Here is a 114838-nt window from a genome sequence, read left to right as displayed (position 1 = left end):
GGCGGGCCGGGCGAACGGCGCCCCGGTCTGGCGCTGCTGTCGCGCCATGGGTTCGAGGGGCAGCCCGAAGTGCTGCAAGAACTGGAAACGCCGCTGGATATCCCGTTTCAGGAACTTGGCGGCGGTGACGGCGGCACCTACCGGATGACGCGGCTTTCCCGCCCGATCCTGAAAGCGCGGGTGCGGGTCGGCGGCACGGTGATGACAGTGTTCAACTGCCACCTGAAGTCCAAGCTGGGCGAGTTTCTTCGCCCCGCGGGGGCCGATTATGCGCCCGAGGCCGATCTGACGCAGTACGATCCGGTTGGCCGCGCGCTTGGCGCGATGCGGGCGGCGGTGCGGCGCATGGGGGAGGCATGGGTGCTGCGGCGCGAGATCGTGGCGGAACTGCGCGCGGGCTATCCGGTGGTGGCGATGGGCGACTTCAACGATGGTGAACATGCGGTCAGCTCCGAGATCATCTCCGGCGAGGTGCCCTTCCGAAACTACGCATGGATGCTGCGGCATGACGCAAAGCACGGCGCAGACCGCTATAGCAAGGAAGAGAACCTCCAGATCACCGAGGATGTTGAGGCCGTGCGCCTGCACTCGGCCGAAAAACTCTTTGTGCGCAAAAGCCTTCGCGACATGGTCTATACGACGGCCTTTGGTGGCACCTTCGAGAGCATCGACCAGATCTACCTGTCGCGGCACTTCTTGCCCGAATGGGACGGGCATGTGGGCGAGATGGAGTATTTCAGCGTGCTGAATGACCACCTGACCGATGGCTCTCATGCGGAAGCGCCCTATAACAAGCTGGCCTCCGACCATGGGCAGATCATGGCGCATATGCGGCTGGGCCGGGACGAGGTGCGCTAAAGCGCACCCTACGCGCTTGAAACCCCGCGCGCGGGATGGGACAACCCTGTAGGGTGCGCTTCAGCGCACCTTGCTAGGGGAGGAGATGACACATGAAGATGGCCGATCTGGGCGATGTTCGCCTGCACTACCGTATCGACGGACCCGAAGATGGCGCGCCCGTCGTCTTCGCCAATTCGCTTGGCACCGATCTGCGGCTCTGGGATCCGGTGATGCCGCTGCTGCCTGCGGGGCTGCGCATCCTGCGGTATGACAAGCGCGGTCATGGCCTGTCCACCTGCCCTCCTGCGCCCTATTCCATGGGCCAACTCGTCTCGGACGCGGAACGGTTGATGGACCTGCACGGGTTCAAGGACGCGGTCTTCGTCGGTCTGTCCATCGGCGGGCTCATCGCACAAGGGCTGGCGATCAAACGGCTCGACCTTGTCCGTGCGATCGTCCTGTCCAACACCGGCGCCAAGATCGGCACCCGCGACATGTGGGCCGACCGGATCAGTGCCGTGGACAGCGGCGGCATCGAAGCCCTTGCCGATGCCACGATGGAGCGCTGGTTCTCCGCCGCGTTTCGCAAAACGCCAGAGCTGGAGCTGTGGCGCAACATGCTCACCCGGCAAGAGAACGCAGGCTATACCGGCTGCGCGTCGGCCATCGCGGGCACGGATTTCTATTCGACCACGGCGGCGCTGCGCCTGCCCGCGCTTGGAATTGCGGGCAGCGAAGACGGCGCGACCCCGCCCGACCTCGTGCGCGAAACCATCGAGTTGATCCCCGGCTCCAAGATGCACCTGATGCGCGGTGCCGGGCACCTGCCTTGCGTCGAGAAGCCCGAAGAATATGCCGAAGCTCTGACCGGTTTCGTGCGTGGTGTGGGCCACATCTAATGGCGGCATCCGTCCACGATCAGGCGCATCTTGCGGGGCTGTTTGATGCGGGCGACGTCACGCGCCTTTTCACCGCCACCGCTGAAATTCGCGCCATGCTGGTCATCGAAGGCGCACTGGCCAAGGTGCAGGGCAAGCGCGGGATCATTCCCGAACTCAGCGCGCAGGCAATCCACCGCGCCTCGCTGGAATTGCAGATCGATCCCGGCGGGCTGGCCGCTGCCACCGCGCAGAACGGCGTCTGCGTGCCTGCCCTCGTCGCGGCCTTCCGCGAGGCAATGCAGGCCCCGGAACATGCGCAATACATGCATTGGGGCGCGACCTCTCAGGACATCATCGACACCGGCCTGATGCTGCGGCTGCGGCAGGCATCGGGGCTGATCGACGCCTCGCTGGAACAGACCCTGACAGCCCTTGCCGCGCTGGCCGGGGCACATGCCGACACGCCCATGGCGGGGCGCACCTATGGGCAACAGGCCGCACCGACCAGCTTTGGCGCGGTCGTCGCCTCATGGGGCTGGCCCCTGCTGGAGGCCCGGCGGGCCTTTGCCGCGCTGGAATTTCCTGTCTCGCTCTCGGGTGCGGCGGGCACCGGCAGCGCGCTTGGCCCCGACCCGGCCGTGCTGCGCGGCGATCTGGCAGAGGCGCTGAAGCTCAGCGATCCGGGCCATTCCTGGCACACCGATCGCAGCCCGGTTCTGCGCATCGCCGAGGCCGCGATGCAGGCCATCACCGCATTCGGCACGATGGGCGAGGACTTGATCGCCTTGGCGCAGACGGAAGTCGGTGAAGTCACCCTGGGCGGCGCTGGCGCATCCTCGACCATGCCGCAAAAGCAAAACCCCGTCGCCCCGTCCGCCCTCGTGGCGATTGCGCGCCTGTGCCAAGGCCTGCACGGCGTGCTGCACGGCGCGGCGATGCACCGCTTTCAACGGGACGGCGCGGCGTGGTTCACCGAATGGATGGCCCTGCCGCAGATCGTCATGGGCGCCGCCGCCGCCGCGCAACACGGCCACAAACTGGCCGAGGGCATGCAGCCCAATCCCGCCCGCATGGCCGCGCATCTGCAAGGGGACGGGCTGCTTCATGCCGAAGCGCTCAGCTTTGCACTTGCCGCGCAGATGCCGCGCCCGGAGGCGCAGCTTGAAACCAAGCGCCTCGCCGCCGAGGTGCGCGAGACCGGCCAAAGCCTGGGCGCGCTTGCGATGGCGCGCTACCCCGACCTCCCCGCAAGCCTCTTCATGCCCGCCGCCCAACTGGGCAGCGCCCCGCAAGAGGCCCGCGCCTTTGCGGCGCAGGTGCGCGGCGCATGATCCCCGCCTGTTCCCGCTGATCCGCCCATGCGTGCCGGAACTGCCTTCATTCTGATCACTGTGCTGATCGATTCCATGGGGATCGGGCTGATCATTCCGGTCATGCCCGCCCTGATCCGCGAGGTGCAGGGCACCGGGCTGCAATCGGCGGTTCTGTGGGGCGCGGTGCTGTCTGTCACATTCGCGGTGATGCAATTCCTTTTCGGCCCGCTTCTGGGCAACCTGTCGGACAGGTTCGGACGCCGCCCGATCATGCTGATCTCTCTGGTGGTGCTGGCGCTGGACTATCTTGTCATGGCGGTCGCCGGATCGATATGGATCCTGCTGGCCGGGCGTGTGGTGGGCGGTATCACCGCCGCGACCCATGCCACCGCCAACGCCTATATGGCCGATATTTCCACGCCCGAGCAGAAATCCACCAATTTCGGCCTTGCCGGAGCGGCCTTCGGCCTTGGTTTCGTGCTGGGCCCCGCCATTGGCGGCGTGCTGGCGGAATTCGGCACCCGCGCGCCCTTCTATGCTGCCGCGCTTCTGGCCACGGCCAATGCGATCTTTGGCTACTTTGTCCTGCGCGAGACTGTGACCGACCGCATCCGCCGCCCCTTCAGCTGGCGCCGGGCTAATCCGTTCGGCGCATTTCGGCAGTTGAACAACCTGCCCGGCATCCGCGCCCTTCTGGTGGTCTACTTCCTTTATCAGATGGCCTTCGGCGTCTATCCGGCGGTCTGGGCCTATTACACGCAGCTGAGGTTCGGCTGGTCGGAGGCGGTCGTCGGCCTGTCGCTGGCGCTTTTTGGCGTGTCGCTGGCCATCGTGCAGGGCGGATTGATCCGCCCGGCGATCCGGGTCTTGGGCGAACGCGGTGCGGTGATCTATGGGCTGGCGGCGGATGTCGTGTTCTTCGTCCTGACCGCGCTGATCTGGTCCGGGCTTGTCTTGCTGGCGCTGACCCCGATTGCCGCGCTGGCCGGTGTGATCACCCCTGCCCTGCAATCCATCATGTCGCAACAGGTCAGCGACGACGCCCAGGGAGAGCTTCAGGGTGCGATGACCTCGGTCGCGGCGATTGCGATGATCCTCAGCTATGCCGTTATGTCGGTGACGTTCTGGCAGTTTTCAGGGGCGGATGGGGCGATCTATTTGCCCGGCGCGCCCTTCCTTCTGTCCAGCGCACTTGTCGGTCTGGGCCTCGTTGTTTTTCTACGCCGCGCCTAAAGTGACGCTACGGCAAGTCTGACATGCCCGGCGCATTCAGGCTTGCAACGCCTAACCGTTTCGGACGAGCGTTCCAGAACCATGAGGGAGGGAGACATCGTGCAGAAAATCAAAGCCGCCGTATGCCATGCGTTCGGAGAGCCGCTGAAGATCGAACAGATCAACCTGCGCGCGCCACAAGCCGAAGAGATCGAAGTCACACTTGATGCGGTGGCGATTTGTCATTCCGATATTTCCTATGCCGATGGCGCTTGGGGCGGCTCGCTTCCGGCGGTCTATGGCCATGAGGCCGCGGGCCGTGTGACGGCGGTCGGGCCGGGTGTGGCTGGCATCCGCGAAGGCGACAGCGTGGTCGTCACGCTGATCCGGGCCTGCGGGTCCTGCACCAATTGCGCGACGGGAAAGCCCACCATCTGCGAGACGCCTTACGATGGCGACAAGGGGCCGATCACGACAGCCGATGGCGGCAAGCTACATCAGGCGATGGCCTGCGGCGCCTTTGCGGAAAAGGTCGTGGTCAGCCATCGGCAGGTCGTGGTGATCCCCGATGACATTCCCAAGGACAGCGCCGCGCTGGTGGCCTGCGGCGTGATCACTGGCGTCGGCGCCGTGGTGAATGCCGCCGGGCTGAAAGCCGGGCAGGATGTCGTCGTGATCGGCGCGGGCGGTGTCGGGCTGAACGCCATTCAAGGCGCGCGCATCGCCGGGGCGCGGCGCATCGTGGCTGTGGATATGACCGAAGAGAAGCTGGAGATCGCCAGGGAATTCGGCGCGACGGACGGCGTGCTGGCGACGCATAAAGCACCGTGGAAAGCCGCGCAACGCGCGATGGGGCGCGGCGCGGATGCGGTATTCGTCACCGTTGGCGCAATCCCGGCCTATGATCAGGCCCCGCGCTATCTGCATTGGGGCGGCAAGCTGGTCATGGTGGGTATGCCCCATGCCGGGTCCGAAGCGAAATACGCGCCGGATGTCATGAGCTATATGGGTCAGGGCATGGCCGGATCGAAAATGGGCGATGTGGTGATTCAACGCGACATCCCGTGGATGATGGATTTGTATGGTCAGGGTCGCCTGAAACTGGACGAATTGATTTCCGGTCGCTGGAGCCTGGATCAGATCAATGAGGCCATCGCGGATACCAAGACCGGATCGGCCAAACGCAACGTGATCATGTTCGACCGGTAGCTTCGTCGCGGGTGGCCGGGTTTCTGGGGGCTCCGCCCCTCTTGGCCTGCGGCCAATTCACCCCGAAGTATTTTGAAACAGGCGAAGCAAGCCCCCCCTCGCCCTGTCGGGGGCCGCGCCGTGGATTTCTAGTCATCCGCTGACCGGGACTGTCGGGCTGTGCCGCTTGTGCCCCCACCGGCGCGCTGCCGCGCAAGGATGAAGTCCATTGCCCAAGGACGCTGACGGATCAGTGGTGTGTCGGTTTCCGGCTTGCTCCGCCCCGTGCGGCGCGTCAGGGTCGCGGCAAGGACAGACAGGAGTGGCCTGCAATGAAGCTTGTCGATCTCGACATTATCATCACCGCGCCCCCAGCCCCCGGATGGGGCGGGCGCTATTGGATACTTGTGAAGCTGACCACCGATACCGGTGTTACCGGCTGGGGCGAGTGCTATGCCTCTTCCATCGGGCCGGAGGCGATGCGCGCGGTGATCGAAGATGTCTTTGCGCGGCATATGCAGGGCGATAGCCCCGAGAATATCGAACGCATGTTCCGGCGGGCGTTTTCCTCCGGGTTCACGCAGCGCCCGGACCTGACGGTGATGGGCGCGTTTTCCGGGCTGGAAATCGCCTGCTGGGATATTCTTGGCAAGGCGCGGGGTCGCCCGGTCTGGGCGATGCTGGGCGGGCGCGTCTGGGACCGCGTGCGCTGCTATACCTATCTTTATCCGATGGAACAGCACGCATTGGCGGAGTTCTGGACCTCGCCGGAAATGGCCGCCGAAGCGGCTGCCGATTGCGTGGCGCGCGGCTATACCGCCGTGAAATTCGACCCCGCTGGCCCCTATACGATGCGCGGCGGACATATGCCCGCAATGAGTGACATCAGCCAGTCGGCGGCCTTTTGCAAAGCGATCCGCGCGGCAGTGGGTGACAAGGCCGACCTGCTGTTCGGCACCCATGGTCAATTCACCACCGCCGGGGCGATCCGGCTGGGTCAGGCGTTGGAGCCTTATTCCCCGCTTTGGTTCGAAGAACCGATCCCGCCAGACGCGGTGGAGGAGATGGCCAAGGTCGCGCGCGCGGTCCGCATCCCCGTCGCCACCGGGGAACGGTTGACCACGAAGGCCGAATTCGCCCCCGTGCTGCGGGCCGGGGCGGCGGCGATCCTGCAACCGGCGCTTGGCCGATCCGGCGGTATCTGGGAGACGAAGAAAATCGCGGCAATGGCTGAGGTCTATAACGCGCAGATGGCCCCGCATCTTTATGCGGGCCCGGTGGAATGGGCCGCGAACCTGCATCTGGCGACCTCTATCCCCAACCTGTTGATGGCCGAAACGATCGAGACGCCGTTCCACGACGCGCTGATCAAGGGCAGTATTCGGGTGGAGAACGGCTTTGTTGCGCTTGGCGACGCGCCGGGGCTTGGGATCGAGGTGGACGAGGATCTGGCCCGCGCCCATCCCTATACCGGCGACGGGTTGCATTTGCAGATGCAGGAAGCGCCCTGCGACTATGTCAATGGCAATGCCTTTGAAGGCGGCGCGCCCGCCCCGCGCGACGGGGCCGGGGACTGATCGCGTAGAACAGCGCGGCGGCAGACCGCCGCGCTGGAATATCTGGGTGGCACGCCGGAAACCGACGCGGTTTCCGACGCCCCGCTCAGAAGAATGCCTGCAGCCCCGTCTGGGCACGGCCCAAAATCAGCGCATGCACATCATGGGTGCCTTCATAGGTGTTGACCGTTTCAAGGTTCACCATGTGGCGGATCACCTGAAACTCACCCGAGATCCCGTTACCGCCATGCATGTCACGCGACATCCGCGCGATATCCAGCGCCTTGCCGCAATTGTTGCGCTTCACGATGGAGATCATCTCGGGTGCGGCCTCGGCCTTGTCCATCAGGCGACCCACTTGCAGTGACGCCTGCAAACCCAGTGCGATTTCCGTCTGCATATCCGCCAGTTTCTTCTGGAACAGTTGGGTCTGCGCCAGCGGCTTGCCGAATTGCTTGCGGTCCAGCCCGTATTGCCGCGCCGCGTGCCAGCAGAACTCTGCCGCGCCCATTGCCCCCCAAGAAATCCCATAGCGCGCCCGGTTCAGACAGCCGAACGGGCCTTTGAGCCCCTCCACATTCGGCAGCAGCGCGTCTTCGCCCACTTCGACACCGTCCATCACGATTTCACCGGTGATGGAGGCGCGCAGCGACAGCTTGTTGCCGATTTTCGGCGCGCTCAATCCCTTCGTGCCCTTTTCCAGAACGAAGCCACGGATTTTACCGCCATGCGCATCGGACTTGGCCCAGACCACGAAGACATCCGCGATCGGCGCGTTGGAAATCCACATCTTGGAGCCATTCAGAACATAGCCGCCATCGGTCTTTTTCGCCGTCGTCTTCATGCTGCCCGGATCGGAGCCGGCATCAGGTTCGGTCAGGCCAAAGCACCCGATCCACTCACCCGAGGCAAGTTTCGGCAGGTATTTCTGCCGCTGCTCTTCCGAACCGTAGGCATAGATCGGATACATCACGAGGCTGGATTGCACCGACATCATCGACCGGTAGCCACTGTCGATCCGCTCGACCTCGCGCGCGACCAGCCCGTAGGACACATAGCCCGCGCCCAGACCGCCATAGGCTTCGGGAATCGTGGTGCCCAGCAGGCCCATCTCGCCCATCTCGCGGAAAATCTCCGGATCGGTTTCCTCATTCGCGAAGGCGTCGATCACCCGCGGCGCCAGCTTTTCATCGGCATAAGCGCGCGCGCTGTCGGCGATCATGCGCTCGTCCTCGGTCAATTGATCCGCCAAGCGGAACGGATCGGCCCAATCGAAACGGCCCAGATCGGGCGCATCCTTGGCGCGCAGTTGCGGGGCGTCCTGGCTCAGATCGTCTGGCATCATGTCCTCCATCGGTGAAACCTTGTTTGCGCGGAATATTGCACGGAACGCCGCGAATGGCTAACGAGGGTTTGTCACCAAACCATGAGAAAACCTCATATGTCCCTGCCCCGCCGTTTTCTGCCTTCTACTGCGGCACTGATCGCCTTCGAGGCCGCAGCGCGCCACGGATCGGCCACGCAGGCTGCGGCGGAACTGAACCTGACGCAGGGAGCCGTATCGCGGCAGATCAAAGCATTGGAGGAACAACTGGGCGTCACCCTCATGACACGGCAAGGGCGCGCCCTTGGCCTGACCCATGCCGGCGCGCGCTATGCCGAGGATGTGCGCGAAATCCTGACGCGGCTTGGCAAGGCCACGCTGGGGCTGCGGACCAACCCGCTGGGCGGCGCGCTGAACCTGTCGATCCTGCCCGCCTTCGGGATGCACTGGCTGGCCCCGCGCCTGCCCGACTTCGGACGCGCCCATCCCGAAGTGACGGTGAACCTTTCGACCCGGCTGGCCCCGTTCGATTTCGGCACCCAGCCCTTTGACGCCGCGATCCACTTCGGACGCGAGGATTGGCCCGGCGCGCATCACATGTATCTCGCCCCCGAAACGGTACTGGCCGTCTGCGCCCCCGGTCACATGAATGGCCCGCTGCAAGACCACACGCTCTTGCATCTGGAAACGCGCCCGCGCGGCTGGGACCGCTGGCTGCGCGCCAAATCCATACCGCAACCCAAGACGCCGGGGATGCAGTTCGACCAGTTTTCGACCATGGCGCAAGCGGCGGTACATGGGCTGGGGATTGCGCTGTTGCCGACCTTCGTGGCGGAACCCTATCTGGAAAGCGGCACGTTGGAGCTGGCTGCGCCGGACCGGCAGGACAGTATCGGCAGTTATTACCTTGTCTGGCCACAGGGCCGCCCGGAGACCGGCGCGCTCAAAGCCTTTCGGACCTGGCTGTCCGGGATCGCGGCCCCGCATAAGGCGGCACCATCCCCCCCTGAGGGCCAAGGCGACTCACCCGTGCAAACCTAAACCGAATTATAGTAAAAACCGGCAGATCGCCGCTGATACCAGTAGAAGTAGCAATTTTACGCAGAAACGGTCCGGTTCAACAGACTGTTTCCCAAAGGCACCGGTTCCGGCCCGAATTTCGCCCCAATCTGCCTCTATCGCGCCATAATTCACACCTAAACAATGCTTCGAGCCACCAAGACGTGACTCTTGCTGCTGAGGACGAATATTATGATAAAGATTTGGCAATTCACTGGCGCCGTTGCCCTGTGTATCGCATCGGTTGCCCATTCTGAAGAACACCGCGTCGTGCTGACCGGGTTCTCTTACTTCCCGTCGGTTGTTTACGCGCAGCCCGGGGATTCCGTCATTTTCATTAACGAAAGCGGCGAAGAACAAACCGTTGTCGGCCGGGATACCGGTTGGGTCGTTGGCCCGCTGGGAGACCAGCAAGAAGGCCAGCTGACCATCAACGAAGAAACGGAACTCGCGTTCTTCGCGGCCTATGCGGCCGAAGAAGACGATGACACCGACGAGACATCGCCGAACAGCGAATATGGTGACTACGACGAAGCGCCGATCAAGGCGGAAATCACCTTCGACGAGCCCAACCTGTCCGGCAGCTAATTCAGCTCTCGTTCCAGCATGGCGGCCCCCGTCTCGTATGAGACGGGGCTTTGCCGTGTTGTCAGCTTTCCAGTGGCTCAATCAGCGCCGCGCCGCTGGCCCGGTTGGAATTGACCGCCGGATCGACACGGTGCCAAACCAGTGCATCTGGTGCAGCCGGACGCATCAGCGCCGCCGCGCCCTTGCCAGCCTCCCCCAACCAAAGCGGCCAGTTTTCCGGCTCAAGGATCACCGGCATCCGGTGGTGAATTTCTGAGATCGCGCGATTGGCCGCACAGGTCACGATCGCGCAGGTTCGCAGCGGCTCTTCGCCCTTCTCCCAATCCTGCCAAACCCCGGCAAAGACAATCGGCGCCCCATCGGCGCGGGTAATGTACCATGGCAAGCGATTGCCGTCCGCATCCTTGGTCCACTCGTAAAACCCCGATGCGGGCAACAGGCAGCGCCGCGCCCGGGCGGCAGCCTTGAAGGCAGGTTTCTCGGCAATCGTTTCGGCGCGCGCATTGATCAGCAAGGGGCCGTCCGACGGTGTCTTGTACCAATGCGGGATGAAGCCCCAGCGCATCGGTTGCAGCCGCCGTTGCGGATCTGCCCCTTCCAAGACATCGGACGAGACCGCCGCGACCCGATTGGTCGGGCAGACATTGTAATTGGGAATATCGGGGAGATCGTTGGATGGCGCAGCCGCGAAAAGCTGCGCCATCGCATCATTTGGCAGGGTCGTCGCGAACCGTCCGCACATCTGGCATCCACTCCGTCCCCTTGGGTTGGCGGGCGGGCGCCTTTGGCCGCAAGGCCAAACAGAGCCGCGCCGCCGACCCGGCCTTACTTGGTCGCGATACGACCATCCGTGTAAGGCGTGTAGCTGTCGCCTTTGGCGGTGATGAACTCCGCCGTCACATCCGCAAGGTCGGGACCGAAGTCATAGGCCTTCTTGTCCTCGCCCGCGAACATCCGATAGCCGTCGCCACCGTTGCGCACATAGTTGTTGGTCACCACGCCATAGGTCTTTTCCGCGTCCAGCGGCACGAACCCATCGCCTTCCGCAACCATCACATCGACGATCCGGCTTCCGGCAGGTGCGCTCGGATCCCAAGTAAAGGTCATGCCCGCGACCTGCGGGAAACGGCCTTTGACCTCTTCGACCTGGCTGACGCCATTTTCCAGCGCTTCAAGGATTTCCGCACCGGTCACTTCGAAGGTGGACAGCGTGTTCTGGAACGGCAGCACGGTCAGCACTTCGCCCATGGTGATTTCACCCGCATCGATGGACGCGCGCAGCCCGCCACCGTTCTGGATCGCGATGCTCACGCCCTGATCCTTCACCCGGTCCAGCATCGCATCAGCGACAAGGTTGCCCATCGGGCATTCCGCCGTACGGCAGACTTCCCGCGCGCCCTCGATCGAGGTGTCCGTCGCGCCGATAACCTTGGATTTCAGCTCTTCGATCGGCCCGGCCAGTTCCGCCACACGGGCCGAGATGGCCTCGTCCTTGGCAACGCTTGCATCCAGCAGGATCGTATCGCCGCTGGCATCCAGCAAAGACCCGTCATCCGCGAAGGTCAGGACGAGGTGCCCGACATATTTCGAATAGGCATAGGCCTGCACGATCGGAACCAGCGTGCCGTCTTCCTGGCTGACATAGGTCGGATAGGCGCCCTGACGCTTCTTGTCGGTGGCGCTCAGATAGGTGTGCGAGTGTCCGCCCACGACCGCATCGATGCCCGGCACGGCTTCGGCGATCATCATATCCGCAGGCAGGCCCACATGGGTCAGCGCGATGATCTTGTTCACGCCTTCCGCTTCCAACGCTGCCACATCCGCCTTCAGCGCGGTGATTTCGTCCTCGAATTTCACATTCGGACCGGGGCTGGAGGTGTCCACCGTGTCCGTTGCCAGCGCCGAAACGATCCCGATCTTCTCGCCGCCCGCTTCCAGCACGATATGATCGTCGATCTTGCCCGCCAGCACGTTGGAGGCGGTAACATCGAGGTTGCCGGAAATCACCGGGAAGGACACCTTGTCGACAAAGGCCGACAGCGCCTCTGGCCCGTCATCAAATTCGTGGTTGCCCACGGCCATCACGTCAAAGCCGATGCGCTCCATCATCTCTGCTTCGACCTCGCCCTTGTAGGTCGTGTACATCAGCGAGCCTTGGAACTGATCGCCCGCATCCATCACCAGCACGTTTTCCCCGGCTGCGGTCAATTCGTCGCGCAGCTCGTTGATTTTCGTTGCAACCCGCGCCACGCCGCCAAAGCACTTGCCCTCTGCGTCATCTTCCGCGCCGCAGGTGCTGTCATACTTGCTGACCGGCTCGATACGGCTGTGCAGATCGTTGATGTGAATGATGTGAAGCGTGTAATCCGCATGTGCCATCCCAGCGCTCAGCGCGATGGCGGCGGAGGTCAGAAGGAATCGGGACATTTTTTTGTTCTCCATTGTTGGACGGCGTCCATCCTGACGCGCTTTGCGAGAATGTCAAAGCACCCAAGCGCCCAACCCGACGTCGCGCGCGCTTGACGCGCCGTCATCGCCACGGCATGACCAAAACATGATCTATAAAATCTTCCGAGCCGATGAATGGGCCGCGCTTCAGGCCAAGGGCGAAACCGATGGCGCACCGATTGATGTGGCCGATGGCTATGTCCATTTTTCAACCGCAACGCAGGTCGCGGAAACCGCGGCCAAGCACTTTGCCGGTGCGGATGACCTGTACCTTCTGTCGGTCGATGAATCCACGCTGGGCAATGCGCTCAAATGGGAAGTGTCGCGCGGCGGGGCGAAGTTCCCGCATCTCTACCGCAAGCTGACCATCGCGGATGTGGTCGCCGTGCATCGCCTGCCCCTGGTGGACGGGGCGCATGTCTTTCCGGAGAACCTGTGATGAGCGATACACCCCGTGATGCGGCGGGCCTTGATGCGGCGGGGGAGCAAAGCATCGACCCGACCCGCGCGCAGTTCGACGCGTTCAAAGGTCTGGACCGCGACCATCCGATCGAAATGCTGAACCTTGTCCGGTTCCGCGACAAGGCGATCTATCCGCCTGACCATCCGCTCGCCAAAGAAGCGCTGACCGGGGCAGAAGGCTATGCCAATTACGGCAAGGACAGCGCGCCCGTGCTGGAACGTGTCGGCGGTATCATCCTGTGGCGCGGCCGCTTCGAAACCATGCTGATTGGCCCGTCGGACGAACGCTGGGATGCCTGCTTTATTGCGCGTTACCCCAATGCCCACGCCTTCCTCGCCATGGTTTCCGACCCGGAATACAAACGCGCCGTGGTGCACCGGCAAGCGGCGGTTGAGACGTCGCGCCTGATCCGCACCTCACCCGCGTCCGGCGGCGCAAGCTTCGCATGAGCATGATCGAACATCTGGGCCTTGCCGCGCTGCGCAAGATCGACCCGGAGCGCGCGCATGGTCTGGCGCTGCGGGCCTTGCGTCTGGGCCTTATGCCCTTGCCCGGCCCTGTGACCTCGCCCCGGCTCGCTACGCGCCTTGCCGGGCTGGACCTGCCCAATCCCGTCGGGCTGGCCGCCGGGTTCGACAAGAACGCCGAGGCCCTGGCCCCGCTGTCGCGCGCCGGCTTCGGCTTTATCGAAGTGGGGGCCGCCACGCCGCGCCCGCAACCGGGCAATCCCAAACCGCGCCTGTTCCGATTGACCGAGGACGCCGCCGCCATCAACCGCTTTGGCTTCAACAATGAGGGGATGGAGGCAATCGCAACCCGGCTGGCCCAGCGCCCGAAAGACGCGGTGATCGGCCTGAATCTGGGGGCCAACAAGGACAGCGCTGACCGCGCCTCGGATTTTGCCCGCGTGCTTGAACGAACGCGCCCGCATCTCGATTTCGCCACGGTCAACGTCTCGTCCCCGAACACCGAGAAACTGCGCGACCTGCAAGGAACAGACGCGCTGCGGGCGCTTTTGTCGGGCGTGATGGCGATCAGCGATACCTGCCCCGTCTTCCTGAAGATCGCGCCGGACCTTGGCGAAGCGGAACTGGACGGGATCGCCGCCATTGCCGAGGAAACCGGCGTCAGCGCGATTGTCGCCACGAATACCACTCTGGACCGGACCGGCCTTACCAGCCGCCACGCGCAGGAAGCGGGCGGCTTGTCGGGCGCGCCGCTTTTTGAACGAGCAACACGGATCCTTGCGCAGCTGTCCCTGCGTACCGATATTCCCCTTATCGGGGTCGGTGGGATTTCCAGCGCCGAGGACGCCTATGCCAAGATTCGCGCCGGGGCGTCCGCGGTGCAGCTTTACACGGCGATGGTCTATCACGGCTTGTCGCTGGGTGCGGAAGTCGCCCGTGGCCTCGACCGCCTGCTGGAACGCAATGGGTTTTCCAACGTGTCCGAAGCAGTCGGAACGGGTCGAGAGGACTGGCTATGATCACATTCTGGCACAACCCGCGCTGTTCCAAATCGCGGCAGGCGCTTGCCCTGCTGGAAGAACATGGCGCACCGGTCGACATCCGCCTTTATCTAGCCAATCCCCCATCGCGTGAGGAACTGGAAACTGTTGCTCACAAGCTGGGGCTGCCGCCATTGGCGATGATGCGAACGGGCGAAAAACCCTTTGAAGAACAAGAGCTCAGCGAAAACGACAGCCCTGACAATCTGTTCGACGCGATGGCCGAATTTCCGATTTTGATCGAACGGCCGATTGCAATCCGCGCCTCACGCGCGGTAATCGGCCGCCCCCCGGAAAACGTGCTGTCCCTGCTGGACTAGACGCGCTCTGCGCACCAATACGGGCACCAAATGGGGCGCCAACGCCTTGCCCCGCGCAAGTTGCCTCGCGCAAGGCAAATCATCGCGCGCCGCGCCCGGCGCGGCCCCATCACGCTCAATCCCGGTGCGCGCTGACCGACCGTTCCAACGCCGGATAACGCAGCGCCAGCGTTATGCTGCGGGCGATGAAGGAAATTGCCAAGGCTGCCCACAGCCCGTGATTGCCGAAGGCCGGCATCAGCGCCGCAACCGCCGCAAGATAGATCGCAAGGCAGATCAGCATCATGTTGCGCAAATCCGCGCCGCGCGTCGCGCCAAGGAAAATCCCGTCGAACATGAAGGCGCCCACGGCGAGCAGCGGCGAAATTGCGACCCAGACAAGATAGCTGCGCCCTTCCGCCCGAACATCCCCCGCCTTGGTCATCACGTCGATGATCCAGCCGCCCGCGCCCCAGAAGACCACGCCCAGCAGGACCGCCGCCACCACGCCCCAGACCGAACACAGCCATGCAGCCCGCCGCAGCCGCGCCACATCGCGCCGCCCCACGGCCCGCGCCACCAGCGTTTCGGCGGCAAAGGCAAAGCCGTCCAGCGCGAAGGCCGAAATCGACAGGAATTGCAGCAACACCTGATTGGCCGCCAATTGCACATCGCTGAACCCGGCGCTGAAAAAGGTGAAGGACGTGAAGATCGCCAGCAGCGCCGCTGAACGGATCAGGATATCGCCGCTCACCTGCGCCATGCGCAGGATCTTGGCCCGGTCGAACACCCGCGCCGCATCCCGCCAGGCCGGATGGGCAAAGGCCGCACGGCACAGCCACAGGCCAAGGCCCAGCGCGGTGAACTCGGCGATCACGGTGGCCAGGGCCACGCCGCGCACGCCCCAGCCGAGCTCCAGCACGAACAGGACGTCCAGCCCGGCGTTGAGCCCATTCATCACCAATTGCAACACCAGCACATCGCGCGTGCGCTCCATCGCGATCAACCAGCCCGTCAGGGCATAGACCGCAATCGCCGCCGGAGCGGACCAGATGCGGGTGGTAAGGTAATCGCGGGTCAGATCCTCCACCTCGGCACTGGCGGGCGACCAGCCCAGCGCCAGATCGAACAATGCCCCTTGCGCCATCACGATGATCAGCCCGCCGGACAGGCCGACAAACAGCGCCCGCGTCAGATAGGCCGAGACCTCGGGCGTATCGCCGCGCCCCTCCGCCTGCCCGACCAACCCGGTCGTCGCCATGCGCAAGAAGCCAAAAATCCAGTAGATGCTCAGCAGAATCGTCGCGCCCAGCCCTACGGCCCCGGTCGGCGCGACCAGCCCCATCTGCCCCACGACGCCCACATCCACCGCCCCCAGCAAGGGGGCGGTCGCGCTCGATAGCACGATGGGCAGCGCGATCCGCAGAACCCGCCGATGCGTCAGCGGCTGTGGCGGCAGGTCGGTCGCGGTCATTCCTGAATGCGTTTCGGCATCACGAAATGCCCCGTGGCCTGTGCAAAAAGCTTGTCACGATTGTCCTGCCACCCTTCCACATGCACGCTGGCATACCGCCGGCCAGAGCGGTTGACCCGCGCCCGCGCATAGGCGTCGCGCGGCAGGCCAGAGCGTAGGTAATCCACCGTGAACCCAACCGTTTTTGGCAGACGTGGCATCGACTCCGGCAGGGTTTGCGCATCCAGCGCCCCGCTTTCGATATCTTCCCACAGCCAAGACCAGCTTAAGGTGATCATCGCCGTCAGTTCCAGAAACGCTGCCGTTGCGCCGCCATGCAGCGCGGGCAACAGCGGATTGCCGATCAGCTTGTCATCATAGGTCAGGATACCGGTCAACTCATCGCCGCACCGATCGAAACTGATCCCCATGAAGCGCGCATAAGGAACGCTGTCCACCAGCGCAGCCAAAGTGGCATCCCGGCGCAGCTTGACGACTTGGACCGGTTCAGGACGGGGTCGGCTCATTTCATTCCCTCCACGGTAAACGCGCCAGAGGCCGTCGCCACCGGGTTGTCCGGGTCGTCGTCATAGGTCGTCGCGCGCACAAAAGCGACCGACCGTGTAATGTGATAGCATTGCGCCACCGTCCGGATCGTCTGCCCCGGCGCTGCCGCACGCATGTAGTCGATCCGCAGATCGATGGTCGCCGTCCCGCCCGGACTGCTCGGATGCGACATCACCGCAGCGCCGCAGCACGTGTCCATCAGCGCCGACACGGCCCCGCCCGCAATGACCCCGGTGCGCGGATCACCCACCAGATGGTCTGAATAGGGAAGTTCCATCGTCGCGGTGCCGTCATCAATATCGACGAGGTTCATCCCCAGCGCCCGGCTGTGCGGAATAGCGTTGGTGAACTGTCTTGCGATCTTGACCTTGTCGATCATGTCAGGCCTCTCAAGCTGCTGTCCTCAACTACATCGCCCGCAGACCCGCAAAGCGCAAGGGTGCCTGTTGCACTCCCCGAACAGCGGGCTTAACCTTCGCGACGATACGCGGAGCGAGGATTGTTTATGTCGGGCCAGCGTTTGTCCTTCAAAGAGATGTGTGCGAAATTCGACGTTACGCCGCGCACATTACGCTATTACGAGTACATCGAACTTCTGGAGCCGGAACGGGAGGGCCGCTCTCGTTTTTATGGCCCGCGCGAGATCGCGCGGATGAAGCTGATCATGCGCGGACGCAGATTCGGCTTCCAGCTTGAAGGCATCCGCCAATGGCTGCTGATCTACGAAAAAGAAGGCAACGAAGCGCAGATGCGCCGTTGGATCGAAGTTGCGGATCGCCAGCTTGGCGAATTGGCCGAACAGCAGGCGCAGCTGGAAGAGGCAATGGCCGAACTCAAGCACCTGCGCGACGCGACCGAAGCGGAACTGGCCAAACTCTGACGGCTTCTCCCCCCCCTTGCGGCCATGCTTTCGCGGGCCAAACACCGGCAGGCACGTTCCTGACCGGGCGCTTTGTGCTGGCGCTGGGGCGCGGGCCTGCGCGCACCGCGCGAAAAACTCTCATGGTGTCGTTGCGTTAACCCCGAAAGTGACGCAACGTACAACTTACGTAAACGTCAACCGCTGTTGTAACCAGCCGCCGTTCGACCATTTGAGAGCCATGACAGACACGCCCGAGAAAACACCGATGACCGAAGATTTGATGACAATCCGCGAGATGTGTGACGCGTTCGACGTCACGCCACGCACCCTGCGCTTTTACGAATCCAAGGAACTCCTGTTTCCCGAACGCCAAGGCCAAAGACGGTTCTTCGCGAAACGGGACCGGGGCCGCCTCAAACTGATCCTGCGCGGCAAGCGCTTTGGCTTCAGCCTCGAGGAAATCCGGCAATTGCTGAACCTGTACGAGCTTGGCGATCAGCAGCAGACGCAGATCGCAAAGACCTATGAAGTCGCTCAGATGCGCCTTGCGGATATGGAACGCCAGCGCGAGGAACTGACCGAAGCGATCGAGGATCTCAAAGATCAGTTGCGGTGGGGCGAAAAGCTCATCGCATCGATGAACACCACCAAGAAGGCCGCTGAATAGCTTTAGGGAGACCCACCAGATGCCAAGTTACATCGCCCCCGTCAAAGACGCACAATTCATCCTGCATGACGTCCTCAAGGTGACCGAAAGCGATATCCCCGGCTACGAAGAGCTGGAACCGGATTTCACCGCCGCGATCCTCAACGAGGCCGGCAAGATCGCCAGCGAAGTGCTGCACCCGCTCAACACCGTGGGCGATACCGAAGGCTGCACATTTGAAAACGGCGTCGTGCGCACCCCGACCGGTTTCAAGGACGCCTTTGAACAGGTCAAGGAAGGCGGCTGGCCCGGTCTGGACATGCCCGAAGAATATGGCGGCCAGAACATGCCCGCCGTGGTCAACTCTGCGGTCGGTGAATTCTTCTCCGCCGCCAACCAGGCCTTCACGATGTATCAGGGCCTGACCCATGGCGCGGCATCTGCAATCCTTGCACATGGCTCGGAAGAGCAGAAGAATACCTACCTGCCGAAAATGGTCTCCTGCGAGTGGACAGGCACGATGAACCTGACCGAACCGCATTGCGGCACCGATCTGGGCCTGATGCGCACCAAGGCGGAACCGCAGGCCGATGGCAGCTATAAAATCTCCGGCCAGAAAATCTTCATCTCGTCGGGCGAACACGACATGGCCGACAACATCATCCATCTGGTGCTCGCCAAAATCACCGGCGCGCCCGAGGGGATCAAAGGCGTTTCGCTCTTCATTGTTCCAAAAATACTCGTAAACGACGATGGCAGCCTTGGCGCGCGCAATGGCGCCGCTTGTGGCAAGATCGAAGAAAAGATGGGCATCCACGGCAATTCGACCTGCGTCATGAACTATGACGAGGCTACCGGCTACCTGCTGGGCGAAGAGCATAAAGGCATGCGCGCGATGTTCACCATGATGAACGAAGCTCGTCTGGGCGTAGGCATGCAGGGCCTGTCGCAGGCGGACGCGGCCTACCAGAACGCGCTCGAATACGCCAAGGACCGCCTGCAAGGGCGCGATGTCACGGGCGTCAAGAACCCGGACGGCCCGGCCGATCCGCTGATCGTCCACCCCGACATCCGTCGTTCGCTGATGGAACAGAAGTCCTTCGCCGAAGGCGCGCGGGCCTTCATCCTGTGGGGCGCGTCGCTCATCGATGCCGCACATCGCAAGAACGACAAGGATGCCGATGGTCTGGTGTCGCTGCTGACACCGGTCATCAAGGGCTTCCTGACCGATGTGGGCTATGACAACACGGTCAAGGCGCAACAGGTCTATGGCGGCCACGGCTACATCGAAGAATGGGGCATGTCGCAATATACACGCGATGCGCGGATCGCCATGATCTATGAGGGCGCGAATGGCGTGCAGGCGCTGGACCTCGTTGGCCGCAAGCTGGCGCAGGATGGCGGCAAGCACGTCATGGCCTTCTTCGAACTGGTCAAATCGCAAATCGCCGAAATGAAGGGTCTGGACGACGCGTTCGACAAGGAGTTCATCGAACCACTCAAGGCCGCGTCCAAAGACCTGCAAGCGGCCGGGATGTACTTCATGCAGAACGGCATGACCAACCCGAACAACGCGCTGTCGGGCTCTTACGACTTCATGCACATGTTCGGCCATGTCTGCCTTGGCCTGATGTGGGCCCGCATGGGGCACGCGGCGAAAAAAGCGCTGGCTGACGGCACCTCTGACGTTGCGTTCTACGAGACGAAACTGGCCACGGGGCGTTACTATATGGCGCGGCAGCTGCCGGCGACGGCCCTTCACCTGACTCGCATCCAAACCGGTGCGGATACGGTGATGGCGCTGGACGCGGCCAACTTCTGAGACGAGGCAGGGGGGTGCGCTCAAGCGCACCCTACGGGGGGACACAAACCATGCCGAAGCGCTTTCGCCTGACACGCCGATTTCCTGTCGCCATGACGGAGGACGGCTACCGGCGTCTCAAGCGCTTCGCGCAGGAGGCCGGTCTGGATGAGGGAGAGGCGCTCTCCTTTCTGTTCGAGCATTTTGGCAGTGTCATAAATGAAGAGAACCTGACGGCTCGGCTGCGCCTGTTCAACGCAGAGCTGGACGACCGAAAGAAATAGGGAGTGATCGGGATGAAAGATCTCGTAGCGACATCCAACTGGATGACCGACGAACACCGCATGGCGTCGGAGATGGCCCAACAATTCATGACCACCGAATGGGCGCCGCATTACGAACGCTGGCGCAAGCAAGGTCAGATGGATCGCGAAATCTGGCAACAGGCGGCGGAAGTCGGTCTGCTTTGCCCTTCCGTACCCGAAGAATATGGCGGCGCCGGGGGCGATTTCGGCCACGAAGCGGTGGTCTGCATCGAACAGTGCCGCGCCAATATCGCCTCATGGGGCTACCCGATCCACGGCCCGATCGTTGCGCATTACATTCTGGCCTATGGCACCGAAGAGCAGAAACAGCGCTGGCTGCCCAAACTCGTCTCGGGCGAGATGGTCGGCGCGCTGGCCATGACCGAGCCTTCGACCGGTTCGGACGTTCAGGCGATCAAGACCAAGGCGGTCAAGGACGGCAATGCCTATCGCCTGTCGGGTCAAAAAACCTTCATCTCCAACGGTCAGCACGCGAACCTGATCATCGTCGCCGCCAAGACCGACCCCAGCCAGGGTGCCAAGGGCGTGTCGATGGTAGTGCTGGAAACCGATGGGGCCGAAGGCTTCACCCGGGGCCGCAACCTTGAAAAGGTCGGTCTGCACGCGGCGGACACGTCCGAGCTGTTCTTCGACAATGTGGCGATCCCGCCCGAGAACATCCTTGGCGGCACCGAAAACCGCGGCTTTTACCAGATGATGGAACAGCTGCCGCAAGAGCGTCTTGCGATTGCCTGCTGTGCGGTGGGCGCGATGGAAGGCGCGGTGGAGCGCACGATCGCCTATTGCAAGGAACGCGAAGCCTTTGGCGGCCCGCTGACCCAATTCCAGAACACCCGGTTCAAATTGGTGGAATGCCTGACCACGACGAAAGTGGCGCGCGCCTTCCTTGATGAATGTATCGCAGAGCATATGCGCGGCGAGCTGACCATCGAAAAAGCGGCGATGGCCAAATACTGGACCACCGACGCGCAGGGCAAAGTTCTGGATGAGTGCGTGCAATTGCACGGCGGCTATGGCTTCATGCAGGAATATGCCGTGGCAGAGATGTGGGCCGACGCGCGGGTGCAGCGTATTTATGGTGGCACCAATGAAATCATGAAGGAACTGATTTCCCGGTCGCTGTAATCATCGCTGCGCAGGAGCCAAACGAATGAGACACGCCCGCCCCTTCCAGCCTGTTCCGCCGCGCTGCGCGACGCGCACCCGGCGGCAAGCAACTGGGCGACGGGGCGCTGCGATCAGTGGAATTGCGATAGGAGATCACGATGACGGTTAAACTGCTTTGCTTCGGAGAATCCGGGAACAGTTACAAGGCGGCACTTCCGCTGGAACTTTCCGGTCTGGACTGGGAGCCGGTGAAAGTCGATTTCTTCGGCGGCGAAACCCGCAGCCCGGCCTATCGCGAAGACAACGTGATGGGCGAAGCGCCGGTGCTGATCGACGGCGACCTGCGGCTTAGCCAATCGGGCGTGATCCAGCAATATATCACCGACAAGACCGGCAAATTCGGCGGTGACGAAAACACCCGCTATGACGTGCTGCGCTGGGTGATGTGGGACAATCACAAGCTAAGCTCGGTCGCGGGCATGACGCGGTTCCTGATGAACTTCCTGCCGGAAGACAAACGCCCGGCCGAGGTGATCGCCTTTTCGCAAGGCCGTCTCAAGGCCGCCTATGACACGCTGAACCGGCATCTCGAAGACCGGACCTGGATTGTCGGCAATCAGCCCACCAATGCGGATTTCTCCTGCTGCGGTTACCTGTTTTACCCGGAGCCGTTCGGCTTTGACCGGGCGGACTGGCCCAATGTCGACCGCTGGCTGGATGCGATTTCCGGCCTGCCCGGATGGAAACATCCCTATGATCTGATGCCGGGGTCTCCGGCGGATCGCGCCTGACCGTGACTGCGCGGCGGACCACCCTCTGGCCCCTGCCGGTGCCTGCGCCCGTGCCAATGCCGGAACGTCCCGGCGGCAGCGCCGGCCCGCGCTTGCGCCGCGCCAGTCACATCCGAAACACCGTCGCAAACGGCCTTTGGCCCACATGCGACACCGACCGAAACAACCCGGCACACACAGGGGCCAAGCGCCCCGTGCCCCGTTGAATGCATTCCTGAAGAGAGGACCCAACACATGACAGACGCATATATCTATGACGCCGTGCGCTCGCCGCGCGGCAAAGGCCGCAAGGACGGCGCCCTGCACGAGCTGACCTCGGTTCGGCTGTCGGCGCTGATGCTGAACGCGATCAAAGAGCGGAACAATCTCGAAGGCCACGCGGTCGAAGACGTGATCTGGGGCAATGCCACGCAGGTCATGGAACAGGGCGGCTGCCTTGCACGGACGGCTGTTCTGGCATCCGATCTTGACGAATCCATTCCCGGCCTTGCCATCAACCGGTTCTGCGCCTCCGGCATGGAAGCGGTGAACCTTGCCGCCAACCAGGTGCGCGGCGGTGCGGGCGAAGCCTATATCGCAGGCGGCGTGGAAATGATGGGCCGTGTGGCCATGGGCTCTGACGGGGCCGCCGTGGCAGCCGATCCGACCGTGGCTCTGGGCAGCTACTTCGTGCCGCAGGGCATTTCTGCCGACATCATCGCGACCGAATACGGGTTCTCGCGCGATGAGGCCGATGCGCTGGCCGTTGAATCGCAACGCCGCGCAAAAGAGGCATGGGACGCTGGCCGTTTCTCCAAATCCGTGGTGACGGTGAAGGATCAAAACGGGCTCGATATCCTGTCCCACGACGAATACATGCGCCCGCAGACCGATATGCAAAGCCTTGGCGCGCTGAACCCCTCGTTCCAGCAAATGGGCGAGATGATGCCCGGCTTCGACCACATCGCGCTGATGAAGTACCCGCATCTGGAAAAGATCAATCACATCCACCACGCGGGCAACTCGTCCGGGATCGTGGACGGTTCCGCCGCCGTGCTGATCGGCAACAAGGAATTCGGTGAGAAATACGGCCTGAAGCCCCGCGCCCGCATCCGCGCGACGGCAAAGATCGGCACCGATCCGACCATCATGCTGACCGGCCCGGTTCCCGTGACCGAGAAGATCCTGGCCGATAACGGCATGGCGATCTCTGATCTGGACCTGTTCGAGGTCAACGAAGCCTTCGCATCCGTCGTGCTGCGTTTCCAGCAGGCGTTCGACGTCGATCCGGCCAAGGTGAACGTGAACGGCGGCTCCATCGCGATGGGTCACCCGCTGGGCGCGACCGGCGCGATCATCATCGGCACCCTGCTTGACGAATTGGAACGTCAGGACAAGGAAACCGGTCTGGCCACGCTTTGCGTTGCGTCGGGCATGGGCGCCGCTACGATCATCGAGCGGGTCTAAGGACCGGTTCGGGGCCATGCAGGTAAGCGCAGCAGATATCTATCAGGATTGGCTGGATGCCACGGGGGAGATCATCATGTCCGGCGACATGTCCGATCTGCCCCGGCATGTGGCGCTGCCCTACCTGCATAAAAGCCCCGACATGCGGGTTCTGATCGAAACGCCAGAAGATCTGCGCCAGGGCCATGAGTCCTACGCGACGGCCCTGCGCGCCAATGGCGTGAAAGAGCTTGTCCGATTGGTGGCCCACGCGGAATTTCTGGGGGAGAACCACATCCAAGGGTATCACACGATTTACCCGCTGCGGAACGGCAAGCTGAGCCTGCCGCGCTTCAAGTCGCGTATCGTGCTGCAACGGCACGGCACCGATTGGAAGCAGGCCGAGGTGGAAACCGTGTTGCGTCACAGCGACTGGCCGATCTCGCTGCTGCGTGTCGATGAGGACCGCGCCTTGCCAAGAGGCCCGAACGAACCCGATGCGCGCAGCGGGCCGGTGGAACCGCTGGCAATCTACCAAAGCTTCCTTGACCGTCTGAGCCAGGCCAACATGGCGAATGACGTGAAAAGCTATGCTGCGCTGTGCCATCTGCCGCTGACATCGCATACCCGCGTGGACGATACCGTGTTCGAGACAGAAGAGTCTTTGGGCGCGGTCGTCGCCTGCATCCACGAATACATGGTGGAGAACGGTATCGACGAGTTCCGCCGGGACGCGGAGGACGCCACGTTCCTCAGCGCCACGCAGCTTTGCGGATACCATGTGGCGCGGTTCTTCTCGAAGGGCGAAGAGCGGCTTGAGCCGATCCGATCGCGCATGATCCTGGAACGCAAAGGCCGGGACTGGCGCGTGCGCTCTGTGACGAACTCGATCCGGAACGCGAATTTTCCAAAGACAAAACCGGTCGCCGTAAGCGACCTCATCACACATCGCGAAATACAAAAGAGGACCAAGCAATGGCCGAATTCACTTTGACAAAGGGCGACGACGGCGTCGCGATCATCACGTGGGACGTGCCTGACAAGTCCATGAACGTCATGCGGCTTCAGGGGCTTCAGGAACTGGAGGCATCGATTGACGATGCGCTGGCGGATGATGCCGTGAAGGGGATCGTCATCACCTCCGGCAAGCCGGACAGCTTTGCTGGCGGCATGGACCTGACGCTGCTGGCGAAGATGAAAGAGGACGCGGGCGACAACCCGGCGCAGGGCCTCTTTGACGGCATCATGCAGATGCACGCGCTGCTGCGGAAAATCGAACGCGCGGGCATGGACCCCAAAACGCTGAAGGGCGGCAAGCCGATTGCAGCGGCGCTGCCCGGCACGGCTGCGGGGATCGGTCTGGAACTGCCCCTCGCCTGCCACCGCACCTTCTGCGCCAACAATCCCAAGGCCAAGCTGGGCCTGCCGGAAATCCTTGTGGGGATCTTCCCCGGCGCGGGCGGCACCACGCGGTTGGTCCGCAAGCTGGGCGCGATGGGCGCGTCCTCCTTCCTGCTGGAAGGCAAGATGGTATCCCCCGACAAAGCCAAGGGCCAGTTGATCGACGAGGTCGTCGAAGACCCGCTTGCCGCCGCCAAGGAATGGGTGCTGAACGCCACCGATGCGGATATCGTCAAACCGTGGGACGCCAAAGGCTACAAGATGCCCGGCGGCGCGCCTTACCACCCGGCGGGCTTCATGACCTTCGTGGGCGCAAACGCGATGGTGCATGGCAAGACCAAAGGCGCCTTCCCGGCCCCCAAGGCCCTGCTGTCCGCAGTCTATGAAGGCGCGCTGGTGCCCTTCGACACGGCGCTGAAGATCGAAGCACGCTGGTTCACCTCGGTCCTGATGAACCCTTCCTCGGGCGCGATGATGCGCTCTCTCTTCGTGAACAAGGAAGCGCTGGAAAAAGGCGCGGTACGTCCCGAAGGCGTCGCGGATCAGACCGTCAAGAAAGTCGGCGTTCTGGGCGCGGGCATGATGGGTGCGGGGATCGCACTGGTATCGGCCCAAGCGGGGATCGAAGTCGTGCTGGTCGACCGTGACCAAGCGGCAGCGGACAAGGGCAAGGCCTATTCCGAAACCTTCATGGACAAGGGCATCAAGCGCGGCAAAGCCACGCCGGAGAAGAAAGAGGCGCTGCTGTCCCGGATCACCGCGACCCCCGATCTGGATCAGCTCAAAGGCTGTGACCTGATCATCGAAGCCGTGTTCGAAGACCCGGCCGTCAAGGCGGAGATGACCAAGAAGGTCGAGGCGATCATCCCCGAAGACTGCATCTTTGCTTCCAACACCTCCACCCTGCCGATCACGTCGCTGGCCACCGCATCGGTCCGGCCCGAGCAATTCATCGGCATTCACTTCTTCTCCCCCGTGGAGCGGATGCTGCTGGTGGAGATCATCAAGGGCAACGCAACCGGCGACCGCGCTGTGGCAAAGGCGCTCGACTACGTGCGCCAGATCCGCAAGACGCCGATCGTGGTCAACGACGCGCGCTTCTTCTACGCCAACCGCTGCATCATCCCCTATGGCAACGAAGCCACGCGGATGATCACCGAAGGCGTCGCGCCCTGGCTGATCGATCACGCGGCAGAGCAACTGGGCTTCCCCGTGGGGCCGGTGCAACTGGGCGATGAAACCTCCATCGACCTTGCCGTGAAGATCATGAAGGCGACCAAAGCCGCGATGGGCAATGCCTATCCCGACAGCGAAGCCGACAACCTGATCGTCTGGATGGAAGAGCAAGGGCGTCTGGGCCGTAAATCCAAGGCGGGCTACTTCAACTACGACGAAAAGGGCAAGCGTCAGGATTACTGGAAAGGCCTGCAAGAGAAATACCCGCTGGCCGATGAACAGCCCGACCTGATCGAAGTGCAGCACCGCCTGATGTTCGCGCAAGTTCTCGAAGCGGTGCGCGCGCTGGAAGAAGGCGTGGTCGAAGACATCCGCGAAGGCGATGTGGGCGCGATCCTAGGCTGGGGCTTTGCCCCGTGGTCCGGCGGCCCGTTCAGCTGGCTCGACATTATCGGCGCGGAATATGCTGCCGCCCGCTGCGACGAGCTGGAAGCCAAGTTCGGCGAGCGCTTCAAATGCCCCGCCCTGCTGCGCGAAATGGCCGAAAAAGGCCAATCCTTCTACGAGCGTTTCGCCCCGCAGGCCCAAGCCGCCTGAACCGGCCCCCTTTGAAACCAAAGGCCCCGCAATCGCTGCGGGGCCTTTTTTATTGATGCGGTCTGTAGCGCGTTAAGCGATCAGAGGGCGATGAGCGTTCAGAGCGCACGATCAGGGGAGCTATAATGCATCACGCCTGCCGAGCACGACCGAACCGCCCATGGCTTGCCGCTCACCTGTCGCCCAAGATGCTGCGGTTGCAGCCCGCTTTCCGGTCATCCGCCGCGCGAGAAATGGTCCGTAGTCTTTGCATGGGTAGCAAGCTCTTCATCTGTGTCTTGTTCATAGATGTTGAGTGATACCGCAAAGACTGAAGCGTCCAATTTTCGCGCGCAGCAGATTTTCAGGAAACAGGTTTAGTGTTCCGACGCCGAGACGCGAGGAAAACACCGGCAGACAGCAGCAAAAGGCCACTTGCGGGGACTGGCACTGCCGCTGGCGGGGTGACGCGTTGTGCTGTCACAAGGTCTTGCGAGGTTGGGCTTAACAGATAGTTCACCTCAAACAGACCAGTAGGTGCAGTTGCCAGACCGTCCAAAAAGCCCTGCGCCGTGTCGATGACAGACCCGCTGAACGTACTTGCATCGATAGCCGAGAACGCGCCGGCGCTCAGGTCAAAGCCTGTCGCTGTGTCCTCGACGATTTCCCACATGGCGACCTGAAAGGCAGCAGAGGTTACTTTATCGGTTACATTATCGTAGGCGCTGTTGAACAGGCCCTCGATATTAGCGAGCACCGCGTCAGTAAACGGATTCGATACGCTCTCATATGTTGCGCCATTGCGGAGAGCCTGAGTGACTTCGATGCAGAAGGCGAAAAACTCTCCTAAAGGTTCGCTGGTCATGGCAAAGCCACCAGCATTGAACGTCCCGTCATAGACTTCGGAATCTATTGTGACCGGCAGATACAGACCTTCGTTCCCGAAAGGATTTCCGGACTTTTGGTAGTTCACAGTCATGGATGCGGCATGCAGGGCACCGGAAGAGAGCCCAAGCGCTGTCAGCGCAGGAATAAACAGTTTTCTCACTAGTTACAGCCTTTTAAATGATGCGAAAAACTTCGCTCATGTGGATACGAAGACAAATTACTGCAAATCAACTCAGCAAATCCTCGCCAAATTTGAGGTAAAATTAAGGCACCATATGGCAACCTCGAACAATATCGCCGCACGAGATGAGATTGTTGCAGCACCGGCAACCCACTCGCAATCTGCCCTAAGCTGGCATCGAAGCGGTGCAGCATCCGATAATACGGGCTCACAGTAACCGTTCTTCGTTTCGCAGCATCATGTTGGGGTAGCACAAGTCAGGTGGTCGCTGACGGCCCAGAGCGGACCCTGTGCTCGTATCTCCTCGCCGCAATGCAGCTTTCCCTTAGCCGCCATTCGAACCGACCGCAGCTAAAGTCCGCATCGAGCCCGAAGGGACCGATGCTGCGCCGCGCCGCGAAGGAATGCCTGCATTCAACAGATGGGCCGTGTTGTAACTGAAGGTTATCACGACACCCCGGAAGGCTCTCAGAACCGAATATCTGTGCCGGTCCAGATCAAAGTTAAACCTATTTAAAGGCAGATAGTGTCAGTTTGTTGGGCCGATCGGTCTCGACGAAAAGGATTTCAACATGACTATCGTCCCGAACACTGGAAAGGTCATTTTCCTCGGCAACTTCAGTCAATTTGACACAAATGAATCTGACAGCAATTTCGAGGATGCCTCTGATCTTGTCGGCTCCACGCTCAGTGGTGTGGAGGCAAATGCCAACGTCGTTGACGCGGTCTTGGATGACACAAATGATGATGGGACCATCCGGGCTGATCACGTCAGTGGCAGCACAGATACAATAAACGGTTCCATTGTCGATGTTGCGATGATTGTCGATTACACGATGGTGCTGAATGACGGATCGACACGTACAAGCTGGGTTGTCGGTTTTCAAACCCAGGATGGCGATGTTTTCCTCACGGATTTTCTGGACCGCATTCCGGATGGAACCCGTCTCCAATCCATTGAGATTACGGGTGTTCAACAAACCAGCGACAACGCAGGCAACAGTGGTTTCCAACCCGGCGGCAGCTATTATATGGAGGATGTCGGCTTTGTCTGTTTTACCGCCGGGACATTGATCAAAACCGCCTATGGCAACACACCCGTTGAACACCTGCAAACCGATGATCTTGTGGCCACCAAAGACAATGGGCTTCAGCCCATCCGGTGGATCGGGTGCAAGCACCTGACTGTCGAGCAACTTAACGGGTGCAAGGACTTGCGCCCCGTCCGCATCCGCACCGGGGCCCTTGGCCCGGAAAGCCCCGCGCAGGATTTGTGCGTGTCCCCGCAACACCGCATCCTAATCCGGTCGAAAATCGCGCATCGTATGTTTGCCGAAACCGAGGTGCTTGTGGCGGCAAAGCACCTTTGTGGGATTGAAGGAATAGACATATGTCCGCCTAAGAACAGCGTCGCCTATTATCACGTGTTATTTGACCAACACGAAATTCTCTTCGCAAACAATGCCGAAACAGAAAGCCTGTACCTTGGGCCAGAAGCGCTGAATTGCGTTGGATTCTGCGCGCGCACCGAAATTCAAAAATTGTTTCCTGAGGTCCGTGAACTCGACTTCGCACCAAAGCCTTGTCGCGCGCTCGTAAGCGGGCGCGAGGCGCGTCAAATGGTGTCACGGCACAAGAAAAACGCGCGGACCTTGGTTGACATCCTGCCGCTTCAGAACCCCTGCGGGCACGCTCTTGCCGAAGCCATCGCGCAGCGCTCCGAACCGGGCTCAAGACGGGCGGGCGCACGGCACGAAAAGGTCTGAAAATTGGGGACTGCGCAAGCCAGATTGAACAAGCACATGCGTTGACCAACAAGCCGTTACCCGGCCAGCTGTCGTACTCAATGCCCCCTCAGTTGCTGTCACAAGACCAAACGTAGCGCGCAATCAGAGTGCCCATCCGCCAAGCCAGGCGGAAATCAACGACACATGATGGGTGCAAAAGCACGTGCTCATTCCGAGGGGGCATTCGGTTATCGCTACGGCGGTAAATTTCACTTCGTGAAAACATACAAAGCACCCGGGATACGTTTCCAGGGCAAAGCGGCTATTCGCGTCGCCGCAGCGAATTCTACACTTTGTCCGCTCAGAGGACCTCTGTTGTATCACGCAGCGAAGTTCCACAATTCGCCCACTCTTAGATGTTATAGCGAGCTGTTGGGGGCAGCGGTTTGGGCGGTATCGACGAAGGCAAAAGCCAGCGCCGAAACAGAAAAGGGCCTCTCGAAACGAGAGGCCCTTTGTCCTTACCAGCCCGGAGAAGAGGGCCGGTGCCTTGTCGTTGACCTCCCGTCGGGGTTTCTGGGGGGATCATACGGGAGAGGGTCAATACATGTCATCGACAAGGCAAGGTCGGTGCGGCCCAACTGGGGGGTGGTGCAGCACCGAAACTGGTTACATTAACCATGTAGGTACATGGGTCAGGCAGCAAAACCTGCGGCGAGTTCACGTTGGCGAGAGGCTCCGGTGATGTCTTCGAGGATCATTGAATTCACGATTTCTTCGGCGGACGGGATGTCGAGAAGTTCGTATGTCGGGCGGGCCACATCCAGCAAGTCCACGGTCGCCTGCGGGCAATAGATCAGCGTTCCGGCCTCTGCATAGATGACCTGGGGCTTGTCGAAGCAGATCGTGACGACCTCAAGATCCCGCGTTTGCGCGTCGTGGCAAATGTTGCGATAGCCGACAAGCGTATGCGCCGGAACCAACGCGAAGGGGTCGCCCATCGCATCGCTTGCTTCGTCGCTTTCGACCAGGACGCCCTGCCCCGGCAGCAACCGCATCTCTACGCGATTGCCAAGTGCACCTGCGGGGATGATGACCGGGGTTGTCTCGCCGCGCGCATTGGAGGGGGCAGCGCGAAAACTGGTGCGGCGGACGTCTGCAACACGTTGCAGCCCATTGTCGAATGTCAGGACTTGATCGCCGCGCCGGACGGTTTCGATCGGGCGCCAGCCAAGGCCGGTCGCGATCCGCGTTCCCGCCACCAATGCGTGGCCAGCATCGCGGCTTTCTGTCTCGAACGCGCCGGAAGGTTCCGCAACTCTGCGTGGCGCTTCTTTTTCGAGTGTCGTCCATCCAAACATGTCATCATCCCCAAGTGTCGTGGCGCCCGTTATGGCAGACTTGGCGCCGTTTGTTCCGTGAACTCAGTTGGTGCGATTCTCGCGGCGCGTGTTTGCCGGGAACCGGGCAGTATTAAGGCATTGTTAACCTTAATGATGACAATGTCTCAAGTTTTCCGATTTTTTTACACGATTGGGAAACAATCAGGTGTGACGCATCACATGGACATGGTTCGTCAATCACCCATCAAAGGTGAAACAGAATCGCTGGATGTCTTGCTGGCAGGCTTGCGCGACGGCCTCTACCGACGCGCTTGTATAATAACTGCGCCAATCTGGGCGTCTGGTCGACCTGTTTTCATGGGGCAGCGACAAGCGGAACCCCAGATGCGCCTCAAGCGGGGCGATATCCTCGGCCAGATGATCCAGGCGGATATAACTGTCGCAACGCTCTTTTCCCGTCACATCAGTCATATACTGCGCCGCCGGGGCTGCTGAGAACGCGGCCATCGTCTCTGGCTGGCGGACGAACTGATCGAAATCCATCTGCTTTGCACGCGCGACGGCGTCATGTTCAAAGTTTTGCGTGCGCAGCCAGTGGTAATAGCTGACCGCCCTGTCCCACGGGTTCCGCACCATCGTGAAGCAGAACATCTGCGCGATCTCGTCGGGCGTCACGACGCCATCGATATCGGCAAGGGTGGAGTGTTTCCACAGCCGCCCCCGGCTGGGCGCATCGGCCAAACGCCGCCGACGTTTGGTCGCTTTGGGTGTGTCGCCCAACATCAGATCGTCCTTGAGCGCGCGTGATTCCAACGCCAGCGCCATGGAGGTTCCGCCGGTCTTGGGAATATGCACGAAGATATAGCGGCGGCCGCGACTGATGATCATGCGCGCCACCTTAGCGATGGCTTTCGGCGGCGCAAACCGGGCTTCGTGACGTCACGCAAAACTACGCGCAATCCTGCCGTGTGGCCAATGGACTTTTGCCCTGCGATGGCGCAGATTTTCAACTCGCATCGATCATGTGGGGAGAGAGGGCGTCATGGGATGGCTTGCTGACGAAACCGGGCTGGAAAAACGCGCTGCCAATTACGTGCCGCTGACACCGCTTTCATCGCTGCGGCGCGCGCGGATCGTGTTCGCCGACCACCCTGCCGTCATCTATGGCGCGCATCGCGTGACCTATACCGAATATTACGAGCGTTGCACCCGGCTTGCCGCGGCCCTGGCCGCGCGGGGTGTCGCGCCCGGTGATGTCGTTGCCACGCTGATCCCCAACCTGCCCGCCCAGGCCGAAGCGCATTTCGGCGTGCCGGCATGTGGCGCTGTGCTCAACACGATCAACACGCGGCTCGATGTGAACACGGTCGCCTATATCTTCGGCCATGGCGATGCCAAGGTTGTGCTGGTCGACACGCAATTCCTTGATCTGGCCGAAGCGGCCAAGGCGCAGATGGATGGGAACGGCCCCGAGATCATCGAAGTGCCCGACGCGGCGGCGGGGTTCCCGGCCTCTGGTCGTTATCCCGTCTATGAGGACATGCTGGCCGCCGCCGATCCCGGTTTTGACTGGGTGTTCCCGGAAGACGAATGGGAGAGCATCGCGCTCAACTATACATCCGGCACGACCGGGCGGCCCAAGGGCGTGGTCTATCACCACCGCGGCGCCTATCTGAACGCGATGGGGCAGACGATCAGTTGGCGAATGGCGCTGCACCCGGTCTATCTGACCATCGTGCCGCTGTTTCACTGCAATGGCTGGTGCCACACTTGGATGATGCCCAAAGTGGGCGGCACGCTGGTCTGTTGCCGCGACATTACCGCGCCTGCGATATTCGATGCCATCGCGGATGAAGGCGTGACGCATTTCGGCGGTGCGCCCATCGTTCTGAACATGCTGGTCAACGCCCCAGAAGAAGAACGCCGCAGCTTCGACCATGTGGTCGAGGTCTTTACCGCAGGTGCCCCCCCGGCCCCGGCGACGCTCGCCAAGATCGAACCGATGGGGTTCAATGTCACGCAGGTCTATGGCCTGACCGAAACCTACGGGCCGGGCACCGAATGCCTGTGGCGCGCCGACTGGGAGCCGCTGGCCGGGCAGGACCGCGCCGCGATCAAGGCGCGTCAGGGCGTGGCGATGCCGATCTTCGAAGACATCACCGTCATGGACGACGCAATGGCGAACGTGCCGCTGGACGGCGCCACGCAGGGCGAGATCGTCTTTCGCGGCAATGGCGTGATGAAGGGCTATTTCAAGAACCCCGAAGCGTCGGAAGAGGCGTTCAAGGACGGCTATTTCCATTCCGGCGATATCGCCGTGCAGCATCCCGACGGCTACATTCAGATCGCGGACCGTGCCAAAGACATCATTATTTCCGGCGGGGAGAATATCTCCTCGGTCGAAGTGGAAAGCGCCTTGATGGGCCACCCGGATGTGAACCTTGCCGCCGTCGTTGCCAAGCCGGACAACAAATGGGGCGAAGTGCCTTGCGCCTTTATCGAACTGAAACCCGGCACCGCGCCAAGTGAGGCCGATATCATCGCCTTCGCCCGCACCACGCTGGCCGGATTCAAAGCGCCGAAGAAGGTCGTGTTTCAGGAATTGCCCAAGACCTCGACCGGCAAGATCCAGAAGTTCGAGCTGCGCAACATCGCGAAAACCCTGTGAGCGACCGACGACTGCTGATCGTCTACCATTCGCGCACCGGCGGCGCGCGCCAGATGGCAGAGGCTGCGGCGCAGGCCGCACGGGCAGAGTTGGACACAGAGCTGCTGGACGCCGAAAGCGCCGGGCCAGATGACGTCCTGGGCGCGGATGGCTACATGTTCTGCGCACCGGAAAACCTTGCCGCGCTGACCGGCGAGATGAAGGCCTTTTTCGATCGCTGCTATTACCCGGTTTTGGGCCGGATCGAAGGGCGGCCCTATGCGCAGATGATTTGCGCAGGCTCGGACGGACACAACGCCGCCCGCCAGACCGCGCGGATCGCCACCGGCTGGCGTTTGAAGGAAGTGCAGCCGCCGCTGATTGTCTGCACCCATGCGCAAACCCCGGAAGCCATCTTGGCCCCCAAGACGATTGCCCAAGACGATCTGGATCTGTGCCGGGAACTGGGCGCGGCCCTGGCGGTAGGCATCGCGATGGGCGCCTTCTGATCTGACCGCCGGGGATCAGCCCCGCTTGCAAGGCCTTACCCCCTCCTGTCTGGCGTGCTAGTCTTTGGCAAACCGACAGGCATGAGCAGCCAACGCAGCATGGTAGCCCTCAAGAAATACGCGCGGATCGAAGCATCCGGGCTGTGGCGCCCCGCCGAGGGCGAACAGAGACGTGACGTGATCGCGGTTCTGGGCGATGCCACTTTGACCATCAAGACGGGGACCGATCAGGCGCTGGCGCATTGGTCCATCGCAGCAATAGACCGGGCCAATCCCGGCAAGATGCCTGCACGCTTCCATCCCGATGGTGATCCGGGCGAGGAACTGGAACTGCCCGAGTCCGAGGCAGAGATGATCGATGCCATCGAAAAGCTGCGCCGCGCCGTCGAACGCGCCCGGCCCCGGCCCGGTCGTTTGCGCCTGCTGGGTATTCTCGCCTCGCTCGCCCTCGTGGCCTATATGGCGATCTTCTGGCTGCCCGGCGCGCTTCTGACCCATACGCTCAGCGTGGTGCCCCCGGCCGGGCGAGCGCAGATCGGGCAGGCGCTGTTTGGCCGGATTTCGCGCGTCACAGGCCCCGCTTGCGGCACCTCCGCCAATATGTCGAGCCTTGCCAGACTGGGATCGCGGCTGGACACGCCCCGGCTTGCGGTGATGCGCGGCGGGTTCGATTCCACGCTGATGATCCCCGGCGGGCGCGTGCTGCTCTCGCGCAAATTGGTGGAAGATTTTGAAGAACCCGACGTGGTCGCGGGATTCATCCTGGCAGAGCGCGCCCGCGCCGCCCAGGAAGATCCGTTGCGCCGCCTGTTGGATTTTGGCGGCGTCACCAGCACCTTCCGGCTGCTGACCACGGGGCGGCTAAGCCAGGGCGTTCTTGACGCCTATGCAGAGCATCTTCTGGTCCAATCCGCGCCGCAGCCTGCGCCGGACCAGATGCTGCCCGTGTTCGCGGCGATGAATGTCGGCTCTACGGCCTATGCCTATGCGCTGGACGTGACGGGGGAAACCGTTCTGCCGCTGATCGAAGGCGACCCGATGCGCGGCAAGCCCCCGGTGCCACTGGTCAGCGATGCCGATTGGCTGCGTATTCAGGCGATTTGCGGGGCCTGACATAAGGGGCCTGATTTGCGGGGCCTGACGACCAGCCCCCGCCAATGCCTTTACTTGCCGTGCCCTTACTTGCGCAGGAACGCATCCCCGAACCCGGCCCGGCGCACGGTGCCAAGCGCATTACTCGCTGCGTTCTGATCGGCGAAAGGCCCCGCCAGCACGATGCGATAGGTTTTGCCGTTCTTGGCGTATTTACCGATGCGCATGGGCAGGCCCATCTGTTTCAGCCGCGCGGCCGTGGTTTGCGCATTGGCTGCGACACCAAAGGTGCCGACCTGCACATATTGCTTGCCTGCAAGGCTCTCCGCCCGCGCGGCCTTCGGTGCAGGCGCTGCTGAACGGGTGGATTGTACAGCGCGCGGCGTTTCCGCTTTGGCGGGCTTGGCAACAACTTCGGCGCGGTTGCGCTTGATCTGCTTGACCACCTGTCCATTGCGCGTCGACAGGGTCACGACCCCCAATTCGCGGCGTTGGCGGGTGAAATCCGTATAAGGATAGACCAGCGCGACTTTTGCCGTGACATCCCGCCCCGACAGCTTGTCGATCAGGCGGCGCGGCACACCGGTCGTCCAGACCAGATGCATCTGTTCGCGCCCGCGCAGCGTGCCCTCGGCCCGCCGTGGGTTCAAACGATCATCTTCCCACGCCTTGCGATAGCCGCTTGGCACGTTGAACGAACCTGCCGCCAATTGCTGACGCGCCACATGCAGCGGCACGACCCGCGTGGAACCCGGCAAAGAGGTCGAGGCGACCGACTTGCCAAGCGCCCGGCGTGACAGCACCGCAACAGCGGGCTGATCCCCGTCATAGACGTCGACCTGCCCTGTCTGCACCGGCGTCGGCGCAGGCGCGACCGTCTGCCGCTTGACCATGCGAGGCATCGGCTTGGCGGCCTTGCGGCGTACCTTTTTGGCAGCGCGGGGCATCGGAACCGGCTTCGGGGCAGCAGCGGCAGGTGCAACGGCGGCGGGGGCGACAGGCTTAGGCGCCGCGCGGATGACTGGCGCTGGCTCGGCTGCCGCGCCGCCCGCCACTTGCGACGGGGCCATTCCACAGATGTGCTGGCGCTGCCGATTGACGCGCGGGATCCATGTCACGTTGCCATCGACCCCGGCGCGGATGAACACACAGCCTTTGCTATCCACATATTGAGCACCGGTATAGGACCCTGGCGGCGTTTCCGCCGGGACGGCGGACGACCCGCTCGATTGCGCCACGACACCGGTTGCCGTTGCGGAAAGAAGCCCGACCACCGCGGCCAGATACTGCACATATTTCATGACATCCCCCTCAGAATGTTGAGGTCAGGATGCACCACCCTTAACGCGAGTGTAAAGCGTGCCGAGGGCAATTCCGAAAATATACGCAGCTTTGCGGGATGCCCCGCTATTTGGTACCGAACATCCGGTCGCCCGCGTCGCCCAGACCCGGCACGATATAGCCCATATCGTTCAGCTTTTCGTCCAACGAGGCCGTCACGATCGGCACATCCGGATGCGCCTCTTTCATACGCGCGACCCCTTCGGGCGCGGCCAGAAGGCACAAGAAACGGATATTCGTGGCCCCGGCCTCTTTCAGCAGGTCGATGGCGGCGGCACTGGAATTGCCCGTGGCCAGCATCGGATCGACGGCGATCACCAGACGTTCCTGCAATTCTTCGGGCACCTTGAAGTAATACTGGACCGGTTGCAGCGTTTCCTCGTCCCGGTACAGGCCGACAAATCCGACCCGCGCCGACGGGATAAGCTCTAGCACCCCGTCCAACAGCCCGTTCCCCGCCCGCAGGATCGACACCAGTGCCAGCTTCTTGCCATCCAGCACGGGCGCTTCCATCTCCACCATCGGTGTCTCGATGGTTTTGGTGGTCATCGGCAATTCGCGGGTGATTTCATAGGCCAGCAGCTGGCTGATCTCGCGCAGAAGCTGGCGGAACACGGCGGTCGACGTCTCCTTCTGCCGCATCAACGTCAATTTGTGTTGCACCAGCGGGTGATTGACGACGGTCAAATGCTCGGACATCGGCCTCTCCTTCGTTTGGTGTGTTTTGCCCCGCGACGGCGATGAAGGCAACGCCCATCAAGACGCTTTCGCACGCTTTCCCCCGTTGCGCAGGAAACAGGTAAAATACCGATAGAATTCTCAGCGGATTATCCGCCGTTCTCCCTCGCCCGCGGCCTGTTTCGCCATCCTCTTAACGATATCTGCGCCCCTTGGCCCTACTTTCGGTCCGCACCAAGCTTCAGGACCGCAGGCGAGACGCCGCGCCGCGTGCCGTCGCCGCGACAACAAGGCCCCGAATGAGCAGCATCGACGAATGAACAGCATCGACGAAGCAAAACTACGATTTGCCGATATGACGAATGATGGCGTTTTCATCGCCGTCGATGTCACCGGAACGGGAAGCCCGATGGAAATCGTGTGGTGCAACAAGGCATTACTCGACCTCTCCGGCTATAGTTTCGACGAGGTGATCGGCAAGGCCACGTTTTCGCTGTTGGGGCCGGGCAGCGACCTTGGGACCGTGGCAGAGCTGCGCGCCGCCGTGAAGGACGGGCGCAGCCACCGGATTCGAATACTGACCTACCGCAAGGATGGGTCCAAGATGTGGTCCGATGTCGTGGTCCGGCCCTTCAAAGACCGGGCAAGTGGGCGCATGTGCTGGATCGCATCGCAGCGCGACGCCACCGCACAGGTCGAACTTCAGGAAAAGCTCGCCGCGGCGGAGCGGGCAGCAACAGAAGCACAAGAGCGGCTTTGGGCCGCGATCGAGGCGCTCCCCGACGGTTTCGTCCTGTATGACAAGAACGATCGCGCCGTGCTGTTCAACTCCCGCTACCGCGAGATTTACGAGGAATCGGCGCCAGCCATTACCGTCGGCGCACATTTTACCGACATCCTGCGCTATGGCCTGAAGCGCAGACAATATCCCGATGCGATTGGCCGTGAGAAAGAATGGCTGAAAGAGCGTCTGAACATCCACCGCACCGCCAAAACCGCGGTAGAGCAGAAATTGGCCAACGGGCGATTCCTGCAAATCCACGAGGTTCAACTGCCCAATGGGGACACCGTCGGGTTTCGGACCGATGTCACCAAGATGAAGCGCGTGCAACTGGAACTGGCGGCGCGGGCGAAGGAATTGGAAATCGCGGCCCGGACCGATCCGTTGACCGGGCTTTCCAATCGGCGCGGTCTCGACCTTGCCTTGGCCACCGCGATGAAGGATTGCGACCCCGATCAGGAATTCTCCGTCCTTCACATCGACCTCGACCGGTTCAAACCGATCAACGATGTGTTCGGCCATGCCGCAGGCGATCATCTGCTCTGTGTCGTGTCCAACATCTTGCAAAAATCGGTGCGGGGGTCCGATGAAATTGCACGCGTTGGCGGCGATGAGTTCGTGGTGTTCCAATCGGCCAACGCATCGCAGAACGATGCGATCACGGTCGCCGAACGTATTTTCAAGGGCTTTCGCAAGCCCGTGACGTGGAACGGGAAATCGCTGCATTTCGGGTGCAGCATCGGCATCTCTACCGGGCGCCGTGACCAAATCGGCGAGTTGCTGCAAAACGCCGACATCGCTTTGTACAAAGCCAAGGATGCCGGACGGGGCCGGTATCACCTGTTCACGCCCGCGCTGCGCCGCGCCACCGAAGCCAAGAAACGGTTGAGCGACGAGATACTCGAAGGGCTCGACCGGAACGAATTCATCGCGATGTTCCAGCCGCAGGTCACCGCCACGGACCATAGCTTTGCCGGGGCGGAGGCGCTGGCCCGCTGGAACAATCCCAAGCGGGGATTGATGGCGCCGGGGCAATTCCTGTCGGTCGCCGATGAACTGGGGGTGTTGTCCGATATTGAAACCCTTGTCATGCAGCACGCCTTTGAGACCGCCGATGAAATGCGGGCCGCCGGCACCCCGGTGCAGAACATGTCCTTCAATGTGAGTGTCCAGCGCCTTGTCAGTCTTGGGGAAAAGCGCACCTTACGCAGCCTTGCCAACGCCCCGTGCCGCGTCAGTCTCGAACTGCTTGAAACGATTGATTACGATGATGAAATCAACGAATTGGCGTGGATCGTGGATTCCATCCGCGAACATGGCATCGGAATTGAGCTGGATGATTTCGGCAGCGGGCGTGCCTCGCTGACCAGCTTGCTGTCGCTCCGGCCGGACAGGATCAAGATCGACCGCAAGATCGTCTTGTCAGCCCTGTCGGACGGGGGGCATGGACGCCCCCTGCTTCAGGCAATTTCGCAGATGTGTCAGGCGCTTGATATTCCGATGACAGCCGAAGGCGTCGAAAATGCCGCCCTTGCGGAAACGATGCGCGATCTGGGCTGCGACAAGCTGCAAGGCTATCATTTCGCGCAGCCCCTCACGCGTGAGGATTTGACCCAATTCGCGCGCACTCATTGCCGCGAACGCCGAAAGCGTGCCTGAGCGCTTATGCCCCCAGATGCGCGGCGACCAACTGCGCCACATCGGTAAACGCCATACCGCCAAGCGCGCGCGGCCCCATGCCCGCTGCCAGCACCGGCACCCGTTCGCGCGTGTGATCCGTGCCCAGCCATGTGGGATCGTTGCCGTGGTCAGCGGTGATCACCAGCAGGTCATCAGGCCCCAAAAGGTCCAAGACCCCGCCGATTTGCATGTCGAACCATTCCAGATGCGCCGCATATCCGCCCGGATCGCGTCGATGCCCGTACAGGCTGTCGAACTCGACGATATTGGCGAAGGTCAGGCTGCCGGGCACGGCCGTTCTGGCCAGATCATGCAGATGCCCCAGCAGCGCGGCGTCGTCGCCTTTGCGCACCTCATCGATCCCGGTCATGGAGAAAATATCGCCGATCTTGCCGACGCCATACACATGGCCCCCGGCATCCTGCACCCGGTTGGTCAAAACCGGCCCCGGCGGCGTGATCGCGAAATCCCGGCGATTTCCGGTCCGCGCATATTGGCCCGGCGTGCCGACGAAGGGCCGCGCAATCACCCGGCCCACCCGCATTTCATGCAGCATCGGCGCGATGGTTCGGCACAGATCCAACAGACGGTCCAACCCGAAGCTGTCCTCATGCGCGGCGATCTGGAACACGGAATCGGCAGAGGTGTAACAAATCGGCCAACCGGTGCGCTGATGTTCTTCGCCCAGACGGGCGATGATTTCCGTTCCCGATGCGTGGCAATTGCCAAGCGTGCCCGCACTGCCTGCCGCCGCGCAGACCGCCGCCAGCAAATCGGGCGGGAAGCTGTCTTGCTTGTCGGGGAAGTAGTGCCAATCCCACGGCACTGGTAGCCCCGCCAATTCCCAATGGCCCGACGGCGTGTCCTTGCCTGGCGATACTTCGGTCGCAAAGCCCCATGCCCCAGCAAGCGGTGCCTCCAAAGCCGGGACGGTCATGCCCGAGGCCGCTTCGATCGCGCGGCCCAGCCCCAGCCCCGCCATCACCGGCAGGTCAAGGGGGCGCCCGCGCTCTTGCTCGCACCACTGCGCGATATGGCCAAGCGTATTTGCGCCCGTGTCAGGCACATCGCCGTTGAAGAATTGCGCCGCATCCGGCGCGCCGCCAATCCCGACGGAATCGATGACAACAAGAAACGCCCGCGCCATCGGTCAATCCACCCTTGCGCAGATCAGGTCGGGCACGGCCGGTGCCTTGGCCCCAATGGTGATGGCCGCCCGCAGCGCCCGTTCCGCCGCGTTCGCCTGTTCGGGCCGCGAAGCATGTACCACGCCAAGGGTCGTTCCCCGCGTGACCTTCGCGCCCAGTTCGACCAGATCGGAGTACCCCACCGCCGGATCGATCACATCGGTTTCGATCTGGCGTCCGCCGCCCAGCGCCACGACGGCAAGGCCCAGCGCTTCGCCGTCAATGGCGGTCACGAACCCTGCCTCAGTGGCCTGTACCTCGCGGATCACGGTGGCTTCGGGCAAAAAGCGCGACCAGTCGTCGACGAAGGACAACGGGCCGCCCTGCACGGCAATCATGCGGCCGAACGCCTCTGCCGCCGCGCCGCTGCGGATCGCTTTTGCAATCTGTTCCGCCCCCGCATCGACGCTGGGGACAAGCCCGGCATTGTCCAGCAGCACACCGCCAAGAATTGCGCAGAGTTCCAAAATCCGTCCGCGATTCTCCCCCGTGAGGACACGCAGCACCTCGGCAACCTCCAGGGCATTGCCCAGCGCGGGCACAAGCGGCTGGTTCATGTCAGTCACCAGCGCAGAGGTCTTGCACCCCGCCGCATTGGCGGTTTGCACCAGCGCGGTCGCCAGCGCCTCTGCCTCATCCATCGATTTCATGAACGCGCCCGATCCGACCTTTACATCGAGGATCAGACCATCCAGCCCCGCGGCGAGTTTTTTGGACAGGATCGAGGCGGTGATCAGGTCAAGGCTTTCCACCGTGCCAGTGACGTCACGGATCGCGTATAGCCGCTTGTCCGCAGGCGCGATATCCGCCGTTGCGCCCACGATGACCGCTCCGGCCTGCTCAACCGCCTGCCGCAAACGGGTATCGTCCAGCGCGGTCGTGACGCCCGGAATGGCCTCCATCTTGTCGAGCGTGCCGCCCGTATGTCCCAAGCCCCGGCCCGAGATCATCGGCACAGCAACACCGCAGGCCGCAAGCGCTGGCGCAAGTACGAGGCTGACACAATCGCCCACCCCGCCGGTCGAATGTTTGTCGAGCACCGGCTTGCCCAGCCCCGACCAATCCAGAACCCGCCCGGAATCGCGCATCGCCAAGGTCAGGGCAACGCGGCCCTCATCATTCAGCTTGGACAGGCAGACCCCCATCGCGAAAGCCCCGGCCTGCGCATCGCTGACGGTCATGTCCGCCAAGCCCTGTGCGAACCATGTAAGTTCCGCAGCGGTCGGCGTTTCCTGATGCCGCAACCGGGCAATGATCGAGCGTGCGTCCATCTTGGCTCAACCCTCGTCCATATGCGCGGCATTGAACACGCCGGGCAGCAATTCCGCCAGCGTCATGGAGCGTTCGATCCCCCCCGTCGTCGCCATGGTGACAGTCACTTCCGGCTTGCCGAATTCGGCCAGCTTCTGGCGGCACCCGCCACAGGGCGTGACCGGCATAGGCGATCCGGCGACCACGTAGACTTCGGTCAATTCCGTGTCGCCCGCAGCCACCATCGCGGCAATGGCGCCAGCCTCGGCGCAGGTGCCTTCGGGATAGGCCACGTTTTCCACGTTGCAGCCAGCATGGATGTCGCCCGATACGCCGCGCACCGCCGCGCCAACCTTGAAATTCGAATACGGGGCATAGGCCCGCTCCCGCACCGCCAATGCAGCTTCTTTCAATGACATTTCAACTCTCCACATTCGTTTCAAATACACCCGGCAAGGACACTTCGAGCATCTCGAAATCCTCGGTCGGGTCTGCATACCGCACCTTCATGCCCGGCGGCACCACAAACGCATCGCCCGCTTCAAGGTGTTGCGCAGGCTGGCCTTCGCCTTCCAGCCGCAAGCTGCCCGTCATGACGAAGCTGAACAGGATATCGCTGTCATGGCGATGCCACGGGCTGCGATCCCCATCGGCACGGACCACCTGCACCCCGGCCACCCCGCCCGTATTGGCGTTGATCGTCGTATCGCGCGCGGTAAAGCCCGGAACACGAAAGCCGCTCCACGCCGCCTCGTCCGCCTTGTGATGGACAAAGCGCTGCCCGTCCCACAGCCGCTCCGGGTCCACCCGCCCATTGGGCAGGGGCATGGCATGGTCGATCGTGGTCACATGCTCAGCTGGCACTCCGATTTCGATGACTTCCAGATTGTCGCCCGAATGAAGAACCCGGTGGCGGATTTCCGGCGGCTGGATCACGCAATTGCCCGCGTAAAGCCGGAACGGAGCGCCCTGATCTTCGTACACAAGATCAACCCAGCCGCGATAACAGAAGATCAGCTGGAACCCGACCGAATGGTAATGGACCATATCGGGCACCGGCCCACCTTCGGGAATACGGATATGGCTGGCGATGATCGACCCGCCCAGCCGCCCCGGAATGAGGTCGCGGTATTCCATACCAGCGCGGCCCACGACCCAAGGCGCATTTTCGGCCAAGCGGCGCACGACGAAGGCATGTTCGACCTTTGGCGTTTGGACCGGCGGGGCCAGCGCCGCGATTTCGACCCGCGTGCCATTGGGCGCTGTCAACTCTGTCGCGCCGCCCGCGATCAGCACCGGATCATCGGCCAGAATGCGCAGCACGCCGGGCGCTGTATCCGCCCCCTTGCGCACACGCAGCCGCACCCCATGGCCTGAGAAAACTGCCTCGCTCGGATCATCGGCTGGGAAAATCTCATCCATCCGCATCCCGAGCGTCTTGGTGAAAAACGGAATGTCGTCCCGCAATTCATCCGTCGGGAGCAGGATTTCAGCCCGGATATTCTGCATCGTTACACCTTTTTGACAGTTCGGGCATAGTTTCGCGACACGCCCGGCAATGCAAGCGCGCCGCCAGGTCTGCTTGAAATTACCTTGCGCCCGGAAGAGATATGGATCATCGGCACAGCCATATTCCAACCTATCCTAGTACCGCTGCGCTTCCCCCCTGCGCCAAAGCAGTTTAGTGCTGAACTAAATGTCCCAGAGGTTAACCCAATGCCTGAAAACCAGTCTCTGCGCGACGCCGCGCTCGCCTATCATCGTCACCCGAAGCCCGGAAAGCTCGAAATCCGCGCCACCAAACCGCTGGCCAATGGTCGCGATCTGGCCCGCGCCTATTCCCCCGGTGTGGCCGAAGCCTGCCTTGAGATCAAAGCCGACGCCGCAACCGCCTCAGAGTATACCGCGCGCGGCAATCTGGTGGCGGTCGTGTCCAACGGATCGGCCGTGCTTGGTCTGGGCAATATCGGCGCGCTCGCATCAAAGCCGGTGATGGAAGGCAAGGCGGTCCTGTTCAAGAAATTCGCGGGGATCGACTGCTTTGACATCGAAGTGGACGAAACCGACCCGGAAAAGCTGGCGGATATCGTCTGCGCATTGGAACCGACCTTCGGCGCGATCAACCTCGAAGACATCAAGGCACCGGACTGTTTCATCGTCGAAAAGCTGTGCCGTGAACGCATGGGCATCCCGGTTTTCCACGACGACCAGCACGGCACGGCCATCGTCGTCGGCGCAGCAGCCACCAACGCGCTGCATGTGGCAGGCAAGAGGTTCGAGGATATCAAACTGGTCTCCACCGGCGGCGGCGCGGCGGGCATCGCCTGCCTGAACCTACTGGTGAAACTGGGCGTGAAGCGCGAGAACATCTGGCTTTGCGACATTCATGGGCTGGTCTACGAAGGCCGGACCGAAGACATGAACCCCGCCAAGGCCGCCTTTGCCCAAGCCACCGACCTGCGCACGCTGGACGATGTGATCGACGGCGCGGATATGTTCCTGGGCCTCTCCGGTCCGGGCGTGCTGAAGCCCGAGCAAGTCGCGCGCATGACCGATGCGCCGATCATCTTCGCCCTCGCCAACCCGACGCCGGAAATCCTGCCCGACCTCGCCAGAGAGGTCGCGCCCAACGCCATCATCGCCACCGGGCGCAGCGATTTTCCGAACCAGGTCAATAACGTGCTGTGTTTTCCCTTCATCTTCCGCGGTGCGCTGGATGTGGGCGCGACGACCATCAATAGCGAAATGGAACTGGCCTGCGTGGACGGCATCGCCAAGCTCGCCCGCGCCACGACCTCGGCCGAAGCCGCCGCAGCCTATAAGGGAGAACAACTGACCTTCGGGGCCGATTACCTGATCCCCAAACCCTTCGACCCGCGCCTGATCGGTGTCGTGTCGGGGGCGGTGGCGGAAGCGGCGATGAAAACCGGCGTCGCCACCCGCCCGATTGCCGATCTGGACAGCTATCGTCAGCGGCTCGAACAATCGGTGTTCCGCTCTGCCCTGCTGATGCGCCCGGTCTTCGAAGCCGCCGCCACCGCGTCGCGCCGCATCGCCTTCGCCGAGGGCGAGGATGAGCGCGTCCTGCGCGCGGCCCAGGCCATCTTGGAAGAAACCACCGAAAAGCCGATCCTCATCGGTCGCCCCGAAGTCATCGAGGCCCGCTGCGAACGGCATGGCCTCACCATCCGGCCCGACCGCGACTTCGAAATCGTGAACCCCGAAAACGACCCGCGCTACCGCGACTATTGGGAAACCTATCATGGCCTGATGGCCCGGCGCGGCGTCACCCCCGACATCGCCCGCGCAATCATGCGCACCAACACCACCGCCATCGGGGCCGTGATGGTTCACCGCCAAGAGGCCGACAGCCTGATCTGCGGCACCTTCGGTGAGTTCCGCTGGCACCTCAAATATATCAGCGAAGTCCTCGGACGCGGCGATTACCATGCGGTCGGCGCGCTCAGCATGATGATCCTCGAAGACGGCCCGCTCTTCATCGCAGATACCCATGTCCATACCGCGCCCGAACCCGATGCGCTGGCTGAAATCGCCACCGGCGCCGCCCGCCATGTGCGCCGCTTCGGGATCGAACCCAATATCGCGTTCTGCGGCCAGTCCCAGTTCGGCAACCAGCCCTATGGGTCCGGCAAACGCCTGCGCGAGGCGATGGATATCCTCGACGCGCAAAACGGGGATTTCTGCTACGAGGGCGAGATGAATATCGACGCCGCACTCGACCCGGACCTGCGCGCACGCATCCTGCCGGACAACCGGATGAAAGGGGCGGCAAACGTGCTGATCTTCGGCCATGCCGACGCCGCATCCGGGGTGCGCAACATCCTCAAGATGAAAGGCAACGGGCTCGAAGTCGGCCCGATCCTGATGGGCATGGGCAACCGCGCGCATATCGTCTCGCCCTCCATCACCACACGCGGCCTGCTGAACATGGCCGCTATCGCAGGCACACCGGTGGCCCATTACGGCTGACCAAGGCGGCCAACACCGCCGCGCTGCTTTCGCCTGTTGCAAAATACTTTGGGGAGTTTGAGGGGCAACGCCCCTCATTCCAATCATAGTGTCGGCGCAGCCGGCAATTGCGTCAACGCGGCGCGATGTAAACGAATTTACACTTTTTGGGCCTGCGACAGCCGCACCCCTTGCCCGCGCCGTAAATCCGCCGATAGATGCGGGGACAGCACTAAAACGGGGGAGGACCGGTGATGGGCTATTCAGATATTTATGCGGCGTGGAAATCGGATCCGGAAGGGTTCTGGATGGAACAGGCGCAAGCCGTCGACTGGGCCGAGCCACCGAAACAGGCCCTGTTCGACCGGGGCGATCATATCTACGAATGGTTCGCCGATGCCAAGGTCAACACCTGCTACAACGCGGTCGACCGCCACGTCGAAGCAGGCCATGGCGACCGCACCGCGATCATCTATGACAGCCCGATCACCCACACCAAGCACACGCTTTCCTATGCCGAATTGCAAACCCGCGTCGCCTCTCTGGCCGGGGCGTTGCGCGCCAAGGGCATCGAAAAGGGCGACCGCGTCATCATCTACATGCCGATGGTGCCGGAAGCCCTCGAAGCGATGCTGGCCTGTGCGCGTCTGGGGGCCATTCACTCCGTCGTGTTCGGCGGCTTTGCTGCGAATGAGCTGGCCGTTCGGATTGACGATGCCAAGCCCAAGGCGATCATCGCCGCCTCCTGCGGAATAGAGCCGAACCGCGTGGTCCACTACAAGCCGCTTCTGGACGGCGCCATCGACATCGCCAGCCACAAACCCGATTTCTGCGTGATCTTCCAACGCGAACAAGAGGTCGCAAGGCTGGAAGACGGGCGCGACGTGGATTGGCATGCCTTCCAATACGGCGTCACCCCCGCCGAATGCGTGCCCGTCGAAGGCAACCACCCCGCCTATATCCTGTACACTTCCGGCACGACCGGCGCGCCCAAGGGCGTGGTGCGCCCCACCGCGGGCCATATCGTTGCGCTGAACTGGACGATGAAGAACATCTACAACGTCGAAGCCGGCGATGTCTTCTGGGCCGCGTCGGATGTGGGCTGGGTCGTGGGACACTCCTATATCTGCTACGCGCCGCTCTTTGCGGGCTGCACCACCATCGTCTTCGAAGGCAAACCGGTCGGCACGCCCGATGCCTCGACCTTCTGGCGGGTTATCTCGGACTATGGCGTGAAATCCTTCTTCACCGCCCCTACCGCGATCCGTGCCGTCAAACGCGAAGACCCCAAAGGCGAACTGGCCAAATCCTTCGATCTGTCGAAGCTGCAAGCGCTGTTCCTCGCAGGGGAGCGCGCCGATCCCGACACGATCGAGTGGGCGCAAAAACTTTTGGGCATTCCGGTGATCGACCACTGGTGGCAGACCGAAACCGGCTATTCCATCGCCGCCAATCCGACCGGGCTGGAACTGATGCCGGTGAAAATCGGCTCGCCCTCAGTCGCGATGCCCGGCTATGACGTGCAAATCCTGGGCGAAGACGGGCACCCCCTGCCCGCCGGTGAGCTTGGCGCGATTGCGGTGAAACTGCCGCTGCCCCCCGGCACCCTGCCGACGCTCTGGAACGCGGCGGACCGGTTCCGCAAATCCTATCTCGACGCCTTTCCCGGCTACTATGAGACCGGCGATGCCGGCATGATCGACGAGGATGGATACCTGTACATCATGGCGCGCACCGATGACGTCATCAATGTCGCGGGCCACCGGCTGTCCACCGGCGGGATGGAAGAAGTGCTCGCCGCACATCCGGATGTTGCGGAATGCGCCGTGATCGGCGTGACCGACGATTTCAAAGGCCAGCTTCCCGTCGGCTTCCTGTGCCTGAACAGCGGATGCAATCGCCCGCATGAAGAGATCACCGCCGAAGTCGTCAAGCTGGTGCGCGAAAAAATCGGCCCCGTCGCCGCGTTCAAACTGGCCGTGGTCGTAGACCGCCTGCCCAAGACCCGCTCCGGCAAGATCCTGCGCGGCACGATGGTCAATATCGCCGATGGCAAGGAGTTCAAGATGCCCGCCACGATTGACGATCCGGCCATTCTGGACGAAATCCGCGAGGCCCTGCAAACCATCGGCTACGCCAAGGCCTGAACCGCGCCGCTTGCACTGGTCCCTCTGCGCGCCTAAACCCTGAACTGCGTTCAGGGGGTGCACAGATGACCGGCCAGCCCGCCAGCAAGACCGAAATGCGCCGTGCCAAGCTGCGCGAGAAACTGATCGACGTCGCCGAACAGCGCATCGCGGAAGGCGGGCTGCACGCGCTCAAGGCGCGGGATGTGGCCCGCGAGGCAGGCTGCGCGGTTGGCGCGATCTATACCCATTTCGAAGATCTGCAAGCCTTGGTGATGGCCGTCAATGGCCGCACGTTCCAGCGCATTGGCGCGGCGATACGCGGCGCGCTGGACACGCAGGACGCAGAGGACCCGCATGCCCAGCTCATCGTGATGAGCCACGCCTACCTCGCCTTTGCCGCCGAAAATACGGCACTCTGGCGGGCCGTTTTCGATCTGGACATGTCCTCTGACGGGCCGGTCCCGGAATGGTACATGATCGAACTGGCGAAGCTGTTCGAACTGATCGCCCTGCCGATGAACCGCATCTTCCCGTCGAAATCGGCCGATGCGCTGGACATGACGGTGCGCGGTCTGTTTTCCGCCGTGCATGGGATCGTCCTGCTTGGCTTGGAAAAACGCATCTCTGCGGTGCCGATGGACCGGATCGAAGCGATGATTTCGGAACTCCTGAACGATGTCGGACGCTGACAGCCAAACGGGCAATTCCGACGACCTGCGCAAAGACCATTTTTCCGACGCCTTTTCGCCGAACTTCTGATCCGTCCCGGCGCTACCCCTCAAGCAGCCCGCATTTTCTGGACATGATGCCGGAACGTGACTCACCCGCGGGCGGAGGGATGTGACGTGAAATCATTTTTTGCCGCCTGCCTGATCGCCTTCAGCCTTCTGCTCGCACCCCTGACCGCCCGCGCCCAAGACTACGAAGCCCTGTTTCGCGACTTCGACGCGCGCGCTTTGACCGCCACGGACAAGCGATTTTTGCAAACCGCCCTTGCCTTCGAAGGTCACTACAATGGCCTCCTCGACGGGGCGTGGGGCAAAATAAGTCGCCAAGCCATGTCGCGCTATTCCTGGGCTGAATATGGGACCGAGACCGAAAACTGGCACATGGCGACACTGGCCTGGTCCTTCGCCCAGCGCGTGAAACAGGACGGGTGGCAAATGAAACACCTGCCCGGCCTGAATGTCTCGCTGCTTTGGCCACAGAATGCGTATTTCACCGATGCCCCCAGCGAGAATTTCTACAACTATCGCCACGCCAATAGCAGCCTGTCGATCTCCTTCGGTATTCACTCGAAATACACGGCGCAAAGCATCCATGACTACACGATCGACACGCACCAGGCCGCAGGCCGCCCCTATTCCGTTCGCAAATCCAACCTCGCCGTGTCCTCGTCCACCAAACGTGACGGTTCGACCCTTTATGCCAGATCGGATTTCATAAACGGAAGCTGGTCGACCATCATGCTCTTCGCGGCGCAGCAAGATGCCTCCATCCTGAACGCCGTCGCGGCCAGCCTGACCCCGGGCCATGCCGCGCCTCTGCGTATCGACACCGAAGGGAAGCTGGCCGACACCATCACCAAGGCCATCGCTTTTCTGGAAAGCGATGAACAGGAACCCCGCCCCACCACACGCGCTGCCCCCCCGCCAGAGCATGACAACCACGGCAGCAGCGGCACCGGCTTCATCGTCTCCGGGAACGGCCACGTCCTGACCAACGAACATGTCGTGGCAGGCTGCACCCGGATCACTATCGACGGCGCGCCAGCAACGCTCCAAGGCACGTCCAGGGATTTCGACCTGGCCCTGCTGCAAGCCACTTCCGTCAGCGGCAAGCAGGCCGCCATCTTCGCCGCGCAATCCGCGAAACTGAACTCTGACGTGACCGCCGTTGGCTTCCCCTATGCTGGCTTGCTCGGCGGGCTGAACGTCACGCGCGGCTCGGTCTCCTCGCTCAAGGGGCTCGGCGGCGACGCCACCACAATGCAAATCACCGCGCCGGTCCAAAGCGGCAATTCCGGCGGTCCGCTGCTCTCCCCCGATGGCGAGGTCGTCGGCGTTGTCGTCTCCAAACTGGACGCCACGAAAGTCGCCGATGCGATGGGCGACGTTCCCCAGAACGTCAACTTCGCAATCCGGGGCGAAATCGCCCGCCTCTTTCTCGCGCAGAACGGGGTCGACCCCACCCTCAGTCTGACAGATACCCCCCTGCCCCCCGAAGCCCTCGCGCAAAAGGCGCAAAGCTTCACCGTTTTCGTGGAATGCCGATAACGAAAAAGGGCGCAGACCCAGCGGCCCACACCCTTTCATTGTTCTTCAAATACTCCGGGGGAGTCTCGCAAAGCGAGACGGGGGCAGCGCCCCCAGCCCCCTGCCGCATCCGTTAAAGGTTCGGATAGAGCGGATACCGCGCGCAAAGCTCGGCCACTTGGGCCTTCACCTTGGCCTCGACCTCGCCATTTCCGTCCTCGCCATTGGCCGCCAGCCCGTCCACGACTTCGATGATCCAGTCACCGATCTGGCGGAACTCAGGCTCGCCAAAGCCCCGCGTCGTCCCCGCGGGGGAGCCAAGACGGATACCGCTGGTTACGGTCGGTTTTTCCGGATCGAAGGGCACACCGTTTTTGTTGCAGGTGATATGCGCCCGGCCCAGCGCCTTTTCTGTCGCGTTGCCCTTCACGCCCTTGGGACGCAGATCGACAAGCAGAACATGCGTGTCGGTGCCATGCGTCACGGTATCAAGTCCGCCTTTGATCAACTGATCGGACAGCGCCTGCGCATTGGCGATAACCTGGCGGATGTAATCCTTGAACTCCGGCTTCAACGCCTCTCCGAACGCAACCGCCTTGGCCGCGATCACATGCATCAGCGGACCGCCCTGAATGCCGGGGAAGATGGCGGAGTTGATCTTCTTCGCCAGCGCCTCGTCATTGGTCAGGATCATGCCGCCACGCGGGCCGCGCAGGGTCTTGTGCGTCGTCGTGGTTGCCACATGCGCATGCGGGAATGGCGACGGATGTTCACCAGCCGCTACGAGACCCGCGAAATGCGCCATGTCCACATGCAGATAGGCACCAACGCTGTCCGCGATCTCGCGCATCCGGGCAAAGTCGATCTGACGCGGAATGGCGGAACCACCGGCGATGATCATCTTGGGCTGATGCTCTTTCGCAAGGGCCGCGACCTCATCGTAATCCAGCAGGTTGTCCTGCTTGCGCACGCCATATTGGATGGCGTTGAACCATTTGCCCGACTGGTTCGGCTTTGCGCCGTGGGTCAGGTGCCCGCCCGCATCGAGGCTCATCCCCAGAATCGTATCGCCGGGCTGTAGCAGCGCCTGAAACACACCTTGGTTTGCCTGGCTGCCGGAATTGGGCTGCACATTTGCGAACCCGCAATCGAACAGCTCCTTGGCGCGGGAAATCGCCAGCTCTTCGGCGATATCGACGAACTGGCACCCGCCATAATAGCGACGGCCCGGATAGCCTTCGGCATATTTGTTCGTCATGACAGAGCCTTGCGCTTCCATCACAGCCGCGCTCACGATGTTTTCGGACGCGATCAGTTCGATCTCGTCACGCTGGCGACCAAGCTCGCCCGTGATCGAAGCGAAAAGCTCCGGATCGCGCTCTGCGAGCGACTGGGTGAAGAAACCGGTATCGCGATGGGTCTTGTTCATGGGCCGTCCTTCCTGACTCTGTCTGACGCTTGAGCGGTTTCGTATCGGAAACCGCGCCAAGGGCAAAGCCGGAAAAGCGACGCAGCGGACACTGAATTCGTCTTCTCTGGTCTAGGCAGGAAATATGTGCTTGCATCGGATACAAACGACGCAGGCACGAAACACCCCAATGACCACACGGATCGCCTTCACCGCCGCCAATGCCACCGTGGCGCAAACCGCCCGCGCGGCGCTGACCGGGCGCTATGGCAACGTGCCCCTGGAAGAGGCCGATGTGATCGTGGCGCTTGGCGGCGACGGGTTCATGCTCGACACGTTGCACGCCACGCAACATCTGGGCGCGCCAGTCTACGGGATGAATCGCGGCACGGTCGGGTTTCTAATGAACGAATACTCAGAGATCGACCTGCCCCGCCGCCTTTACGAGGCCGAGGACGAGGTCATCAATCCGCTCGCCATGACGGCGCATCTGAAAGACGGGACCGTGGCCGAGGCGCTGGCGATCAACGAGGTTTCGATCCTGCGCGCTGGGCCGCAAGCTGCCAAGCTGCGCATCTATGTCGATGGCCGCCTGCGGCTGGACACGCTGGTTTGCGACGGCGCGCTGGTGGCGACCCCGGCGGGTTCGACAGCCTATAACTACTCTGCCCACGGGCCGATTCTGCCCATCGGCTCGGACGTGCTGGCCCTGACGGCCGTGGCCGCCTTCCGCCCCCGGCGCTGGCGCGGCGCCCTGCTGCCGAAGACCGCGCATGTCCAATTTGAAGTGCTGGAGCCTGAAAAGCGCCCCGTCATGGCGGATGCCGATGGTAAATCCCACCGCGATGTCGTCACCGTGGATGTACGGTCGGACCCGGCGGTCCAGCACCGCATCCTTTTCGATCCCGGTCACGGGCTGGAAGAGCGGCTGATCTCTGAACAGTTCACCTGAAACTGCGCGCCTTGGCAGGCCGCGCCCTGCGACAAGACCGACCTTGAAACAGTGCGGATGCGGCGCGACACTCGCAATATGGTTGCCCGCACACGGATAGATGTTCCACTCACGCTGGCCCTGTCACCGCTGCTGGCGGCGCAGGCCCTCTGGGTACGTCGACGCGCCTTGCAGCTTCCCGAACCCGATGGCGTGCGCACCGGCCAGATCGGCAGCGGGCCGGATCTGCGGCTGCTGGTCATTGGCGACAGTTCTGCGGCTGGCGTAGGCGTTATGCGGCAGGAACAGGCACTGACCCCACAACTGGCAGCCAACCTTGCCGATGGGCGCAAGGTCACATGGCATCTGGCCGCGCGCAACGGTGCAACGACGGCAGACGCGCCAGGTTTGCTTGCCCCGCTGAAAGGCGAAGCGTTCGACCTTGCATACGTGATTTTTGGCGTGAATGACGCCAAGGACTTGCGGTCAGAGCGCGCGTGGCGCCGCGATCTTTCGGCGCTGACGGACACGTTGAAACAGAATCACGGCGCGCCGCGCATCTTCTTTTCCGGCCTGCCGCCCATCCGCGCATTCCCCCTTTTGCCCGAACCTCTGCGCAGCGTGCTGTCGCTGCGCGCCCAGCGCTTTGACCATGCCTTGCAGAAAGTGGCCCGCCGCAGCGCCTGTCACCACTTGCCGATCGATGTGCCGCTTGATCCGGCCGGCATGGCTGAGGACGGGTTTCACCCCGGAGCCGGTATCTACACGACTTGGGCAGAGCACGCAGCGATCCGCATCGCCCGGCACCTATGAACGGAAAGGCGGCTTAGACCTGCCCCGACCAGATCAGCCAGCCCAGGAACAGCGCCCCGACCACCAGGAAGTTGAAGGCCAGCACACCAGCAAGCCCCAGCAACCTGCCACGCCGCCGATCCGCCAGATCAATCGAGTCGAGGTGCCGCTGCACATTGTCCTGCGCCCGGCGCACCGCATCCATATCGGTCTGCATCTGCAACAGGGGGTGGCCAAGTGCCTGCTCGGCGCGCACCAGCACCTGCGCATCCCGCCGCACCTCGCGCGGCAGCAACCGCCGTGACCGCCTGACCGCCTGTTCCAGCGACCGTCCCCGCACCCGATGCACCGCGCGAAGCTGCGCGCGCACGTCGTCAAGTCGCGACTGGGTATCTTGAGACTCGGTCATGGCGCGAAGAATATCCATCTAGCCCGCGCTTTGCCAAGCCGCTATGTCTGGCCCATGCTTGCGACCCAGATTTACGACAGCCCCAACGATACCCTGCCCTGCTTGATCGTGCATGGGCTTTTCGGCTCTGGCCGCAACTGGGGCGCGATTGCAAAACGCATGTCGCAGGCACGGCGGGTCGTCACGGTCGACATGCGCAACCATGGCGAAAGCCCGCACCTGCCGACCCACAGCTATGAGGATCTTGCAGGCGATCTGGCCGAGGTCATCGAAAACCACGGCGGGCCGATGGATGTGATCGGGCATTCCATGGGGGGCAAAGCCGCCATGACGCTGGCGCTCATGCAGCCCGATCTGGTGCACCGCCTGATCGTCGCCGATATCGCGCCGGTGGCTTACACTCACAGCCAGTCGCAGTTCATCGAGGCCATGAACGCTGTCGATCTGTCAAAGGTGACCCGCCGCTCCGAAGCGGCAGAGCAACTTGCCGCGCAGGGCGTCGAACCTGCTTTGCAAAGCTTTTTCACCCAATCGCTCGACTTGGGCGCAAAGCGCTGGCGCTACAATCTTGGCGCATTGGAAGCAGAGATGCCGAAAATTCTGGGCTTTCCGGATATTGACGCCAGCTTCGACGGTCCCACGCTTTTCCTCACCGGGTCCGAATCGGATTACGTGCGGCCAGAGCATCGCCCGCGTATCAAGGCGCTTTTTCCCGCCTCGCGCTTCGCAAAACTGCCCGGTGCAGGCCATTGGCTGCACGCAGACAAGCCAAAAGGGTTCATTGCGGCGGCGGAAACCTTCCTGAGCGCCTGAACTTCTCCCCAAAAGCTTGACCGACTCGCCCATCCCGTGCCGAAATATGAGACGGGAGTGACATATCATGTGGAAAACCTTAGTAGATCGCCTTCTTGGCGGCCTCGTGGTGACAGGCCGCCTGACTATAAAATACCCGGACGGAGACAGCCGCGATTACGGCCCGGACACGTCACCACACGAGACACTGACCCTGCACGATCCTGCGATCTTGCGACAGATCGTGCTGAATCCAGAACTTGCGATGGGCGAAGGCTATATGCAGGCGCGCATCACGATCGAAGACGATCGTCTGGAAGAGGTTCTCAAACTGCTGGTGCATAACCGGATGGCGGGGCAGATGCCGCTTTGGGTCCGGGGACTGGACCGGGCGCTGTATCACGCGCGGCTCTTTCTGCAACGCAACGCCCCTGCGGCGGCGCGGCGCAACGTGGCCCATCACTACGATATCAGCGACGACCTCTACCGGCTCTTTCTGGATGAGGACATGCAGTATAGCTGCGCCTATTTTGAACGGCCCGGCATGAGTCTGGAAGACGCGCAAGAGGCGAAGAAACACCATATCGCCCGCAAATTGCTGCTGGAGCCGGGGATGCGCGTGCTGGATATCGGCTGCGGGTGGGGCGGCATGGCGCTGACACTGGCGCGGGACTATGGCGTGCACGTAACCGGCGTCACCCTGTCGGAAAACCAGCTTGCCACTGCGCGTCGCCGCGCGCAGGAGGCCGGGCTGTCGGATCGGGCGCAATTCGAATTGCGCGACTATCGGCGGATCGATGGCAGCTTTGACCGGATCGTGTCCATCGGCATGTTCGAACATGTCGGCGTGCCGAATTACGCGGCCTATTTCAGCAAGATCGACAGCTTGCTGGCCCCGGAAGGCGTGGCCTTGATCCACACGATCGGACGCTCTGCGCCGCCGATGGCGCATTCACCGTGGATTCATAAATACATCTTTCCCGGCGGCTATGTGCCCTCCCTGTCAGAGATCGCGCCCGCGCTCGAAGGCTCCGGCCTATGGCAATCGGATATCGAAATGCTGCGGCTCCACTATGCCATGACGCTTCGCGCATGGCGCGACCGCTTCGATGCGGCGCAGGCCGACATCCGTGCCATGTATGACGAAACCTTCGTGCGCATGTTCCGGTATTACCTGACCGCGTGCATCATCGGGTTCGAGGACCAGCACCAGCTTGTCTACCAACTGCAACTGGCCAAGACGCTGGCCGCAGTCCCTTTGACGCGCAACTATCTCTACCCCAACAAAGCTGCATCGTGGAAACAGGCGGCGGAGTAGCAGGCGGAAAGCAAGGCACACGGCGCCAGCGGAGCGCCCCGCGATCCAAACCGGACGACGCGCCATTTTTCGGCACGAAAAATGGGCCGGAAATCGTGCCGATTTCCGCTTGCCCCTTGCGCGTGCCGAAAGGCTGCCTATAACCCCGGACAATTTGCGCCACTGGGGGTCAGACCATGCCGAAAAGAACCGACATCCAATCCATCATGATCATCGGTGCAGGCCCCATTATCATCGGGCAGGCCTGCGAGTTCGACTATTCAGGCGCTCAGGCCTGCAAAGCGCTGCGCGAAGAAGGCTACCGCGTCATCCTCGTCAACTCGAACCCGGCGACGATCATGACCGATCCGGGCCTCGCCGATGCGACCTATATCGAACCCATCACGCCCGAGACCGTCGCCAAGATCATCGAGAAGGAACGCCCCGACGCGCTTCTGCCCACCATGGGCGGGCAGACTGGGCTCAACACCTCCCTGGCACTCGAAGAGATGGGCGTGCTGGAAAAGTTCGGCGTCGAAATGATCGGTGCCAAGCGCGATGCCATTGAAATGGCCGAGGACCGCAAGCTCTTCCGCGAGGCGATGGACCGTATCGGGCTTGAAAACCCCAAGGCCACCATCGTCACCGCCCCGGACGGCAACCTCGATGCCGGCGTGCAAATCGCGCTGGACGCGCTCGAAGAGATCGGCCTGCCCGCCATCATCCGCCCCGCCTTCACCCTTGGCGGAACTGGCGGCGGCGTGGCCTATAACCGCGAGGATTACATCCATTTCTGCCGCACCGGCATGGATGCGTCCCCGGTCAACCAGATCCTTGTCGATGAGTCGCTGCTGGGCTGGAAAGAATACGAGATGGAGGTCGTGCGCGACACTGCCGACAACGCCATCATCGTCTGCTCCATCGAAAACGTCGACCCGATGGGCGTGCATACGGGCGATTCCATCACCGTGGCCCCGGCGCTGACGCTGACCGACAAGGAATACCAGATCATGCGCAACGGCTCTATCGCCGTGCTGCGCGAAATCGGCGTGGAAACCGGCGGCTCCAACGTGCAATGGGCGATCAACCCTGATGATGGCCGCATGGTCGTGATCGAAATGAACCCGCGTGTGTCCCGCTCTTCGGCCTTGGCATCCAAGGCGACCGGCTTCCCGATTGCCAAGATCGCCGCGAAACTGGCCGTCGGCTACACGCTGGATGAACTCGACAACGACATCACCAAGGTGACCCCGGCCAGCTTTGAGCCGACCATCGATTACGTCGTCACCAAGATCCCGAAATTCGCGTTTGAAAAATTCCCCGGCTCCGAGCCGTTGCTCAGCACCGCGATGAAATCCGTCGGCGAGGCAATGGCCATTGGCCGGACAATCCACGAATCGCTGCAAAAGGCGCTCGCCTCGATGGAATCGGGCCTGACAGGCTTTGACGAGGTCGAGATTCCCGGCGCGGATGATCCCGCCTCAGGCCGCAGCGCCATCGTGAAGGCGATCAGCCGCCAGACCCCGGACCGGATGCGCACCATTGCCCAAGCCATGCGCGAAGGCCTTGGCGACGACGAAATCCACGGCATCACCAAGTTCGACCCGTGGTTCCTGGCCCGTATCCGCGAAATCGTCGAGGCCGAGCAAGAGGTCGAATCCTCTGGCCTGCCCACCGACGCGAACGGTTTGCGCCAGCTCAAGATGATGGGTTTCAGCGACGCGCGTCTGGCCAAGCTGACCGGCAAAAGCGAAACCGATATCCGCAAGGCCCGCATCGCCGCTGGCGTCACCGCCGTCTTCAAGCGGATCGACACCTGCGCCGCCGAGTTCGAGGCGCAGACGCCCTATATGTATTCCACCTATGAGGCACCGGCCTTTGGCGATGTGGAATGCGAAGCGCGCCCCTCGGACCGCAAGAAAATCGTCATCCTTGGCGGTGGTCCCAACCGGATCGGTCAGGGGATCGAGTTCGATTACTGCTGCTGTCACGCCTGTTTTGCGCTGACCGATGTTGGCTATGAAACGATCATGGTCAACTGCAACCCGGAGACAGTCTCGACCGATTACGACACCTCCGATCGGCTTTATTTCGAACCACTGACCTTCGAACATGTGATGGAAATCCTGCGGGTCGAGCAAGAGAACGGCACGCTGCACGGTGTTATCGTCCAGTTCGGCGGTCAGACCCCGCTGAAACTGGCAAACGCGCTGGAAGAAGAAGGCATTCCGATCCTGGGCACGACGCCCGACAGCATCGACCTGGCCGAAGATCGCGACCGGTTCATGAAGCTGGTGAACGATCTGGGCCTCAAGCAGCCGCATAACGGCATCGCCGCCACCGACGCGCAAGCGCTGGAAATCGCGGATAGCATCGGCTTCCCGCTGGTGATCCGCCCTTCCTATGTTCTGGGCGGGCGCGCGATGGAAATCGTCCGCGATATGGATCAGCTCAAGCGCTACATCGCTGAGGCCGTCGTTGTGTCGGGCGACAGCCCCGTGCTTCTCGACAGCTATCTGGCCGGGGCGACCGAACTGGATGTGGACGCCCTGTGCGACGGGACTGACGTCCATGTGGCGGGCATTATGCAGCATATCGAAGAGGCAGGCGTACACTCGGGCGACTCGGCCTGTTCGCTCCCGCCCTATTCGCTGTCCAAGGACACCCTGGCCGAGATCGAGCGCCAGACCGTTGCGCTGGCCAAGGCGCTGAACGTGGTCGGCCTGATGAACGTCCAATTTGCGATCAAGGATGGCGATATCTACCTGATCGAAGTGAACCCGCGCGCCTCCCGCACGGTGCCCTTCGTCGCCAAGGCCACGGATTCGGCCATCGCCTCCATCGCGGCGCGGATCATGGCGGGCGAAAAGCTGGCCGACTTCCCGCTGCGCCCGGCATATGACGCGGATGCCGATTACGACACGGTGCTGCCGCTGGCCGATCCGATGACCCTCGCCGATCCGAACATGCCTTGGTACTCGGTCAAGGAAGCGGTGCTGCCCTTTGCCCGCTTCCCCGGCGTCGACACGATCCTGGGACCGGAGATGCGATCCACCGGTGAGGTCATGGGCTGGGACCGTGACTTCCCCCGCGCCTTCCTCAAGGCGCAGATGGGCGCTGGCATGGTGCTGCCGTCCTCCGGCACTGCGTTCATGTCGATCAAGGATGCGGACAAGACCGCGCAAATGCTGGAAGCGGCGCAAATCCTGACCGGGCTGGGCTTTGACATCGTCGCGACCGAAGGCACCGAACGCTGGCTCGAAGGGCACGGCGTCGCCTGCAAGCGCGTCAACAAGGTCTATGAGGGGCGCCCCGACATCACCGATCTGATGAAGGATGGCGGGGTGCAGCTTGTCATGAATTCGACCGAAGGCGCGCAAGCGGTAGAGGACAGCAAGTCCATCCGTTCCATCGCGCTGTATGACAAGATCCCCTACTTCACCACGGCTGCGGGCTCGCATGCAGCGGCACTAGCGATCAAGGCTCAGGCCGAAGGCGGCATCGGCGTGAAGGCGCTACAGGCCTGAGAAAAGAGCGCTTCAAGAAGGGCGCGCGCCGTCAGACCCGCGCCTTTCCGCCGCTCAACTTCATGCCCGGCGCGGACAAACGTTCCGCCGGGCCAACCCACGCATAGGCCAGCAGGCACGGATCGCGATCCCCGGTGGTGATGCGATGTTCATCCCCCGCGCGGTTCAGGATCAACGAGCCGGGCGCATAGACCGCCGCGTTGTTTTCCGACCATGCGCCGGAAATCGAGATATAGCTTTCCTCGATCTCCTTGTGGTGGTGCTGCGGATAGGTCGTATCCGGCGCGAAAAGCACGAAGCCAAGGATCAGGTCATCGCATTGCACCGGCCCGTTCGGCCCCAGCACCTCGCAATAGGCGTATTTCTTGGCGAGCGAGCGCGGCATTTTCTCGTAGCCATATTCCCATGTCAGCCAGTCGCGTATCTCGCGCAGCGCCCGTGCCATGCCCTGCATCGCGCCGCGTTCTCCGACATCCAGCGCGCGGGCGAAATGCGCCGTGACGGGTTTGCGTTCGGGGAACCGGTCAAGAATCTCAGGGTTGCGGGCAAATGTCGCCGAGAGCCGATCCCGCACCCGCTTGCGATGGGACCGGATCACCGGGCTGCCACCCGCAGAGCCATGCCGATACAGCACGTCGAACTCGCGTAGGAGATACACCCAATCGGGCACGTCCATCAGGCGGGGCGGCGCGGAAACGCCGATGTCAGGGTGTCCGGTATCCATCATGGCAAGCGGCCTCGTCGGGTGATTCACCTGCCGAACGCTACGCAGGAAGGGGCCGCTCGGCAATCCTCCGCCGCCACCCATCGGACCCGTGTTACACTGCGCGCAGATGATGAAAGGACACACCGCCATGCGCCTGCCTATCTCTCTCGCAATCTTGCCATTGATCGCCGCCTGCGCCCCGCCGCCACCCCCGCCCATGGACCCGCTGCCGCTTTTCGGTACGGGCTATCGCTTCAAGGGGGACGTCTGCATGCGTGTGGGCGAAGATGACAGCACGAACCAATATCTCGACGATGCCGCCGATCTGGTGGCCTGCCCCGAGGATACCGAAAACCTCGGCGTCTTCGTGACGGACACCGGCGCGCAGGAAGTCGCCCGCCGCGATGGGTATGTGCTGTACTCCGTACCGCGCGGCTGACCGATATTGCAGCAGCTCCGCACCCAGATTTCATCGGCGCCGCCTTGACCTTGCCCCCCATTTTCGGCCACATCACGCAACGCGAAAAGGGGGGAAGCTATGTATACGCCAGCCATCACCGGAACGGGTGTCTTTACCCCGGAACTCAGCATTTCGAACGCCGAACTGGTCGAAGCCTTCAACAGCTACGCCGATAAGTGGAACGAAACCCACGCGGCCGAGATCGCATCAGGCGAAGTCGCGGCGATGGAACATTCCTCGGAAGAGTTCATCGTCAAAGCCTCCGGCATCGAAAGCCGCTATGTGCTGGACAAATCCGGCATCCTCGACCCCGACGTGATGCACCCCAAGCTGCGCCAGCGCGACGATAGCGAACCGGGCGTGATGGCGGAAATGGGCGTGGATTCCTGCCGCAAGGCACTGGCCGATGCGGGCAAGACAGCGGCGGATGTGGATGCGGTGATCTGCGCGGCGTCCAACCACGAACGCGCCTACCCCGCAATTGCCATCGAAATTCAGGAACTGCTGGGGATCGACGGGTTCGCCTTCGATATGAACGTGGCCTGTTCATCGGCGACATTCGGGCTTCAGGCGGCGTGTGACATGATCCGCTCCGGCTCCATCCGCTCTGCGCTTGTGGTCAACCCCGAGATTTGCTCGGCCCACCTCGAATGGCGCGACCGCGATTGTCACTTCATCTTTGGCGACGTGTCCACGGCGGTCCTGGTCGAACGGATCGAAGACGCCACCGGCCCTCATTTCGAAGTGAAATCCACGCGCTGCGCAACGCAGTTTTCCAACAACATCCGCAACAACCACGGCTTCCTGCGCCGCACCCGCCCCGATGGGGTCGCGGACCGGCGCGATATGCAATTCATGCAGGAAGGCCGGAAGGTCTTCAAGGAAGTGCTGCCGCTGGTTTCTCAGCACATCGCCGACCATATGAGCGATGAGGGTGTTGAGGCGAGCGATCTGAAGCGGCTATGGCTGCATCAGGCCAACAAGTCGATGAACGACTTCATCGGCAAGAAGGTTCTGGGCCGCACACCGGAGCCCGAAGAGCAGCCCAACATCCTGCAGGACTACGCGAATACCTCATCCGCCGGGTCGATCATCGCCTTTGCGAAATATTCCGATGATCTGAAAGAGGGCGATTACGGGCTGATCTGCTCGTTCGGCGCGGGCTATTCCGTTGGCTCGGTGCTGGTGCAGCGGCACGGGTAACGCGCCCAAGCGGGACGGTGGGCGGGGCGCCTTTGCACAGCAAACAGCGCCGCACCACCGGCGCGGGCGGCGTCAGTTGACGCCTTCATCCTCAAGATGCAGCTTCATGTCGATCAGCACTTGCTGAAGCAGGATCGTCTCGCGCAGCAGGCGCTTGGCCTCGTTGACCGAAATAACGCCGTCCTCGATGGACTGCTGGTATTCGCTCATCAACATGGCAAAGCGCTGGCTCAGCGCGATCACATCCGCATTCACGCCGCCCTTGCGTTCCGTATTGGGCCGGCGGTCATCATGCGACAGCGCGATCCCCTTCAGTTCCGCCAACGCCGCCGTGACATGCGGATAGCTTGCCGCCTCTTCCAGACGCGCCACTGAGTCGACCGGCATGAACCGGTCCGCATGTTCCGGATTATCGGAATAATACCGTCCCAGCGTCGCTTTCGACTTCCCGGTGATTTCGCATGCAGGCTCCACGCCCACATCCTTCACCAGTGCTTCAGTGTGTTTCTTCAAATAACTGCCAATTGGAGTATTCGACATACTTTACCTGTCCATCGCCATCGTTCGCACTTTCGGGGGAACCGCCGTTCTCTTTTCCCATTAATTAGTTCCGAACCGAATGTCATTTACAAAACACGGCATCGCAACAGCGGTTGTGATTTGTAGTAACCAGTAACCGGGTACTTCCGGGTCTGTATCAGGGTGGGGTTGCGTCGGACGGACCGCAGTCGGCCGACCATCACTCACGGAGACAACGCTCCACCCTGAACGTATATATCCGCCCTCTTGAGGCCAGTGCGCCTGCAGGTTTATGTGCAGCCATGGCCAAGCTCTACTTCAATTACTCCACCATGAACGCCGGGAAGTCGACCGTCCTTTTGCAGGCGGCCTATAATTACCGGGAACGGGGCATGGTCCCCTATCTTGTCACCGCCGCTTTCGACAAGCGCGCAGGCGCGGGGCGGATCGCCTCGCGGATCGGCATTGACGCCGAAGCGGACACGTTCAGCGCCGAGACAGACATGTTCGCGCTGATCGAGGCGCGGCAGGCGCAGGGACCGGTTGCCTGTATTTTCATCGACGAAGCCCAGTTTTTATCCCCCGATCAAGTCTGGCAACTGGCCCGCGCGGTGGATGATCTGGGGATACCGGTGATGTGCTACGGCCTGCGTGTCGATTTTCGCGGCGCGCTTTTCCCCGGCTCGGCCACGCTGCTGGCGCTTGCCGATGAGATGCGCGAGGTGCGCACCATCTGCCATTGCGGGAAGAAAGCGACGATGGTCGTGCGGCAGGCGGCCGATGGGTCCGCGCTGAAAGACGGTGCGCAGGTACAGATCGGCGGCAATGAAACCTATGTGTCCCTGTGCCGCCGGCACTGGCGCGAGGCCGTGGGTGACAGCTGACGCCCGTACGCCCTCAGCACAGGCGCGCGCCGTCGGGAACATCCTGATCAGGCGTCATCAACACCACCGCGCCCGCCTCGTCATGGACACCCAGCACCAGTACCTCTGACATGAAGGGGCCGATCTGGCGCGGCGGGAAATTCACCACGGCCATGACCTGCCGCCCAATCAGGGCGTCGGCTGTGTAATGTTCGGTGATCTGGGCCGAGGACTTCTTTTCACCGATCTCCGGCCCGAAATCGATCCAAAGCTTGATCGCAGGCTTGCGCGCCTCGGGGAAGGGAGCGGTGCGGATCACCCGGCCCGCCCGGATATCGACCTTCAGAAAGTCGTCAAAGTTAATCGGATCAGCCACGTGCAAGCTCTTTCGATCGGTTGGTCGCCGCGGCGACGGTCTTGTTCATCAGGTTCGGCAAGCCGGCCTTCTCATCCATCAGAACCTCAAGCCCCGCCTGCGTCGTCCCATTGGGCGAGGTCACATTGACGCGCAGCTGCGCCGGGCTGTCGTCAGAGCGCATCGCCAAGGCCCCTGCCCCGGCCACCGTCGCCTTTGCCAATTGCATCGCCAGCGCTTCGGGCAGGCCCTGCGCCGCCCCCGCTGCTGCCATTGCTTCGATCATGTGGAACACATAGGCGGGGCCAGACCCGGACACGCCCGTGACCGCATCGATCTGCGCCTCGCTGTCCAAGCGGACCACCTCACCAATCGCCTGCAACAGATCACTGGCCAAATCCAACTGTGCAACCTGCGTTTGCGCATTGCCGACGATGGCCGTGATGCCCTGCCCAATCGCTGCGGGCGTGTTCGGCATTGCCCGGATGATCGGTGTTTGCGCACCCAACATCTTTTCAAACGCAGAAATCGGCGTTCCCGCAGCGACACTGACAAACAAGGTATCGCCGTTGCCAAAGCTTGCCATGTCGGGCAGCGCCGCCGCCATCAATTGCGGTTTGACCGCGACCAGCACCACCGCCGGGGCCTGCGGCAACGGGGCGTTGATCTGCACGCCCGACGACTGAAGCCAATCCGACGGCGCCGGATCCTGCACCCAGACCGCTTGCGGGTTCAATCCGCCCGCCAGCCAGCCCGCCAACATGGCAGAGCCCATCTTGCCGCAGCCCAGCAGCACGAGGCCGCGTTCTTCGATCTGTGTGAAATTCATGCCGGTTGCGCTCCTTCAATTCTCGGGCGTGACGGGCGGCCGCCACGCGAACCAGCGCTGCCCCTGCAAGCCGAAGCGCAGCGCATTGCCAGCGAAGCATGTCTTCGATGACCTACGCTTTTCTTTCAGGGAATCGCCAGAGAATAAAGAGGCGTGGAGAAGGGGGGGCATCTGTCGCCATGCCCGCCCTGGTCTTTAGCTGAAACGCCGTTCCGGGGCGTCAGGCCCGGCCATAGGCCTCGGCGATGGCGATTTGCATCGCTTCATCGGGGGTCTTGTCGCCCCAGATCAACAACTGCAACGCCGGATAATACCGTTCTGCGCTGGCCACAGCGGCCCCGATCATCGTGTCGATCTGATCCGCGCTTGCTGTTTGCCCCCCGGCCAGCACCAACCCGTACCGATAGACCATCAGCTTTTGTTCCGCCCAATAGGTAAAGCTTCCCGCCCAGCACTGGTCATTCACCTGGTTGAGCAGCGCATAAAGCGCCGGAAGTTTGTCCGCGGGCGGGTCCAGTTCAAAGGTGCACACCATGCGCAGCGTTTCATCATAGCCCGACCATGCCAACGTGATGGAATAGGTCCGCCACTGTGCCTCGACGGCCATGGCGATCTGATCGTCAGCGATACGATCGAAATCCCATTCGTGATGCGCGGCGAGATGCTCGACGATGTCGATCGGATGAATCTCGTCTTCCAGATAGTGCTCGGAAAGGGCCATAGGTGCCACCTCTTGTATCACCGAAGCGCGGAACCAGGGGCGGCAGCGCCCCCCGGCGCTCAGGTAGCCTGCTCTTTATTCGGATCAGGGCGAACCCCTGTACCCGTACACTCATGGTGCGGTAGAGACGCTTTTGTGGCAACCCTTTATTTGGGGATAACCGCAATAACTTGTGGATGACTGCCATTGCGTGCGCAAGTTATGTCCACAGGCGCGGTACGCGGCGCGGGTTATGTCGGGAAAATCTTGGTGCCGTACCGCAGCCGCTTGGCACGGATCAGGTCGTCCGCCTCAGCGCTGAACGTCTTGTAATGCGCGGCGGTCTGATGCGCCTTGAACGCCGCCTCGTCGGTATAGACCTCGACCAGTTGCACAAGGTCGTCATCGTCCTGCGCGCGCACGACATCGAACTGCAAACAGCCGCTTTCCGTCTCAAGCGATCCGCGCGCATTGGCGAGCATCATTGGCAAGAACTCGTCCATCCGGTCCGGAATAACGCGCAATTCCACGTAAACAACGAACATGGCACCCTCCTGAAGCCTTTTGCGGCCAGTTTGGGTAGCGCAGCCGCCCCTGCAAAGGGCGCGCGGGCCTTTTCAACCCAAAGATGTTGCAGAACTGCGTCAAATGCGGCGCTTGGGTCGGCGAACTACCGCCGGAACACTGCGCGCAGGGGCCCGACCCTCAGCACGCGTCCGGCACCGCCATCAAAGGCGCGGCCCACCATGCGTCTATATCTGGCGTGGTGACATGCCCTTCTGGCCCGATCCCGACGAGTGTCGTCGCCTCCACCCCGTCGCGGGCGCGGATATCGACGGTTTTGCCGACGATCTGCACCTCCCAGCCGCCGCGCACGAACCCCTTGAGCCGGTACAGACCGGCAGGGCGCGCGGCGAGCTTTTGTTCCAGCTCTGCACGGGTGAAACCGGCGGTGCCTTGATGCACCCATTTGGTGAAATGCGCGTGCCGCCCATCGGTTTCGGGGGCATCCCCGCTCAGGCTCCAGATCAGCGGCGCAACGTCGGCCCGGTTCGTCAGCACCGTCGGCGCCCCCAGTGCCGTGAGCCTGTCTTGCACCTCTGCGCCCATAGCCTTCGACAGATACACCAGATCCGCCACCGCCACCTGCGATTCAAGTTGCGGGGCGATCTGCGCGTCCTCAAGAAGGTCGGTAAAATGCAGCCCGTCCACCACCGTGACGATCCCGGCATAGGTCAGCTCTGGCTCTGTGCGCGCGACGCCTGCGATCTTGGCCGGATCGGCAATGCCGCTTGCCTCGATGATCAAATGGTCGGGCCGATCCGCGCGGTCCAGCACATCCCCGACGGCCATGAACAGATCTGCGCCCATCGTGCAGCAGACACAGCCATTGGTCAGTTCCATCGTATCGCCAGAGACAGAGGATAACAGCGCAGCATCGATATTCACCGCGCCGAAATCATTGACCATCACCATGAGCCGCCGACCATGATCGCCGCTGAGCAGCTCGTTGATCAGGCTCGTCTTGCCCGCCCCCAGATAGCCGCCGATCACCGTCAGTGGCAGCTGCGCCTGCCCCGTCACAGCAGATGCACCGTGCCGCTTGATACGGTTCCCAGCACCGGCACGTCTTTCAGTGCAACCGGCGCAACGTGGGTCGGGTCATCGCCAAGCACCGCGAAATCCGCGATCTTGCCCGGTTCGATCGACCCAATTTCAGTGTCGAGCCGCAGGGTATAGGCCGCGCCCATCGTGATCGCGTAGAGCGCCTCGTGGACAGAGATACATTCTTCCGCGCCCAAGACGCGCCCCGTCATGGTCTGGCGGTTCACCGCACACCACGCGGTAAAAAGCGGCCCCAGCGGCGTCACCGGCGCATCCGAATGGATCGCCACCCGGACGCCCTCATCCATCGCAGTGCGCACCGCGTCCATCCGCTCTGCCCGGCCTTCGCCGATGGTGAGCGCCGCGTGCTGGTCGCCGAAATACCAGATATGGTTGGAGAAGATATTGCAGCAGACCCCCAGATCGGCCGCCTTGCGATACAAGCCGCCATCCATCATCTGGCAATGTTGCAGCACATGACGTGCGCCGGGCCAGGGGTGCTTTTGCGCCGCCGCCTCCAACGCGTTGAGAGAGACTTCCGCCGCTTCGTCGCCATTGACATGGATGTGCATCTGCACGCCCGCGCCCTGGAACACTTCTGTCAGCGCAAAGATCTGCTCCGGCGAGGTGTTCCAGATGCCATTGGGCTGCCCGCCGACATAACCGGGCCAGCGCACCCGCGCCGTCCACCCCTGGATGGAGCCGTCGGTCATCAGCTTCACCGCGCCCAGCCGCAGCTTATCGGTAGATTGCTCGCGCAGGCGTATCGCGCGCTCTGCCATCTGCGCCGGATCGGCCCCCGCCGTTCCCAGCGCCGGTACGATTCGCACCGGGTAGCCGTCATCCGATGTGACCCGCAGCATGGTTGCGAGGTCTTCATCCTCAAGGCTGGAATAAAGGTCCGTCACCGTCGTCACCCCGGCGCGCTTGCAGACCTCGCCATAGGTACGGATGCTGTCCTCCGACTGGCTGAGCCCGCGGAAATCAACCGCAAGGCGGCGCATCACCGGGAACATCGCCGCCATTTCCTGAAGCTCGCCCGTGGGCAACCCGTCCGGGCCTTTGACCACACCTTCCGCGTTCGTCTCGCGGCTATAGCCCGCCAGTTCCAGCGCCTTGGAGTTCACGCACATCAGGTGGAAGTTGGAGAACATGATCGCAATGGGCCGGTCCGGGCTGATCCGGTCGAGATGCGCGCGCGACAGCCGTTCAGAGGACAGGAAGATCGGGTCAAGCCCCCAGCCCACCAGCGGCGCGTCCGGCGCCAGACCCGACTGGAACTCGGTCAGCGCGTCGATGATGGCATCAATGTCGGTCAGGCCCGGCCACAGCTTGCCATCCGGGTCGATCCGGTCGTGATAGCCGACATAGGCATAGCGCCACATCGCGCCCGCCATCATATGTGCGTGCCCTTCGATCAGGCCCGGCATAAGCACGGCCCCGGCGAACCGGTCATCATGGACCACATCGCCCCATTGATCGGCGCAATCGGCCCCGCCGACCGCAAGAATCCGCCCTTCTTGCACCGCCACATGCGACGCTTCGGGTCGCTGCGGATCCATCGTGATGATCTTCTGTGCACTGTATACAGTAATTCCGGACATGCCTCTCACCTCATAGCTGCGCGCCCAGAAAAACCTTTCCAGCGACGCTGTTGCCTCCTACCGTGACCGAAAATGAATAAAACCGGGAGCCTAAAAATGACATTTCTCAAACAGATAACAGCCGCTGCCCTTCTGGCATCGACAACGCTTGCCGGACAGGCATTCGCTGAAGGCGGCACGCTGGTTATCGCGACCACGCAGACGCCGCGCCACCTGAACGGCTCGGTCCAGTCGGGCATCGCGACGGCTGTCCCGTCGACTCAAATCTTCGCCTCGCCCCTGCGCTATGACGAAAACTGGGAGCCGCAGCCCTATCTCGCCGAAAGCTGGGAGACGAGCGCCGATGGCCTGACCGTCACACTTAATCTGGTGAGCGGCGCGACCTTCCATGACGGCGAACCGATTGAGGCGGAGGATGTCGCGTTCTCGATCCTGAACACCAAGGAACACCACCCGTTCAAATCCATGTTCGAACCGGTCGAAAGCATCGACACGCCCGATACGCAAACGGTCGTCATCAATCTGTCGAAACCGCACCCGGCGCTGTTGCTGGCCCTGTCCCCGGCGCTGGCCCCGGTTCTGCCCAAGCACGTGTTCGGCGACGGCCAGGACCCCAAATCGCACCCAGCCAATTCCGCGCCTGTCGGCTCCGGCCCGTTCATGCTGGAAGAGTTCACGCCCGGCGAAGCCATCGTGCTGAAGAAGAACCCGAACTTCTTTATCGAAGGCCGGCCCAAGCTGGATGAGATCGTCTTCCGCATCGTCGGTGATCCGTCTGCGCTGCTGATCGCGATGGAAAACGGCGACGCGGATATGTACCCGTTCATGGCGGGCAGTCAGGAAATCCGGCGTCTGGAAAAGGATGACGATCTGGCCATCACAACCGAAGGCTATGCCGCGGTTGGCGCGATCAACTGGCTGGCCTTCAACACCGCCTCGCCAAAGCTGAGCGATGTGCGCGTGCGACAGGCGATTGCCTATGCGGTGGACCGCGACTTCATCACCAAGGCCCTGCATCGCGGCGTATCAAGCCCGCAGCGCGGCCCGATCATCGAAAGCTCTCCCTTCTTCGACGAAACGATCCCGGCCTATGACGTGGATCTCGACAAGGCGAAGGCGTTGATGGAAGAGGCCGGTTTTGGTGATGGCATGGACCTGACCGTCGACTATATCCCCGGCCCGAAGGAGCAGCAGCAATCGGTCGCGGAATACCTCAAATCGCAACTCAAGAAGATCGGCATCAACGTGACCGTGCGCGCCGCGCCGGACTTCCCGACATGGGCCGGCCGCGTCGGCGGGCATGACTTCGAGATGTCGATGGACGTGGTGTTCAACTGGGGCGATCCGGTAATCGGCGTTCACCGCACCTATCTTAGCGACAATATCCGCCAGGGCGTCATCTGGTCGAACACCCAGCAATACGCCAATGACAAGGTCGACAGCCTGCTGAACCAAGCGGCGGTCGAACTGGACACGGAAAAGCGCAAGGCGCTCTATGGCGAGTTCCAGCAAGTGGTGGCCACCGACCTGCCGGTCTACTGGATCAACTCACTGCCCTACCACACCGCCTATAACAAGAAACTGCTGAACCCGCCGCAGGGCATCTGGGGCGCAATGCACCCGATGGACATGGTGGAATGGTCCGAGTGACCGACTTCCTGGGCGCTGCTTCGGCGGCGCCCTTCCCTTTGACCGCATTGCCCCACCACGCCGGGGCCATGCCCGACTTGACCTGACAGGCTCCCATTGCCCCCAAACGCTCCTGCCCGCATCGCCTTGCATCCCCGACACCGCCCGATAACGGCGGCTGACAAGAAAGGCTGCTGCTTGTGAATTCCGCCTATCTGCTGCGCCGTATCGGCTATGGTCTTCTGCTGATGCTGGGCGTGATCGTCCTGAACTTCCTGCTGATCCGTCTGGCCCCCGGCGATCCCGCCGTCGTCATCGCCGGAGAGATGGGCGGCGCCACCGAAGAGATGCTGGCTTCCATCCGCGAGGAATACGGGCTGAACAAGCCGGTTCTGACGCAGCTGTGGATCTATGTGTCCGGCATGGCGCGCTTCGACATGGGAGAAAGCTTTTTCTTCAACCTGCCGGTCAGTCAGTTGATCGCACAGCGCATCGGGCCGACCATTCTGTTGGTGCTGTCAGCGCAGCTTCTGTCCATCGTGATCGGCGTCTTTCTGGGCGTGATCGCGGCGCGCAATCCGCGCGGCCCGCTCTCTGCCTTCGTGTCGATCTTTGCCACGATCGGCTACGCGGTGCCCGTGTTCTGGACCGGGATCATACTGATCATCCTCTTTGCCTCTGCCTTTCCGATCTTTCCGGTCGAGGGGATGCAATCGATCAGGCTGCGCGACGCGCCGCTTTTCACCCGCGTTCTGGACATCGCCCATCACCTTGTCCTGCCCGCCTTTACCCTGGCGATCATCTACCTTGCCCAATACGCGCGGCTGACCCGCGCCTCCATGCTGGACGCGATGTCTGCCGACTATATCCGCACCGCCCGCGCCAAGGGCATTGGCGAACGGAAAATCCTGTTCTCCCACGCGCTGCGCAATGCGCTTTTGCCGATCCTGACAGTGGCCGGTCTGCAATTCGGCAACCTGATTTCCGGCGCCCTGCTGGTGGAAACGGTGTTCAACTGGCCCGGCATGGGGCGGCTGGCTTTCGATTCCATTTTGCGGCGTGATTACCCGACCATTCTGGGCGTGCTGTTCTTCGCATCGCTGATGGTGGTCATCGCCAATATCCTGACCGATTTCAGTTACCGCCTCGCGGACCCGCGCCTGAAGGATGAGACATGACAATCGAGCCCGACCCCTATGCCGCGCTGAACGATCCGGTCGATATGAGCCAGATCACCATCCGCTCTCCCGGGCGGGAGGCGTGGGACATGTTCCGTTCGAACATCCCCGCAATGGCCGGTCTGATCATATTGCTCACCATCCTCGGGGTCACGCTTTACGGCAGCTTCATCTATACCGGCGATGCCTATGACATCGTCTGGGCCCCGCATGAGCCGCCCGGCGTGACACCGGAATTCCCGCTTGGCACCGATTATCTGGGCCGCGACCTCGTCGCCGGGCTTCTGACCGGGGGCGGCCCCACTTTGGCGGTGGGCGCGGCGGCCGCGGCGATCACAATGGTGATCGGGCTTCTGGTTGGCGCGCTTGCCGGCTATTTCGGAGGCTGGATTGACAACCTTCTGATGCGCGTGACCGAGTTCTTTCAGGTGCTTCCCGCCCTGCTTTTCGCAATGGTTCTGGTCACATTGTTCACCCCGTCGCTTTTCGTGATCGCCTTGGCGATTGGTGTGGTCAGCTGGCCGCAAACCGCCCGCCTGACCCGCGCGGAGTTCCTCAAGATCCGCGAGCTTGAATATGTCACCGCCTCGCGCGCGATCGGCACCCGCAACTGGCGCATCATGTGGCGCGTGATCCTGCCCAATGCCGCGCCGCCCCTGATCGTATCGGCCACGCTGACGGTCGGCGTCGCGATCCTGTTCGAGGCGGGCCTGTCCTTTCTGGGCCTTGGCGATCCGAACGTGATGAGCTGGGGGCTGATGATCGGTGCGAACCGGGAATATATTCTGGACGCTTGGTGGCCCGTGACCCTGCCTGGGCTTGCGATCTTCTTCACCGTCTTGTCGGTCTCGCTGATCGGGGACGGGCTGAACGACGCGTTCAATCCCAAGCTGCGCAAGCGCTGAACCCAGCGCCGCCGCTAGAACTGCGCCGCGCCCCAGACCAGCGCCACATAGGTCAACTGGTGCAGCAATTGATCCGCGCCGAACGCGCGCCAATAGCTGGCATCATCGGGCGTGTCGCCGGCGCGTGCCGACCAAAGCCCCTTGCCGAAATCGATGTGATAATGCAGCGCCCAGTCCAACGACGCGACAGCGCAAAGCAGGATGAACGGTAGCCCCACCAGCAAACAGGCCAAAGCGCTGCCTGCGGCATGGATCAGGCAATGCAGCGCCCGGCCACGGTGAATATACAACCTGCGATCCGCCAGCATCCTTGGCGTTTGCAGGTAAAAATCGGCAACCATGTGTTTGGTTTGAAGAAGCGCCATCAAAACGAGCGCAGTGTTTATATCCAATATGCCGCTCCTCTCGGCTCTCAAGCGGGGAGTCTGAAAAACGAAATGAATTGATCCATGCAGGGGGCCTGCTAGGCTTTGAGTATTAGGAGTCAGTCTGGCCGGAGCCGTTTGTCCAGACAAGGGGAATTCAAAGCAAAGAGGAACCAAGGATCGAACGGTCCCTGTTCAGTTTCATTTGGAAATATTCCAAACGCGATCAGCTTGTTTTGCTGCTGGTCACGCTGTTGCTGTTCCCGCTGCTCTACCTGACGCTGGAATTGCCCAAGCGCATTATCAACGACGCGATCGGCGAAGACCCGTCAAGCGAGACGGTGGTGTTTCCTGTCGACATCCTTGGCGTGCCGTTGGGACAGGTCCAGTATCTGTGGCTTCTTTGCGGTATCTTTCTGCTGGCGGTGATGGGCTATGGCCTGCTGAAAATGCGGATCAACACCATGAAGGGTGTTCTGGCAGAACGTCTGCTTCGCCGCTTCCGGTACAGCCTGATCGCGCGGATGCTGCGCTTTCCCCAACCTTATTTCGAACGCACCAGCCAAGGCGAACTGGTCTCCATGATCACTGCCGAAAGCGAACCCATGGGCGGGTTGATGGGGGATGCGCTGGCACAGCCGGTGTTGCAGGCCGGGCAGATGCTGACGATCCTCGGCTTTCTCTTTGCGCAGTCCTTTGCCTTTGGCGTGGCGGCCTGCGCGCTGATCCCGCTGCAAGCCTGGCTGATCCCGCGCCTGCAACGACAGATCAACCGGCTCAACCGCAAGCGCGTGATCGAAGTGCGCGCCCTTGCCGGAGAGATCGGCGAAGGCGCGACCGGGGCCGGGACGTTGCGGGTCAATGCAGGCTGGCGCTACCGTTTGGCGATGATCACGGACCGGCTTGGACGGCTGTTCGACATCCGGTTCGAAATCTACCGCCGCAAGTTCTTCATGAAGTTTCTCAACAACTTCATCACCCAGCTTACGCCGTTTTTCTTCTACAGCATCGGTGGCTATCTGGTGATCCGGGGCGATGTGTCGATCGGTGCGCTGGTGGCGGCGATTGCGGCCTACAAGGATCTTTCCGCCCCGTGGAAAGAGCTGCTGACCTTCTACAACCAGACCTCTGAGATGACCGTGCGCTGGGAGACGATCAACGAACGCTTTGCCCCGCCCGGCATGATCGATGACGCACTGATGACCCAGATGCCCGAAACGATCCCGCCCCTGACCGGCGATATCCGGCTGAACCGGGTAAGCGTGCGGGACGAAGACGGCAACCGCGTGTTGGAAAACCTTGACGTGACTCTGCCCGGCGGCGCGCTGATCGGCATCGCCGCGCCGCGCGATGAAGACCGCCGCGCCCTGTCCGAATTGCTGACCCGCGAGATGCTGCCTTCTGCGGGCACGGTGCGGGTGGGCGAACATGATCTTGCCGCGCTGCACCAGATCACCATCGCCGCGCGGATCGGCCATGCCAATGCGCGGCCCGTGATGTTTCAGGGCAGTTTTGGCGACAACGTGTTCATGCCCGTCCGCTTCAAACCCGCCAACATCGATGGCGCGCCCGACGGCGCTGCGCACCGCGAAGCCCTGCGCGCGGGCAACAGTCTTGATCCGCTGCCCGGTGTCTGGACCGCCGCGTGGTCCGGCCCTGCCCCTGCCGACGAACGGCGCCTGCGCAACACGTGGTGCCGGCTGATCGAACGGATCGGCGGATCGGGCGCGATGCTGCGCCGCGCGCTGGACCAGACGCTGGACTCGGAAACCCACGAGGCGTTGGCGGCGCTTCTGATCGACCTGCGGCCCACGGCGGAACGTTTGTTGCGCCGCAAGGGGCTGGACCAATATGTGCATCGGTTCGACCCCGACCGGTACTGCCCCGCCCTGCCCGTGGTGCAGAACCTGCTTTTCGCCACGCCGCGCCAGCCGCTGCCGGTCGATATGCTGTCCGAGCGCCCCGAATATGTCGATCTGTTCCGCGAACTGGGGCTGGTCGACGACCTGGAGGAACTGGCGCAGGCGATCATGGAAGAGTTGCGGCAGATTTTCGGGACGACCGGCACCGACCACCCGCTGTTCCAGAAAACGGGGCTGGAGCCCGTCTTGTATGAGCGTGCCCTGCGCGCGGTGGATGACATGCGGCACGGCAAAGCCCGCAACCCCGAAGCCCGCGCGCTGCTGCTTAGCGTGGCGTCCTCTCTGACGGCCGAACAGGTTGGCCCTGCCTTCCCTGATCGCATCCGCCGCCGGGTTCTGGACATTCGCAGCCGCCACGGTGACGCCCTGCGATCCCGGATGAGCGATCTTTTCGCCCCCATCGAACTGGCGGCGCCCCTGCGCGGCGGCACCGTGCTGGAGAACGTGATCTTCGGCAAAGTGTCCGAAGATGCCGGGCCGCGCGGCGAGGATATCCATCAGGCCATTGCCGAATTGCTGCGCCAGAACGAGATCGCGACAGACGTGCTGCAACTGGTATTCGAAGTGCCCATTTCGATCGGGGGCAGCAATCTGCCCGCCACGTTCTCTGAACCCCTTGCTGTCAGCCGCGCCGCGATCAAACGGCCCGATATCCTAGTGCTCGACTCGCCCATGGCCAGCTTCGATTCCGCCACACGGGTTGCGATGATCGACACGCTGCGCCGCGAGCTGCCGGATGCGACGATCCTGCACGTGGCCAAGGAATTGGAAGCCAATATCGACTACGGCATGGAGCTTCAGATCGAACAAGGGCGTCTGGTGGGTGATGGCACACAGCAACAGACGCGAGTGGACGCCGCCGAAACCGCAACACTTGGGGAAAAGGTCAGTGTCCTCGAAGCCTCGAAGCTGTTTTCCGGGCTGGATCGCAAGCAACTGCGTCTTCTGGCGTTTGGTGCCAGATGGTATCGCGCCCCGGCAGGCCAATACGTGTTCCACAAGAACGACGCCCCCGACAGCGGCGCGTTCATGATGGTCGAAGGTGAGGCCGATCTGCTGCTGCCACGGGCCGAGGGCGCGCCGTCGCTGATCGACACGGTCGGTCCCGGCACGCTGGTGGGCGAGCTTGGCCTGATCCGCAACGAGACCCGCGCGCTGGACATGCGCGCCCGGACCGACATCTTATGCCTGCGTTTGGGCGTGGCGGAGTTCATGGCCGTCGTGGAAAACGACGCGGCGACCGCGTTCAAGCTGCTGGAAGTGGTCGCGGGCTATGTCAGAACGTGATCCTGCCCGCCGCCTTGGTCAGTCCCATCCCTGTCAGTCGTTGTCCCGAAACACCCGCAAAGCCTGACGGATATCTGCCAGCGTGAACGGCTTTGTCAGAACCGGCAGAGGCGGATATTCGGCCAGCAAATCCTCGTCCCCGCCGTAACCGGTCGCGAGGGCCGCAGGTATCCCGTCATTCCAGATCTGCTCGGCCACGGCCAAGGACGTTTCGCCGCCAAGGTTGATATCCAGCAAGGCAAAGGTGATCTCGCCGCTATCGAGCGCCTCGAACGCCGCATCGACGGAATTGCAGGTGCGCACGCTGGTCGCCCCGGCGGCGCGCAGCAGGTGGTCCGACTCCATGGAGATGACCAAGTTGTCCTCAAGGTTCAACGCCACGCCATCGATCTGGATGACAGGGCGCAGGCCGCTTGTGTCCTGGCCAGCCCCGCTCCGATCCCGCGGGGTTTGCACATCGCGCGTGCGCCGGACATGCTCTGGCGGCAGTCGGAACCGCGCGATGATGCCGCCTGCTTCGAACATCAACTCGGACGTGCCGCGCAACTCATGCCGCACCGCGCCCTCGATCACTTGGCAGCCGAAACCGCGTTTGATCGGATAAGCCACCGATGGCCCGCCTGCCTCGGTCCAGATGATTTCGCCAAAGCCATCCTCGGCCATGCTCGTGCTGATCGTGACGCTTCCACTTGGGCGGCTAAGCGCACCGAATTTCACCGCATTGCTGCGCAACTCATGCAGGACGAGGGACATGACCGCGTAGGCGCTTGGCGAGAGTTTGAAATCTTGGCCGATCACCTCGGTCGTGTCAGCCGCACTTCCGGGGACTGCTATCACCGCCCGGTCCAGCATTTCCTGAGCCCCAAGCCAAGCCCAGCCCTTTTCGGTAAGATCGTTATAGGCCTGCACCAGCGCCTGAATCCGGTTTTCCAGCACCTGCGCGTAACGCTCCACCGTGCAGGCAGAGCGTTTGGTCTGCGTCACGAGACCTTGGATCAAAGACAGGTTGTTGCGGACACGGTGGTTCAACTCCGCGATCAGCAGCCCCTGTCTTTCCTGCGCCAGTTTGCCGGAAACGCCGGTGGCTTCGATCGCCTTCATCCGGGCGCCCGTCAACGCCGCCTGAAGGCCCCGCGCCGCTTCGATTTCCCACGGGCGCCATGCGCTTGCGACTTGCTCCGCCCCGCTGTGAGAGCGCGTCAAGATCACCATGGCGCGCGCCGCAGTCCCGATCGGGATCGCCAGAAGCGACGTCCGGTCAGAGCGCATGATCTTGGAACGAAGGCCGATATCGCCCAGCGTATCGGCGATGACGATTTCGTCTTCATCCACCGTCGAAAGCCGCTCGAACGCAGCTTCGAAATCGACTTTGGGCAATGCGCTGCCCGTACCCAGATATGCGCCATCCGCCCAGATGGCGAGACCGTCATGCGGCAGCGCTGCCTTGATATCAGCAACCGATGCAAGAACGGCCGGGCCAAGCGCCTTTGTCTCGTCCATCTGCTCCAGCAACTGCTTGCGAACAGTGCGCAGCCGGGTACGCAGTTCTGTACCGCCGACCTGGCCGGATCGTTCGATCTCCATCCCCAGAAGAAAGGCGAAAGCGGACAGGTCAGAGCGTTGATTGACCGGCGGGGCGTGTGGATGGATGTGATGGCACAGGATCACACCCCAAAGTTCCCCGCGCACACGGATCGGCACAGAGGTCGCCGCCGCGACGCCGCCGCGCTGCAAGGCTTCGCACAGATGCGGACCCGACGCCGCCGAGCTAAGCGCCCGCGCATCGAAGGGCTTGAGCGCATCCGGCACGCTTTGCGTCACGACCGACCGCGCGGAATGCTGCGCCGCGTCGGCCAGAACATGCAGGTTGGGGCTGAATTGAACACCATAGGCGCGCAGGACCGCCTCATCCGGTTCCGTCTGAAGCGGGGCAGAGGCGACGCAGGCCAACGCTGGGCCGAACCCAAGCGGCAAAATGCGGTGAACGCTGACGCGATCGAAACCGGTCAGGGCGCGGATCGTCCGGGCAGCTTCCTGAAGCACTTCGGGCAGCGCCCCGCGCGCCGCAATACGCAGGAACAATCGCTGCAACTGTATGGCATCGCGTGCCGGTTCGAACGCCTCTGCGGCAGGCTCGAACTCCACCGCCAACCGACCGCCGCTCAACGTCACTGTCGCATCCATACGCTCCGACCGGCCCAGAAGCGTACAGTTTCGCAGGTAGAGAACCGGCATGTCGATCGTCAACACCTGCACCTGCGAGCGCAGGTCATGCATACTGTCGGAATCCAGAAGATCGGAAAAATCCTGCCCAAGCAGCGATTCAGGTTCTGCCTTGATGGTGTCGAACGTGTTGTCGGAAACGCCCAGAACGGTCCAGTCGGAAGACAGCACAAAAACTGTCGCATAGGACTGGGAAGACGCCCCGAAGATCTGACGGGACGACGTATCGTCAAACAGATCGCGCCGATGCGCAGTTGCTTCCGAACACATCACAAGACCTCACAAGCCATTTTGGCCCAAACAGGGGGTTTTCTACCGGCCACAGTGTCACGTGCAACCGGCTCCCCCCGCATCTTCTGTCATGTGTTCATTAATGCCATCGCGTTTATTAACGATCTGTTAATTATGCACCCGCTAGTGCCCGAAATATGCCTCTGCAAGACGTGGATCATCGGTCAATTCGGCCGGTGTTCCACTGGCAACAATGCGGCCCGTTTCAAGGACATGCACCTGCTCGGCCAATGTCAGCGCAAAGTTGGCATTCTGTTCCGTGATGACGACGGTCAGCCCGAACTCCGCTTGCAATCGCCGCAGGACATCTGCGATTTCCAGACAGACCTTCGGCGCAAGGCCAATCGTCGGCTCATCCACCAAGAGCAGCCGTGGCGAGGTCATCAATGCGCGCCCAAGGCTGACCATCTGCCGCTCGCCCCCCGACTGGGTCGAAGTCTCCTGCCCCTCACGTTCTTCCAGCCGTGGGAACAGGGTGTGGATCATGTCCAGATTGCGCGCGATGTCGTCGCGGGCGGTATACGCGCCGACCAACAGGTTGTCGCGCACGCTCATGTAAGGAAAAAGGTTGAACCGTTCGGGCGCATAACCGACGCCGCGCCGGACGATTTCTCCGGGTTTGCAGCCACTGATCGACGCGGACTCCAGCCGGATGTCACCTTGGGTCTTGGTCAGCCCCATCACCGAATCCAGCAGCGTCGACTTGCCCGCACCATTGGCCCCGATCACGCCGATGATCGACCCTTCCTCAACTTGCAACGACACATCGTAAAGCGCCTGCGCCTTACCGTAAAACGCCGAAAGCTGGTCGATCTCAAGCAGGGCCATGGGCGGTCTGCCTCCTGTTTGCTTCGCGAACACTCATCGCGGAAATTCCGCATCTGCGCGGCGCCCACATCGGATCACGTTCCAAGATAAGAGGCGCGCACCGCCGCATCGTTCATGACTTCATCATAAGGGCCATCCGCGATGAGCGTGCCGTGATTGATGGCCACCGCCCGGTCGATCAGCGGCTCCAACGCCTTCAGATCATGGCTCACGATCAAGAAGGTCATGCCATCTGCCCGCATTTGCTGAACCAACCCGGAGATCATCGCGATCTCGCCCACGGTCAGGCCGGCAAAGACCTCGTCCAGCAACATCATGCGTGGCCCCGTCGCCATGGTCCGGGCCATTTCCAACTTGCGCAAATCGCCCATCGACAATTCTGATGGCAACTTCTCCAACTGGTCCTTGGTAAAGCCGACGGACAGCGCCAATTCCAATTCGCGGTCCGGGTCCGGTCCCTGCGCGATCATCGACCAGATATTGTCGGGCATCAGGCCGACGCGGATGTTTTCCGCCACCGACATTTCCGCAAAGGGGCGCGGCACCTGATAGGTTCGGCTGACGCCCGCACGGATGCGGCGCGCGGTGGCAAGCGGCGTCAGTTCCAGCCCATCCAGCGCAATCTGACCGGAATCCTGACGCACCTCGCCCATGATCTGACTGAAGATCGTGGTCTTGCCCGCACCATTCGGCCCGATCAGCCCGACGGAACTGCCCGGTGTGATCTCAAGCGAGAAATCATTGGTCGCGGTCAACCCGCCAAAGCGTTTGATCAGATTTCGGATCGACAGATGTGCGCTCATGCCGCCCCCTTCCGAACGCGCCGTACGGCTTGCCCCATCAGGTAAATCAGCCCCTTCGGCTGGTACATGTACAGCACCAGCGCGACGCCGCCATAGATCAGATAACGTTCCGCCCCCGGCAGCCATGGCCGCAGATATTCCAGCAGAAAAGTCAGGAAGAACGCGCCCAGAATAGGCCCGATCGTCGTCCCCGCCCCGCCGATCAGGGCGGCCACAATGATGGTAAAGACGAAGTTGATGTCGAAAAGCGCGCGCGGTGCGATGGAGCCAAGGTAATGGACGTAGACCGCCCCTCCCAGCCCGGCGGTGAAGGCGGATGCGGTGAACGCCACCAGCTTCAGCCGCGTGACCGACAGGCCGGACCCGGCGACGGCCTCTTCATTCATCCCGATTGCCGAAAGCGCCGTCCCAAGCCGCGTCTTCATCAGCAGCCATGTGGTAAACGCGATGGACAGCATCAGCGCGGTCGACATGTAAAACCCGTTCACCGCCCCGCGCGTCAGCGTCGGCAGGCCGGACATACCGCGTGTACCGCCCGTCAGATCGGGGCGGATCACTTGCACAAGCTGATACATCAGCTCCATCATCGCCAGCGTGACCAAGGCGAAATAGCTGCCCTTGATACGCAAGGCAGGCAGCAACACGATCAGGCCCCCGACCATGGTCATCAACACCGCGAGCGGGATGGAAATTTCAACCGGAACGTCGAAGCGCTTGGTTAGAATGGCCGTGGTGTAGGCGCCGATTCCGATCAGGAAGGGATGGCCAAAACTGACATAGCCAGTACGGCCCGAAAGCGTGTCCCAAGAGATCGCGAAGATCGCGAGGAAGTTCGCAAAGATGATGGTGCGCAGCGTGCCGCGCGGGACGATTTCCGGCAGCAGGAACATTCCCGCCGCGAAGGCAGCCCACAGGGCGAAATGATACCAACGCAGGCCCACTCAGATTTCCTCCCGCCCGAACAGGCCCTTGGGCCGCAGTACCAGAATTCCGATGATCAGGATCATCGTGAAGACCCCGCGCAGCTCAGGCGCGATAAAGGCCGATGTCATGACTTCGAGAAAGCCGACGATATGCGCGACGATCAGCGTGCCGATGATGGAGCCGATCCCGCCGACGATCACCACAGCGACCGCGATGATCAGCGGGGCCACCCACATCCCCGGATAAAGCTGCGTGTATGAGGCAAAGAAGACACCTGCCACAGCGCCAAGCGTGCCGGAAATGGCCCATGTAATCATGTTGATCCGGTCCGCATCCACGCCCGAGATCGCCGCGCCCTTGGCATCCATCGACACCGCCTGCATGGCACGGCCCGTATGGGTCGTCTTCACGAACCACCACAGGGCCAACAGAATGACCCAACTCGCGACCGCAGCGAAGAGGTTCGAATAAGGGATCGCCGCGCCTGCGACGCGCTCCACCCCCGGAATGATAGGCAGCAGGATTTTGGAGCTGTCCCCGAACACCAGTATCACCGCCGATTGCAGCACGACGGCAAGGATCAGTGTGGCAATCTCAATCGCGACCTGATCGCCCTTCAGCGGCTTGACGATCAGCCGATATTTCACCAGCCCAATGACGCAGCCCAATATCCCCGCCAGCAGAACCCCGGCGAATTTTGGCAGACCAAGGCTTTGGGCAAAGTAGAAATACGCATATCCGCCGATCAGCAGATAGGCCCCATAGGCAAGGTTCAGCACCCGCCCGACAGAGAAAACGAGCGTGAAGCCAACCGCGATCAGCGCATATAGGCCGCTGAGCAAGAGGCCCTGTATCAGGACTTGGAGCATGTGAAAGGTGCCTGTCTGCAGGGTAGGCTGAAGCCTACCCTACGTTGTGATCCGTCACTTCACCCAGCTGGGCAAAACGAACTCTGAATTGGCATATTCGAAGGGATAGACCACGCCGACCGTGCCGTCTTCCTGCCACTGGATAACCACCATGGAGGGTTGCGCAAAATCATAGGGCGCTTCCAGATCGAACAGGGCGTTATGCGGATAGGTCCGGTTGGTCACCGGCTCTACCGTGTCGTAATCCCAAAAGCCGTAGCGCAGCCAGAGCTTGCCATCTTTTTCCAGCTTGAGATCCTGCTTGAGCATGGCCGACGACCACGCCGCCACGTCCTTGAACCCGCCAGCCTCTTCCGCCGCAGCCATGGCCTGCTTGAGACCGTAATAGGCATTGAAGCCGTTGAAATGGGGCATTTTCGGCCGCGAGTCATACTTGGCCTGATAGTCGTCCACGAATTTCTGGCTCACCGGGTCCAGCGCGAAGCCGACCGATGGCACCGGCGACAGGGTTGAAATCCCGCCCCCCGCGCCACCGGTGTCTTCCCAATATTCCAGCCCCAAAGCAGAGACATTGACCCCGGTCATCGCCATCGGCACCTGAAGCTTCACATATTGCGAAGAGATGACCTGACTGTTGACCGAACTCACCTGATAAATGAAATCCGCGCCCGTGCTTTCCGCCTTCGAGAAGATCGGCGCGAAATCGACCGTCCCGATGTCATAGGTGATAACCTCCTTCACCTCGATCCCCGCGACCGGGGCCAGACCTTCGGTCACAAGACCCGTGATCGCCTCACCAAAAGCGGTGTCTTCGGCCAGCACCACAACGCTTTCGAAACCCATCTTGGCCTTCAGCACATCCGCACCGAAATTGATGTAGAGCGTGGCAAGCGCCTCGTCGCTGGCGATGTTCATGAAATACGGCGCCATGCCTTCCGGATCTTCGACCACCATATCGATGATCCCGATATACGAGGTCCAGGTATCCAGCGTCGGTATCTGGTATTCCTGCATACGCGGCAGCCAACCAAGGCTCACATCGTCGATTGACCCGGAGATGACGAAATCGACTTCCTCCGTTTCGGCCAGATATTCATAGGCTTTGACGCCTTCGGTCACGTCTTCTTGCGTGTCCGCGGTCACAAGCACGATCTGCTCGCCCATCACACCGCCGGCTGCGTTCAACTCTTCGATCGCCATTTCCGCGCCGCGCAAGGTCGACAGCCCGGTGTCGGACGACAGCGAGCCGATGAAGCCCACCTTGATTTCCGCTGACGCAGCAGAGGCAACCCCCACCAGCGCAGTGCTCAGCAGCAATTTGCGTAAGGTCATTCCAATCTCTCCCGTTGTTGATCCCGGCCCGTTGGGGGCTGGTCGTCGCGTCCGTTTCCCGGATCGTATACTGTATACATTCGAGGAGAGACCCGAGTGAGTCAATGAAAATGGCCGTTTCAATCGGGGAAAGGCGGCAGCTGCCACTGCGAAGTGCAACGCGCGCGCATTGGTTTGGGTCAGACGCGGGCGTCGACCGGTTGGCAGCAATTGGCTTCGAACAGGAACAGCTGGCGCGGGTCGGTCACGTTGGGCACGTTGTCCAGCCACCATTTCGCGGCGGCCTCATTGTGCAGGCTAAGCAATCCCACAACGTCGCGCGCGCTGACCAGATAGCCGCGCTTGCGTTCGGTTTTGCCACGAAGAAGCGAGAACACCTGCCCCAGAACCGTTCCCGGCCCTTTCACGGCAGACACGGCGGGCATCGACACGGGGGCGTCTTCAAGACAAGGCACCCGCAATCCGACCCAAGCCTGCCGGACCCATTCGGGTGCCTCGCCCTGCGGCGTGCTGACGATTTTGACGACAAGCGACATGGCCATTCCTCCGATAAAGGAACTATGCCCGGTTTTCCCGCGCCTGCCAAATCCGGAAAGAGCATGTCACCCACCCTTTCGCAGCTTTGCTTTGCTTTACTTGCGCGGCGGCGGCGCGATGGTTTTCAACGCCGCGTCTGCATCCTTGCGCGTGACATCATGGCCCGCGTCACTCAGACAGGCGGCAACCTTCGTCGCATCGGGGCGCTCAGGGCGCTGACCGGGTTCGGGGCGCGGCCCAAGGCAGGATCTCAGGGCGCTTTCAGACACATGAAGGGCGGCGGCGGCCTTGGCGAAATCCGGCTCTGGTGGGCGCTGTTGCGCCAGTGTTGCACCTGAAACCAACGACAAACCGCCCATCAGGATAAGAGCGGCATAAGTGGTAAACCGTGTCATGGTACTTCCATTATTCTGTAAGGATCATTCCGTAAGGACTGCAGGGGGACATCCGCAACAAGGCAACTGGATTGCAAGCTCCGTGAGTGGCGAATTCTGCTGCTCGAGGGGGCCGGTCAGAATTCTAAGCTGGCAATGCAAAAACGCTCCAGGTCTTGCAGCGAATGTCCCGTCCTGCTGACTGCCCGGTCCAGAGGCAATCACAGCGTTTAACGCGGCCGCAGCGATATCCGTCGCAAAAAAAATTGTTTGAAGCAGAAATTTTCTGAACACACAGGCATGCGCGGTTCGCAACGCATCGCACTGGTCAGAAATCAATCTTCCCATCCGCGTCATGGATGATGGCGTCGACATCGATTTCGACCATCATCCCCGGTTGGGTCAGCCCGGCCTGAACCCCGGTCAGAACCGGATCAATGCCCTTGAACGCTTCGCCATGCGCGCGAATAAACGCGCCTGCCTGGGACAGGTCCGTCAGATAGGCCCGCACCCGCATGACGTGACGCATATCAGCCCCGACCTCGCGCAAGGCGGTGTGGATACGGTTCAGCGTATATACCGTTTGCGCATAGGTATCGCCCGGCGCATGCAGCTTGCCCGATGGTTCAATCGCCGTGGTTCCCGCGACATAGACAAACGGCCCAACCCGTTTGGCCCGCGCATAGGACCCGGCCTCTTCAAAGCGGCCGCCTGCAAAATGTTTGACGATCATGGCGCAAGTCTCCCTCGGATTGCCTCGGCCGCGCGATGTAGCGCCGCGCGTTCTTCATCTGACAAACGCAGCTCTTCAACCTCGATCAGCCCGCCTGCGCCAAGATGCGCCGGAACCCCAAGCACCACACCATGAATGCCATATTCGCCATCCAGCATGACGGAAACCGGCACGGCTCCCACGCGTGCGCCGCGCAGATGGTCCATCACCTCGATGCTTGCATGGGCCGGCGCAATCGTCGCAGACCCGCGTTTCTTCAACGCCACGACCTGACCGCCGCCGGTCACCGCATCCGACACGCAGCCCGCGATCTGATCGCGGGTCAGGAAACGCTCCAACCGGCGGCCCTTGATCCGCGCGAGCGATGTGATCGGGGCCATTTCTTCGCCGTGGCTGCCCAGCGTGATCGCCTGCACGTCGGCGGGAAAAACGCCTGCGGCATGTGCCAGAGCGTTGCGAAAGCGCGACGAATCCAGCGTGCCCGCCATGCCAAGAACCTGTTCGCGGGCAAAGCCCGTGGCGCGCAGCATTTCTACGGTCATTTCGTCAAGCGGATTGGTTACGACGATGACCACCGCCTGCGGCGCGGCGGTTCGGATCACCTCTGCCGCCGATTGGATCACGCGGGTGTTCACGCCGATCAGGTCCGCACGGGTCATGCCGGGTGCGCGCGCGCGACCAGCGGTGACCACGATCACCTCTGCCCCCGCAACACGGCTCAGGTCTTCGCCGCCCGTGCAGCGCGCACGCACGCCGGTGATGCCGGACGCATGATTCAGATCCAGTGCCGTCGCCGCCGCAAGGCCCGGTGCGATGTCGATCAGCGCGATTTCATCCGCCATATCCGCCATTGCCGCCAGATGCGCGACCGCCCCGCCGACACCGCCAGCACCGACCAGCGCAATCTTGGAGAACCGCCGCGCCTTGGCCCGCGTGGTCGCAGCGGGGGCCACCCAGCGCGCACCACGCCGATACAGCGCGCGCCGTAGCGCCGCGTTCCCATCCGTGCGCAGCGCCGCGGGTTTCTCAAGCGGCCCGTCCACCAGCCGGATACCAATCCGTGCCGCGGTTTCGCGCGCCATTTCCGTCACGATGTCGCCGGGCAGCAACTCGAACACGACGCGGCCCCGTTGCCGCGCGTCTTCGATCAGTTCCGTGCCGACGACCCGCCCCATTACTCTGCCCGCCCGTCCACGGCCTCGATCGCGGCGGTCGCCGCATCAATGGCAGTCTTGACCGAATTTTCCGACCCGCTGATGAACAGCCGTCCGAACCGCCCCACGGCACGAATTTCGACCATGTCGATCTCAGCGGCCTTCTCGGCCTCGTTCGCGGCAATCGAGATATAGGCCGCAGGCGCGCATTCGATAACGCCCAATGTCTGCCCCGGCACCAGCAAAGAGCCCTTGCGCCACTTGTTGAGCAACTGCGCCTGATAGGGTTCGACGCTGGTGATGATCTGGGTCGAGGTGATCGACGGCTTCAACCGGTCCCCCAGGCTGGCGCCAAGCTCCGCCAGGATCGCCTCGCGCGCCATGGTCACTTCCGCGTTGGATGGCGAGCGCAGGATGAAAAAGCCGAACTCGCGCTCCACCATCTGGGTTGTCGCCTCCACCGCCGATGCTTTCAGCGCCCGGTCGATCAGCCCAAAGACCCCATTCCCGGGGGCGAGTTCGCCGATAAGGACCGTATCGCCGGACAGCGGGATCGACCCTTGAACCGTCGCGCCGTTATAGGCCGCGAATTTCGGCTGGAGATTGTCAATCTGCATAAGCGCACGGATGGTAATATCTGACATGACGGGTCCTCACCTTGGGGGCCGGGGACGGTGGGCGGGGCGCCTTGGCCGCAAGGCCAACAGCGCCGTTCCACCGGCCTCAGGCACCATATTCCTCGTAGATGTCGCGCCATGGCCGGTTGCCATAGGCGACACGTTTGATGTTGATCAGATGCAGCGCAGTGACATTGTCGGATGTGATCGAACCCGACCACGTGCCTGTCCCCAGCATGAAGGACGGCTCCAGGTCGGTCGCATAGCCCGCCCCGCCGTGAATGGCCGGCACATTCACCAGCACCCGGCCCGTCGGCACCCGCGCGAAATCGGCCACCACTTGCGGATCATGCGCATGAATGACCGCGGAATGCCCCCAGCCTTCGAACGTCGCGATCCCATGCGCCAACGCGATGCCATGAGCACTGTCGCGCGCCTCGTAGAAGGCCAGCACAGGGTTCAGCTTTTCCGCAGATAGGGGCCGATGCCAGCCGATCTCTGTTTCTTCCGCGATCAGGCACTTGGTGCGTGGCGGCAAGGAAAAACCCGCAAGCTCTGCCAGAACTTCCGGCGCTTGGCCGACACGCTCCGGGTTCATCGCCTGGCTGCCGGTGAATATCACCTTTGCAAGCCGGTCCGCTTCCGGCGCGGTGCAGAAATAGCCCCCCTTCAGCTTAAGCTCCGCACGAAGTTCACGCGCGATCTCGGGGTCGGCGATCACCGCCTGTTCTGACACACACGCCGTGCCCCAATCGAAACTCTTGGAGGCGATGATCATCTCCGCCACCTCGTCCAGTTCCTGCGCCATCGACCGATGCACATAGCACGGCACATTTCCCGCACCGACCGCCAGCGTCGGCTTGCCCGAGGAATAGGCGGCACGCACCATGCCCGGCCCGCCTGTGGCCATCACGACCGAGGTCCGCCGATGCTTCATCAACTCTGCCGTACCCTGGACCGTGACATGATCGAGGCACTGGATCAGCCCTTTTGGCGCGCCCATCTGCTCGGCAACACGGGCCATGATCCGCACGACCTCATTGCCCGTCTTCACCCCGCGCGGATGCGGGGCGCAGACAATGGCATTGCCTGCCTTGACCGCCGACAGCACCTTGAAGATCACTGTAGAAGACGGGTTCGTGACGGGGATCAACGCCGCAACAACGCCCATCGGTTCGCCAAAGGCGGCGATCTTGGTGGCATCGTCGCGCCACAGCATTCCCAGCGTCGTCACATCGCGCAGCCATTCCGCGGTGCCGCGCGCATTCATCAGGTCCTTGACCCGCTTGTCCTGCGCATTGCCATAGCCGGTCTCCTCGACCGCCATGCGGCCGAGCCGGGCGGCTTCGGGTTCGATCGCCTCGGCCATGGCCTGAACGATGGCGTCGATTTGCGCCGGGTCCGTTCCCAGAAACTGGCGATAGGCCTCAAACGCGGTCTCGGCGCAGCGCCGTGCAGCGGCGATGGATTTCAGATCTGCATCCATGTCACCGCTCCCCCATCGCGATGGCGTCCATGACGGACCGCGCTTCGCTCATGTCAGACACCCGCACCCCAATCGTATCCAGCCGCCGCCCTGACGATGCCACATCCGCGCCCAGCACGGCGCCCGCCAGTGTCATCATCGCGCGGGTAACCGGCAGGTCGATCTGCGCAAGCTCTGCCGCCGATGCCAGCGGCACGAGAGAGCCGACAACCCCGTCGCGCAGCAGCGATTTGGCCTCTGCCGCCGGCGGAACGGGCCGGAATCCCGCGCCTTTGAGCGCCCCGGCATGGGCGGTGATCCACGCATCCGTATCGGGCAGACCACGCACCCCGAAGGCCGCCGCGACGGCGCGCCGTTCATCGGCCATGCGCTCTGTCAGATCGCGCTGCTCTGGCCCGATCAGGCGGGCGAAGGTGTCATTCTCGGCCAGTGGCTGCGCGCCCATCGGCACGTCAATCGCGCCCGAGCGAAGCGCAGGCCCACCCATCAGCAACGCCGGAAACTCGACAAGGGCGGAGCCGTCTGCAAAGCCGGACGCCAGCACAGAGTCCACCTGCGACAGGTTCGGCAAGTAGCGCGCGAGCCCGGTCAGAACCGCCTCGCGCCCGCGCGGCAGCACCGATGCGGCCACCGGAGCGCATTCCGACAGGGTCAGAACCGTCCCTTCCGCCGCGATCCAATATGGCGCGCCCTGCGCTTCGACGATGGTGACATCGGCCCGGCAGCCGCCAATTCGCAGCAGCCATGCGGTTTCCAACGCGCCAAGGCTGCGCCCCGGAGCCAGAACCAACACCTGCCCGTCGGCGAGATGATCCGCCAACACCATGGCGTAGGTACGCTGCTTGTGAACCGGGCCGGTCAGGAAGATCACCTCGGCCTCGCGCACGGCGGAATCCAGTTCTGCCGTCAGCCGGATCGCGGGGGCGTCAGAGCGGTCTACCTGATAGGTGCCGACCGGACCCGCCCCACGCAGCGTAATGCCTGACCCGGCACGCAGCGCCTCCAACTCGGCCCCATAGGCCGAAAACAGCGCGACCTGTGCGCCCGCGCTCAGACACAGCGCCGCGAAAAGCCGCGCATCCGTGCCCCCACCCAAAACCGCAACACGTGTGTATTCTGGCGCGGCCACGACGGATGGTGCACCCGAAGGGCGCGCCGCCGCATCGGCAAATTCAGCAAAGGGATTGCTCATCCGGGCCCCCTCCCAATCTCTTGCGGTGGTACAGGCGGCGACAAGAACTTCGCGTTATTCTTGCGCAGGGCCGAAAACCGGCCCCCTTGCCTGCCTCAGCTTGCGAGCCCTTCGATCAAAAGCTCCAGCTCGTCATGCGGGCGGGCGATCACATGCACGGAGACGACCTCACCGACCTTGTTCGCCGCGGTCGCCCCGGCATCGGTCGCGGCCTTCACGGCGCCAACCTCGCCCCGAACCAGCGTGGCCACCAGCCCGCCACCTGCCTTGTACTGCGTCACGATCGTCACGCTGGCCGCCTTGACCATCGCATCGGCGGCTTCAATCGACGCGACCAGTCCGCGCGTTTCGATCATCCCGAGGGCCGCCTGCCCTGCTGCCGGTTTCGCCATGTTCCTACTCCTCCACTTGGCATGTCTCAGCCCAGATCAACATGATCCACGATGGCTGTTATCACTGCATCCACGGGCACCCCCGTGGTTCGGGCCGGCAATCGCGCCGCCGACCCTGTCACGATCAAAACCTGCGCGCCCACGCCTGCGCCGACCGTATCGGCCGCCACGACAGCGGGTTCCAACACCTTGCCCTTGCCATCCACCACGTCACACAGCAGCAGCGTCAGACCGACGAGCTGAGCATCCTTGGCGGTGGCGGTTACAGTGCCTGTCACGCGGGCGAGTTTCATCAGAGCGTCCGCAAGTAGCGGTCAAGCTCGACTTGCGTGACCTGCTGGCTGAAGAAATCAAGCTCCCGCTCTGCCTGTTGCAGGGTCAGTTCCCACTGCAACTCGCCCATGACGTCCTTGAGCCACTCGGACCCGCGCGCCAAGGTGATGGCTGTCTGCAAATCCGTCGGGATCGGCTCGCCAATCGGGTTCTCATATGCGTTGCCCATGGTCGGCTCTGTCGGGGTCATGCCCTGTTCGATCCCGTCCAGCCCCGCAGCGATATCGGCCGCCAGAAGCAGGTAGGGGTTCGCATCCGCGCCCGCATCGCGCTTTTCCACACGGCAGGCGGATTCCGAACCTTCGATCACCCGGATACCGACAGTGCGGTTGTCAAACCCCCAGGCGGTGCTGGTCGGGCAGAACGTATAGGGTGCGCGTCGCCGGAACCCATTGACGGTGCCTGAGCCTGTAATCGCGGCCTCGCTCATCCGTTTTTGCAAACCCGCGATGAACGCGCGCCCGGTCTCGTTCAGCGATCCCCCGTCCGAGAACGCGTTCTTGCCGTCTTTCCAGAAGGAATAGTGTACGTGAAAGCCGTTGCCTGACTGGTCATAGAAGGGTTTGGGCATGAAGGTCGCAAGATAGTCATGCGCGATGCCCAGTTGCCGGATCAGCGATTTGAACATCACCACCCGATCCGCCGACAAAAGCGCATTGTCATAGCGGATGTTCACCTCCACCTGACCGGCGGCGTATTCGGGGTTCGATTGCTCGATCGGGATGCCACATTCGTTGATCTGCTGGCGGATCGGGCCGACGATATGTTCCATCCGGGCGGCGCGCCCCAAGCCATAGACCTGAATGCCCTGATCGCGCGGCTGCCCTGTCTCGGGGTCCAGCAGATAGAATTCCAGCTCAGTGCCGACCTGGACGTCAAAGCCCATCGCCTCGGCCCGCTCCACCTGACGGATCAGCGCATTGCGCGGATCAATCGGGACCGGCTTGTGGTCCATCCCTTCGGCCCGGCCGAACGCAATCGCCACGCCCGGCTCCCACGGGATCGACACGGGCTTGGTGATCGGAAACAGGTGCATATCGGGATAGCCATTGTCGAAATTGACATAGGGCGTGTCCCAGACATCGCAGGTCATATCGATGGCAAACAGGGCAATCGACAGCGCGTTGCCGCTTTTGCAGATGTGATCCCAGTGGCTTGCGGGAATACGCTTGCCGCGCATGATCCCATTGGCATCGCCAAGCCCCAGAATGACCGTATGTGTGCCCTCCGGCAGGCTAAAGTCTTGGTCCGGCACGTCGTTCTCCCCGTGTTCACAATCCTTGTCAGCGGACTGTATTTTTGTATACAGTATTCAAAAACACACATCCCGCAAGGTTTATCTTTTCCATGATGCGCGCAAAAATCACTGTTGTCGGAGGCGGCATCGCTGGCAGCATGACCGCGTTGCACCTTCAGGAAAAGGGGGCGGACGTCACGCTGATCGACCGCTGGGAGCCAGGCCACGCCCGCGCCGCGTCAACCGATTACAATCGCGTCATTCGCGCAATTTCCGGGCGCGATGAGTTCTATACCCGTTGGGCCCGCGACAGCCGCGCCCGCTGGCTGGAATTGCAGGCAGAGACAGGCCAGAACCTGATGTATGAATGCGGCGCGCTGATCCTTGCGACAGAAGGCCATTGCGATTGGGAAGACGCTACATCGGACACGTTCGACCGTGTGGGCGTGCCCTATTACCGTTTTACCCCTGACGAGATTCGCGCCCGTTTCCCGCAGTTCAAAGTCGATGAAATCAGCTATGCCCTATTTGAACCAGAGGCCGGGCTGCTTATGGCGCATCGCTGCGTCATCGCCACAATGGACCTGTTCCGCAAACGTGGCGGCACGGTGAAACGCGGCACTGTCACCACCGATTCCCAGGAACGCCCGATGCTGGATGGCCGCCCGCTTGAGGCCGATGTGATCGTCATCGCCACCGGCGCATGGATGGCCGAGATGTTCCCACGCACGATCAAGCCGATCTCTGCCATCATGGGCATCAACGTGCTCTACACCTCGACGCCGGACGGCTCGGACCAGTTCGACATGGAAAACATGCCCTGCTGGATCGATCACGGCCAAGGCAGTTTCGGCATCCCTTCCTCGGAAGGAAGCGGCGTGAAAGCGGCGGTTGTGATCCCGAACACCCCCATCGACATTAATAATGACGAACGCCTGATCGAACGGCAGTCGCTGAACAAGACGCGCAGCTATATCCAGCACCGCTTGCCCGGCCTTGTCGGGGAACGTGTGGTCGATTCCAAGTTCAATCAGGTCATCCTGACCCCCGACACCCATTTCATCGTCGATTGGCACCCGGAGCATGAAAATGTCCTGTTCGCCGGGGGCTGTTCTGGCCATCTGTTCAAGCACGGCCCTGTCTTTGGCGATTTCGTCGCGGGCGTTGCGCTGCGCGATTATGGCACTGCCGATCGCTTCAAAGTCGCCGGGCGCCGTAAGCTGTCACCAAAGGAAAGCCCCTCGGGCCGTTGATTACTGCGCGGCGCGCGCCAGTTTATGAGGCCTAACAGAGGAGACAGCGATGCGTTTCACCCTTGCCGGCCTTGCACTATCTGCGTCCCCCGCCTTTGCCGATCTGGACGTGGCCTTTATCGAAGGCGCGCCGAAAGACCGCTTTGAACTCACTTTCAACAGCGCCTGCCCGCTGGGGTCGATGCCAGTCACGGTCGATCTGGCCGGATCGGCGGGCGCATTGATTTTCGACACCACCGGACAAGGCGCGGGCGTCGAGGTTTATCAGCCGTTCGAACTGGTCGAAGGCGCCGAACGGGTGGCAGAAAGCCCGCGCGTCAGCGATGGCGACCGCAAGATCACGCTGAACATCGCCTCTATCGCGCCGGGTCAGGTCATCGCTTTCACCATCGATGTGGATGACACGATTTCCAATCGCCAGATCACCGTCTCGGGAAGCGAGATTGCCGGGGCCCGTGTGATCGCGGACGGAAACTCAGCCGCGTTCGGCGCGGATGCTAGGGCGAAAGTCCAACTGCCTGACTGCATGGGCTGACGCAGCGCCGGGCAATCTGGTCATGACCTGCTGCCGCGCGTCGCGGCTAGCTTTTGACGCGCGCGGCATAAGCATCGCGAAAGAATGCCCCCGCGCGATCCGCGAACAGGTCCGCCTGAACGTCGCTGCGACTGAATTGCGCCAATGCCGCGTCAGTCTCTTCAGCGCTAAGCACCTCACCGCGACTGCGGGCCAGAAAATCGGCCACGTATTCGGCACTGTATTCGGGGTGGAATTGCACAGACATGGCGGGGAACTCATAGGCCAAGGCCGCAACAGGACAGTAGTCGGCGGACCCGATCACCTGCGCGCCGGGCGGCACCTGTGTCACCTGATCCTGATGCCAGACATGGCCTGTGACAAACAGCCCGTCGATCTCAAAATGGCGCACACCGACCTCCGCCGCGCCGAGATACTCGGCCTTGCCGCCATACACATCCGCCATGATCTGATGCCCGAAGCAAATCCCGAAGACAGGCCGACCCGCCCTGCGCACATCCTGCAAAAACTGCCGCAGCGGCGCCATCCAGGGCGCATCGTCATAGACACCCTTTTCTGAGCCACCCAGAAGATAGCCGTCAAACGCGTCTGCCACGGGCAAAGGCGCGCCTTCGCCGATGTTCAGAACGGTGATCTGTGCCTCCGGGACTGCGCGGCGCAGCCACACGGACAGAACCTCGCCAAAACGGGGCTGGCCGCTTTGGTATTCCTCAAGCCAGACGCAGACGTCGAGAACGGCCAGCCTCACCAGTCGTAGGCGCGGTCGATGCCCGCCATCTTCACGCCGGTAAAGGCCGAAGCCTCGAAGCTGAGCGCGCGCAGATCCTCGACCTCAAGATTATGCACGCTGGATTTGCCGCAGGCTTTCGCCAGTGCGGTGATTTCCATCGTCATGGCCGTAAGGAAACGAGCGACACGTTCTGCGCCAGCCTTGGGGTTCATGCGTTTTTCAAGCTCTGGGTCCTGGGTGGCGATACCGACGGGACACATCCCCGTATGGCAGTGGTGGCACGCACCGGGCGAGGTGCCGAGCTTGGCGTAATCCTCGGGGTAGCGCGGTGTGTTGCAGCCCATTGCGATCATGGCCGAGTTGCCGATCATAACCGCATCCGCGCCCAGCGCAATCGCCTTCGCCGCATCCACGCCCGACCGGATACCGCCCGCCGCGACAAGGCTGACCTTGCCCGTCATGCCGCAATCATCCAGCGCCTCACGCGCGGCGCGGATCGCGCTGATCGTCGGGATACCTGTGTGGTTCAGCAGCAATTCCGGCGACGCACCGGTGCCACCTTCGGCCCCGTCCACCACGATAATGTCCGCCCCCGCCTTGGCTGCGACGGCGACATCGAACCGTGGCCGTGTCGCGCCCATCTTGATGGAAATCGGCACCTTGTAATTCGTGGCAATCCGCAGCTCTTCGATCTTTACGGCCAGATCATCTGCGCCCAGAAAATCCGGGTGGCGGATCGTCGAGCGCTGGTCCACCCCTTCGGGCAGTGTCCGCATCTGCGACACGCGCGGAGAGACCTTCATCCCCAGCAACAAGCCCCCCGTACCGGGCTTTGCGCCTTGGCCGACGACGATCTCCAACCCGTCTGCGCGGCGCAAGTGATCAAGGTCGATCCCATAGCGCGCCGGGCTCATCTGATAGACCAACTTGTTGGAGGCTTCGCGCTCTTCCTCCAGCATCCCACCCTCGCCGGTGCAGGTCATGGTGCCCACTTTCGATGCACCATATCCCAGCGACGCCTTGGCCGATGCGGACAACGCGCCAAAGGACATGGACGCGATATAGATCGGGATTTTCAGCTCCAACGGATTTTCGACAATCCCGCGCCCGCCGCCCAGAACCGTGGTCGTGTCGCAGCTTTCGCGGTAGCCCTCCAGCGGCAACCGGGTCATGGTTGCAGGCACAAAGGTCAGATCATCGAAAGTCGGCAGACGCTTGTTGAACGTGTTGTACCCGCGCACCTGATAGCGGCCAAGCTGCGCCAGCGCGTGCACCTCGGAAATCGCTTCGGGCGTCCACCGCGCAGAGCCACCTTCGTCATACGAGGACGGCACCCCCGCAGGGCGACCTTCAATCGCGCCGGCATCACGAAAGCGGATTTCATCCTCATCCGGCAGATCGAACGGATACTCATAGGGTTGGTTGTCGGACATCTTGTTTCTCCCCGATTGGGTGACAGGGCGCGCGGCCCCGTTGGATAGGGTTCGGTTCACCCCACCGCTGTCAAATCATCAGCCAGGCGCTTGCATCGCGGCTTTCGAAATACCAAAGCCGCTGGCCCGAAATCATCTTGCGCCAATCGCGACTTGAATCGACAAGGCCAATCGGTTCGAGGATCTTGTCGACCTCTGCGACTTCTTCCGCCGTCGGCTCCACCACGTTCACATCGACGCCAAGGCTTTCCACCTCGCCGGCGACCCAAACCTCGCCTTGCCACAGCGCGTCGGCGCAGCTTTCGCCCGCCCCGCCCAGTGCGATGATCTTGCCAGCATGTGCCATGAAGCCCGACTGATAGCCGATCTTCCCCTCGACCACGATATTGCCACCCTTCATCGCCACGCCGCAACGCGGACCCGCATCGCCTTTGACATGGATCGTGCCGCCGATCATGGCCGCGCCGCAGGACATGCCCGCGCGCCCGCCAACGGTGATCATGCCTTTCGACATGCCCTCGCCCAGCGCCCAGCCGCAATTCCGCTCAATATCGATCGTGGCCCCAACATTCAGCCCGCCGCAGTAATAGCCGACCGATCCCTCGAACGAGACTTCGGCCCCGTCGGGCAGGCCAATACCCAGATTGTGCCGCGACAAGGTGTTGATGACACGGACCTTCTTGCCTTGGGCGCAGGCGTCCTGAATCTCTTCGTTGATTTCCTTGATATGCCGCTTGCCGACATCGACGATATGTTCGCTCATGCGGCCACCTTCTGGTTTCCGACGCCCCAGATGCCCGTCAGGCTCGGCCCGTCATAGTTGATCACGTCACACTCATCGGCAAAGACCCGGCGCACCGCCTGTTCTTCTGTCGCCATGGCCAATTCGCCATTCTGATCGATCACCACCAGCGGCTTCATCGCGAAACGATCCTTGGCAAAGCCGATCCCCTGCGGCGTCGCGATCATATAGGTAAAGACCCCATCAATCGACGTGATCGACTTCTTGAGCGCCTGCGCCATGGTCAGCCCCGCCTTCATCTGGTCCGAAACCCAGACCGCGATCAGCTCGCTGTCATTTTCGGTCAGGAAGCGGTAGCCCATCCGCTGCAAGCGGTCGCGCCATGTAAAGTAATCGGTGATCTGCCCGTTATGGACAATCGCCACATCCGAAAACGGCCGCGCCCAAAACGGGTGGGAGGCATTGGGCAGCACGCTCGATTCCGTGGCCAGACGCGCATGGCCCAACCCGTGCGTGCCGATCATCTCGCGCACCCCATGCTTTGCCGCGACCTCTTCGGCGCCGCCTGTGTCCTTGATGATCTCAAGGCTCCGCCCACAGGACTGAATTTCAATCTGCCCCGACAGATCATCCGCATCGCGCACCCACGCCGCCAGATCGGCGGGATCGGAAATTTCGATCCGGAAGCAATAATGCTTATGCGCATCCGTTACGATCCGGGGATCGGCGATCATGTCGGCCTTGTGTTCCTTCAGCACCGCGCGGAACGCCTCAAGATCGGCATCCATGCGCGATTTGTCGAACCCCATACCGCGCAGGACATACCCGGTGTCGCGCGGAATACCGTAAACGGCAAAGCCGGTACTATCCGCGCCCCGGTGTTCCTGAGCATCCATCAATTCCACGAGGTCGTTCCCGACCTTTCCCGGAGCGTTCAATATGCGACCAGCGATTCCACACATGGGACGACCTTCCTGTTTCCGCGTACTGTATACGGTATACGAAACTCTCCCCAAGACAAGCGACAAAGCGTATCTTGCCTCTGAATTCCAGTATCCCGTATACCGCGCCGAAAAGGGGGACCGGCCCATGCGCTTTCAATCGATCCAGCCTCAACGCCGCCGACTGGCGGATGAAGTCTATGAGCAACTCATCGCAGCGATCACCGCGGGCGATATCGGGCCGGAAGATCGGCTGGTACAGGAAAAGCTTGCCGCCGACATGCAAATCAGCCGGACACCGGTGCGCGAAGCGCTGATGCGGCTGGAGCAGGAAGGCGTGCTGGAGGTCTCCAAGCGTGGATCGTTCCGCCTGTACCGGATGGACGATCAGGAAGTGCGCGAACTCTATCAGTCGCGCGCGGCGGTCGAAGGGCAATGCGCCCGGATACTGGCCTCACGGCAAGACCCGGCGGATATCGAGGCGCTGCGCGAGATCGTCCGGCGCGAAGAGGCGCTGACCGAAAGCACCGCCCGCGCCTATTTCGAAGCGAACCGGAAAATTCACCGTGCCTTCGTGGAAGCCGCCGGGAATCGGTTCCTGCTTGAGATGTTCGACATGATCTGGGGCAAGGCCATGGCCTTCCATCTTTTTGCGACCATCGAGAAGATCGACCTGGCGCAATCGCTGGGCGCGCATATGGAATTGGTCGATGTCATCGCCAGCGGCGACAAGACGCAAGCGCTCGAAGTGTTCACGGACCACATCCACGACGGCTTCAACCTTCAGATCGAAGCGCTGCATTCCGAAGAATGACCCCGACCGGGTCCGCCCAAGTTAGAAATGGGCCTTCGGCTCATCCGGCTTGCCTGCGGCAAGGGCGAAAATCCCGCCCAAGACGCATAGGCCGATCGGGAACATCGTGAACGCGCTGAACCCATAGGCGAGATACATCAACGCCCCGGCGGCTATCAGCAGGATGCCGCCCCAAAGCGCGCGCACCTTCGCCATGCCGCCCCCGGCCAGTGCCAAAAGCGGTGCGATGAAGCTTGCCACGCGCACCAGTTGCACATTGTCGAATTGGCCGAACAGCTCGCCAACCTCCGCGTGGCGCTCTGCCACTTGTGTATACCCGTACCCGAAAAAGCCGATCACCATCGCGATCAGGCCCCCAATAATACCCATTGTCAGAGCGGCGTTCCGCATAGTCTGTCTCCATCCGATCCGGCCCGCGCCGGTCCGCCGTACCTAGTCAGACCACCCGCATCGCGCAAGCCAAAGCGGCCCGGCAGGCGGGTGTCGAAAAAGTTAATCGAACGAAGCACTCTGCAATTGAAGCGTTACGAAGCCGCCTTATGTTGAAGAGTAACGCAAGGTCAAGCGTCGGGTTTCGGGGCATTTTCTTGGGTGTTTCAGTGCCGCGTGATCCGTATCTGCGCTTGACCCGATCGGGATGACGACGGGGGTGTTATCATGAGTGATCCACGCGAGGTCCGGCGGGCATCGGCCCGCTTTTGCGACAAGAACGATGCTTTGGCCGTGTTCAGCCTTGGCGCGACCTTCCTGATCTACGTGCTTAGCCTTGGCACGGCGGCGTATCTTGGCGCGACCAGCCTATGGACGCTGCCGCTGATCGTGATCGCCGCAGGGGCCATGATCCGTCTGTACGTGCTGCAACATGATTTCGGGCACCTGTCCTTCTTTACATCGCCCCGCGCGAATGAATGGGCCGGACACGCGGTATCGGTGTTCACGCTCGCCCCGTTCCGGGCCATGCAGTACAACCACAATCTCCACCACGCAGGCGTCGGAAGCCTTGACCACCGCGAAACCGGTGAAGTCTACACCATGACGTTGGAGGAATGGCAAAACGCACCGGCTTGGAAGCGCGCGGCCTACCGGGCCTATCGCAATCCGGTGATCATGCTGGCCCTTGGTGCCTTCCTGATCTTCGTGTTCCGCTATCGCTGGCCCAAGAACGCCACACGCGCAGGCCGTGCGCAGATTATCCTGCACAATGCGGCGATGCTCGCTTTTGGCGCCGGGCTTGTCTGGCTCTTTGGATGGGCCGCGCTGTGGGTGCTGGCGGCGACCATTTTTCTTGCCGGGATCGTGGGCAGCTTCCTTGTCTATCTTCAGCACAATTTCGAGGACACCTATTGGGAACACCAAGGCAGCCGCAGCTTTGCACAGGCCGCGCTGATGGGGTCGTCCCAGCTTGATCTGGGGCACTGGTTCGACATCATCACCGCCAATATCAACTGGCATGACCTGCACCATATCAACCCGCAAATCCCATCCTACCGGCTGCGCAAATGTCATGCGGCGCTGCGCCGCGAAGGGGTGTTGGAGGCGCGCCTGATCGGCTGGCGCGACGCCATGGCGAGCCTGCGCCTGAAACTGTGGGACGAAGAGGCGAAACGCCTTGTGCCTTTCCCGCGCGAACGCGAAAGCAGCACGGCGCAGGATACGGCCACGGCCTGAGTTTTAGCCGGACGCCACGCGGCTTAGAAAGGCTGCCAGATGCCGGTTGAATTCGTCCGGCGCTTCCAGATTGCAGACGTGCCCTGCCTGCGCGATCACCTCGAAACGCATATCAGGCTGGGTTTGCGCGGCATGGATGCGGGCCGCGACGCCGCGGATATCGTCCGGCGGGGCCAAGCGGTCATGCGCGCCGGTCATCATCAACACCGGGCAAGAGATGCGCGAAAAATCGAACTGTTCGCGCGGTATGCAAAAGCAGCCAAGCGCCGCGCGATAGCCCTGCGCCGGGATTGCCGCCATAGAGCGATGCAGGGCAGCGCGCACCGCGTCGCTCGCGTATGGGCCCGCGATCACGTCGACCACGCCGGGCGCGAAATCCGCCGGGCTTTGGCCCGCATCCAACGGCACCAGCCGCGAGGCGAGGAACCCATCGCGGGTTTCAGGCGCGGCTTCGGACATGCCCGTGCAGCCGCCCGCAAGCACCAATCCGGCCAGAAGTTCGGGGTGCCGCATGGCAAAACTGGTGGCGATCCACGCCCCCATGGACAGTCCGACCAGCACCAGACGGCGCGCGCCGAAGCCGTGCAGTATCCCCAGAATGTCATCGCAAAGCGCGTCGATTTCCAATGTATCGGCGGGCTGATCGTTTTGCCGATACCCGCGCATATCCCAGGCCGCGCAGGGATAGGCGCTGCCCAAGGCTTCGATCTGCGCGCGCCAATTTTCCGCGCCGCCACCGATCCCATGCAGGAACAGGACCAGCGTGTCCCCTTCCGACTTGGCGCCCTGCAAACCGGACAGACCGGTTTCCCCCAAGGCCGCGCGCTGCACATCGCAGCCCCCCTGCCCGACCGCGACCGCAGGAGCGTCTTGCGGCAAGTCGCCTGCCAATGCCTCCAGCCCCGCTTCCAAAACGGGCCTCGTGGCCGCTGCGATATCTTCTGCGCGGGCAGGATCGCGGCTGACGATGCGCGCCGTCCAACGCACTGCGCAGCCGACCGGATCATCCGTCACCTCGACCCGCCCGATATAGCGCTGGCAGCCGTCGATCCCGTGCACCAATTCATATACCATGACCCGGTCCGACGCGCTGCGATAGGTCAGACGTTCGCCCATGCCGCTGCCATCTGTAAGGCGCATGATGCGGTGAACCGCGCCGTTTTGAATGTCTTCGCGCACCGTCGCCACCATGGGATGCCACGCCGCACAGAACCGGCCGACCACGTCCCACAGCTCGCCCGCCGGGCGTGCATAGACGCGCTGACAAGCCACGGTCGCTTCCGGCATTATTCAGGACGCCACATGGATACCCGGGCCGAGACCGTATCCGTGGGCGCGGCGTCGATCTCTTCCATGTCATATACGGTCATCATCGAAAGGTAATCTTCCATGATTTCCGTCGTATACGGCAGCATCAGCGCGCCGCAGCGGCTGTCCCGGTAAATCCGTTCCAGCGGCAACGTCTTGAGCATCGATTGACCACCGCATGTTCGGATGGCGAGAGCCGCGATCTCTTGCACGCCCTCCATCACCGCGTATTGCGCTGCATAAAGCCGCATCACCTCTGCCTTGGAGGGGAACGGCTTTGCCTCGAAAAAGGCCTGCGTCCAGAGGCTGCGCATTTCTGTCAAGCGCTGGTACATCCGCGCCACGGCGGCGCGCTTCGTGGGATACACACGCCGATCTACCGGCGGCATCCCCGGCAATGCACCGCGCAGATAGGACACGGTGAAATCATAGGCCGATTGCGCGACGCCCATATAGGCCGGGGTGAGCGTGGCCATCATTGACGGCCACTGCGACAGCGTTTTGCCAAAAACGCCCGCCGGCATCATCAAGTCATCTTCGGACACGAACACATCCTTTAGCACCAGATCGCGGCTCACTGTGCCGCGCATGCCAAGCGGATCCCATTCCCCTATGATCGAAAGACCGGGGCTGTCCTTGTGCACCGCGAAATCCATCGTGTCCTCGTGGCGCGGCGGAATGCCGTCGAAATGTTCGGTACAGACGATGGAATAATAGTCGCAATGCCCCGCAAGAGAGGCGAACTTCTTGAACCCGTTGATGACCCAGCCACCATCGACGCGGCGACAATTGGTTTTGATCGGCTCCGACGTCCAGTTGACCCCACCTTCTGAGATCGGCTGTGAGAAAATCGCACCCTCTTCCACCACCTTGGGAAACTGGCGCGCGCGCATCTGTGCAAAGGCATTGCGTTCTTCTGTCGTCAGGTTGGGCATCTCGAACATGAACCGAAGCCACATCATGGAAGACGTGTGCATGTTGAAGGTCAGCGCCGTCGCCCCGCAATATTTCCCGATCTCGGCCCCGATGGTGGCGTATTCGCCAAGCGAAAACTCCATCCCGCCGAACTCTTTGGGCACCATCAGCCGCAGGAAGCCATGCTCGGCCAATTCGGTGTAATTCTGTGTGGGAAAGGAGGCCGTCTGATCGACCGCAACCGCGCGCTCCGCGAAACCGGGGCCAAGCTGTGCCAGCGTGTCCAGCATCGCCAGATGCTCTGGCCGGAAACTGGCAGTGTCGTAATAGTCGCTGTAATGGCTCATGCCAAATCCCCTTGCAAAACGCCGTCCTTGACCACGACATCGCCATCCAGATGGATCGTGCAGCCGCGCATCGGCAGGTCGAAATGGCCCAATGTGAAGCGATCCGCGTATTGGTTCGACCCGGTGGACCACAGGAAGTTGCCCGCCCAGGCGCGGAACTCGGTCGCCTGCACGTCGCGCTTGTCATAAAGCGCCATCGATTCCCAGCGGGCCGCAGGGTTCATGCCCCAGCCCACATGGCTTAGCCCATACGCCACCGGGTCGTCCCACGCCGCCAGGTAGTCGCGGAACAGATCCGCATCGAGACTGTCCCCCGCGATCGAGGTGATGAAGTCGTTCTCGATCGTGAAGGTGATCGGATCGCGCAAATAGCTTTTGAATGTCAGGTTCATATCACCCGGTGCCATCACGATGCGGCCTTGCACCGTGTCCTTGCCCGGAAAGCACAGGCACAACCCGCCCGGCCAATGCGCAACCCCGCCCGGCGTGGTGGTAAAACCCGGCGTGCCACCGCAGGGCGCGTCGCGTATGTCGATGAACAGATCGGTCCCGGCCTTCGAGGTCACGCGCATTTCTGACGCCGCGCGCAGCATCTCGATCCCCATGGCGACCTTGGGGCCAAGCTCTGCTTGCGGCTCCGTCCGTTCAAGAATTTCCGGGTGTTCATTGCAAATCGTGAAAAGCCGCGCCCCCGCCTCTTCGATCTCTGGCCATTCTTCGGCGTGGATCAGCCCCTCGACCGTGACATCGACCACGACCTCCACCTGCTTGAGCGCTTCGACAACGTGGCGCATCCCCGCAATCGCGTTGGAGGCACCGGTGGATTTTACCGGCACCGGGGCGGTTTGCGCGGGGCTGGGCAGCACGATGGTGGAATAACGCGCACCCAGATCATACAGCGCCAGCCCGCATAGCTGCGCCATGACCGGGCGCGACTGACTCTCTGCGACGATGGCGACATCGGTGCCCGCGCCGATCCCGTTCAGCTTCAACGCGCGCCGGAACGCGGCGACCCATTTGCCCTCGGGTATCTCTTGCAACATACGGCCAATCCCCCTGCACGCGTCCCGCGATTTGCGTCACGCTGACGGATTTCCCACATTGTATCAAGCATTCCCCACCCTGCACGGCGCCGCGCCGCACGGGAATTGGCGCGATGAGGCGTATTCTTTCAACATTTATTCAGATTCGACTTGTATCGATCTTATCGACCGAAAGACCTCTGGGAGCCTGCTTCAAATGTGCCAGTCACGATCATCGACGTTACGGTTTGTCCTGCGCCTGTCTCCCCTGCCGGCGAAAGGTGCAGCAGCGTGAGCGCCCTTCAGCATATTCAGGCCAGCGATCTGGCAGATGACGGCGACGCGCCGCACGCGGTGACCGACTCCCATGCGACCCAAATCCTGACCGACCGGATCGAACAGCTTGAATTCGCGCTTGGGCACCTGTCGGAAACGTTTTCCGACAATGCGATGATGATCGCAGGCTTCGACACCCGCCTTGACGAAATCTCCCAGCAGATTGCCGCCGCTCTGCCCGCCGCCGAAGCGCCCCGCGAAGAGTCGGTGAAAGACACGCTCAAAGACGAGCTTGCCAGCCTACAGCGGGCTATGACCCAAGATCACAAGACGTTGCAGGAACAGATCGACCTGCTGTCGACCCGGCCCAGTCCCGGAAGCGAAACGGAAAGCCTGCGGCAGGCGGTGGAGCAGAACTCCGCCGAAATGCGCGCCTTGGCAGAGCAGTTCGCGCACCCGCCAGAAAGCGTTGCCACTGCGTCGGGCTGCCCGGAAAGCGAAGCTGCGATCGCGCGTTTCATCTTGGCGTTCCGCCATTTGTCCCGGCGTACAGAGGCATTGGATCAGACGATCAAAGCACATCTGGGCGTATTGGGCGGTGCCGATACCGCCCCCGCCGAAGACATGCCCGATACGCCCCCGCCCCCACTTGAACTGGAAGACGGGGCAGAGCCTGCAACCGCCTTTGACGGGCTTTATGACGCCCCGGCCCTGCCAAGCGCGGACGTCACCGCAGAGGGCGAGGATGCCCCCTCCCTCGCCGAGGCGTACTCGGAATACGAAAGTTTCAGCGCACTGCCGGGCACTGATCTTCCGCCCCAAGCCGATGTCATGGACGAAGCGCAGGACGCGGATGCAGGGCTGCTGGATCTGCCCGGCGCGGGGCCCGGCATGGTCTGGATGTTGCGGCAGGCTGGCATCACCTCGACGGCGGCGCTGGCGCATGCGAATGCCACCGACCTGGCGGCCGAACTCGGCATGTTCGGCCAATTGCTTGACCTGACCTATTGGATCGAAACCGCCAAAGCACAAATCTCAACCTGATCCGGCCACTCCATTTGCGGGTTGCGCCGCCGGGCAGTTTTCCCCACGCTCGCCTCATGCAAAGGGGGAAGGCCGCGCCACCTGATGGTGGCTGCCGGTGAAGGGAGGATGAACGATGCAGCAAGCCTTGGATTTCGTCGCCGAAAGCGATGCTCTCGCCGCGATACTCGAAGACGTGGCAGAGGCCGATTGGACCACCGCCACCCAGTTCAAGGGCTGGACGCTGAACGATGTCATCGTGCATCTGCATTTCTGGAACCTAGCCGCCGACAAGTCCCTGACCGATCCAGAGGGCTTCGCGGCGGACCTCGCGCGGCTCCTGCCCGCGATGCAGTCCGGTATGCGCCCGGTTGAGAACGCGGAAATCCCCCTGCGCGGCCCCGCCCTGTTCGAAGCGTGGCGCGCCCAGTACCGCGACATGGGCGACCGCTGGTCGCAGGTTGATCCCAAAACACGCCTGCGTTGGGCCGGGCCCGAGATGTCCGCGCGCTCGTCCATATCTGCCCGGCAGATGGAAACCTGGGCGCATGGGCAGGAGGTGTTCGATATTCTTGGCAAGACACGACACAACGCCGATCGCATTCAGAACATCGTTTACCTTGGGGTGAACGCCTTCGGCTGGTCACACAAAGTGCACGGCCTGCCGGTCCCGGACAACATGCCTTATCTGAAGCTCACCGCCCCCTCTGGCGCGGTTTGGGAATTCGGCACCCCCCAGGAAGATGAGCGGATCGAAGGCGCGGCGGAAGAATTCGCGCAAGTCGTCACGCAAGTCCGGAACATCGCGGACACCGACCTGCAAGTCACCGGCGAAGTCGCGGCAGGTTGGATGGCCCGGGCGCAGTGCTTTGCCGGCCCGCCAGAAACGCCGCCCGCCCCCGGAACACGCCATACCCGCGCGGCCCCGGCGTGACACATCGGTTCACAAACACCGGAAAATGTCGCATCGCCCCGAAAAACGGCACGGGAACCTTGCCAAGTGCGGGGTGGCGGACTTAATCCCAAGGACTAGACTATACAAAACGACGGGTCCGCAGACAGGACACGCACAGTGACGGGGCATTCAAAAGCGCCGCAGTGTCGCCAAGTCGTAGAAAAACAGGGTGGAGACAGCTTTGGACGGCGCAAATAATCTGTTGTTCATCATCGCGATAACGCCATTCATCGGGGCGTTGCTGCCGGGCATCATGATCCGCGCCGGGCGTGCCACATGCGCCACTTTCGCCGCCGCGCCAACGGTCCTTGCGCTTGCCATGCTCGCCGTCCTGACACCGGACGTGATGGCAGGCAACGTCATTCAGGCCGAGGTCAACTGGCTGCCGCAGCTTGGCCTGTCTGCCAGTTTCTTCCTTGATGGTCTTGGGCTTCTGTTCGCCGGAATGATCCTTGGCGTTGGTCTTCTGATCATCATCTACGCGCGCTACTACCTGTCGCCCGAAGACCCGATGGGGCAGTTCTATACCTATCTGCTGCTGTTCCAGGGGGCGATGCTGGGCATCGTGCTAAGCGACAACATCCTGCTTTTGCTGATTTTCTGGGAGCTGACCAGCCTGTCTTCCTTCCTGCTGATCGGGTTTTGGAAACACCTGCCCGAAGGACGCCAGGGTGCACGCATGGCGCTGGCGGTGACGGGGTCCGGCGGGCTTGCCATGATTGGCGGGATGCTGATCCTCGGCAATATCGTGGGCAGCTATAACCTGACCGACATCCTTGCCGCAGGCGACATCATCAAAGCATCGGAATGGTATCTGCCCGCCCTGATCCTGATCCTGCTGGGCGCGTTCACGAAATCCGCGCAATTCCCGTTCCATTTCTGGCTGCCGCACGCGATGGCCGCACCGACCCCGGTTTCGGCCTATCTGCACTCGGCCACGATGGTGAAAGCGGGCGTTTTCCTGATGGCGCGGATGTGGCCCGCTCTCGCCGGGACGCCGGAATGGTTCTACATCGTTGCGACGACTGGCCTGATCACGATGGTGATCGGCGCGCTGATCGCGCTGTTCAAGGACGACCTGAAGGCGCTTCTTGCGTTCTCTACCGTCAGCCACCTGGGCCTGCTCACCATGCTGTTGGGCTTCGGGACAAAGCTGGCGGCGGTCGTGGCTGTGTTCCACATCATCAACCACCTGACCTTCAAGGCCACGCTCTTCATGACGGCGGGCATCATCGACCACGAGACCCACACGCGCGATATCAAGGCGCTTGGCGGGTTGCGCAAGCTGATGCCGATTACCTTCGTGATCGGCACGGTCGCAGCGCTGTCGATGGCGGGTATTCCGCTGTTCAACGGGTTCTTGTCCAAGGAAATGATGCTGGAAGAGGCCTCGCATACGGTCTGGGCCGGTAGCCACCATGCGGTGCCGATCCTTGCGACGGTTGGGGCCTTGCTTTCTGTCGCCTATTCCTTCCGGTTCATCGTGCATGTCTTCTTCGGCCCGGTGCGGGACGATTATCCTTCGAAACCCCATGACCCGCCGGTGGGGATGTGGCTGTCGCCCGCGTTGCTGATGGTTCTGGTCGTTGTGATCGGCGTTCTGCCCGCAGCGATTGTCGGCCCGCTGGTCGCCGTGGCCGGAGAGGCCGTGATCGGTGGCGGCAAGATGCCCTATTATTCGCTGAAAATCTGGCATGGCATCACCCCGGCGCTTTATATGTCGATCATCGCGATTATCGGCGGCCTGCTCTTGCTGGCGATGCACAGGCCGCTGGACCGTTTGTGGAACGCCCTGCCCCGCCCAGAGGCCAAAGCGATGTTTGACGCGCTGGTCGCGGCGATGGCCAGCCTGTCGCGCACCATCACCGAAACGCTGCATACCGGCGCGATCTCGCGCTATCTGTCGATTTTCGTCGTTGCCACCGTGGCCCTTGGCCTGATCGCCGCCTCGGGCAGCTCCCTTCCGCCGGTTACGCGCGAAATGCTGCCCGTGCCCGGCGTCGTCCTGATTGGCTGGGTGGTGCTGATCACCGCCATCGGGTCGGTTTTCTTCATGCACCGCAGCCGGTTCCGCGCGCTGGTGATGATCGGCGTGATCGGCCTGATGATCTCGTCCGGCTTTGTCTACCTGTCGGCCCCGGACCTCGCGTTGACGCAAATCTCGGTTGAGACGGTGACGATCATGCTGCTGCTTCTGGCGTTGCACTTCCTGCCAAAGGACACCCCGATCGAAAGCAGCCGCGCCTTGCGCATTCGCGACGGCGTCATCGCCCTGATCGGCGGTGTCGGCGTGGCCGCGATGACCTATGCGTTCCTGCTGCGCGACGTCAGCACGATTTCCGACTACCATCTGGCCAATGCCAAGACCGGCGGGGGCGGCACCAATGTCGTCAATGTCATCCTTGTCGATTTCCGCGGCTATGACACCTATGGCGAAATCATCGTGCTGGGTGTGGCCGGCCTGATCATCTTTGCGGTGATGGAGGCATTGCTGAACGGTCCTGCCGCGCGGCGCCTGCGCAACATGGACTATTCGCAAGACCGTTCGCGCGACCGGCACCCGCTGATGATGGTGATCGCGACCCGGCTGCTGATGCCGATTGCGGTCCTTGTCGGGGCCTATATTTTCCTGCGCGGTCACAACCAGCCGGGTGGCGGTTTTGTTGCAGGGCTCATCATCTCCATCGCGCTGCTGATGCAATACATGGCGTCCGGCTTTGCCTGGGCGCAGGCGCGTCAGAAGATGGAATATCACGGCATGATCGGCTGGGGCGTGGTGATCGCGGGGCTTACGGGCACGGCGGCGTGGCTTTTTGGCGCGCCCTTCCTGACTTCCACTTTCGGGTATTTCCACTTCCCACCGATTGAGGAATTCGAACTCGCCTCGGCCATGGCCTTTGACCTTGGGGTGTTCCTTGCGGTTCTGGGCGCTGTGATGCTGATGCTGTACAGCCTGTCGCGGATCGCGCGTTTCGCGGGCGAGACCGTGAATGTCGAGCCGATGGATTACGACCCGACCAACCGCGTCGAACTGCTCAAGGAGGACGACTGACCATGGAGCTTCTGGTCGCCACAGCCGTCGGGGCCCTGACCGCAGGCGGGATCTATCTGACGCTGCGCAAACGCGCCTTTACCGTGATCATCGGGCTGGCGCTGCTGTCCTATGCGGTGAACGTGTTCCTGTTCGCCTCGGGCGGGCTGGCGGTCGATATGCCGCCGATCCTGTCCAAATATGGCGAGCAGGCCTATACCGACCCGCTGCCGCAGGCGCTGGTTCTGACCGCGATCGTGATCTCTTTCGGAATGACGGCGGTGCTGGTGATGGTGTCACTTGGCGCCTATTTCGAAACGCAATCAGACCGGGTCGACATGGATGAGGCCCCCGAAGACGTGGAAGAGAACACGCCCTGATGCACTGGATCATTGCCCCCGTCATTCTGCCGGCACTGCTGGCCCCGCTGATCGCCTATGTGATGCGCCACGATATCTCGCTGGCGCGTATTGCCTCGCTGTTCGGCAGCATTGGTCTGGTGGCGATTGCCATCGTGCAGACGCTGCTGGTCATGGATGGCGACATTCTTGTCTATCGTCTGGGCGATTGGCCCGCGCCCTATGGCATCGTTCTGGTGCTGGATCACCTGTCGGCCTTGCTGGTGCTGGTCACCAGCGTGCTGGGCCTGATCGTACTGACCCATGCGGTTGCAACCGGCTGGGACGCGAAGGGGCGGCATTTCCACGCGCTTTTCCAGTTCCAACTGATGGGTATTTGCGGCGCGTTCCTGACTGGCGACGTGTTCAACCTGTTCGTTTTCTTCGAGGTGCTGCTGATCGCGTCTTACGGATTGATGATCCATGGCGGCGGCAAACAGCGGACCCGCGCCGGGCTGCAATACATCATCATCAACCTCGCCGGATCGACGCTGTTCCTGTTTGGCCTTGGCGTGCTGTACGCCACGGTTGGAACGCTGAACATCGCGGATATCGCCCTGAAGATGCAGGCGCTGCCCGCCGATGAAGCGGCTTTGGCGCGCGTTGCGGCCATGCTGCTGATGATGGTCTTCGCTGTGAAAGCCGCGCTGTTCCCCGTACAATTCTGGCTGCCGGGCACCTATGCGAACGCCCCCGCCCCGGTCGCGGCCCTTTTCGCCATCATGACGAAAGTGGGGGCCTATGCCATCCTGCGCGTCTACACGATCGCATTCGGCCCCGGCATCGCCGCGACCGAGGATATCGGCCCCGACTGGCTGTTCCCGGCAGCACTGGTGACTGTAGCCCTTGGCGCGTTCGGCGTGCTTGGCGCGCGGCGCTTGATGCCGCTGATCGCCTATTCCGTGATCGGGTCGATGGGCACGCTGATGCTGGCCATTGCTGCCTTCACGCCGGAGGCGACGACCGCCGCGCTGTACTACCTTGTCCACTCCACCTTTGCTGCGGCCGCGCTGTTCCTGATCGCCGACCTTGTCGTATCGCGGCGCAAGGATGACCTGCTGTCCCCCATGTTGCCGACGGTCCAGAACGGCCTGTTTGCCGCGCTGTTCTTCGGGGCCGCGATCGCGATGGCGGGGATGCCGCCCCTGTCGGGTTTTCTGGGCAAGTTGCTGGTGCTGGATGCGCTGCGCGCACCGGGCCAGATGGCATGGGCCTGGGCGGCGATCCTGCTTGGCTCGCTCATCACCATTGTCGGCTTTGCCCGTGCAGGCAGCATGGTGTTCTGGCGCTCCACCGGGCAGGACATGCAAGACCCGGACCTGATGACCGACCAGGAAGAGATGCTCGTCACGGCGCCAAGTGCCCGGCCTTGGGAAATCGCGCCTTCCATGGCGCTGTTGGGCCTGCTTGCCGGACTTGCCATCATCGCCGGTCCGCTGACAAACTACCTTGAGAAAACCTCCGCCCAGCTGTTCGACCGCGAAAGCTATATCTCGACGGTTCTGGATCCGACCGGCACCAAGATCATCAAGAAGGAGCATTGACCATGCGCCTGCTCCCCCACCCGCTGCTCAGCCTTGCCCTTGCCATGGTCTGGCTGGCGCTCGTGAATACGGTGACGCTGGGCAATGTGATCCTTGGCCTGCTCTTCGGTTGGGCGATCCCGCTTTTGACCGCGGCCTATTGGCCAGACCGACCGAGCTTGCGCAAACCATGGCTGTTCATCGGATATTTTCTGCTGGTCCTTTGGGATATCGTCGTTGCCAATGTGCAGGTGGCGCTGATCATCCTGTTCAAGCGTCGCGACAATATCCGCTCTGAGTGGGTGCGGGTGCCGCTTGATCTTACCTCGCCCGAGGCCATCACGATGCTGGCCGGGACCATCACCATGACGCCGGGCACGGTCTCTGCCACGCTATCGGCCGATGCTGGCTGTATCCTTGTCCACTGCCTTCATACCGACGATCCGGACGAGGTCCGCGATACCATCAAATCCCGCTATGAACGCCGCCTGCTGGAGATGTTCTGATGATTGAAACCGCCCTTGCCTTTGCCCTTGGCTGCTTCAGCCTCGGCACCTTGCTGAACTTCTGGCGCATGACGCTTGGCCCGACATCCGCCGACCGTATCCTTGCGCTGGATACGATGGTGATCAACGCGCTGGCCTTGTTGATCCTTTACGGGGTCTATCAGGGAACGCCCGTCTATTTCGAAGCCGCCGTGCTGATCGCGATGGTCGGGTTCGTCTCAACCGTCGCCTATTGCCGCTTTGAACTGCGCGGCGATATCATCGAGTGAGGGATCATGCCGGACATCATTGAAATCGTCATCTCTGCCCTTCTGGTCATTGCGGGCCTGTTCGGTCTGATCGGTTCCTATGGCATGATCAAGCTGCGCGACACGATGCAACGGCTCCATGCGCCGACCAAGGCCACGACCATCGGGATCGGCAGCGTTCTGATCGCGTCGCTTCTGCACAATTATGCCGTGCAGGGGCATCTGTCGTTCCACGAATTGCTGATCACGCTCTTCTTGTTCCTGACCGCGCCGATCACCGCCAACTTCATCGCCAAGACCTATATGGCCAAACATGTCGCCGAGGATGAAGTCCCCGATTCCGGCCGTGACTATGGCTGGACGGTCTATGACGACCCGCCGATGTCCGCGCCCGATCCGGTGACGGACCCCAAGGAGTGATCCCGCGCATGTGCCCCGCTTTGCGCGCCGGCACAGCTCACGCTTTTGCCAACGCAGCGCCTGAGACAGAACGCTGACCCGACCGGAGAGACTTCCCATGCGTTTCGTTCCCCTGATCCTGTGCGCCGTCTTGGCCTTTGCCAGCCTGATCGGGCTGTTCTATTCCGGCTGGTCGCTGCTGCCGCTGGCGCTTTTCGGCTGGCTCACCGGGCTGGGCATCTATGACGTCTTTCAGAAAAGCCACGCGATTTTGCGCAACTATCCCGTGCTGGGTCATATGCGCTTTCTTTTCGAAGGCATCCGCCCCGAAATCCGCCAATACCTGATCGAGAGCGACGCGGATGAGGAACCCTTCTCGCGCGAGCAACGCTCGTTGGTCTATCAACGCGCCAAGGGGGTTGAGGATAAACGCCCCTTCGGCACGCGCCGCCGTGTGTATGATGCTGGCTATGAATGGATGACCCATTCGGCCATGCCCACCACGATCGAAGACAACAATTTCCGCGTTCTCATTGGCGGCCCGAATTGCAAGCACCCCTATGACGCGTCGATCCTGAACATTTCGGCCATGAGCTTTGGATCGCTGTCGGGCAATGCGATCCTCGCGCTGAACAAAGGCGCGAAAAGCGGCGGCTTTGCCCATGACACGGGCGAAGGGGGCATCTCGCGCTATCACCGCGAAGGCGGCGCGGATTTGATCTGGGAAATCGGGTCGGGTTATTTCGGCTGCCGCACACCGGAGGGCCGGTTCGACCCGGAAAAGTTCCGCGAAACCGCCGCCGATCCGCAAGTGAAGATGATTGAACTCAAACTCAGCCAAGGGGCCAAGCCCGGCCATGGCGGTGTGCTTCCAGCGGCCAAAATCACGCCGGAAATCGCCGAGGCGCGCGGCATCCCGATGGGCGAGGACTGCGTGTCCCCCTCGGCGCATCCCGAATTTTCGACACCAATCGAAATGATGGAATTCATTGGCCGCCTGCGCGAGCTGTCGGACGGCAAGCCCGTCGGGTTCAAGCTGTGCATCGGCCACCGGCGCGAATTCATGTGCATCGTGCGGGCAATGCTGAAAACCGGCATCGTCCCGGATTTCATCGTGGTTGACGGCAAGGAAGGCGGCACCGGGGCCGCGCCGCAGGAATTCGCCGATCACCTCGGTATGCCCTTGGTCGAAGGGCTGACCTTCGTCCACAATACGCTGCGCGGCGTCGGGCTGCGCGATCAGGTCAAGCTGGGCGCATCGGGCAAGCTCGTCTCCTCCTTCGCGATTGTGAAAATCTTTGCGCTGGGGGCCGATTGGGCCAATTGCGCGCGCGGCTTCATGTTCTCGGTCGGTTGCATTCAGGGGCAAGCCTGTCACACCAATCATTGTCCGGTCGGCGTTGCGACCCAGGACCCAAAGCGCGCCCGCGCCGTCGTTGTCGAAGACAAGGCCCCCCGCGTCGCCCGCTTTCACGCCAACACCCTGCACGCGATTGCCGAGATGACCGCCGCCGCAGGTCTGATGCACCCGCGGCAATTCCTGCCGCATCACCTGCTGATGCGTGAAAGCGACCGCGATATGAAGACCGGCGAAGATGTCTATCCCTATCAGCCAGAGGGTTTCTTGCTGCAAGACGACGACGTCGCGGATGAATTTGGCTACCGGATGCGGTGGAACCGATCGCGCGCCGAAAGCTTCGTGCCTTTCGATCCGCTCTTTCCCTGATCCGCGCGTCCTAAACGGGGCCGTACAGAAATAGCTTGCCGGGGCAGCGCGTCCCGGCGCAGAGTGGTCCTGTCGCCTCCCGTTTCCAGTGTGCCGAAATATCTTGTGCCCGGGCGATATTTTCTAAGCACACTTTTTCGGGGGGACAGGGTCGTGGCAACAAAAGTGGCCGTCTTGGGTGGCGGTATTGGCGGGCTTACCGCAGGGCACGAGCTTGCGTCGCGCGGCTTTGATGTCGAAATCTTCGATGCCAAGAAAATTCCGGGCGGCAAGGCGCGTTCCATCCCGGTGCCGGACTCCGGCACGCAGGGGCGACGCGATCTGCCGGGCGAACATGGCTTTCGCTTCTTCCCGGCGTTCTACGTTCATCTGCCCGATAGCATGTCCCGCATCCCCTTCGGCCCCCATGGCGCGACCTGCGCAGACAATCTGATCGGCGTGGAAGCCATTGAAATCGCACGCTATGATGCGCCGCCGATTGATCTTTTGGCCCGCGTTCCCCGGTCGATCCTCGATCTGAAAATCCTGATCAAGGAGATCTACAGTCACTTTCTGCCGCTGCCGATGTCGGACCTTGAATTCTTTGCCGAACGGCTGTGGCAGGTCATGACCTCTTGCGAAGAACGCCGCTATGCAGAGCTGGAGCCGCAATCTTGGTGGGATTTCGTGGACGCGGAAAACCGCAGCCCGGAGTATCAGAAGTTTCTGGCCGAAGGACTGTCCCGGTCCTTGGTTGCTGCACGCGCGCAAGAGGGCAGCGCCCGGACTGTGGGCCAGATTCAGGTCCGGCTCGCCGATGGTATGATCCGCGGCGGCAAAGGCACCGACCGCGTGCTGAACGCCCCCACGACTGACGCACTGATCCACCCCTGGATCGCTGAAATCACCCGGCTTGGCGGCACCTATCACAGCCAAAGCGTGATCACTGCCATCACGATGGAAGGCGACCGCGTCAAATCCGTCACCGTGCAAACGCCGCAAGGCAGCAGCGCGATCGAGGCCGATTACTTTGTCTGCGCCATTCCGATCGAACATCTGGACCCGTTAATCGACACCGGTCTGCTCAGCGCCGCGCCCGAACTTCAGGGCGTCAAGGATCTGGCCCAGAACGTGCGCTGGATGAACGGCATTCAGTTCTTCCTGACCGAGGACGTGAAAATCGTCGATGGACACACGCTCTACGTGGACAGCCCTTGGGCGATCACGTCGATTTCCGAGGCGCAGCTGTGGAAGCATCTCGACCTGTCCCAATATGGCGACGGCAAGGTGCGCGGTATCCTGTCCGTGGATATTTCCGACTGGAACACCCCCGGCACCTTCGATCCCAAGAAGAAGGCCAAGGACCTGGACCTGCAACAGATTGCCGATGAGGTCTGGCAGGAACTCAAGCGCAGCCAGAACGTGGACGGAAAAGAGATACTGCGTGACGACATGATCCACAGTTGGTTCATCGATACCGATATCGAGATGTCACACAGCGCCCGCCCGCACCCCGTCGCCAATCTGGAGCCGCTCTTCATCAATACGCCGGGATCGTGGAAACAGCGGCCCAAGGCGCTGACCTCCATCGCGAATTTCTCGCTCGCTTCCGATTACGTCCAGACGCAAACCGATCTGGCCTGTATGGAAGCGGCGAACGAGGCGGCGCGCGTCGCAGTGAACGGTATTCTCGATGCGACGGGCTGGACCGGCCAGAAATGCCGCTTGTGGTCCATGCCGATGCCCGATGCGCTGCGGCTGTGGCGCGAGCATGACAAGCATCGTTTCGAACAGGGCAAGCCGTGGGACGGTCGCCTTATCTTCTGATTTCATTCGAGGAATTCCACCATGACAGACACGCCGGCCCACCTGATCAAGCAATTGCGCTCTGCCCTGATGGCCCGCGCGTCCGAGGCGACTGTGCCCGGACCGATACGCCATGCCGGTCCCATCAAAAGCGGCTGCGATATTACCGCCAAGGATGACGG

General features: G+C 62.1%; 107 protein-coding genes (2 of these 107 cut by a window edge). 57 read left to right on the top strand and 50 right to left on the bottom strand.

The genetic code is table 11. From position 1 onward, the window contains the following. From E4Z66_RS09335 to E4Z66_RS09310, 6 genes are all read left to right on the top strand, one after another. Positions 1 to 858, top strand: the 3' portion of a protein-coding gene (locus tag E4Z66_RS09335; protein ID WP_136462724.1) for an endonuclease/exonuclease/phosphatase family protein. Its footprint begins 345 nt before the window's first position; 858 of the gene's 1203 nt are visible here — the last part of the coding sequence; the start codon falls outside the window, past its left edge; its stop codon occupies positions 856 to 858. A gap of 92 nt (positions 859 to 950) precedes the next feature. Then, entirely contained in the window at positions 951 to 1739 is a 789-nt protein-coding gene (pcaD, locus tag E4Z66_RS09330; RefSeq protein ID WP_136462723.1) for a 3-oxoadipate enol-lactonase, read from the top strand. Next, positions 1739 to 3052, top strand: coding sequence for a lyase family protein (locus tag E4Z66_RS09325; RefSeq protein WP_136462722.1), 1314 nt, complete (start codon positions 1739 to 1741; stop codon positions 3050 to 3052). The genes pcaD and E4Z66_RS09325 overlap by 1 nt, the downstream gene beginning before the upstream one ends. A gap of 27 nt (positions 3053 to 3079) precedes the next feature. After that, a complete protein-coding gene (locus E4Z66_RS09320) occupies positions 3080 to 4267 on the top strand; it encodes a TCR/Tet family MFS transporter (protein ID WP_136462721.1) in 1188 nt (395 codons plus the stop codon). A 99-nt stretch (positions 4268 to 4366) separates the two neighbouring features. Further along, complete coding sequence (locus E4Z66_RS09315) at positions 4367 to 5455, top strand: zinc-binding dehydrogenase (protein ID WP_136462720.1); 1089 nt, start codon at positions 4367 to 4369, stop codon at positions 5453 to 5455. Between the two features lie 311 nt (positions 5456 to 5766). Next, positions 5767 to 7011 (top strand): mandelate racemase/muconate lactonizing enzyme family protein, encoded by a 1245-nt coding sequence (locus E4Z66_RS09310; RefSeq protein ID WP_136462719.1) that lies wholly within the window; start codon positions 5767 to 5769, stop codon positions 7009 to 7011. A gap of 85 nt (positions 7012 to 7096) precedes the next feature. Here the strand turns inward: E4Z66_RS09310 and E4Z66_RS09305 are convergent, their stop codons facing one another. After that, positions 7097 to 8335: an acyl-CoA dehydrogenase gene (locus E4Z66_RS09305; protein WP_246035990.1), complete on the bottom strand. Its 1239-nt coding sequence runs from the start codon at positions 8333 to 8335 to the stop codon at positions 7097 to 7099. Between the two features lie 81 nt (positions 8336 to 8416). Between E4Z66_RS09305 and E4Z66_RS09300 the strand changes: the two genes are divergently transcribed. Together E4Z66_RS09300 and E4Z66_RS09295 are read left to right on the top strand one after the other, a co-directional pair. Further along, entirely contained in the window at positions 8417 to 9355 is a 939-nt protein-coding gene (locus E4Z66_RS09300) for a LysR substrate-binding domain-containing protein (RefSeq protein WP_246035945.1), read from the top strand. A gap of 210 nt (positions 9356 to 9565) precedes the next feature. After that, positions 9566 to 9961: a cupredoxin domain-containing protein gene (locus E4Z66_RS09295; protein WP_136462717.1), complete on the top strand. Its 396-nt coding sequence runs from the start codon at positions 9566 to 9568 to the stop codon at positions 9959 to 9961. A 61-nt stretch (positions 9962 to 10022) separates the two neighbouring features. Here the strand turns inward: E4Z66_RS09295 and E4Z66_RS09290 are convergent, their stop codons facing one another. Together E4Z66_RS09290 and E4Z66_RS09285 are read right to left on the bottom strand one after the other, a co-directional pair. Next, on the bottom strand, positions 10023 to 10703 hold the full coding sequence (locus tag E4Z66_RS09290; protein WP_136462716.1) for an SOS response-associated peptidase: 681 nt from the start codon (positions 10701 to 10703) through the stop codon (positions 10023 to 10025). 83 nt (positions 10704 to 10786) lie between these two features. Continuing rightward, complete coding sequence (locus E4Z66_RS09285) at positions 10787 to 12388, bottom strand: bifunctional metallophosphatase/5'-nucleotidase (RefSeq protein ID WP_136462715.1); 1602 nt, start codon at positions 12386 to 12388, stop codon at positions 10787 to 10789. 127 nt (positions 12389 to 12515) lie between these two features. On the opposite strand from E4Z66_RS09285, the gene E4Z66_RS09280 reads away from it, so the two are divergent. The 4 genes from E4Z66_RS09280 to arsC are packed head-to-tail and all read left to right on the top strand — an operon-like array spanning position 12516 to position 14699. Further along, positions 12516 to 12848 carry a DUF952 domain-containing protein gene (locus E4Z66_RS09280; protein ID WP_136462714.1) on the top strand — a complete coding sequence of 111 codons (333 nt, stop codon included), beginning with the start codon at positions 12516 to 12518 and terminating at the stop codon, positions 12846 to 12848. Next, positions 12848 to 13321 carry a DUF1330 domain-containing protein gene (locus tag E4Z66_RS09275; RefSeq protein WP_136462713.1) on the top strand — a complete coding sequence of 158 codons (474 nt, stop codon included), beginning with the start codon at positions 12848 to 12850 and terminating at the stop codon, positions 13319 to 13321. The genes E4Z66_RS09280 and E4Z66_RS09275 overlap by 1 nt, the downstream gene beginning before the upstream one ends. Continuing rightward, positions 13318 to 14358 (top strand): quinone-dependent dihydroorotate dehydrogenase, encoded by a 1041-nt coding sequence (locus tag E4Z66_RS09270; RefSeq protein WP_136462712.1) that lies wholly within the window; start codon positions 13318 to 13320, stop codon positions 14356 to 14358. Before E4Z66_RS09275 ends, E4Z66_RS09270 begins: the two co-directional genes overlap by 4 nt. Beyond that, positions 14355 to 14699 carry an arsenate reductase (glutaredoxin) gene (gene arsC, locus E4Z66_RS09265; protein WP_136462711.1) on the top strand — a complete coding sequence of 115 codons (345 nt, stop codon included), beginning with the start codon at positions 14355 to 14357 and terminating at the stop codon, positions 14697 to 14699. The genes E4Z66_RS09270 and arsC overlap by 4 nt, the downstream gene beginning before the upstream one ends. A gap of 115 nt (positions 14700 to 14814) precedes the next feature. Here the strand turns inward: arsC and E4Z66_RS09260 are convergent, their stop codons facing one another. Genes E4Z66_RS09260 through E4Z66_RS09250 form a run of 3 tightly spaced genes read right to left on the bottom strand, consistent with a single transcriptional unit; the run spans position 14815 to position 17077 of the window. Beyond that, complete coding sequence (locus E4Z66_RS09260) at positions 14815 to 16152, bottom strand: MATE family efflux transporter (protein ID WP_136462710.1); 1338 nt, start codon at positions 16150 to 16152, stop codon at positions 14815 to 14817. After that, positions 16149 to 16658 (bottom strand): PaaI family thioesterase, encoded by a 510-nt coding sequence (locus E4Z66_RS09255; RefSeq protein WP_136462709.1) that lies wholly within the window; start codon positions 16656 to 16658, stop codon positions 16149 to 16151. Before E4Z66_RS09255 ends, E4Z66_RS09260 begins: the two co-directional genes overlap by 4 nt. Then, a complete protein-coding gene (locus tag E4Z66_RS09250; protein ID WP_136462708.1) occupies positions 16655 to 17077 on the bottom strand; it encodes a PaaI family thioesterase in 423 nt (140 codons plus the stop codon). Before E4Z66_RS09250 ends, E4Z66_RS09255 begins: the two co-directional genes overlap by 4 nt. A gap of 126 nt (positions 17078 to 17203) precedes the next feature. Here E4Z66_RS09250 and E4Z66_RS09245 point away from each other — a divergent pair, with 126 nt between their 5' ends. The 9 genes from E4Z66_RS09245 (at position 17204) to E4Z66_RS09205 (ending at position 26830) form a co-directional block, all read left to right on the top strand. Next, on the top strand, positions 17204 to 17578 hold the full coding sequence (locus tag E4Z66_RS09245; RefSeq protein ID WP_136462707.1) for a MerR family transcriptional regulator: 375 nt from the start codon (positions 17204 to 17206) through the stop codon (positions 17576 to 17578). A gap of 247 nt (positions 17579 to 17825) precedes the next feature. Then, on the top strand, positions 17826 to 18227 hold the full coding sequence (locus E4Z66_RS09240; protein ID WP_136463076.1) for a MerR family transcriptional regulator: 402 nt from the start codon (positions 17826 to 17828) through the stop codon (positions 18225 to 18227). Between the two features lie 19 nt (positions 18228 to 18246). Continuing rightward, positions 18247 to 20028 carry an acyl-CoA dehydrogenase C-terminal domain-containing protein gene (locus E4Z66_RS09235; protein WP_136462706.1) on the top strand — a complete coding sequence of 594 codons (1782 nt, stop codon included), beginning with the start codon at positions 18247 to 18249 and terminating at the stop codon, positions 20026 to 20028. A gap of 50 nt (positions 20029 to 20078) precedes the next feature. After that, positions 20079 to 20291 (top strand): hypothetical protein, encoded by a 213-nt coding sequence (locus E4Z66_RS09230; protein ID WP_136462705.1) that lies wholly within the window; start codon positions 20079 to 20081, stop codon positions 20289 to 20291. A gap of 12 nt (positions 20292 to 20303) precedes the next feature. Continuing rightward, complete coding sequence (locus E4Z66_RS09225) at positions 20304 to 21458, top strand: acyl-CoA dehydrogenase family protein (RefSeq protein WP_136462704.1); 1155 nt, start codon at positions 20304 to 20306, stop codon at positions 21456 to 21458. A gap of 140 nt (positions 21459 to 21598) precedes the next feature. After that, positions 21599 to 22231 (top strand): glutathione S-transferase family protein, encoded by a 633-nt coding sequence (locus E4Z66_RS09220; RefSeq protein ID WP_136462703.1) that lies wholly within the window; start codon positions 21599 to 21601, stop codon positions 22229 to 22231. Between the two features lie 234 nt (positions 22232 to 22465). After that, positions 22466 to 23677, top strand: coding sequence for an acetyl-CoA C-acetyltransferase (locus E4Z66_RS09215; protein ID WP_136462702.1), 1212 nt, complete (start codon positions 22466 to 22468; stop codon positions 23675 to 23677). Between the two features lie 16 nt (positions 23678 to 23693). Next, on the top strand, positions 23694 to 24650 hold the full coding sequence (locus tag E4Z66_RS09210; protein ID WP_136462701.1) for a hypothetical protein: 957 nt from the start codon (positions 23694 to 23696) through the stop codon (positions 24648 to 24650). Next, positions 24632 to 26830 carry a 3-hydroxyacyl-CoA dehydrogenase NAD-binding domain-containing protein gene (locus tag E4Z66_RS09205; RefSeq protein ID WP_136462700.1) on the top strand — a complete coding sequence of 733 codons (2199 nt, stop codon included), beginning with the start codon at positions 24632 to 24634 and terminating at the stop codon, positions 26828 to 26830. Before E4Z66_RS09210 ends, E4Z66_RS09205 begins: the two co-directional genes overlap by 19 nt. A 343-nt stretch (positions 26831 to 27173) precedes the next feature. Here E4Z66_RS09205 and E4Z66_RS09200 read toward each other — a convergent pair whose 3' ends face one another. Beyond that, on the bottom strand, positions 27174 to 27788 hold the full coding sequence (locus tag E4Z66_RS09200) for a PEP-CTERM sorting domain-containing protein (protein ID WP_136462699.1): 615 nt from the start codon (positions 27786 to 27788) through the stop codon (positions 27174 to 27176). Between the two features lie 662 nt (positions 27789 to 28450). Here E4Z66_RS09200 and E4Z66_RS19860 point away from each other — a divergent pair. After that, on the top strand, positions 28451 to 29644 hold the full coding sequence (locus tag E4Z66_RS19860) for a Hint domain-containing protein (protein ID WP_246035944.1): 1194 nt from the start codon (positions 28451 to 28453) through the stop codon (positions 29642 to 29644). A 656-nt stretch (positions 29645 to 30300) separates the two neighbouring features. Here E4Z66_RS19860 and E4Z66_RS09190 read toward each other — a convergent pair. Beyond that, positions 30301 to 30966: a Hint domain-containing protein gene (locus E4Z66_RS09190; RefSeq protein ID WP_136462698.1), complete on the bottom strand. Its 666-nt coding sequence runs from the start codon at positions 30964 to 30966 to the stop codon at positions 30301 to 30303. A 219-nt stretch (positions 30967 to 31185) separates the two neighbouring features. Further along, positions 31186 to 31836 (bottom strand): sulfotransferase family 2 domain-containing protein, encoded by a 651-nt coding sequence (locus E4Z66_RS09185; RefSeq protein ID WP_136462697.1) that lies wholly within the window; start codon positions 31834 to 31836, stop codon positions 31186 to 31188. Positions 31837 to 31990: 154 nt separating this feature from the next. Here E4Z66_RS09185 and E4Z66_RS09180 point away from each other — a divergent pair, with 154 nt between their 5' ends. From E4Z66_RS09180 to E4Z66_RS09170, 3 genes are all read left to right on the top strand, one after another. Further along, the gene (locus E4Z66_RS09180) at positions 31991 to 33616 is read left to right on the top strand and encodes an AMP-binding protein (RefSeq protein WP_136462696.1); all 1626 of its coding nucleotides are present in this window, start codon (positions 31991 to 31993) and stop codon (positions 33614 to 33616) included. Positions 33617 to 33669: 53 nt separating this feature from the next. After that, the gene (locus E4Z66_RS09175) at positions 33670 to 34104 is read left to right on the top strand and encodes a flavodoxin family protein (protein ID WP_136463074.1); all 435 of its coding nucleotides are present in this window, start codon (positions 33670 to 33672) and stop codon (positions 34102 to 34104) included. Between the two features lie 99 nt (positions 34105 to 34203). Next, complete coding sequence (locus E4Z66_RS09170; RefSeq protein ID WP_136462695.1) at positions 34204 to 35217, top strand: hypothetical protein; 1014 nt, start codon at positions 34204 to 34206, stop codon at positions 35215 to 35217. A gap of 65 nt (positions 35218 to 35282) precedes the next feature. Here the strand turns inward: E4Z66_RS09170 and E4Z66_RS09165 are convergent, their stop codons facing one another. Together E4Z66_RS09165 and upp are read right to left on the bottom strand one after the other, a co-directional pair. Next, positions 35283 to 36497, bottom strand: coding sequence for an SPOR domain-containing protein (locus E4Z66_RS09165; RefSeq protein WP_136462694.1), 1215 nt, complete (start codon positions 36495 to 36497; stop codon positions 35283 to 35285). 106 nt (positions 36498 to 36603) lie between these two features. Next, entirely contained in the window at positions 36604 to 37236 is a 633-nt protein-coding gene (gene upp / locus E4Z66_RS09160) for a uracil phosphoribosyltransferase (protein ID WP_136462693.1), read from the bottom strand. A gap of 295 nt (positions 37237 to 37531) precedes the next feature. Between upp and E4Z66_RS09155 the strand changes: the two genes are divergently transcribed. Beyond that, on the top strand, positions 37532 to 39655 hold the full coding sequence (locus E4Z66_RS09155; RefSeq protein WP_136462692.1) for a putative bifunctional diguanylate cyclase/phosphodiesterase: 2124 nt from the start codon (positions 37532 to 37534) through the stop codon (positions 39653 to 39655). 4 nt (positions 39656 to 39659) lie between these two features. Here E4Z66_RS09155 and E4Z66_RS09150 read toward each other — a convergent pair whose 3' ends face one another. Genes E4Z66_RS09150 through E4Z66_RS09135 form a run of 4 tightly spaced genes read right to left on the bottom strand, consistent with a single transcriptional unit; the run spans position 39660 to position 43623 of the window. After that, on the bottom strand, positions 39660 to 40823 hold the full coding sequence (locus tag E4Z66_RS09150; RefSeq protein ID WP_136462691.1) for a phosphopentomutase: 1164 nt from the start codon (positions 40821 to 40823) through the stop codon (positions 39660 to 39662). Between the two features lie 3 nt (positions 40824 to 40826). Then, positions 40827 to 42134 carry a thymidine phosphorylase gene (locus E4Z66_RS09145; RefSeq protein WP_136462690.1) on the bottom strand — a complete coding sequence of 436 codons (1308 nt, stop codon included), beginning with the start codon at positions 42132 to 42134 and terminating at the stop codon, positions 40827 to 40829. Between the two features lie 6 nt (positions 42135 to 42140). Next, a complete protein-coding gene (locus tag E4Z66_RS09140) occupies positions 42141 to 42533 on the bottom strand; it encodes a cytidine deaminase (RefSeq protein ID WP_136462689.1) in 393 nt (130 codons plus the stop codon). 1 nt (position 42534) lies between these two features. After that, on the bottom strand, positions 42535 to 43623 hold the full coding sequence (locus tag E4Z66_RS09135; RefSeq protein ID WP_136462688.1) for a cupin domain-containing protein: 1089 nt from the start codon (positions 43621 to 43623) through the stop codon (positions 42535 to 42537). A gap of 207 nt (positions 43624 to 43830) precedes the next feature. Between E4Z66_RS09135 and E4Z66_RS09130 the strand changes: the two genes are divergently transcribed. The 4 genes from E4Z66_RS09130 to E4Z66_RS09115 all read left to right on the top strand — a co-directional run bounded on the left by E4Z66_RS09130 (position 43831) and on the right by E4Z66_RS09115 (position 50488). Next, a complete protein-coding gene (locus E4Z66_RS09130; RefSeq protein WP_136462687.1) occupies positions 43831 to 46104 on the top strand; it encodes an NADP-dependent malic enzyme in 2274 nt (757 codons plus the stop codon). Between the two features lie 233 nt (positions 46105 to 46337). Beyond that, the gene (gene prpE, locus E4Z66_RS09125) at positions 46338 to 48230 is read left to right on the top strand and encodes a propionate-CoA ligase PrpE (RefSeq protein WP_136462686.1); all 1893 of its coding nucleotides are present in this window, start codon (positions 46338 to 46340) and stop codon (positions 48228 to 48230) included. 65 nt (positions 48231 to 48295) lie between these two features. Further along, complete coding sequence (locus tag E4Z66_RS09120; protein ID WP_136462685.1) at positions 48296 to 48901, top strand: TetR/AcrR family transcriptional regulator; 606 nt, start codon at positions 48296 to 48298, stop codon at positions 48899 to 48901. Between the two features lie 156 nt (positions 48902 to 49057). Further along, positions 49058 to 50488: a S1C family serine protease gene (locus tag E4Z66_RS09115; protein ID WP_136462684.1), complete on the top strand. Its 1431-nt coding sequence runs from the start codon at positions 49058 to 49060 to the stop codon at positions 50486 to 50488. Between the two features lie 112 nt (positions 50489 to 50600). Here E4Z66_RS09115 and glyA read toward each other — a convergent pair whose 3' ends face one another. Then, on the bottom strand, positions 50601 to 51896 hold the full coding sequence (gene glyA / locus E4Z66_RS09110) for a serine hydroxymethyltransferase (RefSeq protein WP_136462683.1): 1296 nt from the start codon (positions 51894 to 51896) through the stop codon (positions 50601 to 50603). A 169-nt stretch (positions 51897 to 52065) separates the two neighbouring features. Between glyA and E4Z66_RS09105 the strand changes: the two genes are divergently transcribed. Together E4Z66_RS09105 and E4Z66_RS09100 are read left to right on the top strand one after the other, a co-directional pair. Continuing rightward, on the top strand, positions 52066 to 52827 hold the full coding sequence (locus E4Z66_RS09105) for an NAD kinase (protein ID WP_136462682.1): 762 nt from the start codon (positions 52066 to 52068) through the stop codon (positions 52825 to 52827). Between the two features lie 78 nt (positions 52828 to 52905). Continuing rightward, the gene (locus E4Z66_RS09100) at positions 52906 to 53619 is read left to right on the top strand and encodes an SGNH/GDSL hydrolase family protein (RefSeq protein ID WP_168797764.1); all 714 of its coding nucleotides are present in this window, start codon (positions 52906 to 52908) and stop codon (positions 53617 to 53619) included. Positions 53620 to 53632: 13 nt separating this feature from the next. Here the strand turns inward: E4Z66_RS09100 and E4Z66_RS09095 are convergent, their stop codons facing one another. After that, positions 53633 to 54007, bottom strand: a complete 375-nt coding sequence (locus E4Z66_RS09095; RefSeq protein WP_136462680.1) for a hypothetical protein — start codon at positions 54005 to 54007, stop codon at positions 53633 to 53635. 54 nt (positions 54008 to 54061) lie between these two features. On the opposite strand from E4Z66_RS09095, the gene E4Z66_RS09090 reads away from it, so the two are divergent. From E4Z66_RS09090 to carB, 3 genes are all read left to right on the top strand, one after another. Then, complete coding sequence (locus E4Z66_RS09090) at positions 54062 to 54820, top strand: alpha/beta fold hydrolase (RefSeq protein WP_136462679.1); 759 nt, start codon at positions 54062 to 54064, stop codon at positions 54818 to 54820. 67 nt (positions 54821 to 54887) lie between these two features. Next, entirely contained in the window at positions 54888 to 56117 is a 1230-nt protein-coding gene (locus tag E4Z66_RS09085; RefSeq protein WP_136462678.1) for an SAM-dependent methyltransferase, read from the top strand. A gap of 176 nt (positions 56118 to 56293) precedes the next feature. Beyond that, entirely contained in the window at positions 56294 to 59623 is a 3330-nt protein-coding gene (gene carB, locus E4Z66_RS09080) for a carbamoyl-phosphate synthase large subunit (RefSeq protein WP_136462677.1), read from the top strand. A 31-nt stretch (positions 59624 to 59654) separates the two neighbouring features. Here the strand turns inward: carB and E4Z66_RS09075 are convergent, their stop codons facing one another. Beyond that, entirely contained in the window at positions 59655 to 60347 is a 693-nt protein-coding gene (locus E4Z66_RS09075; protein WP_136463073.1) for a dimethylsulfonioproprionate lyase family protein, read from the bottom strand. A 199-nt stretch (positions 60348 to 60546) separates the two neighbouring features. Between E4Z66_RS09075 and E4Z66_RS09070 the strand changes: the two genes are divergently transcribed. Continuing rightward, the gene (locus tag E4Z66_RS09070) at positions 60547 to 60768 is read left to right on the top strand and encodes a hypothetical protein (protein WP_246035943.1); all 222 of its coding nucleotides are present in this window, start codon (positions 60547 to 60549) and stop codon (positions 60766 to 60768) included. 99 nt (positions 60769 to 60867) lie between these two features. Continuing rightward, positions 60868 to 61992: a beta-ketoacyl-ACP synthase III gene (locus E4Z66_RS09065; RefSeq protein ID WP_136462675.1), complete on the top strand. Its 1125-nt coding sequence runs from the start codon at positions 60868 to 60870 to the stop codon at positions 61990 to 61992. Positions 61993 to 62064: 72 nt separating this feature from the next. Here the strand turns inward: E4Z66_RS09065 and E4Z66_RS09060 are convergent, their stop codons facing one another. Next, positions 62065 to 62532, bottom strand: coding sequence for a hypothetical protein (locus tag E4Z66_RS09060; RefSeq protein WP_136462674.1), 468 nt, complete (start codon positions 62530 to 62532; stop codon positions 62065 to 62067). A 281-nt stretch (positions 62533 to 62813) separates the two neighbouring features. Here E4Z66_RS09060 and E4Z66_RS09055 point away from each other — a divergent pair, with 281 nt between their 5' ends. Continuing rightward, a complete protein-coding gene (locus E4Z66_RS09055; protein WP_136462673.1) occupies positions 62814 to 63395 on the top strand; it encodes a thymidine kinase in 582 nt (193 codons plus the stop codon). Positions 63396 to 63408: 13 nt separating this feature from the next. Here E4Z66_RS09055 and E4Z66_RS09050 read toward each other — a convergent pair whose 3' ends face one another. The 6 genes from E4Z66_RS09050 to E4Z66_RS09025 form a co-directional block, all read right to left on the bottom strand. Then, complete coding sequence (locus E4Z66_RS09050) at positions 63409 to 63750, bottom strand: tRNA-binding protein (RefSeq protein WP_136462672.1); 342 nt, start codon at positions 63748 to 63750, stop codon at positions 63409 to 63411. Continuing rightward, a complete protein-coding gene (gene proC, locus E4Z66_RS09045; protein WP_136462671.1) occupies positions 63743 to 64558 on the bottom strand; it encodes a pyrroline-5-carboxylate reductase in 816 nt (271 codons plus the stop codon). Before proC ends, E4Z66_RS09050 begins: the two co-directional genes overlap by 8 nt. Before the next feature lie 220 nt (positions 64559 to 64778). After that, complete coding sequence (locus tag E4Z66_RS09040; protein ID WP_136462670.1) at positions 64779 to 65279, bottom strand: type III secretion system chaperone family protein; 501 nt, start codon at positions 65277 to 65279, stop codon at positions 64779 to 64781. A gap of 230 nt (positions 65280 to 65509) precedes the next feature. Further along, on the bottom strand, positions 65510 to 65803 hold the full coding sequence (locus tag E4Z66_RS09035; RefSeq protein ID WP_136462669.1) for a putative quinol monooxygenase: 294 nt from the start codon (positions 65801 to 65803) through the stop codon (positions 65510 to 65512). Positions 65804 to 65963: 160 nt separating this feature from the next. Next, on the bottom strand, positions 65964 to 66842 hold the full coding sequence (locus E4Z66_RS09030) for a CobW family GTP-binding protein (RefSeq protein ID WP_136462668.1): 879 nt from the start codon (positions 66840 to 66842) through the stop codon (positions 65964 to 65966). Next, the gene (locus tag E4Z66_RS09025; protein ID WP_136462667.1) at positions 66839 to 68467 is read right to left on the bottom strand and encodes an amidohydrolase; all 1629 of its coding nucleotides are present in this window, start codon (positions 68465 to 68467) and stop codon (positions 66839 to 66841) included. The genes E4Z66_RS09030 and E4Z66_RS09025 overlap by 4 nt, the downstream gene beginning before the upstream one ends. A gap of 96 nt (positions 68468 to 68563) precedes the next feature. Here E4Z66_RS09025 and E4Z66_RS09020 point away from each other — a divergent pair, with 96 nt between their 5' ends. The 3 genes from E4Z66_RS09020 (at position 68564) to E4Z66_RS09010 (ending at position 72179) form a co-directional block, all read left to right on the top strand. Further along, the gene (locus E4Z66_RS09020) at positions 68564 to 70117 is read left to right on the top strand and encodes an ABC transporter substrate-binding protein (protein ID WP_136462666.1); all 1554 of its coding nucleotides are present in this window, start codon (positions 68564 to 68566) and stop codon (positions 70115 to 70117) included. A gap of 179 nt (positions 70118 to 70296) precedes the next feature. Next, positions 70297 to 71274: an ABC transporter permease gene (locus E4Z66_RS09015; RefSeq protein ID WP_246035942.1), complete on the top strand. Its 978-nt coding sequence runs from the start codon at positions 70297 to 70299 to the stop codon at positions 71272 to 71274. Then, positions 71271 to 72179 carry an ABC transporter permease gene (locus E4Z66_RS09010; protein ID WP_342773444.1) on the top strand — a complete coding sequence of 303 codons (909 nt, stop codon included), beginning with the start codon at positions 71271 to 71273 and terminating at the stop codon, positions 72177 to 72179. Before E4Z66_RS09015 ends, E4Z66_RS09010 begins: the two co-directional genes overlap by 4 nt. 14 nt (positions 72180 to 72193) lie before the next feature. Here the strand turns inward: E4Z66_RS09010 and E4Z66_RS09005 are convergent, their stop codons facing one another. Beyond that, the gene (locus E4Z66_RS09005; protein WP_246035940.1) at positions 72194 to 72544 is read right to left on the bottom strand and encodes a DUF3307 domain-containing protein; all 351 of its coding nucleotides are present in this window, start codon (positions 72542 to 72544) and stop codon (positions 72194 to 72196) included. 236 nt (positions 72545 to 72780) lie between these two features. Here E4Z66_RS09005 and E4Z66_RS09000 point away from each other — a divergent pair, with 236 nt between their 5' ends. Continuing rightward, the gene (locus E4Z66_RS09000; protein ID WP_246035938.1) at positions 72781 to 75753 is read left to right on the top strand and encodes an ABC transporter transmembrane domain-containing protein; all 2973 of its coding nucleotides are present in this window, start codon (positions 72781 to 72783) and stop codon (positions 75751 to 75753) included. A gap of 33 nt (positions 75754 to 75786) precedes the next feature. Here the strand turns inward: E4Z66_RS09000 and E4Z66_RS08995 are convergent, their stop codons facing one another. The 16 genes from E4Z66_RS08995 to E4Z66_RS08920 form a co-directional block, all read right to left on the bottom strand. Then, on the bottom strand, positions 75787 to 78246 hold the full coding sequence (locus tag E4Z66_RS08995; protein WP_136462664.1) for an HWE histidine kinase domain-containing protein: 2460 nt from the start codon (positions 78244 to 78246) through the stop codon (positions 75787 to 75789). 144 nt (positions 78247 to 78390) lie between these two features. After that, complete coding sequence (locus E4Z66_RS08990) at positions 78391 to 79095, bottom strand: ABC transporter ATP-binding protein (protein ID WP_136462663.1); 705 nt, start codon at positions 79093 to 79095, stop codon at positions 78391 to 78393. 74 nt (positions 79096 to 79169) lie between these two features. After that, complete coding sequence (locus E4Z66_RS08985; RefSeq protein WP_168797763.1) at positions 79170 to 79898, bottom strand: ABC transporter ATP-binding protein; 729 nt, start codon at positions 79896 to 79898, stop codon at positions 79170 to 79172. After that, complete coding sequence (locus E4Z66_RS08980) at positions 79895 to 80839, bottom strand: branched-chain amino acid ABC transporter permease (RefSeq protein WP_136462661.1); 945 nt, start codon at positions 80837 to 80839, stop codon at positions 79895 to 79897. The genes E4Z66_RS08985 and E4Z66_RS08980 overlap by 4 nt, the downstream gene beginning before the upstream one ends. Continuing rightward, complete coding sequence (locus tag E4Z66_RS08975; RefSeq protein ID WP_136462660.1) at positions 80840 to 81691, bottom strand: branched-chain amino acid ABC transporter permease; 852 nt, start codon at positions 81689 to 81691, stop codon at positions 80840 to 80842. Between the two features lie 54 nt (positions 81692 to 81745). Next, on the bottom strand, positions 81746 to 83023 hold the full coding sequence (locus E4Z66_RS08970; protein WP_168797762.1) for an ABC transporter substrate-binding protein: 1278 nt from the start codon (positions 83021 to 83023) through the stop codon (positions 81746 to 81748). Positions 83024 to 83202: 179 nt separating this feature from the next. Beyond that, positions 83203 to 83559 carry a hypothetical protein gene (locus tag E4Z66_RS08965; RefSeq protein WP_136462658.1) on the bottom strand — a complete coding sequence of 119 codons (357 nt, stop codon included), beginning with the start codon at positions 83557 to 83559 and terminating at the stop codon, positions 83203 to 83205. Positions 83560 to 83655: 96 nt separating this feature from the next. After that, complete coding sequence (locus E4Z66_RS08960) at positions 83656 to 83955, bottom strand: hypothetical protein (protein WP_136462657.1); 300 nt, start codon at positions 83953 to 83955, stop codon at positions 83656 to 83658. A gap of 307 nt (positions 83956 to 84262) precedes the next feature. Further along, positions 84263 to 84667, bottom strand: a complete 405-nt coding sequence (locus tag E4Z66_RS08955; RefSeq protein ID WP_136462656.1) for a Rid family hydrolase — start codon at positions 84665 to 84667, stop codon at positions 84263 to 84265. Then, entirely contained in the window at positions 84664 to 85842 is a 1179-nt protein-coding gene (locus E4Z66_RS08950; protein ID WP_136462655.1) for a malate dehydrogenase, read from the bottom strand. Before E4Z66_RS08950 ends, E4Z66_RS08955 begins: the two co-directional genes overlap by 4 nt. Then, positions 85842 to 86465, bottom strand: coding sequence for a BMC domain-containing protein (locus tag E4Z66_RS08945; RefSeq protein ID WP_136462654.1), 624 nt, complete (start codon positions 86463 to 86465; stop codon positions 85842 to 85844). Before E4Z66_RS08945 ends, E4Z66_RS08950 begins: the two co-directional genes overlap by 1 nt. 79 nt (positions 86466 to 86544) lie before the next feature. Then, complete coding sequence (locus E4Z66_RS08940; protein ID WP_136462653.1) at positions 86545 to 87924, bottom strand: aldehyde dehydrogenase family protein; 1380 nt, start codon at positions 87922 to 87924, stop codon at positions 86545 to 86547. A gap of 1 nt (position 87925) precedes the next feature. After that, positions 87926 to 89116: a hypothetical protein gene (locus tag E4Z66_RS08935; RefSeq protein ID WP_136462652.1), complete on the bottom strand. Its 1191-nt coding sequence runs from the start codon at positions 89114 to 89116 to the stop codon at positions 87926 to 87928. Positions 89117 to 89211: 95 nt separating this feature from the next. Then, positions 89212 to 89508, bottom strand: a complete 297-nt coding sequence (locus tag E4Z66_RS08930) for a BMC domain-containing protein (RefSeq protein WP_136462651.1) — start codon at positions 89506 to 89508, stop codon at positions 89212 to 89214. A 26-nt stretch (positions 89509 to 89534) separates the two neighbouring features. After that, complete coding sequence (locus E4Z66_RS08925; protein ID WP_136462650.1) at positions 89535 to 89801, bottom strand: EutN/CcmL family microcompartment protein; 267 nt, start codon at positions 89799 to 89801, stop codon at positions 89535 to 89537. Further along, a complete protein-coding gene (locus E4Z66_RS08920) occupies positions 89801 to 91096 on the bottom strand; it encodes a glutamine synthetase family protein (protein ID WP_211097129.1) in 1296 nt (431 codons plus the stop codon). Before E4Z66_RS08920 ends, E4Z66_RS08925 begins: the two co-directional genes overlap by 1 nt. Positions 91097 to 91188: 92 nt before the next feature. On the opposite strand from E4Z66_RS08920, the gene E4Z66_RS08915 reads away from it, so the two are divergent. Next, the gene (locus E4Z66_RS08915; RefSeq protein WP_136462649.1) at positions 91189 to 92331 is read left to right on the top strand and encodes an FAD-dependent oxidoreductase; all 1143 of its coding nucleotides are present in this window, start codon (positions 91189 to 91191) and stop codon (positions 92329 to 92331) included. Between the two features lie 49 nt (positions 92332 to 92380). After that, positions 92381 to 92866, top strand: a complete 486-nt coding sequence (locus E4Z66_RS08910; RefSeq protein ID WP_136462648.1) for an aggregation factor core — start codon at positions 92381 to 92383, stop codon at positions 92864 to 92866. Between the two features lie 46 nt (positions 92867 to 92912). Here the strand turns inward: E4Z66_RS08910 and E4Z66_RS08905 are convergent, their stop codons facing one another. From E4Z66_RS08905 to E4Z66_RS08890, 4 genes are all read right to left on the bottom strand, one after another. Next, positions 92913 to 93614: a type 1 glutamine amidotransferase gene (locus E4Z66_RS08905; protein WP_136462647.1), complete on the bottom strand. Its 702-nt coding sequence runs from the start codon at positions 93612 to 93614 to the stop codon at positions 92913 to 92915. Next, the gene (locus E4Z66_RS08900) at positions 93611 to 95029 is read right to left on the bottom strand and encodes an FMN-binding glutamate synthase family protein (protein ID WP_136462646.1); all 1419 of its coding nucleotides are present in this window, start codon (positions 95027 to 95029) and stop codon (positions 93611 to 93613) included. Before E4Z66_RS08900 ends, E4Z66_RS08905 begins: the two co-directional genes overlap by 4 nt. A gap of 70 nt (positions 95030 to 95099) precedes the next feature. Next, positions 95100 to 95792 carry a GltB/FmdC/FwdC-like GXGXG domain-containing protein gene (locus E4Z66_RS08895; RefSeq protein ID WP_136462645.1) on the bottom strand — a complete coding sequence of 231 codons (693 nt, stop codon included), beginning with the start codon at positions 95790 to 95792 and terminating at the stop codon, positions 95100 to 95102. Further along, positions 95789 to 96733 carry a class II glutamine amidotransferase domain-containing protein gene (locus E4Z66_RS08890; RefSeq protein ID WP_168797761.1) on the bottom strand — a complete coding sequence of 315 codons (945 nt, stop codon included), beginning with the start codon at positions 96731 to 96733 and terminating at the stop codon, positions 95789 to 95791. The genes E4Z66_RS08895 and E4Z66_RS08890 overlap by 4 nt, the downstream gene beginning before the upstream one ends. 127 nt (positions 96734 to 96860) lie before the next feature. On the opposite strand from E4Z66_RS08890, the gene E4Z66_RS08885 reads away from it, so the two are divergent. Continuing rightward, positions 96861 to 97526, top strand: coding sequence for a GntR family transcriptional regulator (locus E4Z66_RS08885; RefSeq protein ID WP_168797760.1), 666 nt, complete (start codon positions 96861 to 96863; stop codon positions 97524 to 97526). 21 nt (positions 97527 to 97547) lie between these two features. Here the strand turns inward: E4Z66_RS08885 and E4Z66_RS08880 are convergent, their stop codons facing one another. Beyond that, entirely contained in the window at positions 97548 to 97916 is a 369-nt protein-coding gene (locus E4Z66_RS08880) for a hypothetical protein (protein ID WP_136462642.1), read from the bottom strand. A gap of 267 nt (positions 97917 to 98183) precedes the next feature. Here E4Z66_RS08880 and E4Z66_RS08875 point away from each other — a divergent pair, with 267 nt between their 5' ends. Beyond that, the gene (locus E4Z66_RS08875; protein ID WP_136462641.1) at positions 98184 to 99194 is read left to right on the top strand and encodes a fatty acid desaturase; all 1011 of its coding nucleotides are present in this window, start codon (positions 98184 to 98186) and stop codon (positions 99192 to 99194) included. 3 nt (positions 99195 to 99197) lie between these two features. Here E4Z66_RS08875 and E4Z66_RS08870 read toward each other — a convergent pair whose 3' ends face one another. Genes E4Z66_RS08870 through E4Z66_RS08860 form a run of 3 tightly spaced genes read right to left on the bottom strand, consistent with a single transcriptional unit; the run spans position 99198 to position 102807 of the window. Beyond that, positions 99198 to 100481, bottom strand: coding sequence for an alpha/beta fold hydrolase (locus tag E4Z66_RS08870; protein ID WP_136462640.1), 1284 nt, complete (start codon positions 100479 to 100481; stop codon positions 99198 to 99200). Next, complete coding sequence (locus E4Z66_RS08865; protein WP_136462639.1) at positions 100481 to 101764, bottom strand: acyl-CoA dehydrogenase family protein; 1284 nt, start codon at positions 101762 to 101764, stop codon at positions 100481 to 100483. The genes E4Z66_RS08870 and E4Z66_RS08865 overlap by 1 nt, the downstream gene beginning before the upstream one ends. Continuing rightward, positions 101761 to 102807 (bottom strand): 2,5-dihydroxypyridine 5,6-dioxygenase NicX family protein, encoded by a 1047-nt coding sequence (locus E4Z66_RS08860; RefSeq protein WP_136462638.1) that lies wholly within the window; start codon positions 102805 to 102807, stop codon positions 101761 to 101763. Before E4Z66_RS08860 ends, E4Z66_RS08865 begins: the two co-directional genes overlap by 4 nt. A 270-nt stretch (positions 102808 to 103077) precedes the next feature. On the opposite strand from E4Z66_RS08860, the gene E4Z66_RS08855 reads away from it, so the two are divergent. The 11 genes from E4Z66_RS08855 to E4Z66_RS08805 all read left to right on the top strand — a co-directional run. Further along, positions 103078 to 104106: a hypothetical protein gene (locus tag E4Z66_RS08855; RefSeq protein WP_136462637.1), complete on the top strand. Its 1029-nt coding sequence runs from the start codon at positions 103078 to 103080 to the stop codon at positions 104104 to 104106. A gap of 115 nt (positions 104107 to 104221) precedes the next feature. After that, positions 104222 to 105019 (top strand): TIGR03084 family metal-binding protein, encoded by a 798-nt coding sequence (locus E4Z66_RS08850; RefSeq protein ID WP_136462636.1) that lies wholly within the window; start codon positions 104222 to 104224, stop codon positions 105017 to 105019. 202 nt (positions 105020 to 105221) lie between these two features. Continuing rightward, the gene (locus tag E4Z66_RS08845; protein ID WP_136462635.1) at positions 105222 to 108092 is read left to right on the top strand and encodes a monovalent cation/H+ antiporter subunit A; all 2871 of its coding nucleotides are present in this window, start codon (positions 105222 to 105224) and stop codon (positions 108090 to 108092) included. A 2-nt stretch (positions 108093 to 108094) separates the two neighbouring features. Beyond that, a complete protein-coding gene (locus E4Z66_RS08840) occupies positions 108095 to 108451 on the top strand; it encodes a Na+/H+ antiporter subunit C (RefSeq protein WP_136462634.1) in 357 nt (118 codons plus the stop codon). Beyond that, positions 108448 to 110013 (top strand): monovalent cation/H+ antiporter subunit D, encoded by a 1566-nt coding sequence (locus E4Z66_RS08835; protein ID WP_136462633.1) that lies wholly within the window; start codon positions 108448 to 108450, stop codon positions 110011 to 110013. Before E4Z66_RS08840 ends, E4Z66_RS08835 begins: the two co-directional genes overlap by 4 nt. Beyond that, positions 110010 to 110498 carry a Na+/H+ antiporter subunit E gene (locus E4Z66_RS08830; protein ID WP_136462632.1) on the top strand — a complete coding sequence of 163 codons (489 nt, stop codon included), beginning with the start codon at positions 110010 to 110012 and terminating at the stop codon, positions 110496 to 110498. Before E4Z66_RS08835 ends, E4Z66_RS08830 begins: the two co-directional genes overlap by 4 nt. Then, positions 110498 to 110767: a K+/H+ antiporter subunit F gene (locus E4Z66_RS08825; protein ID WP_136462631.1), complete on the top strand. Its 270-nt coding sequence runs from the start codon at positions 110498 to 110500 to the stop codon at positions 110765 to 110767. Before E4Z66_RS08830 ends, E4Z66_RS08825 begins: the two co-directional genes overlap by 1 nt. 6 nt (positions 110768 to 110773) lie before the next feature. Then, positions 110774 to 111166, top strand: a complete 393-nt coding sequence (locus E4Z66_RS08820; protein WP_136462630.1) for a Na+/H+ antiporter subunit G — start codon at positions 110774 to 110776, stop codon at positions 111164 to 111166. Positions 111167 to 111263: 97 nt separating this feature from the next. Continuing rightward, positions 111264 to 112871: an FMN-binding glutamate synthase family protein gene (locus tag E4Z66_RS08815; protein ID WP_136462629.1), complete on the top strand. Its 1608-nt coding sequence runs from the start codon at positions 111264 to 111266 to the stop codon at positions 112869 to 112871. A gap of 153 nt (positions 112872 to 113024) precedes the next feature. Next, positions 113025 to 114677 (top strand): hydroxysqualene dehydroxylase, encoded by a 1653-nt coding sequence (locus E4Z66_RS08810; RefSeq protein ID WP_136462628.1) that lies wholly within the window; start codon positions 113025 to 113027, stop codon positions 114675 to 114677. A gap of 21 nt (positions 114678 to 114698) precedes the next feature. Beyond that, a protein-coding gene (locus tag E4Z66_RS08805; protein ID WP_136462627.1) for a DUF2804 family protein crosses the window boundary here: on the top strand, positions 114699 to 114838 show its beginning. It continues 973 nt past the right edge of the window; 140 of the gene's 1113 nt are visible here — the first part of the coding sequence; the start codon lies at positions 114699 to 114701; its stop codon lies beyond the right edge, outside the window.

Origin of the sequence: Aliishimia ponticola, assembly GCF_004803475.1 — a bacterium.
In the GTDB taxonomy this organism is placed as follows: domain Bacteria; phylum Pseudomonadota; class Alphaproteobacteria; order Rhodobacterales; family Rhodobacteraceae; genus Aliishimia; species Aliishimia ponticola.
The sequence above is the reverse complement of the archived record's forward strand: the minus strand, read 5'-3'. Positions and strand labels throughout refer to the sequence as shown.

Excerpts from the sequence above, each read along its gene's own strand:
- pcaD (WP_136462723.1), top strand. The coding sequence starts at position 951 with ATGAAGATGGCCGATCTGGGCGATGTTCGCCTGCACTACCGTATCGAC.
- E4Z66_RS09325 (WP_136462722.1), top strand. The coding sequence starts at position 1,739 with ATGGCGGCATCCGTCCACGATCAGGCGCATCTTGCGGGGCTGTTTGAT.
- E4Z66_RS09320 (WP_136462721.1), top strand. The coding sequence starts at position 3,080 with ATGCGTGCCGGAACTGCCTTCATTCTGATCACTGTGCTGATCGATTCC.
- E4Z66_RS09310 (WP_136462719.1), top strand. The coding sequence starts at position 5,767 with ATGAAGCTTGTCGATCTCGACATTATCATCACCGCGCCCCCAGCCCCC.
- E4Z66_RS09305 (WP_246035990.1), bottom strand. The coding sequence starts at position 8,335 with ATGATGCCAGACGATCTGAGCCAGGACGCCCCGCAACTGCGCGCCAAG.
- E4Z66_RS09300 (WP_246035945.1), top strand. The coding sequence starts at position 8,417 with ATGAGAAAACCTCATATGTCCCTGCCCCGCCGTTTTCTGCCTTCTACT.
- E4Z66_RS09295 (WP_136462717.1), top strand. The coding sequence starts at position 9,566 with ATGATAAAGATTTGGCAATTCACTGGCGCCGTTGCCCTGTGTATCGCA.
- E4Z66_RS09290 (WP_136462716.1), bottom strand. The coding sequence starts at position 10,703 with ATGTGCGGACGGTTCGCGACGACCCTGCCAAATGATGCGATGGCGCAG.
- E4Z66_RS09285 (WP_136462715.1), bottom strand. The coding sequence starts at position 12,388 with ATGTCCCGATTCCTTCTGACCTCCGCCGCCATCGCGCTGAGCGCTGGG.
- E4Z66_RS09280 (WP_136462714.1), top strand. The coding sequence starts at position 12,516 with ATGATCTATAAAATCTTCCGAGCCGATGAATGGGCCGCGCTTCAGGCC.
- E4Z66_RS09275 (WP_136462713.1), top strand. The coding sequence starts at position 12,848 with ATGAGCGATACACCCCGTGATGCGGCGGGCCTTGATGCGGCGGGGGAG.
- E4Z66_RS09270 (WP_136462712.1), top strand. The coding sequence starts at position 13,318 with ATGAGCATGATCGAACATCTGGGCCTTGCCGCGCTGCGCAAGATCGAC.
- arsC (WP_136462711.1), top strand. The coding sequence starts at position 14,355 with ATGATCACATTCTGGCACAACCCGCGCTGTTCCAAATCGCGGCAGGCG.
- E4Z66_RS09260 (WP_136462710.1), bottom strand. The coding sequence starts at position 16,152 with ATGACCGCGACCGACCTGCCGCCACAGCCGCTGACGCATCGGCGGGTT.
- E4Z66_RS09255 (WP_136462709.1), bottom strand. The coding sequence starts at position 16,658 with ATGAGCCGACCCCGTCCTGAACCGGTCCAAGTCGTCAAGCTGCGCCGG.
- E4Z66_RS09250 (WP_136462708.1), bottom strand. The coding sequence starts at position 17,077 with ATGATCGACAAGGTCAAGATCGCAAGACAGTTCACCAACGCTATTCCG.
- E4Z66_RS09245 (WP_136462707.1), top strand. The coding sequence starts at position 17,204 with ATGTCGGGCCAGCGTTTGTCCTTCAAAGAGATGTGTGCGAAATTCGAC.
- E4Z66_RS09240 (WP_136463076.1), top strand. The coding sequence starts at position 17,826 with ATGACCGAAGATTTGATGACAATCCGCGAGATGTGTGACGCGTTCGAC.
- E4Z66_RS09235 (WP_136462706.1), top strand. The coding sequence starts at position 18,247 with ATGCCAAGTTACATCGCCCCCGTCAAAGACGCACAATTCATCCTGCAT.
- E4Z66_RS09230 (WP_136462705.1), top strand. The coding sequence starts at position 20,079 with ATGCCGAAGCGCTTTCGCCTGACACGCCGATTTCCTGTCGCCATGACG.
- E4Z66_RS09225 (WP_136462704.1), top strand. The coding sequence starts at position 20,304 with ATGAAAGATCTCGTAGCGACATCCAACTGGATGACCGACGAACACCGC.
- E4Z66_RS09220 (WP_136462703.1), top strand. The coding sequence starts at position 21,599 with ATGACGGTTAAACTGCTTTGCTTCGGAGAATCCGGGAACAGTTACAAG.
- E4Z66_RS09215 (WP_136462702.1), top strand. The coding sequence starts at position 22,466 with ATGACAGACGCATATATCTATGACGCCGTGCGCTCGCCGCGCGGCAAA.
- E4Z66_RS09210 (WP_136462701.1), top strand. The coding sequence starts at position 23,694 with ATGCAGGTAAGCGCAGCAGATATCTATCAGGATTGGCTGGATGCCACG.
- E4Z66_RS09205 (WP_136462700.1), top strand. The coding sequence starts at position 24,632 with ATGGCCGAATTCACTTTGACAAAGGGCGACGACGGCGTCGCGATCATC.
- E4Z66_RS09200 (WP_136462699.1), bottom strand. The coding sequence starts at position 27,788 with ATGACTGTGAACTACCAAAAGTCCGGAAATCCTTTCGGGAACGAAGGT.
- E4Z66_RS19860 (WP_246035944.1), top strand. The coding sequence starts at position 28,451 with ATGACTATCGTCCCGAACACTGGAAAGGTCATTTTCCTCGGCAACTTC.
- E4Z66_RS09190 (WP_136462698.1), bottom strand. The coding sequence starts at position 30,966 with ATGTTTGGATGGACGACACTCGAAAAAGAAGCGCCACGCAGAGTTGCG.
- E4Z66_RS09185 (WP_136462697.1), bottom strand. The coding sequence starts at position 31,836 with ATGATCATCAGTCGCGGCCGCCGCTATATCTTCGTGCATATTCCCAAG.
- E4Z66_RS09180 (WP_136462696.1), top strand. The coding sequence starts at position 31,991 with ATGGGATGGCTTGCTGACGAAACCGGGCTGGAAAAACGCGCTGCCAAT.
- E4Z66_RS09175 (WP_136463074.1), top strand. The coding sequence starts at position 33,670 with ATGGCAGAGGCTGCGGCGCAGGCCGCACGGGCAGAGTTGGACACAGAG.
- E4Z66_RS09170 (WP_136462695.1), top strand. The coding sequence starts at position 34,204 with ATGGTAGCCCTCAAGAAATACGCGCGGATCGAAGCATCCGGGCTGTGG.
- E4Z66_RS09165 (WP_136462694.1), bottom strand. The coding sequence starts at position 36,497 with ATGAAATATGTGCAGTATCTGGCCGCGGTGGTCGGGCTTCTTTCCGCA.
- upp (WP_136462693.1), bottom strand. The coding sequence starts at position 37,236 with ATGTCCGAGCATTTGACCGTCGTCAATCACCCGCTGGTGCAACACAAA.
- E4Z66_RS09155 (WP_136462692.1), top strand. The coding sequence starts at position 37,532 with ATGAACAGCATCGACGAAGCAAAACTACGATTTGCCGATATGACGAAT.
- E4Z66_RS09150 (WP_136462691.1), bottom strand. The coding sequence starts at position 40,823 with ATGGCGCGGGCGTTTCTTGTTGTCATCGATTCCGTCGGGATTGGCGGC.
- E4Z66_RS09145 (WP_136462690.1), bottom strand. The coding sequence starts at position 42,134 with ATGGACGCACGCTCGATCATTGCCCGGTTGCGGCATCAGGAAACGCCG.
- E4Z66_RS09140 (WP_136462689.1), bottom strand. The coding sequence starts at position 42,533 with ATGTCATTGAAAGAAGCTGCATTGGCGGTGCGGGAGCGGGCCTATGCC.
- E4Z66_RS09135 (WP_136462688.1), bottom strand. The coding sequence starts at position 43,623 with ATGCAGAATATCCGGGCTGAAATCCTGCTCCCGACGGATGAATTGCGG.
- E4Z66_RS09130 (WP_136462687.1), top strand. The coding sequence starts at position 43,831 with ATGCCTGAAAACCAGTCTCTGCGCGACGCCGCGCTCGCCTATCATCGT.
- prpE (WP_136462686.1), top strand. The coding sequence starts at position 46,338 with ATGGGCTATTCAGATATTTATGCGGCGTGGAAATCGGATCCGGAAGGG.
- E4Z66_RS09120 (WP_136462685.1), top strand. The coding sequence starts at position 48,296 with ATGACCGGCCAGCCCGCCAGCAAGACCGAAATGCGCCGTGCCAAGCTG.
- glyA (WP_136462683.1), bottom strand. The coding sequence starts at position 51,896 with ATGAACAAGACCCATCGCGATACCGGTTTCTTCACCCAGTCGCTCGCA.
- E4Z66_RS09105 (WP_136462682.1), top strand. The coding sequence starts at position 52,066 with ATGACCACACGGATCGCCTTCACCGCCGCCAATGCCACCGTGGCGCAA.
- E4Z66_RS09100 (WP_168797764.1), top strand. The coding sequence starts at position 52,906 with ATGGTTGCCCGCACACGGATAGATGTTCCACTCACGCTGGCCCTGTCA.
- E4Z66_RS09095 (WP_136462680.1), bottom strand. The coding sequence starts at position 54,007 with ATGACCGAGTCTCAAGATACCCAGTCGCGACTTGACGACGTGCGCGCG.
- E4Z66_RS09090 (WP_136462679.1), top strand. The coding sequence starts at position 54,062 with ATGCTTGCGACCCAGATTTACGACAGCCCCAACGATACCCTGCCCTGC.
- E4Z66_RS09085 (WP_136462678.1), top strand. The coding sequence starts at position 54,888 with ATGTGGAAAACCTTAGTAGATCGCCTTCTTGGCGGCCTCGTGGTGACA.
- carB (WP_136462677.1), top strand. The coding sequence starts at position 56,294 with ATGCCGAAAAGAACCGACATCCAATCCATCATGATCATCGGTGCAGGC.
- E4Z66_RS09075 (WP_136463073.1), bottom strand. The coding sequence starts at position 60,347 with ATGGATACCGGACACCCTGACATCGGCGTTTCCGCGCCGCCCCGCCTG.
- E4Z66_RS09070 (WP_246035943.1), top strand. The coding sequence starts at position 60,547 with ATGGACCCGCTGCCGCTTTTCGGTACGGGCTATCGCTTCAAGGGGGAC.
- E4Z66_RS09065 (WP_136462675.1), top strand. The coding sequence starts at position 60,868 with ATGTATACGCCAGCCATCACCGGAACGGGTGTCTTTACCCCGGAACTC.
- E4Z66_RS09060 (WP_136462674.1), bottom strand. The coding sequence starts at position 62,532 with ATGTCGAATACTCCAATTGGCAGTTATTTGAAGAAACACACTGAAGCA.
- E4Z66_RS09055 (WP_136462673.1), top strand. The coding sequence starts at position 62,814 with ATGGCCAAGCTCTACTTCAATTACTCCACCATGAACGCCGGGAAGTCG.
- proC (WP_136462671.1), bottom strand. The coding sequence starts at position 64,558 with ATGAATTTCACACAGATCGAAGAACGCGGCCTCGTGCTGCTGGGCTGC.
- E4Z66_RS09040 (WP_136462670.1), bottom strand. The coding sequence starts at position 65,279 with ATGGCCCTTTCCGAGCACTATCTGGAAGACGAGATTCATCCGATCGAC.
- E4Z66_RS09035 (WP_136462669.1), bottom strand. The coding sequence starts at position 65,803 with ATGTTCGTTGTTTACGTGGAATTGCGCGTTATTCCGGACCGGATGGAC.
- E4Z66_RS09025 (WP_136462667.1), bottom strand. The coding sequence starts at position 68,467 with ATGTCCGGAATTACTGTATACAGTGCACAGAAGATCATCACGATGGAT.
- E4Z66_RS09020 (WP_136462666.1), top strand. The coding sequence starts at position 68,564 with ATGACATTTCTCAAACAGATAACAGCCGCTGCCCTTCTGGCATCGACA.
- E4Z66_RS09010 (WP_342773444.1), top strand. The coding sequence starts at position 71,271 with ATGACAATCGAGCCCGACCCCTATGCCGCGCTGAACGATCCGGTCGAT.
- E4Z66_RS09005 (WP_246035940.1), bottom strand. The coding sequence starts at position 72,544 with ATGGCGCTTCTTCAAACCAAACACATGGTTGCCGATTTTTACCTGCAA.
- E4Z66_RS08995 (WP_136462664.1), bottom strand. The coding sequence starts at position 78,246 with ATGTGTTCGGAAGCAACTGCGCATCGGCGCGATCTGTTTGACGATACG.
- E4Z66_RS08990 (WP_136462663.1), bottom strand. The coding sequence starts at position 79,095 with ATGGCCCTGCTTGAGATCGACCAGCTTTCGGCGTTTTACGGTAAGGCG.
- E4Z66_RS08985 (WP_168797763.1), bottom strand. The coding sequence starts at position 79,898 with ATGAGCGCACATCTGTCGATCCGAAATCTGATCAAACGCTTTGGCGGG.
- E4Z66_RS08975 (WP_136462660.1), bottom strand. The coding sequence starts at position 81,691 with ATGCTCCAAGTCCTGATACAGGGCCTCTTGCTCAGCGGCCTATATGCG.
- E4Z66_RS08970 (WP_168797762.1), bottom strand. The coding sequence starts at position 83,023 with ATGACCTTACGCAAATTGCTGCTGAGCACTGCGCTGGTGGGGGTTGCC.
- E4Z66_RS08965 (WP_136462658.1), bottom strand. The coding sequence starts at position 83,559 with ATGTCGCTTGTCGTCAAAATCGTCAGCACGCCGCAGGGCGAGGCACCC.
- E4Z66_RS08960 (WP_136462657.1), bottom strand. The coding sequence starts at position 83,955 with ATGACACGGTTTACCACTTATGCCGCTCTTATCCTGATGGGCGGTTTG.
- E4Z66_RS08955 (WP_136462656.1), bottom strand. The coding sequence starts at position 84,667 with ATGATCGTCAAACATTTTGCAGGCGGCCGCTTTGAAGAGGCCGGGTCC.
- E4Z66_RS08950 (WP_136462655.1), bottom strand. The coding sequence starts at position 85,842 with ATGGGGCGGGTCGTCGGCACGGAACTGATCGAAGACGCGCGGCAACGG.
- E4Z66_RS08945 (WP_136462654.1), bottom strand. The coding sequence starts at position 86,465 with ATGTCAGATATTACCATCCGTGCGCTTATGCAGATTGACAATCTCCAG.
- E4Z66_RS08940 (WP_136462653.1), bottom strand. The coding sequence starts at position 87,924 with ATGGATGCAGATCTGAAATCCATCGCCGCTGCACGGCGCTGCGCCGAG.
- E4Z66_RS08935 (WP_136462652.1), bottom strand. The coding sequence starts at position 89,116 with ATGAGCAATCCCTTTGCTGAATTTGCCGATGCGGCGGCGCGCCCTTCG.
- E4Z66_RS08930 (WP_136462651.1), bottom strand. The coding sequence starts at position 89,508 with ATGGCGAAACCGGCAGCAGGGCAGGCGGCCCTCGGGATGATCGAAACG.
- E4Z66_RS08925 (WP_136462650.1), bottom strand. The coding sequence starts at position 89,801 with ATGAAACTCGCCCGCGTGACAGGCACTGTAACCGCCACCGCCAAGGAT.
- E4Z66_RS08915 (WP_136462649.1), top strand. The coding sequence starts at position 91,189 with ATGATGCGCGCAAAAATCACTGTTGTCGGAGGCGGCATCGCTGGCAGC.
- E4Z66_RS08910 (WP_136462648.1), top strand. The coding sequence starts at position 92,381 with ATGCGTTTCACCCTTGCCGGCCTTGCACTATCTGCGTCCCCCGCCTTT.
- E4Z66_RS08900 (WP_136462646.1), bottom strand. The coding sequence starts at position 95,029 with ATGTCCGACAACCAACCCTATGAGTATCCGTTCGATCTGCCGGATGAG.
- E4Z66_RS08895 (WP_136462645.1), bottom strand. The coding sequence starts at position 95,792 with ATGAGCGAACATATCGTCGATGTCGGCAAGCGGCATATCAAGGAAATC.
- E4Z66_RS08890 (WP_168797761.1), bottom strand. The coding sequence starts at position 96,733 with ATGTGTGGAATCGCTGGTCGCATATTGAACGCTCCGGGAAAGGTCGGG.
- E4Z66_RS08885 (WP_168797760.1), top strand. The coding sequence starts at position 96,861 with ATGCGCTTTCAATCGATCCAGCCTCAACGCCGCCGACTGGCGGATGAA.
- E4Z66_RS08880 (WP_136462642.1), bottom strand. The coding sequence starts at position 97,916 with ATGCGGAACGCCGCTCTGACAATGGGTATTATTGGGGGCCTGATCGCG.
- E4Z66_RS08875 (WP_136462641.1), top strand. The coding sequence starts at position 98,184 with ATGAGTGATCCACGCGAGGTCCGGCGGGCATCGGCCCGCTTTTGCGAC.
- E4Z66_RS08870 (WP_136462640.1), bottom strand. The coding sequence starts at position 100,481 with ATGCCGGAAGCGACCGTGGCTTGTCAGCGCGTCTATGCACGCCCGGCG.
- E4Z66_RS08865 (WP_136462639.1), bottom strand. The coding sequence starts at position 101,764 with ATGAGCCATTACAGCGACTATTACGACACTGCCAGTTTCCGGCCAGAG.
- E4Z66_RS08860 (WP_136462638.1), bottom strand. The coding sequence starts at position 102,807 with ATGTTGCAAGAGATACCCGAGGGCAAATGGGTCGCCGCGTTCCGGCGC.
- E4Z66_RS08850 (WP_136462636.1), top strand. The coding sequence starts at position 104,222 with ATGCAGCAAGCCTTGGATTTCGTCGCCGAAAGCGATGCTCTCGCCGCG.
- E4Z66_RS08840 (WP_136462634.1), top strand. The coding sequence starts at position 108,095 with ATGGAGCTTCTGGTCGCCACAGCCGTCGGGGCCCTGACCGCAGGCGGG.
- E4Z66_RS08825 (WP_136462631.1), top strand. The coding sequence starts at position 110,498 with ATGATTGAAACCGCCCTTGCCTTTGCCCTTGGCTGCTTCAGCCTCGGC.
- E4Z66_RS08820 (WP_136462630.1), top strand. The coding sequence starts at position 110,774 with ATGCCGGACATCATTGAAATCGTCATCTCTGCCCTTCTGGTCATTGCG.
- E4Z66_RS08815 (WP_136462629.1), top strand. The coding sequence starts at position 111,264 with ATGCGTTTCGTTCCCCTGATCCTGTGCGCCGTCTTGGCCTTTGCCAGC.